Here is a 114,442-nt window from a genome sequence, read left to right as displayed (position 1 = left end):
TGTCTGCGCTCCATCGAACCGCTGCCGGCCGCCCGGCCGTTCCGCTGGCACAGCGCCACCGTGGAGGACGGCATGGGCGGCATGGCCGCCTCCGAGCCGACCGGCACCGAACCCGCCGCCGCTGCCCAGTTCGCCGCCGTCCTCACCCACGAGGCACAGCACAGCAAGCTCAGCGCCCTGCTGCACATGTACTCGCTGCACACACCCGACGTGGCCCACCGCTGCTACGCCCCCTGGCGGGACGACCCGCGTCCGCTGCGCGGCATGCTGCACGGCGTCTACGCGTTCACCGGCGTGGCCCGGTTCTGGCGCGGTCATCTGCTGGGCGGCTGCGACCCCGAGGAGGAGGCGCTCGCCGCGTTCGAGTACGCGCTGCGCCGTGCCCAGCTCCTGCGTGTGCTGCCGGTACTCGTGCAGGACGACCGGCTGACCGCGCTCGGCCGCAGACTGGTCGGCCGGTTGCTGGAGACCGTGGGGGAGTGGCAGCGGGAGCCGGTGCGTGCCGACTGTCTGGAAGCGGCCGAGCGGGCCGTCGAGGACCACCGTCTGAGCTGGCGGACCCACCATCTCGTCCCCGACCCCGACCTCGTCGTCGATCTGGCGCAGGAGTGGCGGGCGGGCCCGGCGGAGGCGGCCACCGAAGGCGCGTGGCGCTACCCGGAGCCCCGGCTGCTTCCGGACCCTGCGGCGCGCCATCTGGACGCCAGGGCGGTCCTGGTGCGTCTGCGGCTGGCCCCGGCCACCGCCGAGCAACTGCGCACGGCGGAAAGTCTCGGCCACCTTGTGCTGGGCGCACGCCCGGCGGACGTCCACCTGCTCGACGGGGACCTGCCGGCCGCGGAGCGCCTGTACGCGGCGGAGATCAGGGCCCAGGGAGGATCGGCCGCGGAGTCCGGGACGGTGTGGGCGGGCCTCGGGCGGGCGCTGCGCGGACGCCCCGGCCGGCAGGAGGCCGTACGGGCGCTGACCCGGCACCCGGAGCTGGTCCGGCACGTGTACGCGTCGATCAGCGCCAAGGGCGACTCCACACCGGACCCGGTCGCCGTGGCCGGCTGGCTGGGCCGCACGGTGGCTGCGTACTGACGCGGCCGGGCGCGGCCCGAGCGGTCTACGGCATGGGGTCGGCGTCGCAGTTGGAGCGCCGCCACGCCTCCGCGTCGAGACAGCCGGGATGGGTGTCCCCCAGTTTGGTGCGCATCCCCTGCACAGCGGCCGTGTGCATGGCCTCCGCCTCCTCGGCCCGGCGCAGTGCGCGCAGATCGCAGGCGATGTTGTTCATCAGGGCGAGCGCGGTGGGATGATCCTCGCCCAGCGTGGCCCGTACCCGCTCCAGGGTGTTCTCGTCCAGCTCCAGGGCGCTGCTGGCGTCGCCCTGCGCGTACATGTCGCTGGCCAGGTTCGCGGCACACACCAGCACCATGGGATGGTCGTCCCCCAGCGCCCGGCGCGCGCGGTCCAGCGCGCTCTCGTTGAGTGCGCGGGCCGCCTCCACCTGGTTGACCAGCCGCAGCGTGACGGCGAGGTCGATGTCGGCGGCGACCGTGTCGGGATGGTGCGAACCGAACACCTCGACGTACAGGTCCCGGGTCTTCTCGCCGAGTTTCAGCGCGTTGTCGAGGTCGCCCATCTGCCGCAGGTCGACCGACATGTTGAGCGAGGCCACCAGCGCGTCCGGACTGCGCTCGCCGTAGCGGTCGGTGAGCGCCTTGCTGGCCTGCTGGCTGAGTTCGTATGCCGAAGGGTGGTCGCCCGCCTTGCGCCGGGAGACGGCCAGCCGGGCCGCGGCGCGCAGCGTGTGCGGGTTCATCTCCCCGAAGACACTGCGGTACTTCTCCACGATGTCCTCGAACATCCGCACGCCGAGGCCGTAGTCGCCGTCCTCGCGGCGGTCCAGGGCCAGACCCATCTCCGACAGGAGGCTGTCGTAGGCCTCCTCGCCGTAGATCAGCACACTGCGGCGCCAGGTCTCCTCGTCCAGTGTCAGGGCCTCGTGGTAGCGGCCGCAGGAGCGCAGCGCGACGGCCAGGTTGTGGGTGTGCACCAGGGTCAGCGGGTCCTCCTCGCCGTAGGCGCGCACGGCCCTCTCGTGGACCTCGCGGGCCATCTCCAGGGCGCCGAGGAAGTCACCGTGCGACCGGCGGTCGATCGCGACCTGCCCCATCGTGCGGAGCAGCTCCTCCTCGGTGTCGCCCCCGAGCTCCCGCACGGCGGCGAGCATGCGCCGGCTCAGCTCCGCGGCCTCTCCGTAGCGGCCCATGCGCCACAGCACGTACCACAGGCTGCGGGCCAGCAGCAGCGTCTGCTGGTCTCCCTCGCCCCACTTCTCCTTCCAGCGCTCGTACGCCTTCTGGCCGAACCTCCGGGCGCCCTCGTGGTCGCCCCAGTAGTACAGGTAGTCGGCCGTGGTGATGACGAGCTGCCGGACGTTGGGGACCTCCGACTCGATCGCGCCGGACTCCACCACGTGGGGGTACAGATCGCCGAAGCGCGCCCAGTGGTCGGGGTCCCGCGGGTCGCGGGGTGCGTTGGCCGCGAGCAGCAGATGGGCGCCCTGCCGCATCCGGCGGCGCTGCTCCTCCGTCATACGGGCGATGAGCACCGCCTGCACCAGCCGGTGCATCTGGATGCTGTTGTTGCGGTGGTCGATCTTGGCCAGCGAGTACCGGTTGATCTCCCGGATGGCGCGGGCCAGCCGCAGCGGGTCGGTCAGCGCGCGGTCCAGATCGGGTGCGATGGGCTGGACCGGGGCCCCGGAGAACAGCGAGCGCGCGATGGGCTCCGGCGCGAAATAGGCGCAGATCTGCAGTAGTTGCAGCGCCGCGGGGTTCTTGCTCGCCAGATGGTCCAGCGAGACGTTCCAGGCGGTGGCGACCGTCTGCTCGTAGTGCGTCGGTGGGGAAACTGTCATGAGTTCTGCGCGTTTCTCTGCGAACAGGCGAAGGTATTCGGCCGCAGGCATGCCCGTCTCGGCCCGCCATGCCGAGGCCTGTTCCACCGCGAGCGGCAGATCGCCCAGTACATGGGCGAGTTCGTCCGCGTCCTCGTGGGACAGGTCGGGATTGCGGCGCTGCAGCAGCTGGATGCTTTCCTCGCGCTCGAACACATCGACCTCCAGCGGCCGGGCGAGAGTATTCCACTGGGGATTGCGCGAAGTGATGATGATGGAGCCGTTCGGCCCGTTCTCCGAACTGCTGGGAAAGAATTCCTGGACCGCTTCCGGGCTTTCCGCGTTGTCGAACACCAGCAGCCATTTGCTGTACGGGTTTCCGGTGCGCAGTGCCTCCAGCACGGCCGGTACGGCGGTGATGGCCTCGCTGCTCACCGGCAGGTGCAGCCGGTGTGCCAGTTCCACCAGGGCCTGGGCGATCTGCGTGGGGCGTTCCGCGGGGATCCACCAGACGATGTCGTACTGGCTCGCCTGGCGATAGACGTATTCCTGGGCGAGCTGTGATTTCCCGACACCGCCGAGTCCGTGCAGTGCATGCGGGAGTACTGCCGTGGGTCCGCCGCGCAGTTCCCGCTCGAGCTGGTCCAGGAGGTCTTCGCGTCCGGTGAAGACGAGATTTCGCGGCGGCATGTTCCCCCACACGGCGGGTCGCGCGGAGGCCGGCGTGGTGGCGCGGCTCAGATCAATTCCTGTCCGCGGCGCCGTGACGGGGTAACCGGTGACCACTGTGGCGTCTCCTGGGAGGGTGCCAGTATCAGCCTGGCCGAGTTGCTCGGTGAGCACCGGCGCCTCGGGGGTGTTTGGTTCAGTCACTATGCCATAGCTTTCCGTGTCTGGGGTGGTCTGCCGGTCGCCGCGTGTCGATTCACTCATGTGGTGTTCTGATTCCTCATGCGCCCGAATGAGTTGCCCTATTAACCTCGCCCGGCGCGCGTGCGCGCCGGAGAGCGATCTGAGCACCGTGTGTTCTATCTCGCGAAGGTGCCGGTCCTCGTCGGTTATCTGTGGGTCCGGGATGCTTGCTCCGTCCAGGTATGCCAGCATTTCCCGGGCCGCGCCACTGTGCGGGGCGAGCAGTTCTGCCGCCGCCTTGGTCGCCAGCTCCGTGGCCTGCCGGCTGCCGGCGGCGAGCACTTCCTCACGGACCCCCGGGCGGAAGGAGAACGTCCCCTCGCCCGCGGCCGGGTCGGGTTCGACCAGGTCGCTCATCAGGAATTCGGCCAGATGCTCCGGGCCCGTGCGGGGCATGGTCCGCTGTTGCAGTGCCGTCATGAGCGGCAGGTCGAGCGGGGCGGTGGCGAGCCGGGTGGCCAGTTGGAAGGAGTCGGGGGAGGACCACACGCGGAACAGCGCGACCCGTTCGGCGGCGCTGCGGTCGCGGGGTCCGGGCTCGGGCGGGGGGCCGGCGGGGCGGCGTGCCGCGCGGGGCAGGACGAGGGCCGCCACCTCGGTCCAGCGGGGGGTGTCGCCCGCCAGGAACTGCGTCCACGGCGCCAGCCAGCTGCCGGACAGCTCCAGCACGGGGACGACGGTGTGCCCGCGGTGCGGCTCGGGCCGGCCGGGCGGCTCGATGTGCTCCCAGGTGTGGCCGGGCTGCCAGGGCCCGGACGCGTGCAGCCGGATGCGCCGCACGTCCAGGGCGGTACGGTGCCACAGACGCTGGGGCAGTACCTGCAGAACGGTGGCCGGCTGGTGCCGTCCCCAGGCGGCGAGCTGGGCCTGTACGGCGCCCGTCCGCCAGGCCGGGGCCAGGCCGTCGGTGAGGACGAAGACCATGGTCCGTCCGCTGTGGTCCACCAGCCGGCGCGGCGACTGCGGCTCGCCGGAGCCGGGCAGCCGGACGGTCGCCCGGCCCTCCGGTGCGCGGGTGTCGAGATGCAGCAGCCGCAGGTCGCCGAAGCCGGCGTACCGGCGGAACAGGCCCACGACCTGCTCGGCCGTCTCGCGCCACACGCCCATCCGGGGCGCCACGTCCTGGAGCAGCACGGCGTTCCAGCGGGGCCCGGGACCAGGACGCAGGACCGGGGGGAGTCCCGGGGCGACCGCGTGGCGTTCTGCGGTGGCCTGGGCGTCCACCTCGGGCTGGGCGGGGTCCGGTACCGGTCGGCGCAGCGGCTCCAGGGCGCGGGCGAAGGGCCGTGGCCGCAGGGCGGACCGGCGCCGGTGCACGGACCGCAGCGGTCGGGCGCCCGTGACCGCGGCGGGGGCCGAGGAGTCGGCGGGGGCGCCGTCGGTGAGCAGCACCAGCGGGATCGGGGCGCTTCCGCCCGGGGCCGGGTCGCTGTGCGCGTCGTCGGGCTGCCGGCCGGATAAGTCCCCGTCCCGGGGCCCGCGCGGGAAGCGGGGGGCGGGGGAGGAGGCTTCGGGCGGCGCGGCCGGATCGGGCTGCTCCGCCCCGGTCGGGCCGGCCGGTCCGGGCGCGGTGGACCCGGTGGCGGGAGCGGCCGGGCCGGGGTCCGCGGCGGGGGAGGGGGCGCCGCCGAGCTCCGGGTGGTGCGTGGCCAGCCAGAGGGCGTCGGCGACGTCCCGCGGGTGCAGGCCGTCGACGGGCATGCCGGAGGAGTCCGCGGCGGGGGACGGACCATGTCGTCCGCCGGCCGCAGCGTGACCGTTGAGCTCCGGCGATCGGTCAGGCACCCCAGTCCGTCCCATCTCCGTTCAACGGGTGCCAAATGGCCTCGAGGACGGCCTGCCACTCGGCACGGTCCTCCTCACGGTAGGAGTAGGCGCCGGAGGTGACCAGGTGTGCCGCATTGAGCAATTGGTCGGCGGCCAGCCCCTCGACCTGAGCACTGCGTGTCATGAAGTCCCGGACGAGCCTTCCCTGTTCGTCTCCCAGCGAGTCCCCGAAGTGTGCGGCCACCAGCTCGCCCAGTGCCTCCGGTCCGGGGTCCGGTATATCAAGGCGCAGACAACGGCGCATAAACGCCTCGGGGAACTCTCGTTCACCATTTGAGGTCATGATCACGATCGGAAAGGATCGAGTCCTGACGATTCCATTTCGGATCTCGGCGGTTCGCCCGGGATCCGCGGTATGGACGGTGACACTCTCGATCCGGCGCTTCACCCGAACGAGAGGCTGGACGGCGAACCAGCCGTCCTCGAAGAGGGACAGCAGGTCGTTCGGGAGATCGGCGTCCCCCTTGTCCAGCTCGTCGATCAGCAGCACCCGCGGCAGCCGGTGCGGCAGCAACGCGGTTCCCAGCGGGCCCAGTTGGATGAAGTCGCCGATGTCCAGGGCCGGCCCTGCGGCCCCTGCTCCGGCCGGGTCGCCCGCCGCTCCTTCGTGCGCCTGCTCGTGCACCGCACGTTCCTGGGCGGCGAACCAGGCCTGTCCCGCCTGGGCGCGGCCGAGCACATCGTATTCGAACAGCCCCGAGGCCAGCGTGGTACGACTGGTGACCGGCCACTGCAGCACCCGCCCCAGCCCCAGTTCGCGGGTGATGCGGTGGGCGAGGGTCGACTTGCCCACCCCGGGCCGGCCGGTGACCAATAACGGACGCCGGAGCAGGATCGCCGCGTTGACCATGCGGACCTCCGCCGCTGGCGGACGCCGCCCGGAGGCGGGCGGACCCAGCCTGCGGTCCGCCTCGCCGTCCTCCGGCGGCCGGGGCTGCAGCGGCCCGCCGTCGAAGGTGCGCCAGCGCGGGCCGGGCGGCCAGCTGCGCTCCTCGTACGGAGTCGCGTCGGCGAAGGCGCCACCGGTCCCGCGGTACAGCAGACCACCGGGCCGGCGGACGTCGTACGGCAGCAGCCCTGCCTGCGACGAACTCATTCCATCCCCCCTATGAAGGCGGCAGGCGCCCCCGCACCACCACTCAACAACTGCTCGGGGTCGTCCCAGACGACGCAGAGGTGCTGGGCGGGGTCCTGCGAACTGCCGTTGGCACGCGTTGCGGAATCGCTCTTCCACTGTCGGGCCTGGGACGGAAGACCCGCTAGCCCCCCTTCGGACAGGCCGTCCCTGACCATGCTGTGAAACTGCTCGGACACCGCGTCGCGATGGTGTATGAACACAGGAATGCCCAGATCGATGCCCACGCGAACTTCCCCCAACCCGGCCGGGTTCCCGGTGGCCGGAGGCTCGCTGAGCACCATGGCGACGACGTCCTGCCGGGCGCCGATCGTCGCGTCCAGCCGCTGCAGGTACTCCGGCACGGAACGGCCCTGACGGTCGCACCAGTGGACGGCTCCAGCACGCTCCCGCGCGCTCTTCCAGCGCGCCCAGCGCAGCCGCCAGACCTGGTGCGCGTCGCGCCGCTGCAGCCGCTCCAGACTGTGCACGACGATCTCCGGGTACTTGCTGAACAAGGGGTTGGGGTAGCCCAGCGACGGGTCCCGGTCCCACCACTCCACCGGCTCGTTGAGCAGCTCAGTCGGCAGGAAGAACTCCAGCACCACGTCCTGCGCCCGGGCGTGCCACAGCGAGGCCATGCGGGACAGCAGCTCGGCCACCGCGGCCGGCACCTGCGCCCGGGGAACGGGCTGCTGCGCGTCGCCCTCCTTGGCGTGGTGCAGCTCCGAGGACTCCGCGTACTTCACCCGAGCGGAGACCCAGTACCGGTGCCGCTTGCGGTACTGCCGTCTGCCGCTGCCCTGGACCGGCGCCAGGTCAGGGGCCAGTTTCAGATAGAGCCGGATCACCGGGCGGGCCGCCGCCGCCCCGTCGGCCGTGCCGTGCTCCGCCGCCCCCGGCACGGGCTGTGTCTCCTTGGCCGCGGCCTCCGCGGCGGCGGTACTCCGCCGGGCCAGCAGTCCGCGCAGTCCGGTCAGCCCGCCGTCGCCGTCGGCCAGACCCCACAGCTCGGCGAAGTGGTCGTTCCAGCCCTGCAACTCCCCCACGTGGGAAGCGAGATCGTCGTGCAGCGCGAGATGCTCCAGCAGCAGCATGCCGGGCGGCAGCGCCGCGTCGGGCGTGGTGGACCGGCCGGAGAGATGGAGGAAGGCCTGCCAGGCCGTCGTGCAGTGGGCGGGCAGCCGGATGCGGTCGCCGGTGATCTGCGCGACCACGGTGTCGAGTTCGGGCAGGGTGAGCGAGAGCGCGCGGCGCAGCGCCGTCCAGTCCCGGCCCTCGTACAGCTGCAGCGCGTACAACTCCTCGACGAGAGGCGTCAGATGGTACTCCAGCGGAGGCGCCACCAGGGCGGTCGCCTCGACCAGCCGGGACAGCCCGTCCGGCCGTGCCTCGCAGACCCGCACCACCTCGAGGAACTCCTGGCGAGGCGTGGGCAACTCCGCCCACGGCTGGCCGCCGAGCAGTTCCGCCAGCTCGCGCCGCCACTGCTGCCGGCCGCGCGCGTCGGTGAGGGCGGCCGAGTCGCCGAGGACCGCGACGATCCGGCGCAGGATGTCGCGCCGGCGACGGTCCTGCGTCGCCAGTCGTTGTGGCATGCGTGACTCCCCCCGGGCCCACGGCATTCGCACGGCGCCTGTACTGCAGCCCGATCAGGTTAGGCGGCCGGGGCGTTCCGCCGAACAGGTTCGGCGATATTCGTGGGGCCGAGGGGGAACGATCGACGCGGGTGCCCGCGTAGGGTGCGGCGCACCGCAGGGAAACAGGGGGAACACCGTGAGCCGACCGTTGCCCGTGCCGATACCGATGCGGCAGAACGACGAGGACCTGTTGAAGATCCTGCGGGCCGGGGAGTCCGCCCACGCCAGGGCGCGGCGGCTGGCGTCCGCGCACATCTCGCTGTCCTTCCTTCTGGCTGCCGGGGCCGTGCTCGGTGTGTTCGTCACCGCGGTCCAGGACGCCCTCACCGTGGCGGGATTTCTGTGGGCGCTGGCCTACGCCGCGGGTGCGAGCTCCTGGACGGAGCGTGAGTTCCGCCGGGCGGCGCTGCTGCAGGAGACCTTCGACACCCGGCTCTACGGGCTCGCCTGGAACGAGGTCCTGGCCGGAACGGTGCCGTCGGCCGACGAGATCAGCCGGCTCGCCCGGCGTTACCAGGGGTCCGCCGAGCGGCTGCGCGACTACTACGAGGTCCCGGAGCTGCCCCGGCCGCTGGACGTGCTGTCCTGCATCCTGCAGAACCTCGCCTGGGGGGCACGGGTGCGGCGGCGGTTCGCGGCGGCCGTCCAGGGCGGCATCGTCGTGTGGGTGGCGGCCGGCGTACTGGTGGGGGTGGTGACCGGGGCGACCCTGGTGTCCGTCCTCGTCGACTGGTTCGTCCCCTCGCTCGGTCTGCTGCTGCTCGGCGTCGACACTTACCGGACCCAACGGGACACCGCGGCCGTGCGGGAGCACGCCCGCCAGGTGATCCTGCCGCGGATGCGGGAGTACGCGGAGGCCGGGATGCCGGCCGCGGAGACCCCGGGACTGCTGGTGCTGGCCCGGCAGGCACAGGACGTGCTGCTGCGGACGCGGCTGGGCCAGGCCCGGGTGCCCAACTGGTTCTTCAAGGCCTTCCTCGACAGCGACCGGGCCGACTTCGCCGCGGCCATGGACGAGGTGGGCGGCTGGCTGCCGCGCCCTCCGCACCCCCCGCAGCCACGCTGACCCCGTCGCCCGTCGCCCGTCGCCCGTATCTGACCTGCGCCGCTGTGTCCCGGTGCATGGCCCGCGGCGGACGCAGCGCGTAACGTGGCGCACTATGAAGATCCTGATCAGCGCGGACATGGAAGGTGCCACCGGGGTGACCTGGCCCGCCGATGTGCTGCCGGGCACACCGCAGTGGGAGCGGTGCCGCACCGTGTTCACGTCGGACGTCAACGCCGCCGTGCTGGGATTCCTGGACGGCGGCGCCGACGAGGTGCTCATCAACGAGGCGCACTGGACCATGCGCAATCTGCTGCTGGAGGAACTGGACGACCGGGCGCAGCTGCTCACCGGCCGGCACAAGGCGCTGTCCATGGTCGAGGGCGTGCAGCACGGCGATGTCGACGGCATCGCCTTCGTCGGCTACCACGCCGGCGCCGGTATGGAGGGCGTGCTCGCCCACACCTACCTCGCCAACCAGATCACCGGCGTCTGGCTGAACGACGTACGGGCCAGCGAGGGCCTGCTGAACGCGCATGTCGTCGCCGAGTACGGGGTGCCGGTGGTTCTGGTCACCGGCGACGACCTGGCCTGCGAGGACGCGCTCGGCTATGCGCCGGAGGCGCTGAAGGTCGCCGTCAAGGACCATGTGTCCCGGTACGCGGCCGTGTGCCGGACGCCGGCCAGGACCGCCGCCGACATCCGCGCGGCGGCCAAGGAGGCGGCGGCGCTGGCGGTGCGGCACGAGCCCGTCCGCGGCGGGCCGTTCACGGTCGCCGTGGAGTTCGACGCCGAGCATCTGGCCGCGGCCACCACCGTCGTGCCGGGCGTGGAGCGCATCGGCGAACGCAGGGTGGCATACACCACGGACACCATGTACGAGGGAATCCGGACCTTCAAGGCGGTCACCACGATCGCCTCGGCGGCGGTGGAGGAGCAGTATGGCTGAGCACGCGCAGGCGCAGGGGCGGGAGCCGGACGGGCGGGCGCTGGACGAGGTCGTCCGCTTCACCTCCGAGCTGATCCGCATCGACACCACCAACCGGGGCGGCGGCGACTGCCGGGAGCGCCCGGCCGCCGAGTACGCCGCGGCCCGCCTCGCCGAGGCCGGGATCGAGCCCACCCTGCTGGAGCGCACCGAGGGCCGCACCAACGTCGTCGCCCGGATCGAGGGCACCGACCCGACCGCCGACGCGCTGCTCGTGCACGGCCATCTGGACGTGGTGCCCGCCGAGGCCGCGGACTGGACGGTGCACCCGTTCTCCGGGGAGATCCGCGACGGGGTGGTCTGGGGGCGCGGCGCCGTCGACATGAAGAACATGGACGCGATGATCCTCGCGGTTCTCCGCTCCTGGGCCCGGCAGGGGGTACGGCCCCGGCGGGACGTGGTGATCGCGTTCACCGCCGACGAGGAGGCCAGCGCCGAGGACGGCTCCGGGTTCCTCGCCGACCGGCACGCCGCCCTGTTCGAGGGCTGCACCGAGGGCGTCAGCGAGTCCGGGGCGTTCACCTTCCACGACGGCTCCGGGCGGCAGATCTACCCGATCGCGGCCGGCGAGCGCGGCACCGGCTGGCTGAAGCTCACCGCCCGCGGCCGGGCCGGCCACGGTTCCAAGGTGAACCGGGAGAACGCGGTCACCCGCCTCGCCGCGGCCGTCACCCGCATCGGCGAGCACGAGTGGCCGCTGCGGCTGACCCCCACCGTGCGCGCGGCGCTCACCGAACTCGCCGCCCTGTACGGCATCGAGGCCGACCTCGGCGACGTGGACGCCCTGCTGACGAAGCTCGGGCCGGCCGCCAAGCTGGTCGAGGCCACCGTCCGCAACAGCGCCAACCCGACCATGCTGGACGCCGGTTACAAGCTGAACGTCATCCCTGGGGCGGCCGTCGCCCATGTCGACGGGCGGTTCCTGCACGGGGCCGAGGACGAGTTCCGTGCCACCCTCGACCGGCTCACCGGCCCGGACGTGGACTGGGAGTTCGCCCACCGCGAGGTCGCGCTCCAGGCGCCGGTGGACTCGCCGACGTTCGCGCGGATGCGGGCCGCGGTCGAGGAGTTCGCCCCGGAGGGGCACACGGTGCCGTACTGCATGTCGGGCGGCACGGACGCCAAACAGTTCTCCCGGCTGGGCATCACCGGCTACGGCTTCGCGCCGCTGAAGCTGCCGGAGGGCTTCGACTACCAGGCCCTCTTCCACGGAGTCGACGAGCGCGTCCCGGTGGAGGCCCTGCACTTCGGTGTCCGGGTCCTCGACCGGTTCCTGCGGTCGGCCTAGCGCGGTGGGGGAGACGGTGCGGACCCTGGCGTACGGAGCGTGGCCCTCGCCGATCGACGCGGTGCTCGCCGCCGCGCACGACGGGCGCCCCGAGGACGTGGGCTTCGTCGGCGACGAGGTGTGGTGGACCGAGCCCCGCCCCACCGAGGGCGGGCGGCGCACCCTGGTGCGGCGGCGCGCCGAGGGCACCGCGGAACCGGTGCTCGCGGCCCCGTGGAACGTGCGCACCCGCGTCATCGAGTACGGCGGCCGGCCCTGGACCGGGCTGATGACGGCGGACGGGCCGCTGGTGGTGTTCGCGAACTTCGCCGACCAGCGGCTGTACGCGCTGCGGCCGGGCCCGGGGGAGGAGCCGCGTCCGCTGACCCCCGTCTCGCCGGTGGGCGGCGGGCTGCGCTGGGCGGAGCCGCAGATCCTGGCCGAGCATGGCGAGGTGTGGTGCGTCCTGGAGGAGTTCACCGGCGACGGCCCCTCCGACGTGCGCCGGGTCCTCGCGGCCGTGCCGCTGGACGGCTCGGCCGCCGGCGACCGGGACGCCGTACGGGAACTCACCGACGACCGGCACCGGTTCGTCACCGGACCCCGGCTCGCACCGGACGGGCGGCGGGCGGCCTGGCTCGCCTGGGACCATCCGCGGATGCCCTGGGACGGCACCGAACTGCTGGTCGCCGAGATCGGCCCGGGTGGCACCTTCGGGGAACCCACGACCCTCGCGGGCGGCCCGGAGGAGTCGGTCGCCCAGGTCGACTGGGCCCCCGACGGCGCTCTGCTGTACGCCTCGGACCGCACCGGCTGGTGGAACCTCTACCGCGACGGCCGCCCGGTGTGCCCGCGCCAGGAGGAGTTCGGCGGGCCGCTGTGGAAGCTCGGCCGGCGCTGGTTCGCCCCGCTCGACAGCGGGCTGATCGCCGTCGTGCACGGCCGCGGCGCCACCGCCCTCGGCATCCTGGACCCGGAGACCGGCGAGGTCGTCGACGCGGCCGGTCCCTGGACCGAGTTCGCGCCCGCGCTCGCGGTGCTCGGCGAGCGGGTGGCCGCCGTCGGCGCCAGCCCGCGCAGCGCCTACGAGGTGGTGGAACTGGACGCCCGCACCGGCCACGCCCGGGTGATCGGCGCCCCGCACGACGACGCCGTCGACCCCGCCCACTACCCCGAACCCCAGATCCGCACCTTCACCGGCCCCGACGGACGCGAGATCCACGCCCACGTCTACCCGCCGCACAACCCCGGCTGCGTCGCGCCCGGCGGGGAGCTGCCGCCCTACGTCGTGTGGGCGCACGGCGGACCCACCGGCCGGTCGCCGCTCGTGCTCGACCTGGAGATCGCCTACTTCACCTCGCGCGGCATCGGTGTCGCCGAGGTCAACTACGGCGGTTCCACCGGGCACGGCCGGGAGTACCGCAACCGGCTGCGCGGCCAGTGGGGCGTGGTCGACGTCGAGGACTGCGCCGCGGTCGCCCTCGCCCTCGCCGACGAGGGCACCGCGGACCGCGGCCGGCTCGCCGTGCGTGGCGGCAGCGCGGGCGGCTGGACCGCCGCCGCGTCGCTGGCCACGACCGACGTCTACGCCTGCGGCACCATCATCTACCCCGTGCTCGATCTGACCGGCTGGAGCGAGGGCGAGACCCACGACTTCGAGTCCCGCTATCTGGAGACGCTGATCGGGCCGTACGCCGAGGTGCCCGGCCGGTACGCGGAGCGTTCGCCCACCGGGCACGCCGACCGGATCACCGCGCCGTTCCTGCTGCTCCAGGGGCTGGACGACGTGATCTGCCCGCCCGTGCAGTGCGAGCGGTTCCTCGCCCGGATGGCGGGCCGGCGAGTGCCGCACGCGTATCTCGCCTTCGAGGGCGAGGGACACGGGTTCCGGCGCGCGGAGACCATGGTCCGCGCCCTGGAGGCCGAACTGTCGCTGTACGCCCAGGTGTTCGGGCTGAACCCGCGCGGCGTGCCGACCCTGGAACTGACCAAGTGAGCACGCGGACCCGGACGAGCGGCCCCGACGTGCCGGAGCTGACGCGACCCGCCCGGCTCGCCCCCGGCGCCCGGGTGGCCGTCGTCGCACCCAGCGGCCCGGTGCCCGAGGAGCGGCTGGAGGCCGGGCTCGACGTGCTGCGGGGCTGGGACCTCGACCCGGTGGTGGCGCCCCATGTGCTGGACCGGCACGGCACGTTCGGCTATCTGGCGGGCGCGGACGCCGACCGTGCGGCCGACCTCCAGGCCGCCTGGTGCGACCCGGCCGTCGACGCGGTGCTGTGCGCCCGCGGCGGCTACGGCGCCCAGCGGATGGCCGAGCTGCTGGACTGGGACGCGCTGCGCGCGGCCGGGCCGAAGGTGTTCGTCGGCTTCAGCGACATCACCGCGCTGCACGAGGCGTTCGCCGTCCGGCTGGGCCTGGCCACCCTGCACGGTCCGATGGCGGCCGGCGTCGACTTCCTGAAGAACGCCCGGGCCCAGGAGCATCTGCGGGCCACCCTGTTCGCCCCGGAGACGGTCCGCACCGTCGTCTCCGGCAGCGGCACGGCCCTGGTCCCCGGCCGGGCCCGCGGGGTCACCCTCGGCGGCTGCCTGAGCCTGCTCGCCGCCGATCTCGGCACCCCGCACGCCCGGCGATCCGCGTACGGCGGGCTGCTCTGCCTGGAGGACGTGGGCGAGGAGCCGTAGCGGCTGGACCGGTGTCTCACCCAGCTGCTGCGGGCCGGCTGGCTCGACGGGGTGCGCGGGGTGCTGCTCGGCTCCTGGGAGGAGTGCGGACCGTACGAGCGGCTGCGGCCGATGCTCGCCGACCGGCTGGGCGGCCTCGGGGTGCCCGTGGCGGAGCAGTTCGGCTTCGGCCACGGTGCGGGGGCGCTCACCGTGCCCTTCGGTGTCGGCGCCGAGCTGGACGCGGAGGCGGGCACGCTGACGCTGGACGAACCGGCGCTGCGCTGAACGGCGCCGGCGGCCGCACCGCCTGCGGGCCCGGCCACCCGCCTCGTCGAACCTCTGCCCCACCAGCCACCCGGAGAGCACCGTGGCCCGCGCCGGCGGACTGCCGGACCCGGCGCCCTGCGACATCGGGGCGGCCGAGGTGACCGAACCGTTCACCGGCACCCTCCCCGGGATCGTGCACCGCAACGACCAGGGGGACCGACTGCGGTGCGTGATCGCGGCGAGCGACGGGCGTCGGCGGACCGGGGCGGATCCGCCGCGCAGGCCCTAGGGTGACGGGATGCCGCACAGCGCGTCCCGTCACCTCGCCGAAGGCCCCCGGGTGGGTATACGCCGCTTCACCTATGCGGACGGTGCCGAGTTCACCGCCCGCGCCCGGGAGAGCAGGGAGCTGCACCGTCCCTGGCTGTTCCCGCCGGACAGCACCGAGGCGTACACCGCGTACGCCCGCCGGCTGATCGAGGACCCCACCAAGGCCGGATTCCTGGTGTGCGAGACGAGCGGCGGCGGCATCGCCGGATTCATCACCGTCAACAACATCGTCGAGGGCGCCTTCCTCAGCGGGGCGCTGGGCTACGGCGCCTTCGCGCACGCGGCGGGCCGCGGACTGCTGCGGGAGGGGCTGGACCTCGTGGTGCAACACGCCTTCGGATCGATGCGGCTGCACCGCCTGGAGATCAACGTCCAGCCCGGCAACGCCGCGTCCATCGCCCTGGCCCGCGCCTGCGGTTTCCGGCTCGAGGGCTTCTCGCCGGACTTCCTCTTCATCGACGGGGCCTGGCGCGACCACCAGCGCTGGGCCCGCACGGCTCAGCCGCGGCGGTCCACGTACTCGTAGACCGCTCCGTCGGGGTGACGGGCGATCAGATTGCGGCCGGCCGGGGTGGCGACCGGGCCGGCGATGATGTCGGCGCCCAGTCCGCCGAGCACCCGGCACGCCTCCTCGACGTCCGTGACCGCGACCGTCGCCGCGACCCTGCGCAGCAGCGACAGCTGTTCCTCGGGCCCGCTCATCAGCAGGAAGCAGCCGACCGCGGCCACCTCGACACCACCGCGTTCGAAGCGGTGGGCGCGGCCCCCGGCGAGGCCCTCGTAGAACGGGATCGCCTGGTCCAGGTCGTCGACGTAGATGCGCAGCGTGGCTCCGAGAATGTCCATGCGGGAGAGCCTAGTTGGGGGCCGGGCGGGAGAGATCCACGGCCGCCGCCCGGGGGCGTGCGGCCTGGTCGGTGCGCCGGGTCCGCGCCGGTCGCGGCCGCGCCACGTTTGGGTGCCCCGCTCACGGGGACGCGGAAGGCTCACGAGCTACACGACAGCCCGGAGGCGAAACGTGAGCCGACCCCGCATCGTGATCGTCGGCGCCGGCTTCGCCGGGTACCGGACGGCCCGCACCCTGTCCCGGCTCACCCGGCGCCAGGCGGACATCACCCTGCTCAACCCGACCGACTACTTTCTGTATCTGCCCCTGCTGCCCCAGGTGGCCGCCGGGATCCTGGAGCCGCGCCGGGTCACCGTGTCCCTCTCCGGCACGCTGCCCCGCGTCCGGCTGGTGCTCGGCGACGCCTACCGCATCGACCTCGACGGGCGCACGGTGCACTACACCGGCCCCGAGGGCGGAGAGGGCGACCTGCGCTTCGACCGGCTGGTGCTGGCCGCCGGCAGTGTCAACAAGCTGCTGCCGATCCCCGGCGTCGCGGAGCACGCCCACGGCTTCCGCGGGCTGCCGGAGGCGCTCTACCTGCGCGACCACGTGACCCGGCAGGTGGAGCTGGCCACCGCGGCGGACCGGGAGGAGTGCGCCGCCCGCTGCACCTTCGTGGTGGTCGGCGCCGGCTACACCGGTACGGAGGTGGCCGCGCACGGCCAGATGTTCACGGACGCACAGGTCCGCAGGCACCCGCTGCGCACGGGCATGCGGCCGCGCTGGATGCTGCTGGACGTCGCCGACCGGGTGCTGCCCGAGATGGACGAACGGCTCTCGCGGACCGCCGATCGGGTGCTGCGCCGGCGCGGCGTGGACGTGCGGATGGGGACCTCGGTGCAGGAGGCCACCCACGACGGCGTCCTGCTCACCGACGGCGCCGCGGTCGACACCCGCACTCTGGTGTGGTGCGTGGGCGTACGCCCAGACCCGCTCGTGGAGTCGCTGGGGCTGCCCCTGGAGCAGGGGCGGCTGCTCGTCGACCCGTATCTGCAGGTGCCGGGGCATCCCGAACTGTTCGCCTGCGGTGACGTCGCCGCGGTGCCCGATCTGCACAATCCCGGCGGGTACACGCCGATGACCGCGCAGCACGCCTGGCGGCACGGCCGGGTGTGCGCGCAGAACGTCGCCGCGTCGCTGGGCGCCGGAGACCAGCGTGTCTACCGCCACCGCGACCTGGGTTTCGTGGTGGACCTGGGCGGGGCCGAGGCCGCCGCCGATCCGCTGGGCGTCCCCCTGTCCGGCCCGGTGGCGGGCGCGGTCACCCGCGGTTACCACCTGGCGTCGATGCCCGGCAACCGGGTCCGGGTCGCCGCGGACTGGCTGCTGGACGCGGTCCTGCCCCGCCAGGCCGTCCAGCTGGGCCTGGTCCGGTCCTGGTCGGTGCCGCTGGAGTCGGCGTCGCCGGAGGTGGCGCGGGTACCGGGAGGCCCCGGGAGGCGGCCCGGGGCGGGCCGGGAGCCGGCGGGGAAGCCGCCCCCGGGGAAGCCACCCCGGGCCGGGAAGCCGCCCGGGCGGGAGGCTGCGCAGACCCAGCCCGGGGGCGAGCCCGCCAAGAACCAGCCCGGCGGTGAGCCCGCGAAGAACCAGCCCGACGGGGAACCCGCCAGGAACCAGCCGCTCGACCCGCCCGGAGAGGACGACCCGCCGAAAGGAGACTCATGAACACCGAGGAACTCGTCGAACTCGGCCGGCAGCTGCGCGTGGACAGCGTGCGCTCCGCGGCCGCGGCGGGCTCGGGGCACCCCACGTCCTCGATGTCCGCGGCTGACCTGATGGCCGTACTCCTCGCGAACCATCTGCACTACGACTTCGAGCGCCCCGACCACCCCGGTAACGACCGCTTCATCCTCTCCAAGGGCCACGCCTCCCCCCTGCTCTACTCCGCCTACAAGGCCGCCGGAGTCGTCGACGACGAGGAACTGCTCACCTTCCGCAGGCTGGGCAGCCGGCTGGAGGGCCATCCCACGCCGCGGCGCCTGCCGTGGATCGAGACGGCCACCGGATCGCTGGGCCAGGGCCTGCCGGTCGGGGTCGGCATCGCGCTGGCCGGCAAGCGGCTGGACCGCGCGGCGTACCGGGTGTGGGTGCTGTGCGGCGACAGCGAGCTGGCCGAGGGCTCGGTGTGGGAGGCCGCCGAGCACGCCGGGCACGAACACCTCGACAACCTCATCGCCGTTCTCGACGTGAACCGGCTCGGCCAGCGCGGCCCCACCCGCCACGGCCACGACCTCGACGCCTGGGCCCGCCGCTTCGAGGCCTTCGGCTGGCACACCGTGCAGGTCGACGGCCATGACGTCGACGCCGTCGACCGGGCCTACCGGGAGGCCGCCGTCACCCGGGGCCGGCCCACGGCGGTCATCGCCCGCACCCTCAAGGGCAGGGGGGTCGCGGACGCCGAGGACCGCGAGGGACTGCACGGCAAGCCGCTGCAGGACTCCGACGGCGCCGTCGCCGAACTCGGCGGCGCCGGAACCCTGCGGGTCCGGGTGCAGGAGCCGCCCCCCACCCGGTCGCTGCACACCGTGGGCACCGGTCAGGTGGAGCTGCCCCGCTGGAAACCGGGCGAGCAGGTCGCCACCCGCGACGCCTTCGGCCGGGCGCTGGCCGCGCTCGGCACCGCCCGCGGTGAGGTCGTCGCCCTGGACGGCGAGGTCGGCGACTCCACCCGCGCCGAGGCGTTCGCCAAGGAGCATCCGGAGCGCTACTTCGAGTGCTACATCGCCGAGCAGCAGATGGTCGCCGCCGCGGTCGGGATGGCCACCCGCGGCTGGCTGCCGTACGCCGTCACCTTCGCCGCGTTCCTGACCCGCGCGTACGACTTCGTGCGCATGGCCTCCGTCAGCGGCTCCGGCATCAACCTGGTCGGCTCCCACGCCGGCGTCGCCATCGGCCGGGACGGGCCCAGCCAGATGGGTCTGGAGGACCTCGCGATGATGCGCGCCGTGCACGGCTCGACGGTGCTGTACCCCTGCGACGCCAACCAGACCGCACAGCTCGTCGCGGCGACGGCGGACCTGGACGGCATCCGCTACCTGCGCACCTCGCGGGGCGGCAGCGAGGTGCTGTACGGCCCCGACGAGGAGTTCCCGGTCGGCGGCTGCAAGGTGCTGCGCTCCTCCGGCCGGGACCGGATGACGGTCGTCGCGGCCGGGGTCACCGTGCCCGAGGCGCTCGCCGCCGCGGACGCGCTGGACCAGGAGGGCATCCAGGTCCGGGTGATCGACCTGTACTCGGTCAAGCCGGTGGACGCCGCCACCCTGCGCGGGGCCGCCGAGGACACCGGCTGTCTGCTGACCGTGGAGGACCACCATCCGGAGGGCGGCCTCGGCGACGCGGTGCTGGACGCGTTCACCGACGGCAGGCCGGTGCCCCGGCTGGTGCGGCTCGCCGTCCGCACGATGCCGGGCTCGGCCGCGCCCGACGAGCAGTTGCACGCCGCCGGCATCGACGCCGAGTCGATCGCGGTGGCCGGGCGGCTGCTGGTGGAGGAGGCGGTCGTGCCGTGAGCCGGGACCCGGTGCCGACCGTGCGGGCCGGGCGGCGCACGGTCGAGATCCGCCGGCCGGACAAGGTGCTCTTCCCGGCCGGGGACGGTGCCGCCGAGGAGTACACCAAGGGCGACCTCGTCGCGTACTACCGGGCCGTCGCCCCGTACATGCTGCCGCATCTGCGGGGCCGCCCGCTGATGCTGGAGCGGCATCCGGACGGCCTCGACGGACCCCGCTTCATGCAGAAGAACACCCCCGACAGCTTTCCGGACTGGATCACCCGCGTCGAGGTGCCCAAGGAGGGCGGCACCGTCCGGCACACCGTCTGCGACGACACCGCCACCCTGGTCTACCTGGCCGGCCAGGCCTCCCTGACCCTGCACCGGTGGCTGTCGAAGGCCGACCGGCCCGACCGGATCGACCGGCCCGACCGGATGGTCTTCGACCTCGACCCGGCCCGGGACGACTTCGAGGAGGTCCGCCGGGCCGCCGTCCTCCTCGGCGAGCTGCTCGACCGGCTGCGCCTGCCGTCCGCACCGATGACCACCGGCTCCCGCGGCGTGCACCTGGTGGTGCCGCTGACCGGGCAGCAGGACTTCGACGAGGTACGGGAGTTCGCCCGTGACGTCGCCGACACCCTGGCCGCCGCGCACCCCGGGGAGCTCACCACCGCCGCCCGCAAGAAGGACCGCGGCGACCGCCTCTACCTCGACGTCCAGCGCAACGCCTACGCACAGACCGCCGTCGCGCCCTTCACCGTCCGCGCCCGGCCCGGCGCGCCCGTGGCCACCCCGGTCACCTGGGACCAGCTGCACGACCCGGATCTGCACGCCCGCAGCTGGACCGTCGCCGACGCCGTCGCCCAGGCCCGTACCAGGCCCTGGGCGGGGGTCATGGGCCGCGGCCGGGCGCTGGGACCGGCCCGGCGCCGGCTGGACGCGCTCCGCGGCTGACGCCGGGCGGCGCCGGTGGCGCACGCGTCCGCGGAGGTTTGGCCGCCACACTCGCGGACACGCGGAGGGGAGGCGGTACCGCCGCCCACGGAACCCACAGGACACCGGCCCGCCCGTGACCCCACCGGAGGAGCAGGAGTGAGCACGTACGTCTACGGCATCACGGCGAGCTCGCACCCCCCGCCCGCGGAGGGAACGGGCGGCGTCGGCGAACCCCCGCGTGCGGTCCGCGTCCTGACCGAGGGCGCGCTGGCCGCGCTGGTCAGCGACGCCCCCGAGGGGCTGCGCCCGGAGGACCGGGAACTGCTCGCCCACGAGCAGGTGATCGCGGAAGCGAGCGCGGCCGGCTGTGTGCTGCCCCTGCGGTTCGGCAGCCTCGCCCCCGACGACCGGGCGGTCACCGGTGTGCTCGCCGAGCGGGCCGAGCACTACACGGAGCGGCTGCGGGCCCTGGAGGGGCGGGTCGAGTACCGGCTCGCGGCCGGCCGGCGGTCCGGCGGCGACGATGCCGCGCTGCGCCGCGCCCTGGAGCCGGAGGCCGAGGACGCGACCGTCGGCACCGACGCCGGGGGCCGGCTCGCCGATGTGGCGTTCCTGGTGGAGCGGACGGCGGCCGAACGCTTCCTGGCCGCGGTCGAACGCGTCCGCCGGGACCTGCCCCATCTCGACGTGCGGGTCGACGGACCGCTGCCGCCGTACAGCTTCGTCGAGCCCGGCCCCGCCGAACCGGCCGCTCCGCGCCCGTGACGGCCGGGCCCGGCCGGGCCGGACCGAAGGAGGCACGATGACCGGACTGCGGTACGTCTACGCCGTCTGCCGGCCGTTCGGACCGGCCCTGCAGTCCCAGCTGACCGGCGTCGCGGGCGATCCGCCCCGGCTGCTGCACCACCACGGTCTGGTCGCCGTGGTCAGCCATGTGCCCGAGCCGGACTTCGCCGAGGAGCCGCTGCGGGCCCACCTCCGGGACCCGGCGTGGCTGGCCGCGACCGCCAGGGCCCACCAGCAGGTCGTCGACGCGCTCACCGTCGTCACCACGCCGCTGCCGCTGCGGCCCGGCACCGTGTTCCGGGACGACAGCGGCGTCCGCGTGATGATCGAACGCCGGGAGGACGGCTTCCGGCGCACCCTGGACCGGCTGGCCGGCCGGGTGGAGTGGCGGGTCGGGGTGCGCGTGGAGGCGGAGCCCGCCCAGGGATGGGCCGCGGCCGAGGAGTTCGCGGCCCGGCTGCACGAGGCGCTGGCCGCCCGGGCGGAGGGCGCGCGGCTGCGGGCGCCGCAGCACCCGGCGCCGGACGTGGCCGCGGCGTCCGGTACCGGGGCCGGCACCGGGGCTGAGGACGGGGCCGGACGGACCGTCCTCGACGCCGCCTACCTGGTGCCGCGGACGTCCTCCGAGGAGTTCGTGGCCTATGTGGAGCGGGGCACGGGGGAGGTCCCGGGTATCCGGGTGGAGCTCACCGGACCCTGGGCGGGCTACTCCTTCGCCGGTGCGGACAGCACCTGGGAGGACAGCATCTGCGAGGACGACACCGCGACCGGGCCGGTCAGGCCTCCTTCCGGCACAGGATCTCGCCGTGCAGCACACTGAACCAGCCGCCCTCCCGCCCGGCCCACTCCCGCCAGGCCGCCGCCACCGCCCGCAGCCGAGCCGCGGTGGCATGGCCGCCCTCCGTGGCCCGCTCGGCATAGTCCGACGCCACGGTGCGGTCCGCCCACAGTCCGCTCCACCACTGCCGCTCCCGGGGAGTGGCGAACGTCCAGGCGCCGGAGGTCGCCGTGACCTCGGTGAACCCGGCGCGCAGCGCCCAGGACCGCAGCCGGCGTCCGGCATCCGGCTCGCCCCCGTTGGCGCGGGCCACCCGGCGGTACAGATCCAGCCAGTCGTCCAGGCCCGGTGACGCCGGGTACCAGGTCATCGCGGCGTAGTCCGCGTCGCGCACGGCGACGAACCCGCCCGGCCGGGTCACCCGCCGCATCTCGCGCAGCGCCTGCACCGGGTCGCCCACGTGCTGGAGCACCTGGTGGGCGTGGACGACGTCGAAGGTGTCGTCCGGGTGGTCCAGGGCGTGCACGTCCGCGACCGCGAAGTCCACGTTGGCCAGACGCTTCTCGGCGGCCGTGGCCCGCGCCCGGTCCAGGATCTCCGGCGCGCGGTCGACGCCGGTCACGTGTCCGTCCGGCACCAGGGCCGCCAGGTCCGCGGTGATGGTCCCCGGACCGCAGCCGACGTCCAGGATCCGCATGCCGGGCCGCAGGGAGCCGAGCAGGTACCCGGCGGAGTTGGCGGCGGTGCGCCAGGTGTGCGAACGGAGCACGGACTCGTGGTGCCCGTGCGTGTAGACGGCGGTCTCCTCGGGCCTCGGCATCGCTGGTCCCTCCGTAGGCGTACGCGATGTGATCACCGTACGCCCGCCGCCGAATAATGAGACTCGCGTTTTACTATCTGGACTGACGGTGCGTCGGTGTACTCGTCGGCCGGTACACCGTGAGCGCCTCCGGCAGCTTCTCCACCGTCAGATCGCCCTCGGTCTCGGTGATCTCGCCGTCGTACGCCAGCAGCGTCCCCGGCGCGATCCCGGACAGCCGCAGCCGGCCCGCCTGCACGGCGGCATGGGCCGGGGAGCGGGTCAGCGGCCCGGCGACGGCGGCCGACAGCAGTCGCAGCGCGGGCCGCCGGCCGCCGTGCACCACCCGCACGTCGAGCCGGCCGTCCGCCAGGTCCAGCCGACGCCCCGGCGCCAGACCCATGCGGTGGTACGTCCCGTTGCCCGCGAACAGCAGCCACAGCGGGCGCCTGCGACCGCCCACCTCCGCCTCCAGCGGATGCCGGTCGGCCCGCAGCACCCGCGCCGCCGCGAGCACCCCGGCCGGCCAGTCGCCGATCCGGTGTGCCCAGCGCTCCCGCTCCCGCACCAGCTCCGGGTACACCCCGAGGCTGAAGGTGTTGAGGAAGATCCCGCGCCGGCTGCCGGTGGTGAACCGGCCCACGTCCACCCGCACGCCCTCGCCCCGCTCCAGGGCCCGGCACAGGTCCCGCACGTCCTCCACGCCCAGGTCGTGGGCGAAGTGGTTCAGGGTGCCGCCGGGCAGCACCGCCAGCGCCAGCCCGCGCCGCACGGCGATCCGGGCGGCGGCGTTCACGGTGCCGTCCCCGCCGCACACGCCCAGCACCCGGGCACGGCCCGCGGCCTCCTCCAGCTCCCGCTGGACGTCGCCCGGTTCGCACTCGACGATCTCCGCCTTCGGCAGAGCGTCGCACAGGGCGCGGATCCGTTCGGAGGTGCCCGAGGCGATGTTGGCGACCATGACCAGCCCGTCGCCGTCCTCCAGGGCCGGAACCGCGGCGCGCGGCCGGGCGGGCGGCACGGACCCGGCCCGCGTCGGCACCAGACCCCGGACCGCGAGCGCGGCGCCCGCCCCGAGTGCGGCCCCGGCCAGCACATCGCTCGGGAAGTGCACCCCGGTGTACACGCGGGACAGGGCGACCGCGCCGGCCAGCGGGGCCACCGCCGCGCCCCAGCCCGGCGACTCCAGCGCCACCCCGGTGGCGAACGCCGCGGCCGACGCCGCGTGCCCGGACGGGAAGGACGTGGTGACCGGCTGCCGCTGCAACTGCCGGACCAGGGGCACCGGGTCCAGCAGCGGCCGGGGCCGGCGGACCGTGCGCTTGCCCAGGGTGTTGATGACCAGCGAGGCCAGGCCCAGCGACGCCGCGCCGCGCACGGCTGCGCGACGGGCCCGCGGGGTGCGGGACGCGGCCAGCGCCGCCGCCACCGCGCACCACAGCAGACCGTGGTCGGCGCTGCGGCTCAGCCGTGGCAGCAGGCGGTCACCGCCGGGCCAGTGCCGGGCGGCGACCGCGGCGAACAGCCGCCGGTCCAGCTCCAGCAAGCCGTTGCGGAGCGGATGCGGGCCGGGTTTCGTCACGGTGAGGTCCAGGTCGGGGCTCATGTCACCCGCCTACCCCCTGCGCGCGCTTTCCTGCCGAACCCTTGCCGCCCGGGACGTCGAGGGGGCGGCGCCGCGCTCTGCGGCGTGCGCGGAAAAGCGCTTGCCCGCCCTCGCGGCCGCGCCGCAGAATCGCCTCCCATGGGTCACCTGGAAGCCGCGCATCTCGAGTACCACCTGCCCGACGGGAGGACGCTGCTCGGCGATGTCTCGTTCCGGGTGGGCGAGGGGACCGTCGCGGCCCTCGTCGGACCCAACGGTGCCGGGAAGACCACCCTGCTGCGGCTGCTCGCCGGGGAGCTCACCCCGCACGGCGGCAGCGTCGCCGTCGGCGGCGGCCTCGGCGTGATGCGCCAGTTCGTGGGCTCGGTCCGCGACGAGAGCACCGTCCGCGACCTGCTGGTGTCCGTCGCGCCGCCACGCGTCCGCGAGGCCGCGCGGAGCGTCGACGCCGCCGAGCACGCCATCATGACCGTCGACGACGAGGCCGCGCAGCTCGGATACGCGCAGGCGCTCGCCGACTGGGCCGAGGCCCGCGGCTACGAGGCCGAGACCTTGTGGGACATGTGCGCCACCGCCGCCCTCGGCGTGCCCTACGACAAGGCGCAGTGGCGCCAGGTGCGCACCCTGTCCGGCGGCGAGCAGAAGCGTCTGGTGCTGGAGGCGCTGCTGCGCGGCAGCGACGAGGTGCTGCTGCTCGACGAGCCCGACAACTACCTGGACGTGCCCGGCAAGCGCTGGCTGGAGGAGCGGCTCGCCGAGACCCGCAAGACCGTGCTGTTCGTCTCCCACGACCGTGAGCTCCTCGCCCGCGCCGCCGAGCGGATCGTCTCGGTGGAACCGGGCCCGGCGGGCGCCGACGCCTGGATCCACGGCGGCGGCTTCGCCACCTACCACGAGGCCCGGCGCGAACGCTTCGCCCGTTTCGAGGAGCTGCGCCGCCGCTGGGACGAGAAGCACGCCCAGCTGAAGAAGCTGGTGCTGAATCTGCGCCAGGCCGCCGCGAACAGCGACGACATGTCCTCCCGCTACCAGGCCGCCCGGACCCGGCTGCGCAAGTTCGAGGAGGCCGGGCCGCCGCCCGAGCCGCCGCGCGAGCAGGAGATCCGGATGCGGCTCAAGGGCGGCCGCACCGGGGTCCGCGCCGTCACCTGCGAGGCGCTGGAGCTGACCGGCCTGATGAAACCCTTCGACCTGGAGGTCTTCTACGGCGAGCGGGTCGCCGTCCTCGGCTCCAACGGCTCCGGGAAGTCCCACTTCCTGCGGCTGCTGGCCGGTGACGACGTGGCGCACACCGGAGGCTTCCGGCTCGGCGCGCGGGTGGTGCCCGGGCACTTCGCACAGACGCACTCCCACCCCGAACTGGAGGGGCGGACGCTGCTGGACATCCTGTGGCGCGAGCACGCCCAGGACCGCGGCGCGGCCATGTCCCGGCTGCGCCGCTACGAACTGACCGGGCAGGCCGAGCAGACCTTCGGCCGGCTCTCCGGCGGCCAGCAGGCCCGCTTCCAGATCCTGCTGCTGGAACTGCAGGGCGTCACCGCCCTCCTCCTCGACGAGCCGACCGACAACCTCGACCTGGAGTCCGCCGAGGCGCTCCAGGAGGGCCTCGAGGCCTTCGACGGCACGGTGCTCGCGGTCACCCACGACCGCTGGTTCGCCCGCTCCTTCGACCGGTACCTGGTCTTCGGCAGCGACGGCCGGGTCCGGGAGACGCCCGGGCCGGTCTGGGACGAGCGCCGGGTCGAGCGGGTGCGCTGACCGAGCACCCGGCCCGGGCCGTCCGGGCCACGCGGGTTCAGGGCGCGGGCGGTCGGGGCACGCCGTTCAGGACCAGCGCAGCAGCGCGCCCAGGCCGCCCACCGGTGCCTCCTCCGCGCTCTCCGGCAGGGCCGAGGTCACCGAGATCGCGGGCGCGCCCGTCATCACCGCCGAGCGCAGCAGCGCGTCGTCCGCACGGGCCGACCGGGCATGCTGCTCACCGAGCGGCTTCAGCTCCGTACGGCGCACCGCCAGCTGGTCGGGGTCCTCACCGATCCACACCTCCCGGTGCGTGTCCGGACCGCCGGGGAGGACGAGCAGCTCGTCGATGCGGTGCTCGCGCGCGGCCTCGACCAGCGCCGGCACCCCCTCCGCCGCGGCGGACCGGCCGACGGCGTCGGGGGCGCGGGCGGCGCGGAACCGGTCCAGGTCCGCCTGAGCCCGGGCCCGCACATGCTCGCCGCGCAGCCGCTCCACCTCGTCGTCCAGCAGCCGGCTGCCGGTGCCGGCGGCGGCCTCCACCACCCGGTCCTGCAGCCGCTGGGGCAGCCGCTCGTGCACGGAGCGCCGCTCCCGCAGGTCGCCCACCAGGATCAGCAGGTCGGCACGGGTCTCCTCCTGGCACACCGCGAGCGCGTCGGCGATCTCCGCCGCATTGTGCTCCCAGGTGTTCTCCACCCGCAGCTGGAAGCGGCGCTCCGACCAGTCGGCGGTGGCGGTACGGTGCACCGGCCACCGCCGGCCGGACACCCCGCCCGCGTCCAGGCTGCCCAGTCCGCTGCGCAGCTCGAAGTCGGCGCCCCTGCGGTCGATGTAGGCCACCACGCACACCGGGTCCTCGCCTGCCAGCTCCAGCAGCGGTGCGACATGCGGCAGCGGAGCCCAGCAGGCCGAGGTGCCGCCCCTGGGCGGCCGGGCCAGCGGCGGGTCCAGGACCACCTGCCCGGCGCGGGCGAACAGGGCGCGTCCGTGCGGGTCGGGGGAGTGCCGCAGCTCGTCCAGCGCCTCCCGCACGGCCCGGCAGGTCGCGTCGTCCGCCCCCTGCTCGGCCAGTTCCCGGGCCACCGCCCGCGCCGTCAGCTCCCGGGCACGGGCGGTGTCCTCCGCACCGGAGAGGTCCACGTACACCGAGGCCCACGGGCCGGGATGTTCGTAGAGTGGATGCAGAAAGGCGAGATCCATGGTGCCCTCCCGGATGCCGCGCGGGGGTGGTGTGCACCGGGGCGGGTACCCGGACCGCATGAACGGACACGACACGTGGGACGGCACCATGACCGGAGTGGATCCGGAGCGGCTGGACGACCAGCAGCTCATGAAGGAGCTGGAGACGATCCACCGCACGCGCCACGACACCCTGCTCTACGGTTCCAACGACGCGCTGCGGGCACACAACGAGCGTATGGCCCAGCTGGAGGGCGAGTGGCTGCGTCGTAATCCGCGCCGCCCGGTCGCCGCGGCCCGTACCCGCGAGGGCGCCCGGGAGCGCGGCGGCGGCCGGTCGGCGACGCCCGGGGGCTGAGCGGCCTCCGCCCTCTCCGTTCAGCGCTCGGCAGCGGCGAACTCCGCGAGGAAGGCCTCGCAGAACGCCTTCAGATCGCGCGGCCTGCGACTGGTGATCAGCTTGCCGGGCCCGCGGTCGCATACCGTCACCTGCTCGTCCACCCAGGTGCCGCCCGCGTTGCGGATGTCGGTGCGCAGGCTCGGCCACGAGGTCAGCACCCGGCCGCGTACGACGTCCGCCTCGACCAGCGTCCAGGGGGCGTGGCAGATCGCGGCGACCGGCCGGCCCTGCGCGCAGAAGTCCCTGACGAACGCCACGGCCTTGTCGTCCATCCGCAGGAAGTCCGGGCCCGCCACGCCACCGGGCAGCACCAGCCCGCCGAACGCGTCGGCCGACGTGTCGCCGACCACCTCGTCCACCGGGAACCTGTCCGCCTTGTCCAGGTGATCGAACGCCTGGATCTCGCCGGGCTGTGTGGACACGAGCACCGGCTCGTGACCGGCGTCCGTCGCCGCCCGCCACGTCCGGGTCAGCTCCACCTGCTCGACGCCCTCGCGTGCGGTCAGAAACGCGATCCGCATGATGCCGGTACGTCCCTTCGTGCTTCTCGTGCTTCTCGTGCTTCCTGTGCTTCCCGTGCCGCTCGTGCTGTTCGGGCCTCTCGTGTGGCCCGCCCGGGGCTACCCGCCCCGGGGACCGGCACCGGTCAGCGCCTCGGCCAGCTCCTGGACGGTGGCGTAGTGCGCCCTCGGCGGCAGCCCCTCGACGCCTTCGACCAGGGCGTCGGGCGCATGTTCGCGGCGCAGGGCGCCGGCCAGCTCCCGCGGGCCGGCGGGGAACGAGCCTCGGGTCAGGGTCCGGGCCAGCTCCAGCCGGAGCGTCTCCAGGGACGTCGGCCCCCGGCTCGGCGTCACCGGACCGTGCGCGACCTCGGGGTCGTCCTCGGCGGTCGGTTCCGGGTCGTGCCACTCCTCGGTGCGGGTCGGGTGCCCGGACCGGAGCAGACCCTGCAGTTCGTGCTTCATCTCGTCGTCGCGGTGGACACTCAGCCGGTCACTGCCTCGCTGCATGGCTCCCTCCAGATCGTCTCGGGGTGGCCACCCGCGTACCCGCACACCGGGCACCGACACGGAATCGATCCGCCGGGTTTGCCCGTCGGCCGGCGGGAACCCGGGTGCCACCCCCACGCCCCATCCCTGCTCCCGGGAAGGACGGACAGGACCATGGCGGTGCTCGCGGTGATCATCCCGGTCCTCATGCTCGGCGTGGTGCTGGCGCTCGGCCGTTACGAGGACCTGGTTCTGCCGGTCGACGAGCCGAGCGCCGGGACACAGCCCGATCCCTCCGACCCGAGTGCCGTTCCTCCCGCCGTTCCTCCCGCCGTTCCTCCCGGCCCGGCGGGAACTCCCGCGCCGTCGCCCTGAGGACGCCGCAGGCGGCCCTGGCGGGCGAGGTGCCCGCCGCGGGCGAGGGGGTCTCCGGCCGGAGAGGGGACCCCGGTGGACGCGGAACTCCTCACCCGCTCGGCGCTCCCCGTCCCGCGAATGGGGTACGGCCGCGCGCGGGGCGGCGGACACCGGGCTGAGATGGCTGCGGGGGCGCGAGTGCCGTGTCCCCGCAGCCGTCGCGCGAAGGAGCCCGCCCCATGCGCCGCACCGCCCGTGCCCTGTCCGCCGCCGTCGTCCTGGCCGGTGCCGCTCTGACGGCCGGCGCAGCGCCGGGCCTGGCGGGGCCCGGCGCCGACCCGGAACCCCTGCCGGTGCCGGTCGCCCCCGAGCACCGGGCCGGCACCGGGGAGCCGGCCGCCGAGGTGAGCCCGGCCACCGTCGAACCCGGCGGCACCGTCACCGTCTCGGTCTCCTGCCCCGCGACCGGCGGCACCGCGCCGGACACCCTCGACGCCGTCTCGGAGGCCTTCGACGAGGGAACCGTCGAACTGCCCAAGGCACCCGCCGAGGACGGCGACGTCTCCGGCCCCGCCTACCACGGCAGCGCCCGGCTCGCCCCCGCCGACAGCTTCGAGGGGGATCCGGCCGCCGCGGGTCCCGACTCGGGGTGGAGCGTGGACGGGACCTGTCCGGGGGCGCCCGGCGGCGAGGGCAGGCCATGGAGCGCCACGATCACCGTCACCGGGGTGAGCGGCGGCGCCGAGCCGTGTCCGAAGCCCGTACAGCCCGGCGAACACGGCGACAAGGCCGCCGGTGACCCCTGCGCGGAGCCGGCCTGCCCGGAGCCCGCCCGGTCCGGTGGGCTCGGCGGCAAGCAGAGCGGTGACGAACAGAGTGGCGGCAAGCAGAGCAGCGACATGGAGAGCGGCGGCAAGCAGGCTGGCGACAAGCTGGGCGGCGACAAGGGGAGCGGCGTGGACTGCGCCGCAGAGCCGGCGTACTCGGAGCCGGCGTACTCGGAGCCGCTCTGTTCCGAGCTCCGGGACCACTCGTGCGCGAAGACGGCGCACCCGCAGGGCGTGCACGCCGGCGCAGGCGGCGCCTTCACCGACTCGGTGCCCGCCCTGGTCGCGGGCGGTGCCCTGATCGCGGGCGCGGGCGGGCTGGCAGCCCACCGCCTGCTCCGCGGTCGCGGTCGCGGAGCACACCGCTGACCACCGGCGGTCCGCACGCGCGACCGCGAACAGCGCACACCGGATCCCGGCCATGGCCGGGCGGCACGGTGGGTACGGACAGACACGACCGGGGAACACGGTCCGGCGGCGACGGCAGCACCACTCACGGCCCGGAGGTACGGATGCGGCGGACGGCCCCCGAGGCGGCTCCCGAGGACCACGGCCCGGTCCGCTACGGGCCGCCTCTGCCGGGCGACGGCCTGCCCGTCCTGCCCGAGCTCTCCGCCGCGCTCTCCGGCGCCGCGGCCCGCGCCGAGGCCGACCCGGTCGGCGGCGGCCCCGCCCTCCTCGACGCCGCCTGCGGCTACTGGCGCCGCCGCGGCCTGCCCGCCCGGCCCGCCGAGACCGCAGCCGCCCCCGGTGCCCCCGCCCTGCTGCTGGCGCTGACCGCCGCGCTCGGCGGCGACGTCCTGGTGCCCCGCCCCTGCGCCGCCTGGTGGGTGCCGGACGCCCGGCTGCTGGGCAGACGTGCCTTCCACGTCCCGACGACCGCCGAGAGCGGAGGTGTCCCCGACCCCTACGCCTTGCTGGAGACCGTGCACCGGGTCCGTGCCGAGGGCGGCGACCCGCGGCTGCTGGTGCTGTCCGTCGCCGACGACCCCACCGCCACCGTCACCCCTCCCGAGGCGCTGCACGAGACCGTCGAGGCCGCCGTCGGAGAGGGGCTCCATCTGCTCAGCGACGAGACCTGGCGCGACACCCTGCACGATCCGCACGAGACGGTACTGGTCAGCCCTGCCGAGATGGTGCCCGGGCGGGCCACCGTGGTCACCGACCTGGCCGGTGGGCTGCTGCCGCCGGGCTGGCCGGCCGCCGTGGCCCGCTTCCCGGCGTCCGCCACCGCCGGGGACGGCCTGCACGCGCGCGTGCTCGACGTGCTCACCGCGCTCGGCGCCCGCGTAGCCACCCCGGTCGCCGCCGCGGCGGCCTATGCCCTGGCCGAGCCCGAGCCGCTCACCGACCGCCGCGCGGCGGCCGTACGCCTGCACGCGCGGGTGGCCGCCGCCGCGCACACCGCCGCCGTAGGCGCGGGCGTGCTGTCCCGGCCCCCGCGGGCCGGACGCCACCTCTACCTCGACCTGGAACCGCTGCGCGCCGCCCTCGGCGCGCACGGCGTCGGCGACGCCCAGGAACTGGAGGACTTCCTCGCCGTGCGCCTCGGCATGCCCGCCCCGGGCGGCCACCGCTTCGGCGACCACCTCGGCGCGCTGCGCGTACGCCTGTCCACCGCCGCCCTGCTGGGTGCCACGGACGAGGAGCGCGCGGAATGCCTCACCGCCCCCGACCCGTTGGAACTGCCCTCCGTGCAAGGCGCGCTGACCACCCTGAGGTCGGTCCTCGACGATCTCCGCGACGCTCGGCGATAGGGAGCCTCCTCGATGACGCAGCAGTCCGAGTCGACCACGAGCACCAGCACCCCCACCGAGGACACCGACGCTCCGCCTGCCCCGGCACCCCTGTCCGCCCCCCGCCCGCCGCTCGCCGAGCCCCGGCCGCTGGCCGAACGCCGGGTGTGGCCGCGCGCCTTCCACGACCGGCTCACCGCCCCGCTGCCCGGCCTCGGAGCTGTCGCCCGGTTCGCCCGGGAGGGTGCAGTCCGGCCCGGCCGCGAGGGGCTCGCCGACATCCCCCGGGTGCCCTTCGCGCCCGGCCCGCTGCCCCGCGTGGACGCCCGCACCATCGCCGTCACCTGGGCCGGCCACGCCAGCTGGGTGGTGCGCATCGGCGGGCTCACGGTCCTCACCGACCCCGTCTGGTCCCGCCGCATCCTCGGCACCCCGGCCAGGATCACCCCCGTCGGCGTCGCCTGGACCGCGCTGCCGCGCATCGACGCGGTGGTCATCAGCCACAACCACTACGACCACCTGGACGCTCCCACGCTGCGCCGGCTCCCGCGCGACACCCCGGTGTTCGTGCCGGCCGGTCTCGCCGGCTGGTTCCACCGCCGCCGGTTCACCCGCGTCACCGAGCTGGACTGGTGGGAGGCGGCCGAACTGCACGGCACCCGCTTCGACTTCGTACCGGCCCACCACTGGTCCAAGCGCACCCTCACCGACACCTGCCGCACCCTGTGGGGCGGCTGGGTGCTCACCGCACCCGACGGCGGCCGCGTGTACTTCGCCGGGGACACCGGGTACGGCCACTGGTTCACCCGCATCGGCCGCCGCCACCCCGGCATCGACCTCGCCCTGCTGCCCATCGGCGCCTACGACCCGCGCTGGTGGCTGCGCGACGTCCACTGCGACCCCGAGGAGGCGGTCCGGGCCGCGCAGGACCTCGGCGCCCGCCGGATGGCCCCGATGCACTGGGGCACCTTCGTGCTCTCGGCCGAACCGGTCCTGGAACCCCTCACGCGCGTGCGGGCCGCCTGGGAGCGGGCCGGCCTGCCCCGCGAGCACCTGTGGGACCTGCCGGTGGGCGCCAGCCGCGTCCTGGAGTAGCGCCGGCCGCGCCGCGGGGCCGCGGAGAACCTCCGGCCGCATCGCCCGGCCGCCTCGACTGCCTGGCCCCGGGCCCCGGCGACCCGCACGGCCCTTGGCAGGCTCCGTCGCCCCGGGCCCGCACACACCCCGGATGCCGCGACCCCCGGCCCCGTCGCGGCCGACCGGCCGGCCGGAACGGCCGCGTCGACCCGGCACCGGCCGGTCCGGACCACCTGGGCCGCCGTCCCCGCCCGCGGGGCCGCCCGCAGCGGCTGCCTGCACGCCGGGAGGGCCGGCTAGACCCTCGCCGGGCCCCGCAGCCGCCGCCACACGCTCGGTGCCGCGCTGACCAGCACGGTCAGCGCGACCGCCGCGGCCACGCCCTCCCACGGCTCCCGGAACAGCGAGCCGCCGAGGATGCCGATCAACTGGTACGTCACCGCCCACGCCAGGCAGGCCGGCAGATTGCCCCGCGCGAAGCGGCGCAGCGGCCAGTCGGCCAGCAGACAGGCCAGCATCACCGGGATACGGCCGGCCGGCATCAGCCGGGACAGCACCAGCACCGCCACCCCGTGCTCGGCGAGCTTCGTCTGCGCCTGCTCCAGCCGGTCCTGCGGTGCCCGCGCCCGGATCGCCGCCAGCCACCGCGACCCGTTCCGCGACCGCATCCCGCGCTGTCCCAGCCAGTACAGCGTCAGATCCCCGAGGAACGCGGCGAGCGACGCGGTCAGGAACACCAGCCCCAAGGAGAACGCCGTCTGATGGAAGGCCACCACGGCCGCCGAACTGACCAGCGCGCCCGTCGGCACCACCGGCACCAGCGCGCCGATCAGCACCAGCAGGAACAGCGAGGGATAGCCGAGCGCCTGCTGCGTGGTCTCCGGCGGGATCGTCGTCGGGGCGGCCCCGAGCCAGCTCACCGCGTACCCTCCAGCCGCACGCTCTTCCCGTGCCCGAGCCGGTGCACCGTCACACCCGGCGCGTGCTCCGCCGCCAGGCGCACGAACTCGTCGCCCGGCGCATGGAACTCGTGGGGGCGCACGGCGTCCATCCCGATCGGCCAGTACGTGCCGTAGTGCACCGGCACCGCGCTGCCCGGCGCCAGCCGTGCCAGCGCCTGCGCCGCCCGGCCCGCGTCCAGATGCCCGTCGCCCAGGCAGGGGCCCCATCCGCCGACCGGCAGCAGCGCCGCGTCGACCGGCCCGACCTCCTTCGCCATCGTGTCGAACAGGCCCGTGTCCCCGGCGAAGTACGTCCGCGCCTCGCCCTCGATCACATAGCCCAGTGCGGGGGAGCGGCGCGGCCCGAACGGCAGCCGCCGCCCGTCGTGCCGGGCCGGCACCGCCCGCACCAGCAGGTCGCCCACCCTGGTCTCCTCGCCCGGCGCGACCTCGGTCAGCCGCAGATGCGCGAGCCGGCGCAGCCCCGGCACCGCCCGTGGTGCGCCCCGGGGCACGAGCAGGCGCGTGCCCGGTGCGAGCCGCGCCAGCGACGGGACGTGCAGATGGTCGGCGTGCAGATGTGACACGAGCGCCACGTCCGCGAGCCGGGCGCCGGGCGGGGGCGGCGCGCCGCGCCGGCGCCGCAGATGCGCCAGCCGGCGCGCGAACAGAGGATCGGTCAGGACACGGACGTCCGAGTCCTCGACCGTGCAGGTGGCGTGACCCCACCAGGTGACCTCCACAGGCACCCCTTCGCCTCCTTCGCGCGACTCCCCGAAGCCTACGTCCAGGAGTAGGGTCTGCGGCGAGATCCGGAGGTGAGGGGGGACGCCATGGGGCCGGCATCGGCACAGGTGCGGGTGACGGCGATCGCCAGCCTGACGCCGCTGGAGGAGCTGGACGCCGACCCCTTCCTGGTGGACTCCCGCAGCCAGCACGCCATGTGCGCCCGCTGGGCGGACGAGCACGGGTACGTGGTCGCCCGCGAGCTGCTGGTCCGGGCTCTGCGCCCGGACCACGACGCCCTGTGGGAGGGCGTCCGTCCGGGACGCGACCTGTTCGTCGCGCCCAGCCGGCGGGTGCTGGAGCGGGCCCTGTCCTCCGTGGAGGAGTTCACCGCCGAGTGTGATCGCCGCGGGGTGCGGGTGGAGACGGTCGGGCACGCCGAACCGTCGTACGACGCCGAGATGAAGGCGTGCGTGCACCGCCGTCTGTCGATGCCCACGGCGGGCTACGACGGCCGGTGAACACGGACGTCCTGCCGGGCCCGAACGGGCTTCCGGGGACGGAACGAGTCCGCCGGCCGTTGTGACAGGGTGGAAGAGGGGCCCGTGCCGACCGCGGGCCGGGACGTGAGGTGGGCGCAGCGTGGACGGAGGGCGTTGGCGGCGGGTCGTCAGCCAGCTGGGGCGCAGTGTCGCCGTGTGGGCCGTCTCCACGGTCACCATGCTGGTCCTCGCCGGCCTGCTGCCCGACTTCCAGATCCAGTCCGAGGACGGTGACAGCGCCACCGACACCGCCGTGGCCGCCGCCCTCGGGGCCGGTGCCTTCGGTCTGCTCTCCGCCGTGGTGTGGCCGCTGCTGGTCCGACTGCTGCTGCTGGTGCCCGCGCTGGTCCTCGGCATGCTGGTGTTCTTCCTCAACGGCGCCCTGCTGCTGCTCGCGCTGCGGCTGAACCCCGCCGAACGGGGCGCCGCCGCCTGGGAGACCGCCGTCGTGGTGGCCGCAGTGATGTCCGCCGTCGCCTCCGCCACCGGAGCCGCCCTGGCCGTGCGCGACGACGACGCCTACCGGCGCCGGCTCTACCGCCTCGCCGACCGGCGCCGAAGATCCGACCCGCCCTGCCCGTCCGGCCCCGGCACGGTGTTCCTGCAGCTCGACGGGGTCGGGCACGACGTGCTGACCGCCGCCGTCGGCAGGGGCCTGATGCCCACCCTCGCCCGCTGGCTCGACGGCAGCGACGGCCGGCCGGCCACCCACCGGCTCACGCCGTGGCACACCGACTGGTCCAGCCAGACCGGCGCCAGTCAGCTGGGCATCCTGCACGGCAGCAACCACGACGTCCCGGCCTTCCGGTGGTACGAGAAGGACCGGCGGGAGGTGATGGTCTGCAACCGCCCGACCAGCGCCGCCCTGCTGCAGCGCCGCGCCGTGCAGCACACCGGCGACGGAGGGCTGCTCAGTCTGGACGGCGCCAGCCGCGGCAACCTGTTCAGCGGCGGCGCCGGCGAACAGGCCCTCGTGCTGTCCATCGCCACCCGGCGCCGCAGCCGGGAGAACCGCTCCCGGTCCGGCTACTTCGCCTACTTCTCCGACCCGGCCAACGCGGTGCGCACCGCGCTGTCCTTCGTCGCCGAGGTGGGCCGGGAGATCGCCCAGTCCACCCGGGCCCGCTGCCGGAAGGTCCGGCCGCGCGTCTCCCGCGGCGGCCTCTACCCCTTCGTGCGGGCCTTCGCGACCGTCGTCGAGCGGGACGTCGTGGTCGCCGCGGTGATGGGCGACCTGCTCGCCGGGCGCTCCGCCGTCTACGCCGACCTCGTCGCCTACGACGAGGTCGCGCACCATTCCGGTCCGGCGAGCCGGGACGCCGAGAAAGTGCTGCAGCGGCTGGACCGCGCGGTCGCGCTGATCGAGAAGGTCGCCGAGCACGCCCCCCGCCCCTACCGGATCGTGGTCCTGTCCGACCACGGCCAGAGCCCGGGCGAGACCTTCCGTGCCCGCTACGGACTCACCCTCGGCGACCTGGTGCGGGCCGGCTGCGGGCTGCCCGTGCCGCGCCGGGCCCAGCGCACCCGCAGCGGTGCCGAGGCGCGCAACACCGTACGGGCCGCGCTGCGCATACCCGTGGAGGAGGGCGGCGAACAGCACCGTCCGGCCCGTCGCCGCTCCGAGCCGATCGTGCTCGCCTCCGGCAATCTCGGCCTCGTCTCCTTCCCCGACGTGCCGCACCGGATGAGCCGGGAGGAGATCGACGCCCGGTACCCCGCGCTGCTCACCACCCTCGCCAACCATCCCGGCATCGGCTTCCTGCTGGTCCGCAGCGAGGAGCACGGCGGGATCGTGCTCGGCGCGCGGGGCACCGAGATACCGCTGGACCGGCTCGACGAGAACCCGGGCCCCCTGGCCCCGTTCGGACCGGGCGCCGCCGACGCGGTGCGCCGCACCCACTCCTTCCCGCACACCGCCGACATCATGGTCAACTCCTTCCACGACCCGGCCGACGGGGAGGTCCTCGCCTTCGAGGAGCAGATCGGCTCGCACGGCGGACTGGGCGGCGCCCAGTCGAAGGCCTTCCTGCTGTCCCCGGTCGCCTTCACCCCGCCGGCCGCCGACGGCGCGGGGCCGGCCGGCGCCGAGCAGCTCCACCGGGTGCTGCGCCGCTGGCTGCGGGAGGCCGACGGCCCCCAGGTACCGCTGCAGGATTCCCGGCAGAGGTCCCCCGACGTGTCCGGCACGCGGTAATCCGGCTGCGCGGCGCTCCCCGGCGGCCCACACTGGTGCGGATCCCTTCGAACACCTTCCCGAGGAGCCCCTGCGTGCAGGCAGCCGTCACCGTCACTCCCGCCCGCCTCCCGGAGCTGCTGCTCGGTCTGGCGACCGTGCGGCCGGTCTTCCTGTGGGGCGCACCCGGCATCGGCAAGTCCTCCCTCGTCAGGGACTTCGCCGAGTCGCTGGGCTTGGCGTGTGTGAGCCTGCTCGGCACCCAGCTGGCGCCCGAGGACCTGATCGGCGTGCCGCAGATCCGCGGCGGCCGGTCGGTGTTCTGCCCGCCGGAGGTGATCGCCCGGGACGAGCCGTACTGCCTGTTCCTGGACGAGCTGAACGCGGCCACCCCGGATGTGCAGAAGGCGTTCTACTCCCTGATCCTGGACCGCCGGATCGGCAGCTACGAACTGCCGGAGGGCTCGATCGTCGTCGGCGCCGGCAACCGCGCCACCGACAACGCCCTGGCCCGCCCCATCGCCTCCGCGCTGGTCAACCGCCTCACCCATGTGCATCTGGAGGCCTCCGCACAGGACTGGCTGAGCTGGGCCGGTGAGCACGGCATCCACCCCTGGGTCGTCGACCACCTCACCGACCGCCCCGACCACCTGTGGTCCAGGCCGCCGAAGACCGAGGAGCCGTTCTCCACCCCGCGGTCCTGGCACATGCTCTCCGACGCGCTGCACTCCTTCGGCCGCGACCTCGACGAGGACACCCTGAACGTGCTCGCCCACGGCACGCTCACCCCGCGCCACGCCACCGCCTTCTGCGGCTACGTCAAGATCGTCCGCAGCCGGTACGGCATCGAGGCGATCCTCAAGGGCGAGGCCCGCTGGCCGCACCGCCTGCAGGACCGCGACCTGCTCTACTACCTCGCCGACTCGTTCCGCGGACGCCTGGTCAAGGAGCTGCCCGCGACCAGGGACCACATGCCGGCCCAGGGCCGGCAGACCGCGTACCGCGCCAAGTCGCTGCTGGTGCAGCTCGCCGAGATCTCCGTCGAGGTCGCCCAGAGCGTCATCGCCCCCGACGCCGACGGCAATCCGGTGCTGCCCTCCTGGTTCCTGGTGGAGGCGGCCCGCGACATGCCGCGCCTGGTGGAGGCGCGCCGGTGAGCCGGACCCCGGCGCGGAGGAAGCGCGACCTGGCGGCGGAGGCGTTCGAGGCGGGTCTTGCGCTGGTGCGCGCCAATCCGGCGCTGGCCGCGGTCGAGTCCGACGTCTGCCGCCGCGAGACCTGCGAACTGGCACCCCGGGACGGGCTGGTCCGCGTCGACTCCGACGGTGTACTGCACGCCCACCCGGTCCGGACGGCCGACCCCGCCGACTGGGCCTGGGCCCTCGCCCACGCCTCTCTCCACCTGGGCTTCGGACACGTCCCGGCCGCCAGGGGGAAGCGGGTCCAGCCGGACCGGTACGAGCGCGCCGCGCGCTGTGTCGTCGTCAACCGCTTCCTGCAGTCGTTCCCCGTCGGACATCCGCCCGAGGAGCTGCCCCAGGCCTACCCGGACGGCGACGAGGAGCAGCTCGCCGCGCGCTGGCGGCGCGACGGGCTCCCGGCCCGCTACGCGCGCTGCGGCACCGCGGGCGACGAACCCGACCTGCTGCTGGTCGAGTGGTACGGCTGGTGGGGGCAGTCCCCGGACCGGCAGCTGGCGTTCGCCACCGCGCTGACCCGCACCGTGTCCACCGCGATGGACGTCGCGGGCGGCCGGCGCGACACCCTGGACGGCGAGGCGCCCCCACGGCGGCCCTGGGAGAAGGCGCTGAGCTGGTTCGTCTCCTCCTATCCGCTGCTCGGCGGCATCGCGGCCGGCATCAAGCTGGTCGCCGACGCCGAACTCGCCCGCGCCCACGGCATCGCGATCGCCGCCGTCGACGCCGGGGCGGGCGAGATCTACGTCAACCCGCTGCGCCACCTCGAGGACGAGGAGTGGCGGTTCGTCCTCGCCCACGAGATGCTGCACGCCGCCCTGCGCCACGGAGACCGCTGCGGCACCCGCGATCCGTACCTGTTCAACGTCGCCTGCGACTTCGTCGTCAACGGCTGGCTGGCGGACATGCAGGTCGGCACGATGCCCGAGGGCCTGCTGCACGACCGTGAGCTTGCCGGGCTGTCCGCCGAGGAGGTCTACGACCGCATCGCCGGCGACCTGCGGCGGATGCGGCGCCTGTCCACGCTGCGCGGCAAGGGCGTCGGCGATGTGCTCGGCGCCCCGCTCGGGCCGCCCCGCGCCCCCTGCGACCTGGACGGCTTCTACCGCCGCGGCCTCGCCCAGGCCTGGATCTGCACGAGCAGCAGGCGCGCGGCTTCCTGCCCGGCGGCCTGGTCGAGGAGATCCGCGCGCTCAGCCACCCGCCGCTGCCCTGGGACGCCCGGCTGGCCCGCTGGTTCGACGAGTTCGTGCCCCGCCCCGAGCCGCTGCGCAGCTATGCGCGCCCCTCCCGGCGCCAGGCGGCCACCCCCGGCATCCCGCGCGCCGGACGGTACTTCCCGCCCGAGGAGACGGCCCGCTGCACCTTCGGTGTCGTCCTGGACACCTCCGGCTCCATGGACCGCACCCTGCTCGGCAAGGCGCTCGGCGCCATCGCCTCCTACGCCGAGGCCCGCGAGGTGCCCGCCGCCCGCGTGGTCTTCTGCGACGCCGCCCCGCACGACGCCGGATATCTGCCGGTGACGGAGATCGCCGGGAGGGTCCGGGTGCACGGCCGCGGCGGCACCGTACTGCAGCCCGGCGTCGACCTGCTGCACCGCGCCGGCGACTTCCCGCCCGGCGCACCGGTGCTGATCATCACGGACGGCTGGTGCGACGTGCTCCGGGTGCGGCGCGAGCACGCCTATCTGATCCCGCAGGGCGCGCGGCTGCCGTTCAGTGCCAGGGGGCCGGTCTTCCGGGTGAGTTGAGCCGGAATGTGATCGGATGGTGGCCGCAGCCCCGCACCGGGGCCGGCGGGACCCGTCCGAAAGGAAGAACCGTGGCAACCACGCGCTCCGCACACACCGTCTGGGAAGGCAACCTGCTCGAGGGGAACGGAGTCGTCACCTTCGACTCCTCCGGCATCGGCGGGCAGCCGGTGTCGTGGCCGTCGCGCGCCGAGGAGGCGAACGGGAAGACCAGCCCGGAGGAGCTGATCGCCGGCGCCCACTCCAGCTGCTTCTCCATGGCCTTCTCCAACATCCTCGCCAAGGCCGGCACCCCGCCCACCAAGCTGGTCACCTCCGCCGACGTCACCTTCCAGCCCGGTGAGGGCATCACCGGCATCCACCTCACGGTGGAGGGCACCGTCCCCGGCATCGACCACGACGCGTTCGCCGCCGCCGCCGAGGACGCCAAGCAGAACTGCCCGGTCAGCCAGGCCCTGACCGGCACCAGCATCACCCTGACGGCGAAGCTCGCCTGACGCGGCCGTCCCCCACGCCTGGGCGCGCCGGCACTCCCACGCGCCCTTGACAACGGCACACTCAAGTTTTGTGCTGGAGAGCGTAGGTACCCGTAGTGCCCTGGCGGAAGGGGACGGCGATGGGACGTGCGGTCGGGATCGATCTCGGGACGACGAACTCGGTGGTGGCCGTGCTGGAGGGCGGTGAGCCCACCGTCGTCGCCAACGCCGAGGGGGCGCGCACCACCCCGTCGGTGGTGGCCTTCGCCAAGAACGGCGAGGTGCTGGTCGGCGAGGTCGCCAAACGGCAGGCCGTGACCAACATCGAGCGCACCGCCCGCTCCGTGAAGCGGCACATGGGCGAGGCCGCGTGGCGCTTCCCCGCCGAGGGCGACGTCGACGGCACCCGGTACCGGGCGCAGGAGCTGTCCGCCCGTGTGCTGCAGAAGCTGAAGCGGGACGCGGAGGCCTATCTCGGCGAGGACGTCACCGACGCGGTGGTCACCGTACCGGCCTACTTCGACGACACCCAGCGGCAGGCCACCAAGGAGGCCGGGGAGATCGCCGGCCTGAAGGTGCTGCGGATCATCAACGAGCCCACGGCGGCGGCGCTGGCCTACGGCCTGGACAAGGAGAACGACCAGACGGTGCTCGTCTTCGACCTCGGCGGCGGCACCTTCGACGTGTCCCTGCTGGAGATGGGCGAGGGCGTCATCGAGGTCAAGGCCACCAACGGCGACACCCACCTCGGCGGCGACGACTGGGACGAGCGGATCGTCGAGCACCTCGTCAAACGCTTCAAGGGCCAGTACGGCGTCGACCTGGGCCGGGACAAGATGGCGGTGCAGCGGCTGCGGGAGGGCGCCGAGAAGGCCAAGATCGAACTGTCCTCGTCCACCGAGACCACCATCAACCTCCCCTACATCACGGCCTCCGCCGAAGGCCCCCTCCACCTGGAGGAGCGGCTGACCCGTGCCCAGCTGCAGGAGCTCACCGCCGACCTGCTGGAGCGCTGCAAGAAGCCCTTCCACCAGGCGGTCAGCGACGCCGGCATCGAGCTGTCCGCCGTCGACCACGTGATCCTGGTCGGCGGCTCCACCCGGATGCCCGCCGTCACCGACCTGGTCAAGGAGCTCACCGGCAAGGACCCGCACAAGGGCGTCAACCCCGACGAGGTGGTCGCCGTCGGCGCCGCGCTCCAGGCGGGCGTGCTGCGCGGCGACGTCAAGGACGTGCTGCTGCTCGACGTCACTCCGCTGTCCCTCGGCATCGAGACCAAGGGCGGCATCATGACCAAGCTGATCGAGCGCAACACCACGATCCCCACCCGGCGTTCGGAGATCTTCACCACCGCAGCCGACAACCAGCCCTCGGTCGGCATCCAGGTCTACCAGGGCGAGCGGGAGATCGCCTCCTACAACAAGAAGCTCGGTGTCTTCGACCTCACCGGCCTGCCGCCCGCCCCGCGCGGCGTCCCGCAGATCGAGGTGGCCTTCGACATCGACGCCAACGGGATCATGCACGTCTCGGCCAAGGACCTGGCCACCGGGCGCGAGCAGAAGATGACGGTCACCGGCGGCTCGGCGCTGGCCAAGGACGACATCGACCGGATGGTGCGGGACGCCGAGCAGTACGCCGAGGAGGACCGCAGGCGCCGCGAGGCCGCCGAGACCCGCAATCAGGCCGAGCAGCTCGTCTACCAGACCGAGAACTTCCTGCGGGACACCACGGACGGCATCCCGGCCGACACCCGATCGGACGTCGAGTCGGCCGTCGCCGACGTCAAGTCCCTGCTGGAGCGCGACGCCGAGACATCCGCGCTGCGCGAGGGCGTCGAGAAGCTCGCCGCGGTCAGCCAGCGCATGGGGCAGGCGATGTACGCCCGGAGCCGGCAGGAGCCGACGGCCGAGGACGGTGCCCGCGACACCGCACCCGACGACGAGTCCGTGGTCGACGCCGAGATCGTCGACGACGACCGCGACGACCGCGACGACCGCGGCGGCCGGACCGAGGACCGGCAGGGGCCGGCCGCCTGAGCGCTCCGCCGGAAGTGCCGCGCTGTGCCGTCGCTCGTCCGCGGCGCCGTCGCGGCTGGTCGCGCTGTTCCCCGCGCCCCTTCAGGGCACCGCTGAACGGCGGCGGACTCCGCCCGACCTGCTCGGTCCGGCCCCCCAGTCCGGCCCCCCGGTCCGGCCGCCCAGTCCGGCCCCCCAGTCCGGCCGCCCAGTCCGGCCGCCTAGTCCGGTCGCCTAGTCCGGCCCCCCAGTCCGGCTGCCCAGTCCGGCCGCCTAGTCCGGTCGCCTAGTCCGGCCCCCCGGCCGGTGCCGGCGGCCGGGGCGGCCGGTCCGGAAGGGTGGCGCAGACCGCGTCCAGCACGCACGCGTACGGCGTGCCGAAGTCCCGCAGCCGGGCGCGGAGCCCCTCCAGCGCCGCCCGGTGCTCGGTCAGCGGGCCGGTGTCACCGGTGCGGGAGGTGAGCTCGAGGACCGCCGGCAGGAAGTCGGGCGGCTCCTCGCCGGTGAGCCGCAGGCCGTGGGCGTCGTAGAGCTCCCGGAAGCGCTCCGGCGACCCTCCGTCCGGTCCCGTGCCGCCGTGCGCCCACCGGCCCAGCCGGAGACTGTGCCGCTCCTGGCGGTCGAAGACCTCCACGTAGTGGGCCTGGAGCTCCCGCTGCGGGGTCACCGCCGCATGGTCGGTGAATCCCCGCAGCTGGGGGGCCGCCTCGCGCAGCAGCGGCAGCCGGACGCGGAAGTCGTCGTCGGGGTAGGTCAGACAGAGCGCGGCGGCCTGGTACAGCACCTCGAAACCCGGCATCACGCCTCCCTGTGCCGCGGACGGGGCTTACTCGCCCTGGACCCGAACCTAGGTGCGGGCGGGGGAACGCACCCGTTCGCGGCGCCCGTACGGGTGCCCGTACCCCTCAGTAGGTCTCGCGGTACTCCCGCAGGATCTTCCCGGTGCGCTGCGTGGACGCGGCACGGGCCGTCATGTGGTCCAGGACCTCCAGATGCGCGGAGACCTCCTTGCGGGAGTCCAGATACAGCGCACCGGTCAGATACTCGGTGAAGACCATGTCGGGCAGCTCCGGCTCGGCGAACCGGAACAGGGTGAACGGCGCGTACGTCCCCGGGTGCGGCCCGGACGCGAACTCGGCGAGCTGCAGCGTCACCCGGTCCCTCGCGGCGAACTCCAGCAGCCGGTCCAGCTGTTCGCGCATCACCCGGCTGTCGGCGCTCACCGGCCGGCGCAGCACCGTCTCGTCCATCACCACCCACAGATGCGGCGGCTGCGCGGTCTGGAGCAGCCGCTGCCGCTCCATGCGCAGCGCCACATGCCGCTCCACCGACTCCCGGCCGCCGGAGGTGCCGATCGTGCCGCTCTCCAGCACGGCGCGCGCATAGTCCTCGGTCTGCAGCAGCCCCGGCACGAAGTGCGGCTCGTAGGACCGGATGATCCGGGCGGCACCCTCCAGGCTGACGTACAGGCTGAACCAGTCCGGCAGCACATCGTGGTACCGCTGCCACCAGCCCGGCTGGTTCGCCTCCTCGGCCAGCGCGACGAAGGCGGCCACCTCCTCCTCCGGCACCCCGTACGCCGTCAGCAGGATCTGCACATAGGGGATCTTCAGGGCGACGTCGGCCGTCTCCATCCGCCGCACGGTCGCCGGTGCCACCCGGAGCACCCGCGCGGCCTGGTCGCGCCCCAGGCCCGCCGCCTCGCGCAGCTCCTGCAGCCGTCTGCCCAGCACCACCTGCCCCACGGTCGGTGCGGCCCGTCGCTCGCTCACGCCACGCCCTCCCCGACGCGCCCGGATCCCACGGCAGTCTGCCACGGCCCCCGGCCCGCCTCACAGGGGCGGGCGGGCACCGGGCGGCATTACCTGGCGGGTAATCGACCAGGTCCGGCCGGGACGGGATCGTGGACGCACACCGGGTCCCGGGCCGGCGTACTCCGGCCCGGGCCCGGCTCCCGCAGCCCCTGCACGACCCGACGGAGGGTGACTCGTCATGTCCGCGAACCAGTTGGCCGCTCTCGCCCGCACCTCCGACCCGCACACCATGCTGCGCCGCTTCCTGGCCCTCGACGCCGTGGTGACCGGTGCGAACGGACTCGCCTACCTCGCGCTCTCCGGGCCGCTCGGCCGGTTCTTCGGCGCCGGCCCGGGGCTGCTGCTCGTCCTCGGCGTGTTCCTGGCGCTCTACGCCGCCGCCGTCGCCCTGCTCGCCACCCGGCAGCACCCGCCCGCGCTCGGCGTCCGGGCGGTGGTCGAGGCCAACCTCGCCTGGGCCGCGCTGAGCTTCGTCGCCCTGGGCGTGTGGCTGACGCCCACCACGGCCGGCGCGGTCTGGGTGGTGCTCCAGGCCCTGGTCGTCACCGGCTTCGCGCTGCTGCAGTACGCGGCATCGAGGGAGCGTCAGGGCAGCAGCGTCTGAAGGTACTTGACCGTCGCCGGATCGGCCGGGAGCAGCGTCTCGATGGCCAGCTCGGCGACGGTCACGTCCATCGGTGTGTTGAAGGTGGAGATCGAGGAGATGAACGACAGCGTCCGCCCCTCGTGCTCGATCTGCAGCGGCAGCGCGAAGTACGGCACCGGGTCGTCCGGTTCCCGGCCCGGCGCGTCCTCGGGTACCGGATAGCCGGCCACCTCCTCGTACAGCGCACGCAGCTCCCCCGAGCGGTGCAGCCCGATCTGCCGCTCCATCTGGGCCAGCAGATGCCCGCGCCACTCGCGCAGATTGCGGATCCGCGGCGCCAGGCCCTCCGGATGCAGGGTCAGCCGCATCGCGTTCAGCGGCGGCTGCAGCAGATGCTCCGGAAGCCCGTCCATGAGCAGATGGATCCCGCGGTTGGCGGCCAGCACCCGGTAGGTCGCGTCGACCACCAGCGCCGGGTAGGGCTCGTAGCCGCGGATCAGCCGTTCCATGCCCTCGCGCACGGCGTCCAGCGCCGGGTCGTGCAGCGGGGTCTCCGGGTAGCGCGGTGCGTAACCGGCGGCGAGCAGCAGCGCGTTGCGCTCCCGGACGGGCACGTCGAGATGCTCGGCCAGCCGCAGCACCATCTCCTCGCTCGGCCGGGAGCGGCCCGTCTCGACGAAACTGATGTGCCGGGCGGAGGAGCCGGCGCGCAGTGCCAGCTCCAGCTGGCTGACCCGGCGCCGCTCCCGCCAGGCCCGCAGCAGCGGGCCCACGCCCTGGGCGGTGGCGGCGGAGCCGGAGGTGAGAGCGGTCATACCCCAAGACCGTAGCCGACCCGGCGTCCCGGCCGGAGGTGCCGGGCCCCCGGCGACCAGCGCCGGAACCCGCCCGCTGTGGCAGGCTGTTCGGTACCGGACGATCCGTGCGGAAGGAGCGCCCCCATGCCCGTCGAACCGCTGTCGCAGAAGGAGATCGAGGACCTGCTGGCCGAGCTGCCCGGCTGGTCGCTCCAGGGAGACCGGCTCACCCGTTCCTACCGGCTCGGCTCGCACGCCGCGGCGACGGCCATGGTGGTGCACATCGCCCAGGTGCAGGACGAGCTCGACCACCACTCGGAGCTGACTCTCGGCTACCGGACCGTCTCGCTCAGCGTGCACACCCACAGCGCGGGCGGCGCCGTCACCGCCAAGGACGTCGAGCTCGCCCGCAGGGTCGAGGAGCTGTCCGCCGGCCACCGGGCCCACTGAGGCGGCGTGCTCGACTACGACAAGGAAGCGGCGCACTACGACGACTCGCGCGGCGGCGAGCCACGCGCCTCGGCCGCCGCCCGGGCGGTCCTGAGCCTGCTCCCCGGCCGCCCGCGCGACCTCCTCGACGTGGGCTGCGGCACCGGAATCGTCACCCGGCGGCTGGCCGCCGGCCGGGAGGGCCTCAGGGTCACCGGCGTCGACCGGGCCCCCGGCATGGCCCGGCACGCCGCCGTCCGCCTCCCCGGCGCCGTCGTGCTGGCCGACTGCCGCCGGCTGCCGTTCCCGGGCGGCCGGTTCGACGCCGTCACCGGTGTGTGGCTGCTACACCTGGCCGCCGACAGCGCCGAGGTGCAGCGCATCGTCGGCGAGTGCGCGCGGGTGCTGCGCCCCGGCGGGGTCTGGGTCACCACGGTCGACAAGGGGCCCTCCCACAACGTCGGCAGCGACATCGACGCCGTCCTCGCCGCCCGTCGGCCGAGCCCGGTCCGGGACCGTGCGGCCGCCGTCGAGGAGTACGCCCGCGGTCACGGCCTGATCCCCGCGGGGCAGGCCCGCTTCACCGGCGTCGGCCAGGGCCGCAGCCCCCGCCGGACCATCGCGGACCTGCGCCGCGGCTGGTTCGTCACCCTCCCGCCGGGCCACCCCTGCGCCGACGGCTTCGCCGCCCGCCTGGCGGCCCTGCCCGACCAGGACCGCCCCCGACCGGACCCGGTGTTCACCCTGCGGGCGTTCCGGAAGCCCCCGCCCGAGGGGGTGTGACGGGCCGGACGGACCGGGCCGCGCGGGGTGCCGGGCCACCCCGCGGTCCGGCTCCTTGCCGCCCTGGCAACAGAACTTGCCGGAGCGTGGTGCGGCGGCGCACGCTGACGGCACCGCGAGCGAGAGGGTGACCGCCATGCCGCACGACCACCAGCATCACGACCAGCACCAGCACGATCAGCGGGGCGACGGACGCCAGGGCGGTCACCACCGCCATCCCGGGCACGGCCACGGGCACGACCACACGGACATCGACTGGGTGGCGATGGCCCCGCTGCTGGAGGCGCAGGCCGAGTTGTACACACCGCTGTACCAGCGGGCCGCGGCCTGGCTGGCGCAGGAGGTGACCGAACCCGGCCTGGTCGTCGACGCGGGCAGCGGTCCCGGCGTGGTCTCCTGCGTCTTCGCCGACGCCTTCCCCGGCGCCCGGGTGGTGGCCGTCGACGGTGCCGGACCGCTGCTGGAGCGGGCACGCGACCGTGCCGACCGCCTGGGGGCCGCCGACCGGTTCACCACGCTCACCGGTGAGCTTCCGGACGTCCTGGAGAACCTCGACTACCCGGCGGATCTGCTGTGGGCCAGCCAGAGCCTGCACCACCTGGGCGACCAGCGGGCAGGCCTGGCCGGGTTCGCCCGGGCCCTCGCGCCCGGCGGTACGCTGGCGATCCTGGAGGGCGGTCTGCCCGCCCGGTTCCTGCCCCGGGACATCGGCATCGGGCGGCCGGGCCTGCACGCGCGGCTGGACGCCGCGAACGAGGACGTGTTCGCCGAGATGCGGGCCGATCTGCCCGGCTCCGTCTCCGAGACCGAGGACTGGCCGGCGCTGCTCAGCGCCGCCGGACTCAAGCCCGCCGGCACCCGCAGCTTCCTGCTGGACCTGCCCGCCCCGCTCTCCGACCGGGCGCGCGCCTATGTCGCCGAGAACCTGTCCCGGCTGCGCGAGCGCGCCACCGGCCGGCTCGATGCCGGCGACCTCGCCACGCTGGACCGGCTCCTCGACCCGGAGGACCCGGCGGGCATCCACCGCCGCCCGGATGTGTTCGTCCTGGTCGCACACACGGTGTACACGGCGATCCGGCCCACCTGACCCCCGGCCGGCCCGGCCCGGCGACCTCAGGCCATCTCGAAGACGGCCGGGTCCGGTCCCAGGCGGCGGTCCTCGTTCAGGGCGCTGATCGCGGCGAGATCCTCGGTGTCCAGGCTGAAGTCGAAGACGTCGATGTTCTCCCGGATCCGGGACGGGGTGACGGACTTCGGGATCACCACGTTGCCGAGCTGGAGGTGCCAGCGCAGCACGATCTGGGCCGGGGTGCGGTTGTGCTTCTGGGCGATGGCCACGATCGCCGGGACCTCCAGCAGCCCCCTGCCCTGGCCCAGCGGCGACCAGGCCTCCGTGGCGATGCCCTGCTCGGCGTGGAAGCCGCGGGCGGCGTGCTGCTGCAGATGGGGGTGCAGCTCGATCTGGTTGACCGCGGGGATGACCGAGGTCTCGGTGATCAGCCGCTGGAGGTGGTCGGTCAGGAAGTTGGAGACGCCGATGGCCCGGATCCGGCCGTCGGCGTGCAGCTTCTCGAACGCCTTGTACGTGTCCACGTAGCGGCCCTTGGACGGCATCGGCCAGTGGATCAGGTACAGGTCCACGTACTCCAGGCCGAGCTTGGCCAGGGAGACGTCGAAGGCCTGCAGAGTGGCGTCGTACCCCTGGTCGCTGTTCCAGAGCTTGGTGGTGACGAAGAGTTCCTCACGGGCGATGCCGGAGGCGGCGATGGCCTTGCCGGTGCCCGCCTCGTTGCCGTAGATCGCCGCGGTGTCGATGCTGCGGTACCCGGCCTCCAGTGCCGCGGCGACGGCCGTCTCGGCCTCGTCGTCCGGCACCTGCCAGACGCCGAAGCCCAGCTGGGGCATCTCGACGCCGTTGTTCAGGATGATCGGGGGGACCTGGCTGCTCACGAGCTGTTGATCCTTCGGTTGTGGACGGGTGCTGTTCCCATCGTCAACGATCACGGGGCGCGATGCATTCCTGACCGGTGAACGGCCGTGGAATCCGATGCCGGCCCCCACCCGCCGCCGCTCACGCCTCGTACAGCGCCTCGACCTCGCTCGCGTAGGCCTTCTCGATGGCCCTGCGCTTGAGCTTCAGTGACGGCGTGAGCAGCCCGTGCTCCTCGGAGAAGGGGCGGGCCAGGATGCGGAAGGTGCGGATCGACTCGGCCTGCGAGACCTGGGTGTTGGCCGCGACGACCGCGCGCCGCACCTCGGTCTCCAGATCGGGGTCGCGCACCAGCTCGGCCGGGGACATCCGCGGCTTGTTGCGCATCGTCAGCCAGTGCTCGACGGCCTCCTGGTCCAGGGTGACCAGGGCGGCGACGTAGGGGCGGTCGTTGCCGACGACGACGCACTGGTGGACCAGCGGATGGTCGCGCACCCGCTCCTCCAGCGGGCCGGGCGAGACGCTCTTGCCGCCCGAGGTGACCAGGATCTCCTTCTTCCGGCCGGTGATGGTCAGATAGCCGTCCTCGTCCAGGGAGCCGAGGTCGCCGGTGGCCAGCCAGCCGTTGCTCAGGGCCGCCTCGGTGGCCCGGGCGTTGTTGAGATAGCCCTGGAAGACGTTGTCTCCGTGCAGCCAGATCTCGCCGTCGTCCGCGATGTGCACGGTGACCCCCGGGACGGGCTGCCCGACCGTGCCGTACCGGGTCCGCTCCGGGGGGTTGGCGGTCGCCGCCGCCGTGGACTCGGTCAGCCCGTACCCCTCGTAGATCTGCACGCCGGCGCCCGCGAAGAACAGCCCCAGCCGCCGGTCCATCGCCGAGCCGCCCGACATGGCGTTGCGGATCCGGCCGCCCATCGCGGCCCGCACCCTGGCGTAGACGATCTTGTCGAACAGCTGGTGCTGCATCCGCAGCCCCGCCGACGGCCCCGGCCCGAGACCCCACGCCTTGTTCTCGACCGCCTCGGCGTACTTCACCGCCACCTCGACGGCCTTCTCGAACGGACCGGACCTGCCTTCCTTCTCGGCCTTGCGCCGGGCGGCGTGGAACACCTTCTCGAAGATGTACGGCACGCCCAGGACGAACGTCGGCCGGAACGCGGCCAGGTCGGGCAGCAGGGCGGTGGCGTTCAGCTGCGGCTGGTGACCGAAGCGGACCCTGCCGCGGATCGCGGCCACCTCCACCATCCGCCCGAAGACATGCGCGAGCGGCAGGAACAGCAGGGTCGCGGACTCGTCACCCCTGCGGGAGTGGAACACCGGCTCCCAGCGGCCGATGACCGTGTCCGCCTCGTACATCAGATTGGCGTGCGAGATCACACAGCCCTTGGGGCGGCCGGTGGTGCCCGAGGTGTAGATGACGGTGGCGACCGTGTCGGGCGTGACCGCCCTGCGGTGCCGGTGCACGACCTCGTCACCGAGACGGGCGCCGGCCTCGTACAGCTCCGGCACGGCGCCCGAGTCGAGCTGCCACAGCTGCCGCAGCGCGGGCAGCCGGTCGATGACCGTGGCGATGGTCATCGCATGGTCCTCGTGCTCCACGACCGCCGCGGTGACCTCGGCGTCGTGCAGCATCCAGAAGCACTGTTCGGCCGAGGACGTGGGATACACGGGCACCACCTGGGCCCCGACCGTCCACAGCGCGAAGTCGAACAGGGTCCACTCGTAGCGGGTGCGGGACATGATCGCGACCCGGTCGCCGAACCGGACCCCGCGGGCCAGCAGCCCTTTGGCGAGGGCCAGCACCTCGTCGCGGAACTCGGCGGCGGTCACGTCCCGCCACCGCCCGTCCTCGTCCTTGCGGCCCAGGGCGACGTGCCGGGGATCGGCCTCCGCATGGCGGAAGACCGCGTCGGCCAGACCGCCCTCGGGTCTCGGTGCCGACGCCGACGGAGGGCTCGTGAACTCGCGCAAACCCGCTCCCCGCTCCCCGCTCGTCGTGTCGCCCCGCGCAGCGCCGTGAAAGCTACCCCACGCGCGGCGGCGGCGGGAGGGGCGCGAACTGCGGTGCGGGCCCGGGCGGGCACGGGACGGCGGCGGAAAATACCCGCACAAGGGGCAGGGCCGGACACGTTCCTGACCTTTGAGTAAGTTCCGGTGCCGTAATCTCCACCGAATCTGTACGTCCCGCCCACCGCCGGAGCATTCCGCCACCGCCGGAGCATCCCGCCGGACGCCGTTCGGCCCGCCGACTGCCGGCGCACGCCCTGCGGGCTACCGCCGCCCACCGGGGGCGTGCAGCCGGTCGCCGCTCGCCAGGATCGCGCGGGCCAGGGCGTCCGCCGCCTCCTGGGCCGCGGTCGGGCGGTGGCCGCCGACCAGGACGAAGTCGACCCGGCCCGGTTCGGGCAGCCCGGCCCGCTCCGGGACCCGCACCAGACCCGGCGGGACGAGTCCGCGGGAGTGGGCCATCACCCCGAGGCCCGCGCGGGCCGCCGCGATCAGGCCGTTGAGGCTGCCGCTGGTACAGGCGATCCGCCACGGTCGGCCCTGCCGCTGAAGCGCCTCGAGCGCCAGTGCCCGGGTGATGCCCGGCGGCGGATAGACGATCAGCGGCACCGGACGGTCGGGGTCCAGCCGCAGCCGCTCCGCGCCGATCCACACCAGCCGGTCGTGCCAGACCAGCCGGCCCCGCGGGTCCTCGGGCCGCCGCTTGGCCAGCACCAGGTCCAGCCTCCCGTCGGCCAGCCGCTCGTGCAGGGTGCCGGACAGCTCCACCGTCAGCTCCAGGTCGACCTCGGGGTGGTCGTGCCGGAAGCCCTCCAGGATCTCCGGCAGCCGGGTGAGGACGAAGTCCTCCGAGGCGCCGAACCGCAGCCGCCCGCGCAGCCGGGTGCCGGTGAAGAACGCCGTGGCCTGCTCGTGCACCTCCAGGATCCGGCGGGCGAAGCCCAGCATCGCCTCGCCGTCCTCGGTCAGCTCCACGGAGTGGGTGTCCCGGGTGAACAGCTGACGCCCGGTGGCGTCCTCCAGCCGCCGCACATGCTGGCTCACCGTGGACTGGCGCAGCCCGAGCCGCCTGGCGGCCTGCGTGAAACTCAGCGTCTGCGCCACCGACAGGAAGGTCCGCAGCTGGGAGGGGTCGTACACATCCGCCATCGTACGGTGGGCCCATCGCGGGACGCGATGACAGTGAGTGCGGTGTGCGGGATTCCCGATCGCCCGGCCGGGGAGCAGGATGGTCCCGACACGCCCTCGGGAAGCACGTGGAGCACTGTGAAACGCCTGCGCCGGCCGTACCGGACGCCGATCGACCCGTACATCCTGCTGCTGCTCGGGACCGTCGGCCTCGCAGCGCTGCTGCCCGCCCGCGGCACGGCCGCCGACGCCGTCTCCGGCGCCTCCACGGCCGCGATCGCCCTGCTCTTCTTCCTGTACGGCGCCCGCCTGTCCACCCGCGAGGCACTGGACGGCCTGCGCCACTGGCGGCTCCACGCCACCGTGCTGGCCTGCACGTTCCTCGTCTTCCCACTGCTCGGGCTGGCCGCCCGCGGAACGGTCCCGGTGCTGCTGGACGAGCCGCTCTACCAGGGCCTGCTCTTCCTCACCCTGGTCCCGTCCACCATCCAGTCGTCGATCGCCTTCACCTCCATGGCCCGCGGCAACGTGCCCGCCGCGGTCTGCGCCGGTTCCTTCTCCTCCCTGGCCGGCATCGTCGTCACCCCGCTGCTCGCCGTCTCGCTGCTGGGCAGCAGCGCCGGCGGGTTCTCCGCCGACTCGCTGCTGAAGATCGTGCTGCAGCTGCTGGTGCCGTTCCTCGCCGGGCAGCTGCTGCGCCGGTGGATCGGCGGCTTCGTCGACCGGCACCGCACGGTGCTCGGACTCGTCGACCGCGGCTCGATCCTGCTGGTCGTCTACGCCGCGTTCAGCGAGGGCATGGTGCAGGGCATCTGGCACCGGGTGAGTCCCGCCCGGCTCGCCGGACTGCTCGGCGTCGAGGTGGTCCTGCTGGCCGTGATGCTCGCCCTGACCTGGTACGGCGCCAAGGCGCTGGGGTTCGGCCGCGAGGACCGGATCACGATCCAGTTCGCCGGGTCCAAGAAGTCCCTCGCCGCCGGGCTGCCGATGGCCGGGGTCCTGTTCGGCGCCCAGGCCTCGCTGGCCGTGCTGCCGCTGATGCTCTTCCACCAGATGCAGCTCATGGTGTGCGCGGTCATCGCCAAACGCCGCTCGCACGACCCCGAGGCGCAGCTCACCTCGCAGGGGCCGGACGCAGCGTCACGAACCGCGGCCGGTACAGAGCGACGTTCCGGCTGAGCTGTGCCGCGGCACCGGTGGTCTCCAGCCAGTTCACGTCGTAGCTGAGCACCAGCCGCCCCTCGTCGCTCAGCACCGGATGCGTCTGCGGGTTGTACGCGGCCACCCCACCGTCCGGCAGCGGCACCCGGTACCGGGCGGTCGGGCCCCGCCACGGCCCCGTCGGCGCACACGCCCAGTACGCCGTGACGGTCGTCAGCCCCTCGGTTCCCGCCGCCATCGTGAACAGCAGGTAGGTGCCGCCGGTGCGGACGACGGAGAACGCGCTGCCCACACCGGTGCGCCGCCCGTCGCCCAGCACCGGCGCCGGCTGCGCCCCCTGCGACGGGCCCGCCCACGCCGAGCCGGTCCAGTACCGCCAGGCGGCCGGGTCGGCGAGCCGGCCTTCCGGGACCCGGGCCAGGTACGCGTGCGAGACCGGGCCGGCGGCGGCCTGCCGGTCGTCGCCGCCGAAGACGTAGGTGAAGCCGCCCTCGGTCAGCAGAGTCGTGCCGAACAGCACCCGCCGGGACGGGTCGGCCACCAGCTGCTGGTCCAGCACGTTCACCACCGACTCGACCCGCAGCGAGGGCAGCGACAGCGTGGCCACCTCGGTGGCGGTGGGCACCCCGTAGATCCAGGGTGCCGACCCGGCCGTGCGTACCCACAGCAGCACCCGCAGGACCTGCTCGGAGGCGCCGGGGGAGCGGGGCTCGACCCGGGCCGCGACCGGCCAGCGCCACTGGTCCGGCGCCGGGTCGGCGAAGAGCGGGGCGCGCAGGGTCCGTTCCGGCCGGCCGTCCCGCATCACCACCGCGGAGTTGCGCACCAGCGGCGCCGTGCCGTCCCGCCAGGCGTAGGACTCGCCGGCCGGGTTGGGCGGGGCGTGCACCCGGCCCAGGAAGGTGTCGGAGAACAGCCACAGAACCCGGCCGTCCGGCAGCCGCACCGAGTGGGTGCCGTCGCCGCCGGTCCAGTCGTCGGTGCGGGTGCCGTCGTCGCCGTAGCGGGCGAACGCACCGGTGAGCTCCGCGGCGGGCTGCCAGGAGGCGACCGTGTGCGGTGTGCACCGGCCGCCGCCCCGGTGCTCCCCCTCCTCCGGGAGGGCGGTGAGCAGCACGGCCGTGAGGACCAGGGCCAGCAGCAGGCCGAGCCCCGTCCCCGTCCGCTGTCGCGCGCGTGCGTCGTCGGACACGTCCCGGGACGCTAGTTGCTCGCGGCCACCCGGTCCATGGGGAGGTGCACGACCGCGCCGGCGACGGCCGATGCGGAACCCCCGGCGGCGATCTCCGCGTCCGACAGGGCCCGGTCCCACACACGCACCTCGTCGAGGGCGCCGGCGAAGTGCGCGCGGCCGTCCATCCGCGCCCCGACATGCACCCCGAACGGGGAGGTCCGGCTCACCGAGCCCGGTACGTCCGCGGCGCTCACCCGGGTGCCGTCGACGAACAGCGTGAGCCGCCCGCCGCCCCGGCGCAGCACTGCCCGGTGCCACCGGCCGTCGTTGTACGCCCCGTCCGTGCGCACGTACGCCGACGCCAGGGGCGCCGCACCGTCCCGTGCGCTGATCAGTCCCTGCACCCTGCCGTGCGCGGGCTCGGCACGCAGCCAGACCTGGGGCTGGCGGTTGCCGATGCCGCCCATCCACAGCAGCGGCTGCTCACCCGTGGTCGCCGTGTACCGGAACCACAGCGACGCGGTGAAGTCGCCGCTGCCGAGGGGGAGCCCGGCCCGGAAGGGCAGCCGCACCGAGTCGTCCGCGCCGTCGAACGCCAGCGCCCCGCCGGCCGCGCCGTCGGTGGCCCGTGCCCCGCCCAGCACGGCCGCGGGAAGTGCGCCGGGCGCGAGATCCGGGGTGGTGGGGTCGGGATCCCGGGGCGGCTGCAGCCAGTCCTCGGTGAACCGGGCGAACCGGATCTCGTCCCGTGCGTCGACCGCTCCCGCCTCGTACAGCAGCCCCACGGTGGTGCCGTCGATCGCCACCATGTCCGAGTAGCCGGACCAGTCCCGGGTGACGACCGTGCCGCGGTCCACGCTGTCCCAGGTGGCGCCGCCGTCGTAGGAGGAGCGGACCGCCATCGTGCGGCGCCGGTCGGGGTCGGCGGGCGCGGACAGCAGCAGCCGGTCGCCCAGGCCCAGCACCGCGCCCTGCACCTGCGGGGTGTAGAGGTCCGGCAGTGCGCGGAACGGGCCGGTGAAGCTGCCGCCGCCGTCCAGGCTGACGGTCCGGGAGCGGTGGCCGAGGTCGGTGCCGTCCTCCTCCCGCCCGCTCACCAGCAGCGAGCCGTCCGGGCGCTCGGCGAGGGTCAGTTCGGAGGGCTTCTGCCGGAAGGTGCCGTCGGCGGCGACCGGCCAGGTGTCGGTGGCGCCGATCCTCCAGTGGTCGCCGCCGTCGTCGCTGATCACCAGCGCCGCGTGGTTGGCGGTGACCCGGGTGCCGTCCCAGGTCTCGGCGTTCACGCCGAACACCAGCCGCCCGGCGTGGGAGCCCCGGGTCAGCTGGATGCCGTGCACCGGGCCGGTCGCGTACCAGGAGTTCCAGGACGGCGGCAGGATCTCGGCGCTCAGATCGCGCGGGGCGGACCAGGTCAGCCCGTCGTCGTCGCTGAACTGCAGCCGGGGCGAGCGGTCGCAGGGCACATCGCAGTGGGCGCTGTCGGTACGCCCGGTGTTGTACGTCTCGGCCAGCAGGATCCGGCCCGTGGTGCGGTCCACCACCGGCGCCGGATTGCCGTGGGTGTCGCCGGCGCCCTCGTTGACGACCTGCAGCGGACCCCAGGTCAGTCCGCCGTCGGTGGAGCGCCTGAGGACGATGTCGATGTCGGCGGCGTCCCCGCAGCTGAGCACCCGGCCCTCGGCGAAGGCCAGCAGGGTGCCGTCCGTGGTGCGCACGATCGCCGGGATCCGGAAGCAGGCGTATCCCGGGTCCTGACCGGCCCGGAACAGCACCTGCTGGCTGAACTGCGCCGCCTCGCGGCGGGGTTGGGCGTGCGGGGGGAGGACGCCGGCGGTCGTCGTGGCCAGGGCGAGCAGGGTGGCGAGGGCGGTCAGCGGCGTTCTCGGGGAGGTCGGACGGGTGCGCGGGGTGGACGGCATCGAGGCGGTCTGCCCTTCAGGCGGCTGGTCGTGAGCCGGTCGTCGGGCATCAGTAGATCAGGACATCACATGTCCGGTACGTCCTGTGAGAACGTGCGCGTGTCGCCGCCGGACGCAGGGCACCCGACCTCCCCGTGCGCGGCACCCGGCTCCGCCGGCGTCGGGTCCGCCTCCGCGGCCGGATCCACGGCCGGCGAGGACGGCGAGGCCGACGCCGGCACGGCCGCCGGCGTCGGGACGCCGGCCCTGACCCCCTTCTGTACCGGCTCGACGCGGCCCGGTGCGACATCAGCGGGCGCAGACCGGAAACGGTTGTCGTTGAGTGGCGGGATTTCTCTCCGTTCGACTAATCCGCGACGGTCCGTCATTCACATACGCGGCCTACTCGATAATGGCGGAAACGGAAGGGGTGACTCCCATCTTTCCTGGAGTTACGCACTCATTAACTCCCCGGCACTGGCGGAAAAGAGCGAGACGAGTCGTGTAGCATCGGCCGACAGTGGCCCAATTCCTCGACAGCGGAAGATCGGCCGCAAACGGGGGCATCACGATGCACCCGCGCACTCTCTTCACGCTCGTGAATACAACACGGAGTGTCGCCGATGCCATCGATACGAATCCTGCTCGTGGACGCAGAACGGCTCGTCGCCGAAGGTCTCCGCAATCTTCTGGAAACGTTCCGCGAGTTCTCCGTGGTGGCGGTCGCCCACGACCAGGCCACCGCACTGCGCCAACTGCACCGACATCATCCGCATCTCGTCGTGATGGGTCTCGGGCCGGCCGCGGGCGGCGCCGTGGACGCCGCCCGCGCGATCCGCCAGGACTCGCGGCACGTCCGGATCATCATGCTGGCCTCCAGTCAGCAGCCGATCCACATGCGCGAGGCCTTCGTGGCCGGAGCCAACGCCTACCTCTCACGCGACATCGATGCCGAGGAACTGCGCGACGCCCTGCTCACCGTGCACCACGAGGGCGCGGCCCTCTCCGCGACCGCCGCCGGACAGGTCCTGGAGCTCGTCTCGGGCGGCCTCACCGGCGACTCCTCTCCGCTCGCCCTGCTCACCCGGCGCGAACGGCAGATCCTGTTCCTGGTCGCCGACGACCAGGAGACCCGTCACATCGCCGCCCGCCTGGGCATCACCCCGAAGACCGTCCGCAACTACCTCAGCCGCATCTACGCCAAGCTCGGCACCCGCAACCGCCTGCAGACCGCCCTCTACGCGCTGCGCTCGCTGGACGAGGACCCGGAGCCGGCGGCGAAGGTCTGAGTGCCGCTACCCGTGTGCTCGCCGCGGTCAATACGATACGCTACTCGTAGCGTATCGTATTGACGGTCCGGAAGGGTGGCGTCGTGCTCAACCGCTGGTGGACGTTGTGCGTGGTGTCGGTGGGCAGTTTCATGCTGCTCCTCGACGTCACGATCGTGAACATCGCACTACCCGACATCGAGGAGGCGCTCGACGCCTCGCTCACCGATCTGCAGTGGGTGGTGGCCGCCTACGCCGTGGCGCTGTCGGCCGCTCTGCTCACGGCGGGCTCACTCGCGGACCGGTTCGGCCGCCGAGCCGTGTTCGCCTGGGGAATGGCGATCTTCACGATCGCCTCCCTGCTGTGCGGCGTCGCACAGGACCCGCTGGTGCTCAATCTGGCCCGGGTGCTCCAGGGAATCGGTGGCGCGGCGTTGCTGGCGACCTCACTGGCGCTGCTGGCCGCCGCCTACCCCGACACCAGGGACCGCCACGTGGCCCTCGCCGTCTGGGGCGCGGTCAGCGGAGCCGCCCTGGCGGTGGGACCGCTGGCCGGCGGCGCTCTCGTGGAGGCGGCCGGCTGGCGCTGGATATTCCTGGTCAATCTGCCGGTCGGCGTCCTCGCGCTGATCGCCACCATGCGGCGCGTGGCCGAGTCCAGGGCGGAGCGCCCGGGCGGGATCGACTGGCCCGGGTTCGTCACCCTCGGCACCGCCCTGGGCGCGCTGTCCTTCGCCCTGCTCCGGGCCAACGAGGAGGGCTGGAGCAGCACCCCGGTGGTGAGCGCCTTCGTCGTCTCGGGTGTGTCCCTCGCCGCCTTCGTCCTGATCGAACGCGTCCGGCGCGATCCGATGCTGCCCGGGGAGCTCTTCGCGAAGATCACCACCACCGGCGCCGCACTGGGCGTGCTCGCCATGAGCACCACGGCGTTCGCCCTGCTGCTGTACCTGACCCTGTACCTGCAGACCGTCCTGGGCCACGAACCGCTTGCCGCCGGACTGCGGCTGCTGCCGCTGACCCTGTCCATCTTCGTGGCCTCCGCCGTCGCGGCCCGCCTGGGCACCGTCCTGCCGGCCCGCTGGCTGGTCTCCGGCGGCCTGGCTTGTATCGGCGTGGGTCTGCTGCTCATGGGCGACCTCTCCGTCTCCGACGACTGGACGGCCCTGCTGGCCGGGCAGCTGGTCACGGGCCTCGGTGTCGGTCTGGTCAACCCCAACGTGGTCGCCGCCGCGATGGGTGCGGTCGAACCCGCCCGGGTGGGCGTTGCCTCCGGGCTGAGCAACACCTGCCGGTCGATGGGCATCGCCGTGGGCGTCGCCTCCCTCGGCGCGGTCTTCGCCGACCGGGTGCGCGACGGTGTCCGTGACGCCCTCGCGGGTACTCCGCTCCAGGCACAGGCGGGCGAACTCGGTCACGCCGTGGCGGCCGGGCAGGTCGGCGAGGCCATGGCCCACCTGCCCGAGCAGCAACGGGGCCTGTTCGCCGGGGCCGCCCAGGGTGCGTTCGTCGAGGGCCTCAACTCGATCCTCACCGCGGCGGCGGTGGTCGCCTTCCTCGGCGCACTCGCCGTCGTCCCGCTGATCCGCGGCCGCGACCTCGTCACCACCGGGCCCGACGGCGAGCCCCTCCCGATCGCCGCGGGACACTGACCGCCCCGCGGACCGTCAACCACAGGAGCAGACTGTGCAGACCCTGACCAGCCGGGCATGCGTCGTCGGCGGCGGCCCCGCCGGCATGACGGCGGGCCTGTTGCTCGCCCGGCAAGGCGTGGACGTGGTCGTCGTCGAGAAACACGGCGACTTCCTGCGGGACTTCCGGGGGGACACGGTGCATCCCTCGACCCTCCAGGTCGTCGCCGAACTCGGCATGATCGACGACTTCCTGCGGATCCCGCACAGCAAGGTCGGCACCATCACCGTCCAGACCCCCGCCGGGGCGACCGTCTTCGCCGACTTCACCAGGCTCCGTCACCGCTTTCCCTACATCGCCTTCATGCCGCAGTGGGACGTGCTCGACTTCCTGGCCCGAAAGGGTCAGGCGTACTCGGGCTTCCGGCTGATCCAGAAGGCCGAGGCCACCGGCATCGTCCGGGACGGCGACCGGGTCCGTGGAGTGCGGGCCCGGACCCCGGACGGCCCGCTGGAGATCCGGGCGGACCTCGTCATCGCCGCCGACGGCCGGCACTCGACGCTGCGCCGGGCCGCCGGACTGCCGGTCTCGGCGAGCGCGGCGCCGATGGACGTGCTGTGGTTCCGGCTCAGCCGGGAGCCGGACGAGACCATGAGCTTCCTGCACACCGGTCCCGGGTTCGTCCTCGTCACCATCGACCGCGGCGACTACTGGCAGGTCGCCTACGTCATCCCGCACGGCGCCCACGACACGGTGCGCGCCGAGGGCCTGGACCGGCTGCGCACCGATGTCGCCTCGGTGCACGGCCCGTTCGCCGGCCGGCTGCGATCGGAGATCAGCGCGTGGGAGGACGTGAGACTGCTGAGCGTCCGCGTGGACCGGTTGCGCACCTGGCACCGGCCCGGCCTGCTGTGCATCGGCGACGCCGCGCACGCGATGTCCCCGGCCGGCGGGGTGGGCATCAACCTGGCGGTGCAGGACGCCGTGGCGGCCGCCCGGATGCTCGGGCCGGTGCTGCGGGCCGGACGCACCCCCAGCCGGCGCGAACTGGCCGCGGTCCAGCGGCGCCGCTCCCTGCCGGTACGGGCGGTGCAGACGGCGCAGGTGCACATGCTGGCCGACCTGTATCCCAAGGACCGTGCCTCGACGGTGGAGCGTCCGCTGGCCGCCCGTGTCGTGCGGCGCTTCCCGTTCCTGACCCGCTGGACCGCCCGGTTCATCGGGGTCGGGCTGCGACCGGAGCACGTGGACTGACGGCCGGAGCGCCCGGACCGAGGGGGCCGGGCACATCTCACGCCCGGACCGAGGGGGCCGGGCGCGTCTCAGGCCCGGATCGCCGGCCAGATCACGTCGAGCACCTGGTCCGCCCACTCGGCCGGCGGGGTGCCCTGGGTGACGGAACGCGCGATGTACGAGCCCGCCATCATGCTCACCACCGTCTCGTGGTCCACGTCCGCCCGCAGATCGCCCTCCGCGACACCGGCACGCAGTGTGCCGATCATGACGTCCAGCCGGGGACGCAGTACGGTCTCCCGAAAGGCCCGCGTGAATTCCGGGTCCTCGTCACCGTGCAGCAGCGCGGCGAGGGCACGGAGCCCCACGACTTCTTCCAGACCATGCCTGAATTGCTGAAGCAAATTCCTCAGCCGCTCGCGGGACGGGAGCCCCGCGGGCGGCTCGGGAATCTCCTCCACAAAGGCCAGAGAAGAACGCAGCAGTTCATAGCGGTTCCGGTAGCGCCGGTAGACGGTGGTCTTCGCGACCCCGGAACGCTGGGCGACCGCCTCCATGGTGACGCCCGCCGGTCCCCGTTCGCGCAGCAGAGCGAGGGCGGCCCGAACGATCACCCTGGAGACCTCGGCGCTGCGCGGCCGCCCTGGGACCGACCGAGGACTTTCTGCCTGAACCATTCTGGTGAGTATATCGGGCGTCAATCCGTCCCGTGGATCCCCGGACCCACCCGGGACCGGTTCACCGGTACTCCTGCCGTGTACAACTGCCCCAGGGCTCCCAGGGCCGTCCCCGTACCGTCGGTGCTGCGCCCCAGCGAAGCCGGCCAGAGCCGTCCACGCCCCGGCAGACAGCGGGCGCCGAGGCCCACCAGGGCACGTCCGGGGCCGAGTTCCACGCCGATCCGGATTCCCAGCGCGTCCACGGCACGGATGGCGTCCAGGAACCGCACCGGTCCGCGCATGTGGCGCCGCCAGTGGCCGGGGGTGAGGTCGGCGGCCTGCGCCGGCCGCCCGGTGACGGTCGAGACGAACGGGACGCGCGGCGCCCGGACGTCCACCGTGCCGGCGGCGGCCTCGAGTTCGTCGAGCGCCGGCTCCTGCAGCGGCGAGTGCAGTCCCGCCCGCACCGGCAGCGCGGTCACCCGGACCCCCGAGGCGGCCAGCCGCTCGGTGATCCGCGCCAGGTCCGCGGCCCGCCCGGACAGCGTCACCTCGCGCGGCGAGACGATCGCCGCGATCCCCACGGACGGCTCCGAGCCGCCGAGGAGGTCGAGCGCCGCCCCTTCGTCCAGGGCGACCACGGCCATGGCCCCGTCGGTCACCCGCTCGGCCAGCGTGATCTCCGTGCCGAGCAGCCGCACGGCGTCCTCCACGGACAGGACACCGGCACATGCCGCCGCGGTGTACTCGCCCGAGCCGAAGCCGAGCACGGCCGCGGGCCCGACCCCGCGGCTGCGCCACAGCTCGGCCAGCGCCATGCCGGTGCAGAACGTGCCGAGCGCACCGTGTGCCGGCCGGTGCACCAGGCGGGCGTCGGCGTCGGGGTACAGCAGCCGCTGCAACGGGGCCGAGACGAAGGGCCGGGCCGCCTCCGCGCAGCGGTCGAACGTCTCCCGGTAGACCGGCTCCGCCCGGTACAGACCCTGCCCCATGCCGGCGAACTGCGCTCCCTGGCCGCTGAAGAGGAACGCGACCTGCGGTACGCCGTCGGCGACGCCGGTACTGATCCCGCGGACCGTCTCCCCGCGCAGGTGCGCGTGGAGACGGTCCGCGAGCTCCCGGGCGGTGCCGCCGACGGCACTCAGCCGGTGGGTGGCGTGCGGCCCCGCCGCGGCGCGGGCGCACACCTCGTGCACGGGCGTGCCGTCCGGCCGCACCAGCCGGTCGGCGGCCTCGCGTGCGGTGTCCGCCAGCTTGTCGGCGCTGGGCGCGGACAGCACGAGCAGATGGGTGGTGGGGCCCGCTGTCATGGCTGGGACGTCCTTGCTTCCGGTGATGACGAAGGGAGAGCGGCGCCGGACCGGGCCACCGCGCGGCACCAGGCGGCACCGGCGTCGGCGAGGGCGACGGGGAAGGCCATGAAGGTGAACGGCCCCTCCGGGATCGCGCGGAGCCGGGCGAGCCCCTCGATCTGCACGAACTCGCGGCGCCTGCCGTGCAGGTGGGCGGGCCACAGCGCGCTGCGGTCCCCGGTGGCGAAGTACCGCTCGACCATGTCGCGGGCCGGCCCGTCGAAGCTCCAGCAGTCGGTACCGAGGACCTTCACACCGAGGTCCAGCAGATGGTCGACGGCCTCGGGCGTGATCGCGGTGGACCCGGTGTAGTAGGACGGCGTGCCCAGACGCAGATCGGAGTCGGTGCGGAACAGCACGATCGTGCCGGGCCCGACCCGGGCACCGGACGTCCGCAGCGCCTCCTTGACGTCGGCATCACCGACCCTGCCCGCGCACTCGCGCACGTCGAGGACGACCCCGGGCCCGCTGAACCAGTCCAGGGGGAGGTCCATGACCTTCCTGGCCGGGCGCCCCTCGCACTCGGGCCCGTAGTGGAAGGGCGCGTCCACGTGTGTGCCCTGGTGCACGGACATGCGGTAGAACTCGTTCGACAGGAAGCAGCCGTCCGGCAGGTCGCGTTCGCTCAGCCGGCGGCTGCCGGTCAGCCAGCGCCAGTGGTTGCGCAGCCGCTGCGCCCGGCTGTCCCCGGGCAGCGCCCGGATTCTGCGGGAGAGACGGCGGATGCCGTCCCGGTGCAGCCACTGCTCGAACTCGACGCCGGGGGCCCGGCGGCTGACGGGGATGCTCAGATCGACGTACACGGCTACTCCTCACTCGGTGCCGGCCGGTCGTGCCGGGCGGCCCGCCGGCCCGTGGGCCGCGCGGTGCCGGGAACCCACGCGGGCACGGCGCGCCGGTAGACGGCGTACTCCTCCCCGAAGGCCGCCGACAGTCCCGGTGCCTCGATCCGGACCGCCGTCACCCACGACACGGCCAGCACGAGAGCGGCCCAGCCCAGGACGGCCGCCGCGGACCACAGCAGGGCCTCGCCGGTCAGCAGCAGCGTCATGCCGGCGGCCATCGGGTTTCTGATCACTCCGTACCAGCCCGAGCGCACCAGCCGCTCGGGCGGGCGGTCCCCCAGCGGGGTGGGCTGACGCAGGTAGACCCGGTCGACGGCGTCCGCGGTCATCCAACCACCGAGCAGCACCAGCACCGCACCGGCCGGGGCCCGCAGCGGTCCGGGCACCGGCACCCCCGGCCCGGACAGCCACACCCCCAGCACCGTGGGCACGACACCGGCCACCACCAGCGGGATCAGCAGTGGTTCGGCCCGCGGCGTCCGGCGCCGGCTCACGGCATGCCCCCGAGCACCGGAGCCAGCTCGGCCGGCGCCCGCTCGCCGTACGCGTCACGGACCCGGGCCGCCAGGGAACGGGCGCTCACCGCGTACTCCTGGGTGCCGACGGCCTCCAGGGCGAACGAGGCGAGCGCGCAGCCCAGCCGGGCCGCGGCCACCACCGGCACGCCCCGGACGAGGCCGGCCAGCATCCCGGCCCGCAGCGCGTCGCCGGCACCGGTCGGCTCCACGGCGGTGGCGTCGGGGACCGCGGGGACGACGAGCGGCTCCTCCCCGGAGCGCTCGATCAGCACTCCGTCGGCGCCGCGGGTGGTCACCCACGTGCCGACCCGGTCCAGGATCCGCCGGGCGGTCCAGCCGGTGCACTCCCGCAGCAGGCTCGACTCGTATGCGTTGGTGAACAGCCAGCGGGCCTCCGCCAGCAGGTACCGCACGTCCGCGGCACCCATCCGGGCGATCTGCTGCGAGGGGTCCGCCACGAACGGCAGCCCGGTGGCGCGGCACTCCTCGGTGTGCCGGAGCATCGCCGCGGGGTCGTTCGGCGAGACCATCACGAGGTCCAGCCGCCCGGCCCGCCGCCGGACCTCCCGCAGCGAGATGGTGCAGGCGGCGCCCATGGCCCCGGGGTGGAACGCGCCGATCTGGTTCTGGTCCGCGTCGGTCGTGCACACGAACCTCGCCGTGTGCCCGCCGGGCACGACCAGTACGGAGTCGGTGTCGACGCCGTTCTGCTTCAACCACACCTGGTAGTCGGCGAAATCGGACCCGACCGCCCCGACCAGCAGGGGCGAGAGCCCGAGCCGGCCGAGCCCCAGGGCGATGTTGGCGGCGACCCCGCCGCGCCGGGTCTCCAGCCGGTCGCACAGGAACGACAGGGAGATGCGGTCCAGCCGGTCGGGCACCAGCTGTTCGGTGAAACGGCCCGGGAAGGTCAGCAGATGGTCCACCGCGATGGAACCGGTGACGGCTATGCGCGTCCCTCTGTTCGCCATGCGTGGCTCCGCGGTCACCGGTGCCGGCGGGGACGGGCGCCGGCTCACGGCCCCGCGACCCCCGACTCGATCCTCCGCTTGATCCCGGCCTGGTTGTGCCGGGTGTGGACGTTCATCCGCTCCACGACGGTGTCGAGCGGCACCTCGAACTTCTCGTCCAGCTCGAAGTCCTGCACCCAGGTCATCAGCGTGCCCTCCGGGACTTCCCGGTAGGACCACCTCAGGTGCATGTACCGGAAGGGGAAGAGGGGGTCGCGGCGCTCGGCGACCGCGACGAGCTCACGGTGGTCCAGGATGCGCCAGGAGCGCCAGCTCCGGCCCTCCGCGTCGGCCAGCTCGAAGACGATCTCCGTCCAGCGGCCCTCCCGCTCCTCGGAGACCACCTCGGCGTGACGGTACTCGTCGAAGATCTCCGACCAGCGGGCGATGTCGTTGGTGATGTCGAAGACGTGCCGGGGACCGGCCCCGACGACGATGCTGTTCTCGATCCGCGGCATGGTCTCAGCCCCTCCCGGCCGTGGCCGTGGCCGCCGGCAGCAGGCGCGTCATACACGCCACCAGGTCGCCGAAGGTCGTGAACCCGCCCTCGGCGTCGGCGTCGACGGCGATGCCGAAGCGCTGCTCGAGGGCGACGACGATCTCCACCAGTTCGGTCGAGTCGATGTCCAGGTCCCGGGACAGGTGCCGGTCGTCCCGGAGTTCACCGTCCTCGAAGCCCACGCCGCGCAGCACGTCGACCACTTCGTCTCGTACGTCCATCTCACTCACTCCTTCGTCCGAACACGTCGCCCGTCACACGGCCACGGCGATCGCCACGGCGACCCCCGCCTCGTGCGTGATGCTGATGTGCAGGCGGTCGAACGCGGCGCGCCCGAAGGCCTGGGCCGCCCGCCCGGTGAGCCGGGCTGCCGGCGCACCGGACGCCTCCCGGCCGATCTCGACGTCCAGCCACCCGCAGCCGTCCCCGTAGCCGCCGAGGGTCTTGCGGACGGCCTCCTTCGCGGCCACCCGGCCGGCCAGGCACGCGGCGCGGCGGCGCTCCGACGCCCCCTGGCACAGGGCCTGTTCGGCGGGCGTGAGCAGCCGGTCGTACAGCGGCTGCCCGCGGCGCCGGAGCATGCTCCGCAGCCGCCGTATGTCGACCACGTCGATGCCCACCGCCCGTACTCCCGGACCGCCGGGCGCGGTGGCCGCCGTCAGCGCCTCAGCAGCAGACACGCGTTGACACCCCCCAGTCCCCGCGAGACCAGCAGTGTGTGCTGCCATCCGGGCGCCGACCGTGCCGCGCCGCGCACCAGGTCCAGCTCGATGCCCGGTGCCGGACGGTCGAGGTTGACGGTCGGCGGAACGGTCTCCTCCCGCATCGCGCGCAGTGCGAGGGCTGCGTCGGCGGGGGCCGCCGCGCCGAGCAGGTGACCGAACGCGGCCTTGGGCACCGTGACCGGCACCCCGTCCGCCGCGGGTCCGAACGCCTCGTGCAGGGCGTAGGCCTCGGTGACGTCCTCGAAAGGGATCGCGGAGCCGTGCGCGAACACCGCGCCCAGGTCCGCCCCCGTGACACCGGCCCGCTCGGCCGCGCCCCGCATGGCGCGGCCCAGCACCCGGCCGGTCGGCTCCACCGTGTAGTACGGCATGTAGCCGTCGCTGCTCACGCCCCAGCCGGCCAGCTCACCGAGGACCTGCGCGCCCCGGCCCTCGGCGTGTTCGCGCCGCTCCAGGACCAGGAAGACCGCTCCCTCGCCGAAGACGCTGCCGCCGTGCCCCGCGTCGAAGGGGCGGTACAGCTCGTGGGCGGCCGACGCGCCGCGGGCCTTGGCACCCAGCCCGCTGGTCTCCAGGCACAGCCACCCGTACGGCGACAGCGGTGCCTCCACCCCGCCGGCGACGACGACGTCGGCCCGCCCGCGCAGCAGTGCCTCGGCACCGCCGATCAGCGCGTACGCGCCGCTCGCCCGGTCGGCGACGAAGGTGCGCGCCGGGCCCTTGATGCCCTGGTCGATGCAGATGTTGCCCTGGGGCGCGGCCGGGAACCAGGCCGTGGCCTGGTAGGGACTGACCGCGCGCGGGCCGTCGGTCCACAGGTTGCGCAGCTCGCGCTCGGCGAACTCCCAGCCGCCGAGGACGTTGCCGACCATGACACCCGTGCGTTCCGGTGCCACGTCCGCGCCCACGGTGATCCCGGCCTCGTCGAGCGACTGCCGCGCCGCGTGCACCGCGAGATGGGTGAAGCGGTCCGTGCGCTTGACGAACCGGGACGGCAGCTCCGCGTCCGCGTCGAAGCCGGACTGGCCCGCCGCGGGGCAGGCGTAGGCCGACGCGTCGAAGCGGTCGATGGCGGTGACCCGCGCCGTGCCGCCCCGTACGTCCCGCCACAGTGGGTCGGGGCCGATGCCCATGGGGGTGACCGCGCCGACACCGGTGATGACGACGCTCATCGCCCGTTCCCCTCCCGGACGGCGCTCGCGACCATGGCGGCGTGCAGGCCGGCGAAGCCGCTGGCGTCCTTGAGGATGACCTCGCCGTCCCAGGGGCGTCCGGTGCCCGGTACGTAGTCCAGGTCGCAGGTCGGGTCGGGCGTCTCGTAGTTGGCCGTGGGGTGGACGAAGCGGTGGGCGCAGGCCAGCGCGCACAGCACGATCTCCATGGCGCTCGCCGCGGCCAGGGCGTGCCCCAGCATGGACTTCGCCGAGTTCACCGGGACGGCCAGGGCACGCGGCCCGAGCGCGAGTTTGAGCGCGCTGGTCTCGCAGGTGTCGTTCTGCCGGGTGGAGCTGCCGTGCGAGCTGACGTGGTCGATCTCGCCGGGGCGCACGCCCGACCGCTCGATCGCCTGGGTCATCGCCCGGGTCAGATCGGCGCCGTCGGAGAGCAGGTCGGTCATGTGGATGGCGTTGGAGGTGTGCGAGAAGCCGTCGATCCGCAGGTACGGCGTCGCGCCCCGGGCGAGCGCGTGCTCCCGCTCCTCCAGCACCACCACACCGCAGCCCTCGCCGAGCACGAACCCGTCGCGGCCGTCGTCGTAGGGGCGCGAGGCCGCCTCGGGCCGGTCGCCGTAGGCCCGGGAGAGACAGTTGATGATCTCGAACGACGCGATGGTCACCGGGGTGATCGGCGCCTCGCTGGCGCCCGCGATCATCACGTCCGCATCGCCGTGGGCGATCGTCTCGAAGGCGTGCCCGACGGCGTCGATCCCGCCGATGCACCCGGTGGACAGGGTGACGCACGGACCCTGGGCACCGAACAGGGCGGACAGCACCGCGCCCGGTGTGTTCGACATGGCGGCCAGGTACAGGTCGCGGCCGGCCTTCGCAGGATCGACGGGCTTGCGGCCCCCGTCCGTGACGGCGAGGAACTCCTCCTCCATCTTCGGCGTGCCGCAGACGGCCGTGGACAGGGTGACACCGGTGCGGCCGCCGGCCGCGTCACCGGTATCGAGACCCGCGTCCCGCACGGCCTGGACGGCGGCCGCGACGGCGAACTGCACATACCTGTCGAGCCGCTGCACCTCGGGCGGCAGCGAGGGAATGTGTTCTTCGAATGCGGGTACCTCGGCCACCGCGTCGGAGCGGAAGCCGAATTCCCGGAAAAGGTCGGAACTGGTGATGTCGGAGAGCGACTTGGTGACGCTCTTGCCCGCCGAGACCGTGTCCCAGAAGGTTTCCGTTCCTATGCCGGCCGGGCTGATGACACCGAGCCCGGTGACGACCACTTCTCGCATCATTACTGCCTTTCTCCGGTCAGGGCCGTCACCAGCCCGCGAGTTACGCATTCCTTCGGCGCCACACCGGCCTCGGCCATCAGGGCGCGGTAGTCCTCGGCCGCGAGGAGACCGCCCTCCTGCGTGTTCACCAGCAGGCTGAGCGCGAGCATCGGGCGGGCGAGCGGGGGCTGTCCGGGCCGCGTCCGCATCACGTCGGCCAGCAGCAACGTGCCGCCGGGCCGCAGGACGCGGGCGCATTCCCCGAGCAGCCGCGCGGCGGTGCGCGGACCCGCGAACCGGCCCGCGTGCGCCATGACGACGGTGTCGAACGACCCGTCCGCGAACGGCGGCCGGCCGAAGTCCGCGGGGACGCAGCCGAACCGCTCGGCGACGCCGAACTCCGCGGCCCGCTCGCGGGCCGGGGCGAGCAGCGCCGGATCGTCGTGGGCGGTCACCTGCGCCGCGGCGTCGGTGGCGGCCAGGGCGATGCCCCATTCGCCGCTTCCGCAGGCGAAGTCGAGGACCCGGCCGGCCGGCCGCGGGCCGAGGACGGCGACCACGGCGAACGCCGTCCGCACGGCCAGCGGGAACGCGCCGGCGAACATGCCCCGGTGCCGCCCGCGTGCGCCCGGTGCACCGAGGTCCCCGCCGCGGACGCCGGAGCGCGTGAGAGACGTGAGCGCCCCCCAGCGGTCCCACTGCGCGAGCACGTCGTCGAGGTGGTCCCCGAGGTACGCCGGGGACCCCCGTACCAGGTACGCGCGTGACACCTCGGTCGTGGTCCAGCCCGTTTCGCCGTCCCGCGCCACCAGGGCGAAGTCCTCCAGCACGGTGAGCAGTCCGTCCAGCGCCCGCCGGTTGCAGCCCAGCTCCCCGGCCAGCTCCGCGGTGTCCAGGGGAGCCGCGTCCAGGGCGGTGAACAGGCGCAGCTCCAGCGCCGTGCCGAGGGCCCGGGCCCGGGCGAACCCGAAGTTGAGGGCCAGCAGCGGACCGGGGTCGGGCAGGTCCGCGTACGGGGTGAGCGCCGCGGCGTAGGAGGCGGGCGCCGGCGCGTCCGTCACCCGGTCCCCTTCGTCGCCACCAGCAGACCGGACAGCGCCGAGACGGTGCCGGTCCGCACGTCCCCGAACCCGGCGGCGTCCACCCAGCCGCGGATCTCGTCGACATCGCGGACCTCGCCCTCCTCGGTGTTGACCAGCAGGATCAGGCCGAACATCGAAGGGAAGAGCCCGGAGGCCAGCGACGGCATGTGGGAGTGCACCAGCAGCCGCCCGCCGTCGGGCAGATGGGCGTGGATCCGCTCGACCAGGTGGCCGGCGCGCTCCGGGCCGTAGCCGTCCAGGACGTGCGAGAGCAGTACGGCGTCGCTGTCCGGCCAGGTGTCCGCCATGATGTCCGCGGGAACCACCTCGATCCGGTCTCCGAGCCCGGCTTCCCGCACGTTGGCGCCGGCCAGGTCGGTCACCGCCGGGTAGTCCAGCGACGTGACCCGCAGGTCCGGGTGGCGCCGCGCCAGGGCGATGGAGTAGTCGCCCGAGCCGCAGCCCAGGTCGATGATGTGGGAGACCTTCTCCAGCGGTGCCTGGGCGGCCAGCAGGCCGGCCTGCAGCCGGGAGCTGACCCGCATCGCCTGGATGAGCCGGCCGGTGCCCTCCCGGCCCTCACCGGCCGCCGCGCCCTGGTCGCGGTAGCCCTGCTTCAGCACGCGCTGGTTGAGCGAGGCGTTGGTGCGGACGGCCTCCTCCAGCCGGGCGAAGTGACCGAAGTGGGAGTCCTGGTGGGCGGCGAATCCGCCCATGTACCCGGGCCGCCCGGCGACCAGGTACCGGTCGGCCTCGGCGCTGTTGCGGTACGTCCCGTTCTCGGCGCGCACCAGGTCCAGGCCGCTGAGCGCGACCAGGAGGGCTCGGGCCGGCCGCGGGCTCAGGCCCAGCTCGCCGGCCAGGTCCGCCACGGCGCGCGGCGCCTTGTCCAGCGCTTCGAAGACGCCCAGCTCCAGCGCGGTGAACACCGCCTTGGACTGGAGATAGGCGGTCAGGATGGAGTGGACCCGGGTGGAGTCCTCGCGGGGCGGTGCCGTCGCGCTCACTTGCCCTCCAGAAGGCTGGTGTACTCGGGCATCTGGGTGTACTCGTAGGGGTCCTCGGACAGGAACACGTTGCGCACCGGCGGCCGTTCGCAGGGGGCGACGACCAGGAACCGGCAGGTCTGGCCGGGCCCGGTCACGAAGCCGTGCGGCTCGTTGCGCGGGATGAAGATGGCGTCGCCCGGGCCGACCTGTTCGGTGCGGCCCTGGTCGGGCATCACGAGCCCCATGGAGCCGTCGAGCACGTAGATCTCGTGCTCCCACTCGTGGAAGTGCGGTGGCGTCGAGCCGTTGGGCGCCACCTCGAATTCCGTGAGGACGAAACGGTCGGCGCCGTCGGGTGTGTCGATGAGCTTTCGGTGGGTGGTCTCCTTGGCGCCGGGCTCCCGTACGATCTCCGCCTTTACCTGTGTCCGGTGCACGCGTTTCATCCGACACCTTTCTGCTGCCGAGGAATGGGGAACTCGCTGACCGCGCTGCCGAATCTAGGCCAGTGCTTCGTGCCGCTCGACAGACAGGGGGCCCTGCACCCGCCGGGCATATGTCCGAAGGACTTCCGGGGCATCCGCCCACACGGCCGGGACAGATATCTCGTACGGCTCGAACGCGTCGGCGCGGGATGACGGAAAAGGGCCTGCGGTCCGTGGCGGAGCAGCCGCTATTCTCCCCCAAATAAACGCCGGTTGAATTCCCGGCCGGGAGGCTGTTCATGCCCGACCTCGTCACCAGGGACCGCATCCTGCAGGCGGCCCGTCAGGAACTCGCCCGGCACGGTTTCGCGGGACTCAGTCTGCGCCGTGTCGCGCGCCACGCGGGAGTGGACCAGCGCCTGGTCCGCTACTACTACACGGGGAAGGAGGAGCTGTGCGCAGAGGCCACCCGGGTCGCGATCCCGGACTGGGCGCGTGCGGCCCGCCTCCGGGGACGGAGCCCCACCGCGACGGGGCGGAACGTCGGGCGGATGCTGCTGGCCGCCTGGGCCGCCCACCAGCCCGCCGGCCGGGCCCTGGTCGGCGCCGTGGTGCACGACGAGCGGTCGGCGGCCCGGCTGTGCGGGGCGCTGGTGTGCTGGCTCGGGGAGGTGGCCGGTCCGGCCGGAGCGGGAGGCCGGGACCAGGAAGCCGCGATGGCGACCACGCTGCTGCTGGGGGCCGCGCTGCTGTCCTGCGCCGGGGCGGCGCCGCCGGACGTGCCGGAGCCCGGAGCGGAGGCGGCGCTCGGCGACTGTCTGGGCCTGCTGCTGCACGGGCCGCGAACGTGACGGGGCGGCGGCCCACGGTGCGCCGTGGCCGGCGTCCGGGCGCCGGCAGCGCCCGCGCGGACATCCTCGGGGCGGCCCGGGCCGTCTTCGCCGAACGCGGCTACGAAGCGGCGACCCTGCGCACCATCGCCGGGGCGGCCGGCGTGGACGCCTCGCTCATCCACCACTTCTTCGGCTCGAAGGACGGCATCTTCTCGGCCGTGGTGAGCCAGTCCCTGTGCCTGGACGAGATCACGCCCGCGGTGCTGGCCGGCGATCCGGACGGAGCCGGCGAGCGGATGCTGCGGGCCTTCCTGCAGCGGTGGGAGGTGCCCGAGCACCGGGCCCCGATGCTGGCCGTGATCCGGTCCGCGGTGTCCCACGAGGAGGCGGCCGCCCGGCTGAGGGACTTCGTCACCGTCGAGATCCGCGACGCGCTGGCCCGCTCCATCCCCCGCCCCGACGCGGCGGTGCGCGCCACCATGGTCGGATCGCAGCTCATAGGTCTGATCATGGTGCGGTACGTGGTGCGGGTGGAGCCGCTGTCGTCGGCGGACACCGACACGCTCGTACGTCTGTTCGCTCCAGTGCTGCAGCGCAGCCTCGCGACGGACCTCGGTCCCACGGTGGCAGCCCGGGGCCGCCCGAGCGCCGGCGGGGCCTGACCGCCTGGCCGTGGGCGGGGGCGCCCCGGGGCGAGGGGACGTACGAACCGGTGCCCAAGGCGGCGCGGCTCTTCACCCGGATGACGTGAACGGACGTCCGAGGAGCTGATCGAAGCCGACAAGCAGAGCGCCCGATTCCTGTCGGTTCACCTGCCCTCGTACCCGTCGGTCACTGATCAGACTGGTGGCCCCCGTACCCGAGGCACCGAGGGGGACGCCACCCATGCACGGCTCGCGCATCACTGCCGTCGGCCACTACCAGCCCGCCGGGATCCTCACCAATGAGGAACTGGCGGGCATGGTCGACACCAGCGACGAGTGGATCAGGTCCCGGGTGGGTATCCGCACCCGCCGGATCGCCGGGCCCGACGAGCCGGTCGACGAGCTCGCCGCACACGCCGCCGCGAAGGCGCTGGCGGGTGCCGGGCTGGTCCCTGCGGACGTGGACTATGTGCTGGTCGCCACCTCCACGGCCGTGGACCGCTCCCCGAACACCGCCGCCCGCGTCGCGGCCCGCCTCGGTATCCCGAGCCCCGCCGCGCTCGACCTCAACGTGGTGTGCGCGGGCTTCACCCACGCCCTGGCCACCGCCGACCACGCCGTCCGCGCCGGCGCGGCGCGCAGGGCGCTGGTCATCGGCGCCGACAAGATGTCCGACGTGACCGACTGGACCGACCGCACCACCTGCGTGCTCGTGGGCGACGGGGCCGGGGCCGCCGTGGTGGAGCCCGCCGACCGGTCCGCGGGCCCGGACGCCGAGCCGCCCGGAATCGGGCCCGTGCTGTGGGGCTCGGTGCCCGAGATGGGACGGGCCGTGCGGATCGAGGGCACGCCCCCGCGGTTCGCCCAGGAGGGGCAGAGCGTCTACCGCTGGGCGACCACGCGGCTGCCCGCCATCGCCCGCCAGGCCTGCGAACAGGCCGGACTCCATCCGCGGGAGCTCGCCGCCGTCGTCCTGCACCAGGCGAACCTGCGCATCGTGGAACCGCTCGCCCGGAAGATCGGCGCGGTCAACGCCCTGGTGGCCACCGATGTCACCGAGTCCGGCAACACCTCGGCCGCGAGCATCCCCCTCGCCTTCGCCAAGCTGGTGGAGCGCGGCGAGATCGCCACCGGCGACCCCGTGCTGCTCTTCGGCTTCGGCGGCAACCTGTCGTACGCCGGGCAGGTCGTCCGCTGCCCCTGAACACAGCCGCGGGGGCGTCGGTCCCCGGCCTTTGTCCACTCAGTGGAGAAAGTGCGCGGTAATTGCTGCACGACTTCTTCCCAGACCCGGCGACCGCTGCTACGTTCCCTCCGAAAGCAGGCCACGGAAGTGGCCGGAAACCGGCACGTACCGGCCATCGAGGCGGGGAGGGGCTCGTGAGACGCATGACGGCACGACCCGCCAACGCCCATCAGGCCCGGCTGCTGCACCTGCTGCGCGACGACGGCCCCAACTCCCGCGCCCAACTGGGTGACCGGGTCGAACTCTCCCGGTCCAAGCTGGCCGTGGAGGTGGACCGGCTGCTGGAGACGGGGCTGGTGGTGGCCGACGGCCTCGCCGCCTCCCGGGGCGGGCGCCGCTCGCACAACATCCGGCTCAACCCCGGACTGCGCTTCCTGGGCGTCGACATCGGCGCGACCTCGGTCGACGTCGCCGTCACCAACGCCGAGCTGGAGGTCCTCGGGCACCTCAACCAGCCCCTGGACGTCCGCGAGGGACCCGTCGCGGTCTTCGAGCAAGTGCTGTCCATGGCCGCCAAGTTGCGGGCCTCCGGGGTCGCGGAGGGCTTCGACGGCGCCGGCATCGGCGTCCCCGGACCGGTCCGCTTCCCCGAGGGCGTGCCGGTGGCCCCGCCGATCATGCCGGGCTGGGACGGCTTCCCCGTGCGGGAGGCGCTCAGCCAGGAACTGGGCTGTCCGGTCATGGTCGACAACGACGTGAACCTGATGGCGCTGGGGGAGCAGCATGCGGGCGTGGCCCGTACCGTGGGCGACTTCCTCTGCGTCAAGATCGGCACCGGTATCGGCTGCGGCATCGTCGTGGGCGGTGACGTCCACCGCGGCACGACCGGCAGCGCGGGCGACATCGGGCACATCCAGGCCGTGCCCGACGGCCACCCGTGCGTCTGCGGCAACCGTGGCTGCCTGGAGGCCCACTTCAGCGGAGCGGCACTCGCCCGTGACGCCGCGGAGGCCGCCCGGCAGGGCCGGTCGCCGGAGCTGGCGGCCCGGCTCGCGGCGAACGGTGGGCTGAGTGCCGCCGACGTCGCCGCCGCCGCGGCCGCCGGAGACACCACCGCGCTCGACCTGATCCGGGAGGGCGGCACCCGCACCGGCCAGGTCATCGCCGGACTGGTCAGCTTCTTCAACCCCGGCCTGGTGGTGATCGGCGGCGGCGTGACCGGCCTCGGCCACACCCTGCTCGCCGCGATCCGTACCCAGGTCTACCGCCAGTCGCTGCCACTGGCGACCGGCAACCTGCCCATCGTCCTGGGTGAACTGGGCGCCACCGCCGGAGTCATCGGCGCGGCCCGGCTCATCAGCGACCACCTGTTCTCACCCGCCTAGGCACCCTCCCGCCCGGCCCTGCTCCACCCTGCGCCGCTCCGTCCTGCCCTGCGCCACCCCGCTCTCCGCCCTGCCCTGCTCCGCCCTGACACCGGCCCGAACGCCCGCCGAGGGGACCACACATGGCACCAGAACCACCGCTGCTCACCATGGCCGGCATCACCAAGTCGTTCCCCGGCGTCCGGGCCCTGGACGGCGTCGACATCGATGTCCAGGCCGGTGAGGTGCACTGCCTGCTCGGCCAGAACGGCGCCGGCAAGTCCACCCTCATCAAGATCCTGGCCGGCGCCCACCAGCCAGACACCGGCACCGTCAACTGGTGCGGCGAACCGGTCACCCTGCGCTCGCCCATCGCCGCGATGCGGCTCGGCATCGCCACCATCTACCAGGAACTCGACCTGGTGGAGCACCTGTCGGTCGCCGAGAACGTCCACCTGGGCCACGAGCCGACCACCGCCGGATTCGTCGTACGCACCGGCGCGGCCCGGGAGGCCACAGGACGGCTGCTGAAGCGGCTGGGGCACCCCGAGATCGATCCGGCCCGTCCGGTGGGGGAGTTGTCGGCGGCCCAGCAGCAGATCGTGTCCATGGCCCGGGCGCTCTCCCACGACGTACGGCTCATCGTGATGGACGAGCCGTCGGCCGCGCTCGACCCGGACGAGGTCGACAACCTCTTCCGCATCGTCGGCGACCTCACCGCCACAGGAGTCGCCGTGGTCTACATCTCGCACCGGCTGGAGGAGATCCGCCGCATCGGCGACCGGGTCACCGTCCTGAAGGACGGCCGGGCCATCGCCCGCGGACTCCCGGCGAAGTCGACACCGCCCGGCGAGGTCGTCGCCCTGATGACCGGGCGCAGCGTCGAGTACGTCTTCCCCGAGCGGCCCGCGCCGGCGCCCGCGGCGGCGCCGCCCGTGCTCGTCGTCGAGGGGCTGGCCCGGGACGGCGAATTCGCACCGCTGGACCTGCAGGTGCACCCGGGCGAGATCGTCGGCCTGGCCGGACTGGTCGGCTCGGGACGCTCCGAGATCCTGGAGACCGTCTACGGCGCCCGCAGGCCGACGGCCGGTCAGGTGACCGTGGACGGGCGGACCCTGAGGCCCGGCAGCGTACGCGCCGCGGTCCGCGCCGGCCTGGGCCTCGCCCCGGAGGAACGCAAGGCCCAGGCCCTGCTGATGCTGGAGTCCGTCACCAGGAACGTGTCGGTCTCCTCCCTGTCCCGCTTCGCCCGCGGCGGCTGGATCGACCGGCGCGCCGAGGCCGGCGCCGCCCGCACCGCCACCCGCGAGCTGTCGCTCAGGCCCGACAACCCGTCGGTCCCGGTGCGCACCCTGTCCGGCGGCAACCAGCAGAAGGCCGTGCTGGCCCGCTGGCTGCTGCGCGGCTGCCGCGTCCTGCTGCTCGACGAGCCCACCCGTGGCGTCGACGTCGGTGCCCGCGCCGAACTGTACGCGGTGGTGCGGCGGCTGGCGGACGAGGGCCTGGCCGTGCTGCTGGTCTCCAGCGAGGTGCCCGAGGTGCTGGGCCTCGCCGATCGCGTGCTGGTGCTGCGCGAGGGGCGCGTCGTCCACCAGGCTCCCGCCCGCGAACTCGACGAACACCGTGTCCTCGACCTAGTGATGGAAGGAAGCCCGGCGTCATGACGCAGCACGTGTCCCCGCCCCGGGACGGCACCGGCAAGGCGGCACCGGTGGCGCAGCCGCCCGCCTGGCGGGGTGTGATCGCCCGCGCCGACGTGCGCACCCTGACCCTGCTCGGGGTGCTCGCCGTCCTGGTCCTCATCGGCGGCATCACCAAGCCCGACGAGTTCCTCGACACCCGCAACCTGCAACTCGTGCTCACCCAGGCCTCCGTGATCGGCGTGGTCACCGTCGGCATGACCTTCGTGATCATCTCCGGCGGGATCGACCTGTCCGTCGGCGCCGTCGTCGCCCTGGCCTCGGTGTGGGCGACCACGGTCGCCACCCAGGAGTACGGGTTCCTCGGCATCCTGTTCACCGCGCTCGTCGTCGGGGTGGGCTGCGGACTGGTCAACGGGGTGCTCATCGCGTACGGCGCGATGGTCCCGTTCATCGCCACCCTCGCCATGCTGGCCTCGGCCCGCGGCCTGGCGCTGCAGATCACCGACGGCCGCACCCAGATCGTCACCGTGGACGGCATCCTGGACCTGGGCGAGCGGGACTCCTACGTGCTCGGCATACCGCCGCTGGTGCTGGTGTTCGCCGCCGTCACGATCGTCGGCTGGCTGGTGCTCAACCGCACCACCTTCGGCCGCCGCACCGTCGCCGTCGGCGGCAACGCCGAGGCCGCCCGGCTGGCCGGCATCGACGTCCGCCGCCAGCGGCTCTACCTCTATCTGCTGTCCGGGCTGTGCTGCGGCATCGCCGCCTTCCTGCTGATCATCCTGTCCGGATCCGGTCAGAACACCAACGGCAACCTCTACGAGCTCGACGCCATCGCCGCCGCCATCATCGGCGGCACCCTGCTCAGCGGCGGTCGCGGCACCATCGTCGGCTCCGTCCTCGGCGTCCTGATCTTCACCACCATCACCAACATCTTCGCCCTGAACAACCTGCAGAGCGACGTCCAGCAGATCGCCAAGGGCGCGATCATCGTCGCCGCCGTGCTGGTCCAGCGCCGTACCGCGAGCACGACCTGAGGAAAGGTTCACCGTCATGCCAGAGCACACGCCTTTCGCGAGCCGCAGAGGGCTGCTCCTCGGAGCCGCCGCCGCCTCCGCCGGTGCCCTCCTCACCGGGTGCACCAGCAACGAGCCGAGCGACTCCGGCGACGAGCCCGCAGGGAACGGGCAGCCGGCCGCCGACGACAAGCCCGGCAAGCAGGTCACCATCGGCTACGCCGGCCCGCTGGCCGACCACGGCTGGCTCAACGCCATCAACGACCAGGCCAAGGGCCGCGCCGAGAAGTACTCCGACGTCACTCTGGAGGTGACCGAAGGCTCCAACGACACCGCCCAGCAGATCGGCCAGATCGAGACCCTGATCAACAAGAAGGTCGACGTGCTGGTGGTGCTGCCCGCCGACGGCAAGGCGCTCACGCAGGTCGGGCTGAAGGCGATGCGGGCCGGAATCCCGGTGGTCAACCTGGACCGGATCTTCAACACCCCGCAGGCGTACCGCTGCTGGGTCGGCGGCGACAACTACGGCATGGGCCTCAACGCCGGGCACTACATCGGCGAGCAGCTCAAGGACGAGCCGGACGCCCGCGTGATCGAGCTCGCCGGGCTGGACAACCTGGAGCTGACCCAGCAGCGCACCCAGGGCTTCGACGACGCCCTGAAGAACTACCCGAACATCAGGAAGGTGGCCCGCCAGGCCGCCGAGTTCACCGTGGAGTCCGGGCAGGCCAAGATGGCCCAGCTGCTCCAGGCGCAGTCGCGGTTCGACGCGCTGTGGAACCACGACGACGACCAGGGCGTCGGCGCGCTGCGCGCCATCGAGCAGGCGGGCCGCGACGACTTCCTGATGGTAGGCGGCGCGGGCGCGCTCTCCGCCTTCCAGGCCATCGAGCGCGACGACGGCGTGCTCAAGGCGACGGTCCTGTACCCGCCGACCATGGCCGCCTCCGCCATCGACCTCGCCCGCGCCCTCGGCCAGGGCAAGGGCATCGGTGGCCTCGCCGAGTACGAGATCCCGGCGTCGATCACGCTGTACTCGGCCGTCGTCGACAAGGACAACGTCGACCGGTACATGTCCACCGGCTTCCAGTGAGGCCGCCAGAGGCCCCCGTCCCGCCGGCCTGACCAGCCGGCCGGGCCGGGGCCCGCCCCCACCGCGCCACGACGACGAGGAGGACATCCGCATGGGACAGCCGCAGCAGCCCGAGGGCGCCGAGGCGGACGCAGCAGCCGCCGGGACCGGGACCGTCGCCACGGGGGCAGCCGCTGCCGCAGGGGCAACCGCGAGCCGGCCGCCGCTGCGCGTCGGCATGGTGGGCTACGCCTTCATGGGCGCCGCCCACTCGCAGGGCTGGCGCACCGCCGGCCGCGTCTTCGACCTGCCGCTCGCCCCGGAGCTGGCCGCGATCTGCGGGCGGGACGCCGACGCCGTGCGCGCCGCGGCCGACCGGCACGGCTGGGCAGCGGCCGAGACCGACTGGCGGGCCCTGATCACCCGGGACGACGTCGACCTCGTCGACATCTGCACGCCCGGCGACAGCCACGCCGAGATCGCGCTGGCCGCGCTGGCCGCCGGCAAGCACGTACTGTGCGAGAAACCCCTCGCCAACACCGTCGCCGAGGCCGAGGCGATGACCCGGGCCGCCGAACGGGCTCTCGCCCGCGGGCAGATCGCCATGGCCGGCTTCAACTACCGCCGGGTGCCCGCCACCGCGCTGGCCCGTCGGATGGTCGCCGAGGGCCGCCTCGGCCGGCTGCGGCACGTGCGGGTGGCGTATCTGCAGGACTGGCTGGTCGACCCGGAGGCGCCGCTGACCTGGCGGCTGCGCAGGGAACAGGCCGGCTCCGGCGCGCTCGGCGACCTCGGCGCGCACATCGTCGACCTCGCCCAGTACCTCACCGGTGAACACCTCGCCGGGGTCTCCGCCCTCACCGAGACCTTCGTCCGCGAACGCCCGCTGACCGGCGGCGCCGCCCGCGGGCTGTCCGCGGTGTCGGCCGACGGCACCACGGGCCGGGTCACCGTGGACGACGCCGCCGTCTTCACCGGCCGCTTCCCCTCCGGCGCGCTGGCCACCTTCGAGGCCACCCGCTACGCCACCGGCCGCAAGAACGCCCTGCGCATCGAGCTGAACGGGGAACGCGGCTCGCTCGCCTTCGACCTGGAGCGGCTCAACGAGCTCTCCTACCACGACGCCACCGAACCCGACAGCCACAACGGGTTCCGCCGCATCCTCGTCACCGAACCCGACCACCCCTACCTGGACGGCTGGTGGCCGCCGGGCCACGGTCTCGGCTACGAACACACCTTCGTCCACCAGGCCCGCGACCTCGTCCACGCGGTCGCCGCGGGCCGTAGCCCCGAACCCTCCTTCGCCGACGGTCTCCAGGTCCAGCGGGTGCTCGCCGCCGTGGAGGAGAGCGCGGGGAAGAACGCCGTCTACACACCGATCACCGCCGTGCCGAACGCCGCCTGAGGAGGCCAGAAGCGGATGCCCCGCACCTTCACCCTGTTCACCGGCCAGTGGGCGGACCTGCCGCTGGAGGAGGTCTGCCGCCTGGCCCGCGACTTCGGCTACGACGGCCTCGAGCTCGCCTGCTGGGGCGACCACTTCGAGGTCGACCGGGCCCTCGCCGACCCCTCCTACGTGGCCGGCCGTCACCGGCTCCTCGACAAGTACGGCCTGAAGTGCCGGGCCGTCTCCAACCACCTGGTCGGCCAGGCCGTCTGCGACGCCATCGTCGACGAACGCCACCAGGCGATCCTGCCGGCCCGGATCTGGGGCGACGGCGACCCCGAGGGCGTACGGCAGCGGGCCGCCGCCGAGATCAAGGACACCGCGAGGGCCGCCGCCCTCTTCGGCGTCGACACCGTCGTCGGGTTCACCGGCTCCGCCATCTGGCATCTGGTCGCCATGTTCCCGCCCGCGCCCGAGGCGATGATCGAGCGCGGCTACCAGGACTTCGCCGACCGCTGGAACCCGATCCTGGACGTCTTCGACGCCGAGGGCGTCCGCTTCGCCCACGAGGTCCACCCCGGCGAGATCGCCTACGACTACTGGACCACGCAGCGCGCCCTTGAGGCGGTCGGCCACCGGCCCGCCTTCGGCCTCAACTTCGACCCGTCCCATTTCGTGTGGCAGGACCTCGACCCGGTGGGGTTCCTGTGGGACTTCCGCGACCGCGTCTACCACGTCGACTGCAAGGAGGCCCGCAAACGCCTCGACGGCCGCAACGGCCGGCTCGGCTCCCATCTGCCGTGGGGCGACCCGCGCCGCGGCTGGGACTTCGTCTCGGCCGGCCACGGCGACGTCCCGTGGGAGGACGTGTTCCGCATGCTGCGCTCCATCGGCTACCGGGGACCGGTCTCCGTGGAGTGGGAGGACGCCGGAATGGACCGGCTGCAGGGTGCGCCCGAGGCCCTCACCCGCCTGAGGACCTTCGACTTCGAGCCGCCCGGCGCGTCCTTCGACGCCGCCTTCAGCAGCTGACCCGCGCGCCCGGCACCAGGTCGGGACGTGGCCGGAAGGCGGCCGTAAGGCCGCCGGAACGGGGCCGGAACGGGGCCGGAACGGGTGCCGGGCACCCGCCGGTCCCCGGGTCCGGCCTGCCCGCACCCTGCTTTGTCCTGTGATGAGAGAAAGTGCAACGAGTCCTGGCGCAAGGGGTGTTCGCCCCGGACGAACGCGGCTACCGTCCCTGAAGTGTTCAGGACCCCCACACCTCCGGGGTGACGGCGCACCCCGGCGCCCGCACCGCACGTCTTCGCACCCATCCCGTACGGCCACACCGTTCCCGGAGGGACTTCGTGCACCGAAGCAGACTCAGAAGCACCAAGACCACGAGGCGCCGCAGGCTGCGCACCACCCTCGCCCTGTTCACCGGCCTGACGCTGGCCGTGGGCACCCCGGCGACCGTCGCCGCCCACCCCGGCCACCCTGAGCACGACGAACCGGCCGCCGAGGGGCAGTTCCAGCAGGTGCCGCTCGCCAAGGGCGAGGCCGAGACCGGCGAGCCGATGTCGCTCGCCGTGCTCCCGGACCGCAGCGTCCTGCACACCTCGCGCGACGGCACGCTGCGCCTCACCGACGAGGGCGGCGTCACCAGGGTCGCCGGCAGGATCCCCGTCTACAGCCACGACGAGGAGGGTCTGCAGGGCGTCGGCGTCGACCCGGACTTCGCCGACAACCGGGCGATCTACCTCTACTACGCCCCGCCACTGGACACCCCCGCGGGCGACGCCCCCGACACCGGCACCGCCGAGGACTTCGCGAAGTTCGACGGCGTCAACCGCCTCTCCCGCTTCGTCCTCAACCCCAACGGCACGCTGGACCCGGCCAGCGAGAAGAAGGTGCTGGACGTCGCGGCCGACCGCGGCACCTGCTGCCACGTCGGCGGCGACATCGACTTCGACGCCGAGGGCAACCTCTACCTCTCCACCGGCGACGACACCAACCCCTTCGCCTCCGACGGCTTCACACCGATCGACGACCGGCCCGACCGCAACCCGGCCTTCGACGCCCGCCGCAGCTCGGGCAACACCAACGACCTGCGCGGCAAGATCCTGCGCATCAAGGTCGCCGAGGACGGCTCGTACACCGTCCCGGAGGGCAACCTCTTCGCGCCCGGCACCGAGAAGACCCGCCCCGAGATCTACGCCATGGGCTTCCGCAACCCGTTCCGGATGAGCGTCGACGACGCCACCGGCACGGTCTACGTCGGCGACTACGGCCCCGACGCCGGCGCCGCCGACCCGGACCGGGGCCCGGCCGGACAGGTCGAGTTCGCCAAGGTCACCGGGCCCGGCAACTTCGGCTGGCCGTTCTGCACCGGCGACAACGAGGCATACGTCGACCACGACTTCGCCACCGGCTCCTCCGGTGAGCCCTTCGACTGCGCGGCCCCGAGGAACACCTCCCCGCACAACACCGGTCTCACCGACCTGCCGCCCGCCCAGCCCGCCTGGATCCCGTACGACGGCGGATCCGTACCGGAGTTCGGCACCGGCTCCGAGTCCCCGATGGCCGGCCCGGTCTACCGCTACGACCCCGGGCTCGACTCCAGTGTGAAGTTCCCCGAGGAGTACGACGGAGACTTCTTCGCGGGCGAGTTCGGCCGCCGCTGGATCAAGCGGATCGAGCAGGACGCCGACGGTTCCGTCGCACGGATCAACGACTTCCCCTGGACCGGCACCCAGATCATGGACATGGAGTTCGGCCCCGACGGCGCGCTCTACGTCCTCGACTACGGCGTCTCCTGGTTCCAGGGCGACGAGCACTCCGCGCTGTACCGGATCGAGAACGCCGAGGACGGCTTCTCCCCGATCGCCGAGGTGAGAGCGGACAGGACCTCCGGCGCGGCAGGCCTGAGGGTCCGCTTCACCGCCACCGCCCAGGACGCCGACTCCCCGGACCTCACCTACAGCTGGGACTTCGGCGACGGCACCACCGGCGAGGGACTCACCCCCACCCACCGGTACAAGAAGACCGGAACCTACACCGCGACCTTCACCGCGACCGACCCCGAGGGCAACACCGGCAACGCCAGTCTCCGGATCGTGGTCGGCAACACCGAGCCCACCGTGCAGATCACCACTCCGGGCAACGGCAGCCTGGCCGAGTTCGGAGAGCCCGTCCCGTTCAAGGTGACCGTCACCGACCCCGACGAGACCGTCGACTGCTCCAGGGTCAAGGTCGCCTACAGCCTCGGCCACGACTCCCACGCCCACGAACTGACCAGCGAGACGGGCTGTGAGGGCACCCTGAACCCGCCCGCCGGAGACGGCGGACACGACCCCAACGCCAATATCTACGGTGTCGTCGGCGCCGCCTACACCGACGCCGGGGCGAACGGCCAGGAGGCCCTCACCGGCACCGCCCGCACCGTGCTCCAGCCGCCGCACCGCCAGGCCGAGCACTTCACCACCCAGTCGGGCGTGACGACGTACGAGAAGTCCGAGGCCAACGGAGGCCGGACCGTCGGCGACATCCACGACGGCGACTGGATCTCCTTCAGCCCCTACCGGTTCGACGGGCAGCAGAAGCTGACCGTACGGGCCTCCTCCGGCGGCAGCGGCGGCTTCGTCGAACTGCGCACCGGCTCGCCCGACGGGCGGCTGCACGGCTCCGCGTACATCCCGCCGACCGGCAGCTGGGAGACCTTCCAGGACGTCGACGTGCCACTGCGCGGGCTGCCGAAGCGCACCACGGAGATCTACCTGGTCTTCAGGGGCGGCGACGGCGCGCTCTACGACGTGGACGACTTCGAGTTCTCCACCGAACGGGTCAGGAGCGGCACGAGGGTCCTGGTCTTCTCCAGGACCGCGGGCTTCCGGCACGACTCCATCCCGGCCGGCATCGCCGCCCTGAAGGAGATCGGCGGCCCGGCCGGCATCACCGTCGACGCGACCGAGGAGGCACGCCAGTTCACCACCACCAACCTCGCCAAGTACGACGCGGTGGTCTTCCTGTCCACCACCGGTGACGTCCTCGACGCCGGCCAGCAGCAGGCGTTCGAGAACTACGTGAACAACGGCGGCGGCTACATGGGCATCCACGCCGCCGCCGACACCGAGTACGACTGGGAGTTCTACGGCGGACTCGTCGGCGCCCGCTTCGACTCGCACCCGGCCGTCCAGCAGGCCACCGTACGCGTGGAGGACCACGACCACCCGGCCACCGCGCATCTGGACGAGGCGTGGGAGCGCACCGACGAGTGGTACAACTACCGCACCAACCCGCGCGGCCAGGTCAGGGTCCTCGCCACCCTCGACGAGACCACCTACGACGGCGGCACCATGAAGGGCGACCACCCGATCGCCTGGTGCCAGGAATACGACGGCGGTCGCTCCTTCTACACCGGTCTCGGCCACACCGAGGAGTCCTACGCCGAGGAGGCCCTACGCACCCATCTGCTCGGCGGACTCCAGTACGTCACCGGCCGGACCAAGGCGGACTGCAGGCCCGGCAAGGGCTACCGGGAGATCTTCAACGGCCACACCCTGGACGGCTGGAAGCAGGCCGGCCCCGGCAGCTTCACCGTCCACGACGGCACCCTGGAGTCCGAGGGCGGCATGGGCCTGCTCTGGTACCAGGCCGAGGAGCTCGGGTCGTACTCCCTCAAGCTCGACTGGAAGATGCAGGGCGACGACAACTCCGGGGTCTTCGTCGGCTTCCCGGCCTCCGACGACCCCTGGTCCGCGGTGCACCAGGGCTACGAGATCCAGATCGACGCCACGGACGCGCCCGAGCGCACCACCGGCTCCGTCTACTCGTTCAAGTCCGCGAACATCAAGGCCCGTGACCGGGTGCTGCGTCCGCCCGGCCAGTGGAACACCTACGAGATCAGGGTCCGGGGCGAACGCCTGCGGGTGTTCCTCAACGGAGTCGAGATCAACGACTTCACCAACGAGGACCCCCGGCGGAGCCTGACCGACGGCCACATCGGCCTGCAGAACCACGGCGCCGACGACCGGGTCTCCTTCCGCAACATCCAGCTGAAGGAACTGCCCGCCAAGGGCGACTAGGACGACGGCGGGCGGAGGACGCCGGACCTCCGCCCGCCGTCTCGCCGGGCCGCTCTCCCGGCCCGGCACCCGCTCGACCGCGTCCGGCACCGGCACCCGGTTCGCGTACGACAAGGAGGCTGCCCATGTCCGCCGAACCGTCCCTCCCCACCCCCTCCCCGGCCCCGCGCTTCGGCGTCTGGCTCGTCGGGGCGCGCGGATCCGTGGCCACCACCGCGATCGCGGGCTGCGCCGCCGTCGCCGCCGGGCTCCATCCGCCGACCGGCATGGTCACCGAGACCCCTCCCTTCACGTCGTGCGCCCTGCCGCCACTGTCGTCCCTGGTCTTCGGGGGCCACGACACCGTCGACTGCCCGCTGCCCAAACGAGCCGAACACCTGGCCGCCGGAGGCGTCCTGCCGCACGGGCTGCCGTCCGCCGTGCACGCCGAACTCGTCGCCGCCGACCGGGAGATCCGGCCCGGCGGCCCCCTGCCCGGCGACACGGACGGCAGCCCGGTCCGCACCCACGACGCACTGATCGACGTGTTCGCGGCCGACATCCGCGACTTCGTGCGTCGCCAGGATCTCGCGGGCGCCGTCGTGGTGAACGTCGCCTCCACCGAGCCCGCGCCCACCGACGGCACCCTGCCGCCCAGCTCCCTCTACGCGGCCGCAGCCCTGCGCGCCGACTGCCCCTACGTCAACTTCACCCCCTCCGCGGGCCTGCACCACCCGGCACTCGCCGACCTGGCCGCGACCGCGTCCCTCCCGCACGCGGGACGCGACGGCAAGACCGGACAGACCCTGCTGCGCTCCGTGCTCGGCCCGATGTTCCTGCAGCGCGCCCTCGCCGTGCGCGCCTGGTCCGGCACCAACCTCCTGGGCGGCGGCGACGGGGCCGCCCTCGCCGACCCCGAGGCCGCCGCGGCCAAGAACGCCGGGAAGGAACGCGTCCTCGTCGACACCCTCGGCGTCGCCCCCCAGGGCGAGGTCCACATCGACGACGTGCCCGCGCTCGGCGACTGGAAGACGGCCTGGGACCACATCGCCTTCGACGGGTTCCTCGGCTCCCGCATGGTCCTGCAGACCACCTGGCAGGGCTGTGACTCGGCGCTCGCCGCCCCGCTCGTCCTCGACCTGGCCCGGCTGGTCGCCCGCGCCCGGCAGCGGGGCCTGTCCGGCCCGCTGCGCGAGCTGGGCTTCTACTTCAAGGACCCGGTCGGGGACGGCCCGTCGTCACTGGCACAGCAGTACGCGGAGCTGACCGGCTTCGCCGAGCGGCTGCGGGACCGCGGGATGCGGCCCCGCGGCGGTCGCGAGGAGGACAGGTGAACCGCACGATCGACACGAAACGCAGCACGCCCCCCGTGCCCGGCGGGGCGACGTCGGCCTGCGGCCCGGCCCCGGAGGACGCCGCCCCGACCCCCGGTGGTACCGCGCCCCGCACCCCCCGCCCGGGCACCCGCTCCGGCCGCGCGGAGGCCTGGGCCGAACTGCTCCGGCTGCCCGCCCTGTTCACCGTCCCCGGCGACGCCCTGGCCGGAGCGGCAGCCACCGGAGCGCGCCCCGGGCACCGCACGTTGCTCGCCATCGGCTCCTCCCTGTGCCTGTACCAGGCCGGCATGGTCCTCAACGACTGGGCGGACCGCGCCGAGGACGCCGAGGAACGCCCGCACCGCCCGATCCCCTCCGGCCGCATCCGCCCGTCCGCGGCCCTGACCGCCGCCTGCGCCCTCACCGGCGCCGGACTGGCGCTCGCCGCCGCAGCCGGACGCCCCGCCCTCGCGGTGGCCACGCCCCTGGCGGCGACCGTATGGGCCTACGACGTCACCCTCAAGCACACGCCGGCCGGTCCGGCGGCCATGGCCGCGGCGCGCGGACTCGACCTGCTCCTGGGCGCCGCGGCCGGCGCGGGCCCCGTGCGCGCCGCGCTGCCCTCCGCCGCGCTGCTGTCCACCCACACCCTCGCGGTCACCGCCGTGTCCCGGCAGGAGACGCGGGGCGGCTCGTCCCTGCGCCCGCTGGCCGCCCTCGCGACGACCGGGATGCTCACCGGCCTGCTCACCGGCCTGGTGGGCGCCCACAGGCGGCCCCGACTCCCGGCAGGCCGACGGGCAGCAGCCGCCCCCGGCCTGCCGGGCCCCACCCCGGCACACCGCCCACGGCACCTCACCGACCACCTGGCCACCGCCCTCGGCGCCGCCTACGCCGCCACGGCAGCCCGGCCCTACCTCCACGCCGTCCTCAACCCCTCACCCCCGCTCACCCGACGTGCCGTCGGCGGCGGCATCCGCGCCACCGTCCCCCTCCAGGCCGCGCTCGCCGCCCGCTCCGGCTCGGCCGTCACCTCTCTGCTCGTCGCGGCCCTGGCCCCGGCGGGGCGCCGCTTCGCCGGGCGGACGAGCATGAGGCAGGTGAGCATCACTTGAGCCGGGACACGAACGGCGACGCCCCGCCCCCGCTCCGCTTCGGCTACGGCACCAACGGCCTTGCCGACCTCCGGCTCGACGACGCCCTCGCCCTGCTCGCCGACCTCGGCTACGACGGAGTCGGGCTGACCCTCGACCACATGCACCTCGACCCGCTCGACCCCGACCTGGCCGCCCGCACCCGCCGGCTCGCCGGCCGGCTGGCCGCCCTCGGCCTCGGCGTCACCGTGGAGACAGGCGCCCGCTATGTGCTCGACCCGCGCCGCAAACACGGACCCTCCCTCCTCGACCCGGACGCCGACGCCCGGGCCCGCCGCGTCACCCTGCTGCTCCGGGCCGTGCGGGTCGCCGCCGACCTGGGGGCGCACGCCGTCCACTGCTTCAGCGGCACCACCCCGCCGGGCACCGACCGGGACACCGCCTGGAAGCGACTGGCCGAGGCCCTGACCCCGGTCCTCGACGCCGCAGCCGCGGCCGGTGTGCCGCTCGCCGTGGAGCCGGAGCCGGGGCATCTGCTCGCCACCCTCGACGACTTCCACCGGCTGCGCCGCACCCTCGGCACCCCGGAGACCCTCGGCCTCACCCTCGACATCGGCCACTGCCAGTGCCTCGAGCCCCTCCCTCCCGCCGACTGCGTACGCGCCGCCGGACCCTGGCTGCGGCACGTGCAGATCGAGGACATGCGCCGCGGTGTCCATGAGCACCTTCCCTTCGGTGACGGCGAGATCGACTTCCCGCCCGTCCTCGCGGCCCTGGCCGCCACCGGCTACCGGGGCCTGACCGTCGTCGAACTGCCCCGCCACTCCCACGCGGGCCCCCACCACGCCGAACGCTCCCTTCCGTTCCTGCGCCGGGCCGCGGCTGCATCCGCCGCCCCCACGCACCCCCCGGCGCCCCCGGACGCCGCACGCCCCGGCGAGCCCTCCGCCGCCCCCGAAGGGAGCACCACATGAGCCACCACCCCGCCCGCACGCTCCCCGCCGAACTGCGGACCGGCCTCACCGGCCGGCTCGGCGCCACCGCCCGGGCCTGGCTCGACCAGGCCCTGGACGAGGCAGGCGCCCACCCCGGCACCCACGGTCCGATCTCCGTCTGGGAGCTGCGCCTGGCCGAGGCCGGCCGGCGCTGCGGCCCCGACCACGCCGACGCCGCCCGGGTGCTGATCCTGCACGCCGCCCGCGCCGACGCCGACGCGCTGACCCGGGTCTACTTCCAGGGCACCGCCGACGAACGCCGCGCCGTGCTGCACGCCCTGCCGCATCTGGTGTCCGGCCCCGGCGCCCTGCCGCTCGTCGAGGACGCCCTGCGCGCCAACGACACCCGCCTGCTCGCCGCCGCCGTCGGGCCGTACGCCGCTGCCCACCTCGACCCCCACCAGTGGCGGCACGCCGTGCTCAAGTGCCTGTTCACCGGCGTGGCCGTGGACCATGTGGCCGGTCTGGCCGAGCGCGCCCGCGGGGACGGAGAACTCGCCCGGATGCTCGCCGGCTTCGCCGCCGAACGCACCGCCGCCAACCGTCCCGTCCCGGAGGACCTGCGCCGCGTCCTGGCGCTGACCGAGCCCGCGGGCCCGTCGCGCACCCCGGCATCCGCCCACGGCAAGGAGTCCTGATGCGCATCTTCGACCCCCACATCCACATGACCTCCCGCACCACCGACGACTACGAGGCCATGTACGCCGCCGGCGTCCGCGCCGTCGTCGAACCCTCCTTCTGGCTCGGCCAGCCCCGCACCTCCCCGGCCTCCTTCCGCGACTACTTCGACTCCCTCCTCGGCTGGGAACCGTTCCGCGCAGCCCAGTACGGCATCGCCCACCACTGCACGATCGCCCTCAACCCCAAGGAGGCCAACGACCCCCGCTGCACCCCCGTCCTGGACGACCTGCCCCGCTATCTCGTCAAGGACCGGGTCGTCGCCGTCGGCGAGATCGGCTACGACTCCATGACGCCCGCCGAGGACACCGCCCTGGCCACCCAGCTCCAGCTCGCCGCCGACCACGGGCTGCCCGCACTCGTGCACACCCCGCACCGCGACAAGCTCGCCGGGCTGCGCCGCACCCTGGACGCTGTCCGCGAGTCCGCGCTGCCGGCCGACCGGGTCCTGGTCGACCACCTCAACGAGACCACCGTCGCGGAGGCCAAGGACAGCGGCGCCTGGCTCGGCTTCTCCGTCTATCCGGACACCAAGATGGACGAGGCGCGGATGGCGGTCCTGCTGCGCGAGTACGGCCTGGACCGGGTGCTGGTGAACTCCGCCGCCGACTGGGGCAGAAGCGACCCCCTCAAGACCCGCAGGGTCGGCGACCTGATGCTCAGCGAGGGCTTCTCCGACGACGACGTGGACCGGGTGCTGTGGCGCAACCCCGTCGCCTTCTACGGCCTCAGCGGACGACTGAGCCTGGACGTCGCCCCGCCCGGCACCACCCACCAGGGCAACTCCGTCCTGCGCGGCGGGGAGTGAGCCATGCGCTTCCGGCACCCCGACGGCAGCGTCGTGCACCTCGCCTACTGCACCAACGTCCACCCCGCCGAGACCCTCGACGGCGTCCTCGCACAGCTCCGCGACCACTGCGAGCCGGTGCGCCGCCGACTGGGCCGGGACCGGCTCGGCATCGGCCTGTGGCTGGCCCGCGACGCCGCCCACGCCCTGGTCACCGACCCCGCGGCGCTGCGCGGCCTGCGCACCGAACTGGACCGGCGCGGCCTGGAGGTCGTCACCCTCAACGGCTTCCCCTACCAGGGTTTCGGCGCCGAACAGGTCAAGTACCGTGTGTACAGACCGGACTGGGCCGACCCCGAACGCCTGGAGCACACCACCTCCCTCGCCCGCCTCCTGGCCGGACTGCTGCCCGACGACGTCACCGACGGCAGCATCTCCACCCTGCCGCTGGCCTGGCGCACCGCCTATGACGACGCCCGTGCCGACAAGGCCCGCGTGGCCCTGGCCACCCTCGCCGAACGGCTCGACGCCCTGCACGAACTGACCGGCCGCTCCATCCGCGCCGGCCTGGAACCCGAACCCGGCTGCGTCGTCGAGACCACCCGCGACGCCCTCGCCCCGCTGGCCGCGATCGGCCACCGGCGCATCGGCATCTGTGTCGACACCTGCCATCTCGCCACCTCCTTCGAAGACCCGCACACCGCCCTGGACGCGCTCGCCGAGGCCCGCGTCCCCGTCGTCAAGTGCCAGCTGTCCGCCGCGCTCCACGCCGAACAGCCCCGACTCCCCGAGGTCCGCCGCGCCCTCGCCGCCTTCGCCGAACCCCGCTTCCTGCACCAGACCCGCACCGTCACCGCCGCAGGACCGCCCGGCCCCGCCGGATCACCGGAACTGCACGGCACCGACGACCTCGACGACGCCCTCACCGGCGACACCCTGCCCGACACGGCGCCCTGGCGCGCCCACTTCCACGTCCCGCTGCACGCGGCCCCTGCCGCGCCCCTCACCTCCACGCTCCCCGTCCTCGAAGCCGCGCTGAACCGGCTGGTCGGCGGCCCGCACCCGGTCACCCGTCACCTGGAGGTCGAGACCTACACCTGGCACGCCCTCCCGCCCGAGCTGCGGCCCCGCGCCCGCACCCAGCTCACCGACGGCATCGCCGCCGAGCTCACCCTCGCCCGCGATCTGCTGACCGGGCTCGGCCTGAAGGAGCTGCCATGACCCCACGCGCCAGGCCCGAAGGCCCCACCCCGCTGCTCGTCCTCGATGTCGTCGGCCTCACCGCCCGTCTGCTCGATCACATGCCCCGCCTCAGGGCGCTCGGCCGGTCCGGCTCCCGGGCACCGCTCGGCACCGTGCTGCCCGCCGTGACCTGCGCCGCCCAGTCCACCTTCCTCACCGGCACCATGCCCTCCGAGCACGGCGTCGTCGGCAACGGCTGGTACTTCCGCGAGCTGGGCGAGGTCCTGCTGTGGCGCCAGCACAACGGACTCGTCGCCGGCGACAAGCTCTGGGACGCCGCCCGCCGCGCCCACCCCGGCTACACGGTCGCCAACATCTGCTGGTGGTACGCGATGGGCGCCGACACCGACATCACCGTCACCCCCCGTCCCGTCTACTACGCCGACGGCCGCAAGGAACCCGACTGCTACACCCGGCCGGCCGGCCTGCACGACGAACTCACCGGGAAGCTCGGCACCTTCCCGCTCTTCCACTTCTGGGGACCCGGCGCCGACCTGGTGTCCAGCCGGTGGATCATCGACGCGACCCGGCACATCGTCCGCACCCGCCGGCCCGATCTGGCACTCTGCTACCTCCCTCATCTCGACTACGACCTCCAGCGTTTCGGCCCCGACGACCCCCGCTCCCACCGGGCCGCCGCCGACCTGGACGCGGCGCTGGCCCCGCTCCTGGACGACGCCCGCGCCGAGGGCCGCACCGTCGTCGCGCTGTCCGAGTACGGCATCACCCGGGTGAACCGCTCCGTGGACATCAACCGCGCCCTGCGCCGAGCGGGCCTGCTGGAGGTGCACACCCAGGACGGCATGGAGTACCTCGACCCGACGGCCTCCCGCGCCTTCGCGGTCGCCGACCACCAGATCGCCCACGTCTACGTCCGCCGCCCGGAGGACCTCGCCGCCACCCGGGCCGCCCTGGAGGACCTGCCCGGCATCGAGCAACTCCTCGACGACGAGGGCAAGAAGGCCCACCACCTCGACCATCCGCGGGCCGGTGAACTCGTCGCGGTCGCCGAGCCGGACGCCTGGTTCACGTACTACTACTGGCTCGACGACGCCCGTGCGCCGGACTTCGCGCGGCTCGTCGAGATCCACCGCAAACCCGGCTACGACCCGGTCGAGCTGTTCATGGACCCGCTCGATCCCTACGTCAGGGTCAGGGCGGCCACCGCGCTGGCCCGCAAGAAACTCGGCATGCGCTACCGCATGGCGGTGGTGCCGCTGGACCCCTCTCCTCTTCGCGGCAGCCACGGCCGCCTCCCCGCGAGCGACGACGACGGTCCGCTCCTCATCTGCTCCACCCCCCGGGCTGTCGGCGACCGCGTCGCGGCCACCGATGTCAAGCAACTCCTACTCCATCTCGCCGGACTCGGCTGACGCACCCGATCCCGTCGAGCTCGACCTGCTGAAAGTGAAGCACACGCCACTGACAACGGCCGGGCCCCGGCGCCCCCCGAGGCCGGCCACGGCAGAGAAGAGGCACCTGTGACCAGATCCACCGACGCCCACCGCCCGGACACCCCAGTCAGCCCGGGCGCCCCCGACACGCCCGGCACCTCCGCGGCCGGCGGACCCGACGAGGCCCTGCGCCACCGTCTCGGCGTGGACCGCCGCCGCTTCCTGAGCACCTGCACCGCCGCCGCCACGGCCGCGATCGCCGCGCCGGTCCTCGGCGCCGCACCGGCAGCCGCCGCCGAGGGCGCACAGCAGCGGGGCCCGGGCCACGGCCGCGGTTGGGGCCACGACCACGGCGGCCACGTCCTCGTACCGTCCTACCGGCGCGGCATCATCCTCTACACCGTGCGTGACGCCACCGGCCGCGACCCGCTCGCCACCGAACTGCCCTCCGGCTTCCGCGAGGTCTTCCGGGAGCTGGCCCGCCACGGCTACCGGCAGGTCGAGTTCGCCGGATACCGTCAGCACCCCAACGCGCCCGGCGGCGCCGACCTGGGGACCGTGCAGGGCGCCCGGCTGCTGCGCGGCTGGCTCGACGACCACGGGCTGCGGGCCCGCGGCAACCACGGCTTCATCCCGTCCTCCTGGCCCCTGACCACCGAGGACCTGGACACCTTCAAGCAGAACCTGGAGGTCGCCAACATCCTCGGCCTGGGCCACATGGGCACCGGCGGCGATCCCACCGGCAGCTCCTACCGGGCCGACTGGGACGTTGCCGCCGACAAGTGGAACGCCCTCGGCGAGATCGCCCGGCGCGAGGGCATCAAGCTCTACACCCACAACCACGACGCCGCCTACGGCTTCCTGCTCGACGGCGGACCGCTCGACGGCCAGGGCCGCCCGACCCGCAGCTCCGGCATCCGCAAGCTGGAGTACTTCCTGAAGGTCACCGACCCGAAGGCGGTCTGGCTGGAGATGGACATCTTCTGGGCGCACGTGGCCCGGTACAAGTTCCACAGCTACACCGCGCACGACGGCTCGACCCGTGAGAACGTCTTCGACCCGGCCGGGCTGGTCGCCTGTCACAACAGGCGCTACCCGCTCTTCCACGCCAAGGACGGCGCCGTCAACACCTCGAACGGATGGGGCTACGACATGGTTCCGTTCGGCACCGGCGACATCGACTACCGGACGTTCTTCACCCGGATCGGCCACCGCCAGTACCACAACCCGATGGTCGAGCAGGACAACGCCCCCAGCGCCACCGACCCCGGCCAGTCACTGCAGCACGCCCACACCGGCTACGACAACCTCGCCGCCCTGCGCAGGCGGCGCCGTCGGTAGGGCCCGGCTCCCGCAGCACCACGGACGGCTCTTCCCGTCCCCGTGCACGGAAGGGGCCCGGCCGGCTTCCCCGCGACCCGGGTTCTGGGAGCCAGGGGCACGGGGAAGCCGTCGCCCCGTCCGGTCAGCCGATCCCCTGCCGGTCGGGCCGGAGGGCGAACGCCCGCTCCGCGGAGCTCGCCGCACGCCGTTCCACCGCCTGCCGGAGCAGCGCCCGATGCCGGAGCAGGGGCTCGCGCCGGTCCGGGGGCGAGAGCAGGAGAAGATCGTCGAGCCCCGCCATCATCCGCCGGGTGACCTGGGGGGATCCGGCGGCGCTGCCGCGCGTCTCGGCGAAGCCGAGATCCACCAGCGCGGTCCACCCCGGAACGGGCTGCACCAGCCGCACCTTCCCGCTCCGGTCGCGGTACAGGGCGGCGTCCAGCGGGCGCCGGCTGAGCGCTGCCAGCAGCTGGACGATCCGGTCCACGGCCTGGACGGCGGTCGTCGGATCGTTGACCGACGGCGACAGGGCACGCAGCGCGATGTCGGACAGCTGCCGCAGCCCGAAGCCGAGATCCTGGTGGTAGGTGCGCTCCAGGCCCACCGAGACGGTGTACCGCAGGGCCCTGGGCGGTGGGGCCGGTCCGCCGTGGACCGCCAGGACGGGCGTACCGGCCACCACGAAGTCGCCGATCCTCGGGATCATCCGCAGCACCACCCCGTGCTTGCGTGCCACCCGCACCAGCCGCGCGACGTGCACGTCCCGCAGCACCCCCGACCGGCCCTCGTGCGGCACCCACGCCGTGGCGGTCCCGAGGTCGGGAGCGTCGGTGTCGCGGTCGGGTACCGGCATCGACGCCGCCACCCGGAAGGACTCGGTGGCGATTCGCGTGATCACATGGCTGATCTGCATCAACCGCAGCGTCGCGTTCACGTACAGCACGAACAGCAGCAGACTCAGGCCCACCATGACGAGCGTGAGCACCGACTGCACGAGCGGCACCGAGGCGACCGTACGGGGGTCGGCGCCGCTTTCGAAGGAGGACAGGACCAGCAGCGTCAGGACGAAGGTCGCCAGGAAGACCGCGAAGGTCGCCTTGGTGATCCGGCTCCGGACGAAGAGCCGCACCACGCGCGGGGTGAACTGCCCGCTCGCCATCTGGACGGCTACCAGGGAGATGCTGAAGACCACACCGATGAAGGTCATCATCGCCGAACTGACGGCGTTGACCACGGCCCGCGCGTCCTCGGCGAACCGCATCAGGTCGGCGACCGCCTCGAACTCCCCGTCCCGCTGCAGCGCCGAGACCAGCGCCGAGTCGACCTCCTGGGCGCCCACCCAGACCAGGAAGACGCCCACCATCGCCGTGGTGGGCGCGAACCAGAACGTGTCCCGCAGATGCTCCCGGAGGGGCGACAGCACCCGCGGCCGACCCCCGGGAGGCGGACCCTGCGTAACCGTCCAGTCACTCATGGTCCAACCCTAGAGTCATCCGCCCTCCTCGCCCCGGAACGCCGCCCGGGCGACGGAAACGCAGGTGAAGGGCACTGCGAAACCTTGGTATGGTTGACCGTGTCGCCGCGGGGAGCAGCCCCCGCCCAGGCGGCAGGCACCAGGTCCGGGTGGCGGAATGGCAGACGCGCTAGCTTGAGGTGCTAGTGCCCTTTATCGGGCGTGGGGGTTCAAGTCCCCCCTCGGACACCAGCTGAGACCCCTGTTCATCAGGGGTCTCCTGCGTTCCCTGCGTCCAAGTCCCGGGTGAGTCCCGTCGAGGGGCAGGCCGTGTTCGTCGGCGCACGGCAGAACGGACACCGAGGGGCCGCGGCTCGCCCGAGCGGCAACGCTGAAGGCTTGGAGGCAGGTCCCTCCCGAGCACCGTGAAGGCCCCCGCCGCTGGCGGGGGCCTTCACGGGTACTGGCTATCGGGAGATGTCCGTCATCCGTCGTGCCCGCCGTGGCCACGGCGTCACATCGCGAAGCCGCTGCCACCACCTGTGCGCCGTGTAGTCGACGCGAGGCACCTGTGGCCAGTCGGACCGTGGGGCCAGCGGCGTTCCTTCGGGAGAATACTTCCGGGGCACGTCGGACACGGTTCCTCCTAGGGGCGGTAGGTGCCGCAGTTCTTTCGCAGCTCATTGTCCGCCCGCGTCGTTGGGCTTGAGCCGAAGCTGGCCACGCCCTTCATGACGGGGTAGTACGTGTAGGTGCCGCCACCGTCGTTGCAGTCAGCCGACCAACCGTAGTCGATGTAGCTCTTCGTCGTCTTTGGCGTTTGATGCCATGGAGTGTACCCGCGCGGGCCGCTCCACGAGCTGCGCCACATCTGGGTTCGGATGTACTGCCAGCCGTAGTTTCCGCTGCAGATCTGCGATGTCTCCCACTGGAACCAAGCACTCGCCCCAGATCCGTAGAACTTGACGTCGGAGATGTAGATGGAACAGCGGGCGGCGGCTGCGACCTCCTTCGGCTTCGACTCGCCAGCGAGGTAGGTGAAGGAATACAACTCTCCGTCCTTCGTCTTGCCCCACTCGACTACCTGTGTTCCCGGCACTGCGGGTTGTCCTTCGACCGTGGCGGTCTCGGCGGCGTGCGCGGCTGGTGCGGCTCCCAGCGTCATGAGGAGCGCGCCGACAGCGGCGGCTATGCGACTTCCCGCGGGTAATGTCATGTCCAGGACCCTATGGAGTGACATGCACGCGACGGCCTGGACCGCGGAAAGTGAATCGCCAAGTTCCGGACGTTCCTTCGACCTGAAGTCGACCTTGATCGGGTCGCCGAGTGCGCCGACCTGACCTCGTCCCTGTCTCATCCTTCTTTCTGCAGGTCATGAGCATGATTGCTGACGGTGATCGTGTTTCACGCTCGAATGTTCGTCGATGATCGGGCATCCGAACGGCAGCGGAATGCTCGTCAGGCCGATACTGCGAGGGCGGCGTTGGTCACATCGGGCGGCGTTGTTTGCGGGCCATCCGGCGGGACATGAGGGTGAAGTCCGCAGGCAGCGCTCTCCACTTCACCCTGTTATCTGTTGTGTACCTTATGGCGTCCACCACGCGACGCCTGGGCCACTTCTCGGGGCCCTGCCCGTGGGTACCTGGCAGGTCGGCGTGGGCAACAGCCGTTCCAGCACCATCCATTCGAGATCGTCGGTGTCGGAGGGACAGTGGTAGCTCGGCAGCAGCATTGCAGGAGCCGGGCCGCGACCGACGGGGCGGGAGCCAACTGTGGGGCGGTCGCGGCCCGCTGCCTTCCTCGTGCGGGTTCACTCCAGGTCGGTCAGAGCCCGAGGGTGGAATCGAGCGCACGTATCTGGGCCATGACAGTGCGGATGTAGGGGTCGTCGGGAGTCTTCATTTCTCGTGCGCGAGGAGGATCCTTTCGGTGAAGTTCTTGATGCGGTGGCGCTCGTGCTCGAAGAACGCCCGCACGTAACTGATCCACACCTCCGGCGCGTCCTCCAGCATCCGGTATCCCCACCTTGTGTCCCAGGTCACGGTAGGCAGTCCGCGGGCAGCGGCGACCTGGCGCAGGGCCCGCATCCCGGTGTGGACCTCGGCCCGGCTGCGTTCGGTGGCGACCGGTTCGACGGCGTGCCGTTCGCGGTAGGCCGTGATGGTTGCGGCGACCGTCCCCGGAAGCCGGCCGGGTTCGACCGCGTCAGCGGGCGGCCGGCTCCAGCACCGGCGGCACGGGAGCCGGCTCCGCGGCTGCCCCGGCCGCCCGCGAGGTCCGCCACAGCCAGCGCACATCCCGCCCGAAGGACCACACCAGCAGCCCCAGCGCCACCAGCGCCACCCCCGCGTTGACGGCGCGCGGCAGCAGCCCCGCGCCGGCCACCAGCAGCAGCACCCCCTGGAGCGCGGCCACCGTCTTGCGGGCCGTGCTCGGCGGCAGCGGAGCCGTCAGCCACGGCCACACCCGGGCCGCGGCGACGAAGACGTAGCGCATGAGGCCGATCAGCAGCACCCAAGGGCCCAGCTCCATCGCCACGTACACGCTGAGCACCAGGATCAGGAACGCGTCGACCTCCATGTCGAAGCGCGCCCCCAGCTGCGTGGATGTGCCTGTGCGGCGGGCCACCTTGCCGTCGACGCCGTCCAGGACGAGGGCCACCGCCGTCATGCCGACGAACAGCGACACCGGCGGCGTGCTCCAGAACGAGTCCGCGACCAGCGCCGTCACCCCGCCGACCAGGACGGCCCGGCCCAGGGTGACCCGGTTGGCCGGGCCGAAGCTGCGCGGACGGGTGCGGTGCAGGGCGCGGGAGAGCACCGCCCAGGTGGCGAACGCGAACACCAGGCCGGTCAGCCAGCCTGCCGGGCCCATCCCGGCCGCCGTGCCGAGCAGCACCAGCAGGAGCACCTGCGCGGCCGCGCCCACGGCGGTCTCCTGCTGTACGGGACTCGCGACGTAACTGTTGTTCAGGGCCACCGAACATCCTCCGGCCGAGTGACAGAGTCGATCAACGCCGCTACCTTGTGCGCGGCCTGTGCACCCCTCGGTACGCAGGCAGCTTTCCGATCGTTCAGGAGGATTCCCATGAAGCGCACCGCCGCAGCCTTCTGGCTCGACTCGCCCGGACGAGCGGGGCTCCGGCAGGTGGACCTGCCGGAGCCGGGCGAGGACGACGTGGTCGTGCGCACCCTCTACACCGGTGTCAGCCGGGGCACGGAGACCCTCGTCTTCGGCGGCCGGGTGCCCGAGAACCAGTACGCGGCGATGCGCGCGCCGTTCCAGGAGGGCGACTTCCCCGGACCGGTGAAGTACGGCTACCTCAACGTCGGGGTGGTGGAAGAGGGCCCGGCCCGACTGGCCGGCCGCACCGTCTTCTGCCTCTACCCGCACCAGACCCGGTACGTCGTCCCGGCCGCCGCCGTGACCGAGGTGCCGGACTCCGTGCCCGCCGCCCGCGCCGTGCTCGCCGGTACCGTGGAGACCGCCGTCAACGCCCTGTGGGACGCGGCGCCCCTGGCCGGCGACCGGATCGCGGTCGTCGGGGGCGGCATGGTCGGCTGCTCGGTGGCCGCCCTGCTGGCCCGGTTCCCCGGCGTCCGCGTCCAGCTGGTCGACGCCGACCCGCGCCGGGCCGAGGTGGCGGAGGCACTCGGCGTCGGCTTCGCCTCCCCTCAGGACGCCCTCGGCGACCGCGATCTCGTCGTGCACGCCAGCGCCACCGAGCAGGGCCTCGCCCGCTCCCTGGAGCTGCTGCGCCACGAGGGCACGGTCGTCGAACTGAGCTGGTACGGGGCCCGGGGAGTCGCCGTCCCGCTCGGCGAGGCGTTCCACTCCCGCCGGCTGACCCTGCGCAGCAGCCAGGTCGGTACCGTCTCCCCCCGGGCCGCCGGACGCAGCTACGCCGACCGGCTCGCCCTCGCCCTGGACCTGCTCGCCGACCCCGCCCTGGACGCGCTCGTCACCGGCGAGTCGGCCTTCGAGGAACTGCCGGACCTCATGCCGAGGCTCGCCTCCGGCGAGATCCCCGCGCTCTGCCACCGGATCCGGTACGCCTGACCTGTCGAAAAGGGGAGAGAGAGGCTGAACACGGGAAGGCGACAAGCCGTACTACACGGCATCCCGCGCAGCGATCAGCGGGGGATCAGACGTGCCACACCTGGAGGGTCGTCCGTTGTTCAGCATCACCGTCCGCGATCACATCATGATCGCCCACAGCTTCCGCGGCGAGGTCTTCGGCCCCGCGCAGCGCCTGCACGGAGCGACGTTCCTGGTGGACGCCACGTTCCGGCGGGAACAGCTGGACGACGACAACATCGTCGTCGACATCGGTCTGGCCACGCAGGAACTGGGCGCCGTGGTCAGCGAGCTGAACTACCGCAACCTAGACAACGAGCCCGACTTCGCCGGCGTCAACACCTCCACCGAGTACCTCGCCAAGGCCGTTGCCGACCGGCTCGCCGAGCGCATCCACAAGGGCGCGCTCGGCGAGGGCGCCAAGGGCCTGGCCGGGCTCACCGTCACCCTGCACGAGTCACACGTCGCCTGGGCGAGTTACGAGCGTGGCCTGTGACCGACACCACCGGCACCACGACCGGCGCCGCCACGACCGGCACCACGACCCGCGCCACCACCGAAGCCGCTGTCGAAGCCCGCCCGGCGCCCGGCGACCGGCCCCGCCTCGCCTACGTGCCGTCCCAGGCGTCCGTCCCCAAGAACGGCGAGATCATTCCCATGTCCCTGCGCTCCGTGCACTTCGTCCTGCCCGGCGGCGTCGACGACCCGGCGGCACCCAGCGGCGGCAACGCCTACGACCGCCGGGTCTGCCTGGATCTGCCCGGCTTCGGCTGGCGGGTGCGCCAGACCGTCGTGCCCGGCGCCTGGCCGTGCCCGGACGAGGCCGCCCGCGCGGAACTGGCGCACGCGCTGCGCCGGCTGCCGGACGGCGCCGTCGTCCTGCTGGACGGCCTGGTCGCCTGCGGCGTGCCCGAGATCGTCGTCCCGGAGGCGGAACGGCTGCGTATGACCGTCCTGGTCCATCTGCCGCTGGGCGACGAGACCGGCCTGGATCCGGCGGTCGCCGCCGACCTGGACTCCCGGGAACGCACGGTGCTCCGGGCGGTCCCCGCCGTCGTCGCCACCAGCGACTGGGCCGTGCGCCGCCTCGTCTCCCATCACGGTCTCGACCCCGGACGCGTGCACGTCGCCGCGCCGGGCGCCGACATCGCGCCGCTCGCTCCCGGCACCGACGGTGTCTCCCGGCTGCTGTGCGTCGCCGCGGTGACACCCCGCAAGGGCCAGCACCGGCTGGTGGAGGCGCTGGCCGAGGTGACCGACCTGCCGTGGAGCTGCGTGTGCGTCGGGGGGCTGGGCCAGGACCCCGGGTACGTCGACCGGTTGCGGGCGCGGATCCGGGCCCACGGCCTCGACGACCGGCTGGAGCTCGCGGGTCCCAAGGCGGGCGCCGACCTCGACGCCGCCTACGCCTCCGCCGACCTCATGGTCCTCACCTCCTACGCCGAGACCTACGGCATGGCAGTCACCGAGGCCCTCGCGCGCGGCGTTCCGGTGCTGGCCACCGACGTCGGCGGCCTGCCGGAGGCGGTGGGGCGCGCGCCCGACGGCGGGGTGCCCGGCATCCTCGTACCGCCGGAGGACCCCGCCGCGCTCGCCGCCGAACTGCGCGGCTGGTTCGGCGAGGCGGACGTACGGCGCCGGCTGAAGGCCGCCGCCCGGAGCCGGCGCGCTGCCCTGAAGGGCTGGGCGTCGACGGCACAGAGTCTGGCCGGCGTACTGCACCGGCTGCCGAACGAACCGCGGAGGGCGGCATGAGGAGGACGGCAACGAGGCCGAACGACGGGACCCCGCCCCGGCCGCACCCCGAGGACGCGCATGCGTCCGCGTCCAGGACGAGCCCGTCCACGCCGGCCGCACCGAGCGCACCCGCGCCCCCGGTCATGGCACCCGCGTCTGCGCCCGCAGCAACCGGCTCCGGGATCGGCGGGACGGTGTCCGGGGTGGCGGAGTCCGGGGCCGGGTCCGGCGAGTCGTGCGCCGTCGCGTCCGTGGCCGGGGCGTCCGTGCCCGGTGGGCCCGCGGTAGCCGGGTCCGGGACCGGTGGTTCGGCGTCCGGTGGTTCGGGGTCCGGTGGTTCGGGGTCCGGTGGTTCGGGGTCCGGTGGTTCGGGGTCCGGGTCTGCCGCCGTTGGTTCGGCGTCCGGGGCGGTCGGGTCCGGGTCCGGTGGGTCGGCTTCCGCGTCGGGCGTGGCTGAGTCCGCGTCCGGGGCGTCCGTGCCTGGTGGGTCGGTGTCCGGGCCCGCAGTACTTGCCTCCGGGTCCGGTGGGTCGGCTTCCGCGTCGGACGGGGGTGCTTCCGCGCACGGCGTGATCCCGGGCGCCGGACCCGTCGGCCGGCCCGGTGAGCGGTCCTCCGGCCGGCCCGACGAAGGGCCCTGCGCCGAGGGCGGTGCGGACCGGGCCACGGTCCGGCTGCGGGAGAACGGCCCCGACGACCCGCCCCGCTACGCGCCCGAGTGGCTGCGGCTGCGGGAGGGGGCCGACGCCGCCGCACGGGCGCACGAACTGCTCGATCCGCTGCGCGTCCGGCTCGCCGAGCCGCTCGCCCGGCCGGACGGCATGGTCGTGCACGACGTGGGCTGCGGCACCGGTTCGATGGGCCGCTGGCTGGCCCCGCTGCTCGACGGCGCCCAGCACTGGATCCTGTACGACCGCGACCCGTACCTCCTGCACTTCGCCGCGGCCGGCGCCCCGCACTCCGCCGCCGACGGCAGCCGGATCACCGTGGAGACCCGGCGCGGCGACATAGCCCGGCTCACCCCGGACGCCCTGGAGGGCGCCTCCCTGGTCACCGCATCCGCGCTGCTCGACGTGCTCACCGCAGAGGAGGCCGGCGCACTCGCCGCGGCCTGCGCCGGAGCGGGCTGCCCCGCGCTGCTGACCCTCTCCGTCGCCGGACGTGTCGACCTCACCCCCGCGCATCCGCTGGACGCCGAGCTGACCGAGGCGTTCAACGACCACCAGCGGCGCGACGGCCTGCTCGGCCCGGACGCTGCCACGGTGGCGGCGGACGCGTTCACCGCGCACGGCGCGACGGTACGGCTGCACCCGAGCCCCTGGCTGCTCGGTCCCGCGGACGCCGCGCTCACCGCTCAGTGGCTGCGCGGCTGGGTCGGCGCGGCGGTCGAACAGCGGCCGGAGCTGCGCGAGCGTGCCGACAGGTATCTGACGGAGCGCCTCGCGGCCTGCGCGGCCGGGGAGTTGCGGGTCGTCGTGCACCATCACGACCTGCTGGCACTGTGCCGGCCGAACGGCGGGGCCTCGTGAGCGCACACACCGTACCGGCGCGGACGGCACCACTGCCGCGGCCGGCCACGCCCCCAGGGGCGTCCGTACCACCGCCACGGATGCCACGGACGCGGTCGGCGGTGCCGACCCGGTCCGAGCCGCGGACCCCGTCCGCACCACGGGCGCCACGGACGAAGTCACCGGCACGGTCCGTCCGCGCCCATGTCGGCACCCTCGTCGGCAGTGCCGTCCTCGCCGTGCTGCTGTGGCGGCTGGGCACCGGTGCCCTGCTGGACGGCCTGCGCCGGATCGACGCGGCTGCGCTGCTCGGGGCGCTCGGCATCGGCCTGGTCACCACGGTGTTCAGCGCCTGGCGGTGGGCCCTGGTGGCGCGCGGTCTGCGCCTGCGGGTGCCGCTCGGGCCGGCCGTGGCCGACTACTACCGTGCGCTGTTCCTGAACGCCGCGCTGCCCGGCGGTGTCCTCGGCGATGTGCACCGCGCGGTACGGCACGGGCACGGCAGCGGCGATCTGGGCCGCGGAGTGAAGGCGGTCGTCCTGGAGCGGGTCGCCGGGCAGCTCGCGCTGATCGGCGTGGGGGCGGTGGTGCTGCTGACGATGGAGTCGCCGGTGCTGGCCGGCGCCCGGCAGGCCGCCCCGCTCGCGGCGGCGGCCCTGGTCGGCGCGCTCGCGGTCGTCACCGCGCTGCGGATGAACCGGGCGCCGGGACGGCGCCGCGGAGCCCTCGGCGCGACGCTCGCCGAGGCCCGCGAGGGACTGCTGTCCCGGCGGAACTGGCCGGGGGTGGCCGGCTCCTCCCTCGTCGTCCTCGCCGGACATCTGGCGATGTTCGTGCTCGCCGCCCGGGTCGCCGGGACCACCGCGCCCGTCGCCGTGCTGCTGCCGCTCGGGGTGCTCGCGCTGCTCGCGATGGGGCTGCCGCTCAACGTCGGCGGATGGGGGCCCCGCGAGGGCGTCACCGCCTGGGCGTTCGGCGCGGCCGGACTGGGCGCGGCCGACGGGCTCGCGGTGGCGGTGGTGTACGGGGTGCTCTGTCTCGCGGCCAGCCTGCCGGGCGCAGTCGTCCTCGTCGCCCGCCGGACCGCCCGTCGCGCCGGGGGACGGTCCGAGGGCCGAGCCGCGGGCGGCCGGGCCGGATCCGGACGACGTGCCGAGCCCGGCCCGGGTTCCGGCGCCGCACCCGGTCCCGGCCCCGGTACCGCACCAGTTCCGGAGCCGCGGCACGTACCCCGCGGTGCCTACCCGCGCCCCTCGCGACCCGGCACGGTACCGCCGCCGTCCTCCGTCAGCAGTGCGAAACACGCACCGAAGGATTCCGCGAGGCCCGCCAGAAGTTCCTTCCCCTTCACCGCCGAACCGAGCGAAGGACGGCCGATGACACCGGAATCGGTATAGCCGGACATACCGAGGGAGAGCAGATGACGCCGGTCGTCGGCGACGAAGTCGGAGGTCTCGTACCCCGGCCGAAGGAATTCCGGATGAGCGTGCAGCAGAACGGAGGTCTCGATTTCCCCCGCGTGCATGTCGGTCAGCATCGAGGTGACCACGCCCGCCCGCACCCGGGCCGCCTCCCAGTCCTCCGCGGCCGGGAAGAGCGCCATCCGCTCACCGCGCGCGGACGCCTCCTGCACCACGTTGCCGAGCACGTAGTTCCCGCCGTGGCCGTTGACCACCACCAGCGCCCCGACGCCCGAGCGGCGCAGCGAGTCCGCGATGTCGCGCACCACCGCGTGCAGGGTCGGCGCGGAGATGCTGACGGTCCCCGGCCAGGCCGCATGCTCGTGCGAGCAGGCGACGGTCACCGGAGGCAGCAGATGCACCGGGTACGCGGCGGCGATCTCCCGCGCGACGGCACAGGCGACGAGGGTGTCGGTGGCGAGCGGAAGGTACGGGCCGTGCTGCTCGTAGCTGCCGACGGGAAGGACCGCCACCTGCCGTGCGAGCTCCGCCCCCCGCCCGCGCACATCCTCCGTGGTGTCCGCCGGCATCACGCCCGATATCTCTGAACCACTCATCAGTGCTCGGCCTTTCGTCGCAGTCGATGAACCACCGACCAGGAACTCCCCTGAGGAACTCGAAGATGATGACAGAAAAACTTGGCGTACTCGGCAAGAAGGCACCGCAGCGCACCGACGTGGAACGCGTCGTGAATGCCCCGCTGCCCACGGTGTACGGGAAATTCCAGGCGGTCGGCTACTACGACCACGAGCGCGGCGACGAACAAGTCGCCCTCGTGCACGGCGACATCGGAGCCGAGGGTGTGCTGACCCGGCTGCACTCGGAGTGCCTGACCGGGGACGCCTTCGGATCCCAGCACTGCGAGTGCGGCGACCAGCTGGCCTCCGCGCTGCGGGCCGTGGCCGCCGAGGGGGCCGGTGTCGTCGTCTACCTCCGGGGCCATGAGGGCCGCGGCATCGGCCTGCTCGGCAAGCTGCGGGCGATGGCGCTGCAGGCGGAGGGCCTGGACACGGTGGAGGCCAATCTCGCCCTCGGCCTGCCGGTCGACGCCCGCGACTACGGTGTCGCCGCCCGCATCCTGGACGATCTGGGAGTCCGGTCGGTGCGGCTGATGTCCAACAACCCGGCGAAGCGGGAGGCGCTGGTGCGGCACGGCATCCAGGTCGCGGAGCAGGTGCCGCTGCTGATCCCGCCGTGCGAGAGCAACATCACCTATCTGCGCACCAAGCGGGAGCGGATGGACCACCATCTGCCGCACCTGGACGCGGTGGCGCACCTGTCGTGAGCCGCCGGCCCCGGTGAACGTCCCGCCGGGGCCGGCCCGCCGGTCAGTCCGTGACCGCCGCGTGCACCAGGCGACGGAGGTCCCGGAAGACGGTGTGCGAGGACCTGGGCCGCACCTGGGTCATGAACTGCACGGTCACATCGCGGCCCGGATCGACCCAGAACGTCGTCGTCGCCACCCCGCTCCACCCGTAGGTCCCCGGCCCCGAGGGTGCCGGGGTGCGGTCCGGGTCGATGACGACGGAGACCCCGAGACCGAAGCCCACACCGTCGTTGCCGGGCTCGTCGTGCGCCGGACGGCTGCCGAAGCTGCGCAGGTCGGCACCGCCGGGAAGGTGGTTGCGGGTCATCAGGTCCACCGTGGAGGGGGCGAGCAGCCGGGTGCCGTCGAGTTCGCCGCGGCGGCGCAGCAGCTCCATGAACCGGTGCACGTCGTACGCGGAGGCCACCAGACCGCCGCTGCCGGACAGGAACCGCGGCCGGCCCCGCAGCGGCAGCCCGGGGACCGGCTCGATGCCGCCGTCCTCCCGTTCCCCGTACAGCTCCGCGAGCCGTCCGGCCTGCTCGTCGCCGACCTGGAACCCGGTGTCCGCCATGCCGAGCGGCCCGAAGATCCGCTCGGCGCAGTAGGTGTCCAGCGGCTGCCCGCTCACCACCTCGATCAGCCGGCCCAGGACATTGCTGGCCACCGAGTAGTTCCACTGCGTGCCCGGGTCGAACTGCAGCGGCAGGCTCGCGTAGAGGTCGACGGTCTCGGCGAGGTCCGCGCCGGGCCGCACCGACGACTCCAGTCCGGCCGCGCGGTACAGGGCGTCGACGGGGTGGGTGCGGTAGAAGCCGAAGGTCAGACCGGCGGTGTGGGTCATCAGATGCCGGACCAGGACCGGTCCGGCGGCCGGCCGGGTGGTGACGTCCGGTGCCGGGCCCCCCGTGTACACCCGCGGCTCCGCGAAGGCGGGCAGATACCGGGCGACCGGGTCGTCCAGCGCCAGCCGGCCCTCCTCCACCAGCAGCAGGGCGGCGACGGAGGTGACCGGCTTGGTCATCGAGTAGATCCGCCACAGCGTCCCGGCCTCTACCGGAAGCCCGGCCGCGACGTCCCGCAGGCCGTGCACGGTGAGGTGGGCGACGCGCCCGCCGCGTGCGACCGCCACCAGGAAACCGGGCAGGCGGCCCGCCTCCACGAGATCGGCGAAGTGCCGGTCGAGCTCGTCCAGCATCTTCGGGTCCAGCCCCGCCTCGGCCGGGCCGGCCTCCTGCCGCAGTTCAGCCATCCGCTCTCCTCCGTCGCTGGTGGGGTTGTCACCGGTGAGTGCCGTCACTGGTGGGCTCGGTCACTGGTGGGCTCGGTCACTGGTGGGGGTGGATTCCGGCATACCCCGATCACACGGAGGCAGACCTCCGGGCCTCCGCCGAACGGCCGTGCGCCGCCGAGGGCCGGGCAACGGGTGCCTGACGCACCGTCACCGCGACCCGGTCCGGCTAGGGTTGATCCACTGCTTCAGATGGACCGGGAGCCACGGACGGACGGGGGAGTGCGGGGATGCTGGATCCGATCTCGCTGGGCGCCATCGGCGCGGTGCTCGGAGCCGTCGGGTCGGGCATGGCGAACGAGGCCGGCCGGTGGGCCTGGGAGTCGGCCGGCGGACTGGTCCGCCGCATCACCGGCCGCGAGGTGCCGGCGCCGACCACGCCGGGTCGACTGGACGATGTGGCCCGCCTGGTGCACGACCGGGTGCAGGGCGACCCGCAGCTGGCCCGGGCCTGGGCCGAGTTCGCGCGCGGTATCCGCACCTCCGGCCCCGCCACGGGACCCGACCGCCCCTGCCTGCCCAACGCACCGCGGTTCTTCACCGACCGCAAGCAGGCCCTGCGCCTCCTCGACAAGGAGGCCACCCGCGCTCACCGGGGCCGCCCCCGGCTGGCGCTGCTGCACGGCCCGGAAGGCATCGGCACCAGCACCCTCGCCGTCCACTGGGGCTGGCGGCAGGCCGCCCGCTTCCCCGACGGCCAGCTCCACGCCGACCTGCGCACACTCGCCGCCGAGGCGGCCCCCGGCACCCTGCTGCGCGGGCTCGGCGTGCCCGACGAGGAGATACCCCCGGCCGCCGCGGACCGGGCGGAAACGCTGCGCCGCTGCCTCGCCGACCGCCGGCTGCTGCTCGTCCTCGACCACGCCCGGTCGGCCGCGCAGGTACGGCCGCTGCTGACCGCCGCGCCGGGTGTGTTCACCGTCGTCGTCGCCCGGCACCCGCTCCCCGGCCTCGACGCCCTGCGCATCCCGGTCGGACCGCTCGCCCGCCGGGACGCCGTACGGCTGCTCACCGATCTGGCCGGGAAGCCCGCCGTCGCCGCCGCCCGCGCCGCACTCCCCGGCGTCCTCGAACGCTGCGGCGGCTCACCGTACGCGCTGCGCGCCGCCGCGCCCCGCCTCACCGACCCGCCGCCCCCGCACCCGGAGGGCGCCGACACGCCCGGCGGCGACCCGGTGCACACCGCAGCCGACGACTCCTGCCGCCGGCTCAGCGCCGGCGCGGCCCGGCTCTACCGGCTGGCCGGTGTGCACCCCTGGCCCGCCCTGGACGCCGTGGCCGCCGCGCGGGCCGCCGACATCGAGACGTCCGAGGCTGCCGCACAGCTGGCGGAGCTGGCCGACGCGCTGCTCGTCGAGCGCTCCGACGGCGGCCGCCACCACTACCGCCCCGCCGTCCGCACCCACGCCGCCCGAACCGCCGCCGTCACCGACGGCATCGCCGCCTGCTCCGCCGCCGTCACCCGTGTCATCGCCCACTACCGGGACCTCGCGGTCGGCGCGGCCCGCGCCGCGCTCCCGGAGAGCTGGCGGGTGCCGGCGGCGGAGACGCCGGTGAGCTTCCCCGACCGGGGCGCGGCGGTCGCCGCCCTCGTGGCGGAGGCGCCCAACCTCGTCCAGGCGGTGCACGCCGCGGAGGAGTTCGGCGACCCGGACACCGTCCTGCTGCTCTGCCGCGCGCTGTGGCCGCTGCAGCTCAAGGCCGGCCACCACGAGGTCCTGCTGCCCGCACTGCGCGCCGGTGCGCGCACCGCCGCCACGCACGCTCCCGGCACCCGCACCGCCGGGGCGCTGCACGCCCAGCTCGCCCACACCCTCACCGAACTGCGCCACTGGGACGAGGCCGAGACCGCGGCGCGCGCCGCCGCCCGCGACGAACAGGCCGCCGGACACGCCCGCGGACACGCCTCCGCCGTCGAGTTCCTCGGCCTGCTGCGGCTGCGCCAGTGGCGGTTCGACGAGGCGTACGCCTGCTTCGAGGAGGCCGGCCGGGTCCTGGACGCCGTCGGCCCCGCCGACGACGGCGCCGCCGATCTGCCGCGCGCCCGTGCCCTGCTGGAACGCCACCGCGGTCGCGCACTGCGGGGACTCGGTCACCGGACCGAGGCCGTGACCCGGCTGCAGCACGCCCTCGCCTTCTTCCGGGACCGAGGCGAGGCCTACAACACCGCCCGCACCCTCACCGACCTGGCCGGGACGCACCTCGACGCCGGTGCCGCGGACGCCGCGCTGCCGCTGGTCGACGAGGCGCTGGCGGCGCTCGCCCGGGAGAACGCCGCGTACCACGTGGCACAGCTGCGGACGCTGCGCGAGCGGTGCGTCAGCCGGCCGGACTGACCGTCACCAGGTGCGCGACCTGCCCCGTACGGACCGTCAGACCGCGCTCGAACAGCTCGTCCGCCGCCCTGCCCGCCGCCAGCCAGGCGTGCAGCGCCGAGGCGTGCGCGGCCGGATCCGTCTCCGGCGCGGCCGTCAGGCGCAGCATCGTCCCGCCGCGGGTGCGGACCAGGCAGGTGCCCGGCCCGGTGACGCGGGCGGCGAGCGCGCAGTGCGGATACCGGTCGAGCACCTCCGCCGCCCAGTGTCCGGGCGGCCCGAGGCGCGGATCGTCGGCGGCGCCGTCCCGGAACACCACGTCGGCGAGCGCGAGCCGGTCGGCCTCCCGGGTCTCCTCGTGCACCGCCAGATGCGCCTCCCCGGCCGGGTCCGCCGGCGCACCCGGACCCGCGTACCGGGCCAGGGCCACCTCCCCCGGCCCCACCAGCCGGGTGAGCACGGTCAGCGGCACCGTCACCGCGCCGGGCTCGTACGGCGGCAGCGGAAGCGGTTCGAGCCGGGCGGCGGTGTCGGGCTCGGGAAGTTCCATGAGGCCGTAGAGGAGGCGGCGCAGCCGGATCGCCGACTCGCCCGGCACGGAGCTGACGAACCGGGCCGGGTCGGCCGCCGGTCGGTGCCCGGCCAGGAGCGCCTCCACCTGTGGGCGCAGCGGCCTCGCGGGGGCCAGCCGGGGCCCGGCCCGTACGAAGGCGTGCACCGGCGCCTCGGGGTCCAGGCCGGCCCGCGGAGCGGCGCCGAGCAGCACCGGTGTGCCGAGCGCGGCGGCGTAGTACGTCACCGCGCCGTGGTCGCCGATCACGGCGTCGGCGGCGAGCAGCGCCTGCCGCCAGCCGTCCAGGGGGCCGACCAGCGCCAGCCCGGAGCGGCGGGCCCGGTCCAGCCAGGCGCGCAGCTGGCCGGGACCGTGGCCGTGCCAGACGTTGGGGTGCACCACGGCCGCGATCCGGTACTCGTCTGCGGGGAACTCCGAGGTCAGCCGGGGCAGCAGGGACGGCAGGACGTCATCGCCGCCGTCGCCGAAGAGCGACTCGGGGTTCCAGGTCGAGCTGAGGAGGACCAGCCGCCGGCCGTGGCCCACGCCGAGGGCGCGGCGGTAGCGGTCGCGGTACGGGCGGGCCGCCAGGATGCGGTCCCAGCAGGGATCCCCGGCGAGCACCGCGGTGGGCGCCGCCTCGGGGCAGACCGTGCGCAGCCGCTCGTCCTGCTCGGGATGGGACAGCACCAGCGCATCCGCGACCGGCCGCCCGTCCGCACCGAGCAGCCACTCCGGCGACATCCCGAACACGGGCGCGGGCTTCCGGCTTCCGGCTTCCGGCTTCCGGCTTCCGGCTTCCGGCTTCCGGCACCGCCAGCCTCTTAGTGTATCCAACACCATGTGACAAGATGATCAACTTGCCGTCTATCGACCGGAGTTGACCGCCGAGGCTCGCCGACACCGCCAACGCGACCGGAGTCGTCACCGCCTGCTCCCACGGCAGCACCGGCACCCCCACCTCGGCCAGCAGCTCGGTCAGGCCCGCCCGGAACGCCGACGACCCCGGGCTGGTGGCGAGCACCTGGACCCGGAGGTCGTCATGGAAGAGCGGAAGGACGTCGAGGAGCCGGGTCGCCGCGGTGACGTTGTGGACGACGAGAAGCACCTTCCGGGTGCGCGCCCGCGTCGCCCACCGCGCCGCGTCGTCGCCGACCGGCACCCGTATCCACCCGGTCCTCGCCCCCGTCACACCCCGTCCGCCTCCCGGTCCCGCCGCACATGACCGGGTCACGATACTCCCGCCGCGGACACCGGCGTCCGCCCGCACCGGGCCTCACTGGCGGCTGACGCTGCGGGTGACGCCCGCGACCACCGTCGTGGCCAGGACCCAGCCGGTGATGATCAGGACGTAGGACAGCGTCTGATACCAGCCCCGGGGAGCGAAGGCGTTCTCCTGGCCGAAGGAGACCACCGGCAGCAGCAGGTCCAGGGTGTAGAACACCGGATGGAAGTCGGGGGACTCGGCGGGCTTGAGCGGACGCGGACGGTGCAGTCCGTACGTCACGGAGCCGACCGCGAGCAGCGACAGCAGCCAGCCCCCGGCCCGCAGCGGGCGGAAGCCGTAGCCGACGGCCGCGTCCTGCAGCAGGCCCCAGGCCCTGCCGTACCAGGGCAGGGTGCGGCGGTGCCTGCGCTGCTTGGCGAGCTGGATCCGGCGGGCGGCGGCGTCGTCACCGGTCCGGCGGTAGGCCGCCGCCAACTGCTCGTAGGCGTAGGGCACATAGCCGTCGCCGTCCCGCTCCAGCATCGGCAGCCGTTTCTCGGCGGGCTCGTGCGGGGCGAGGGCGGTGTAGCTGAGGTCGCTGAGATAGACCTCGTCCGGCAGCTTCTGCGGTGCGAGGGTGAGGATGTCGATCTGGGAGCGGCGCAGGTTGAGGGCGCCCTCGATCCGGTCGCCGCCGCGCAGCCACAGCTCCCCGATGACGCTGCTGCTCGCCCGCAGTGCGGTGCCGCCGGGCCGGGAGAGGCTCGCGTGCAGCAGATCGAGGGTGCCGGATATGCGGGCCCCGCGGAGGTCGAGCCGGCCGCGGGCACGCAGGCAGGGGGCCGAGACGCCCGAGCCGACGACGAGGTTCTGTCCGTCCAGGGCGACCGAGTCGGGTGCGTCCAGCACGGCGTCCCGGAGGTTGAGGGTGCCGCTGACGGAGGCACCGGTGAGCCGGGTCTGCCCTCGGGTGCTCAGCCCGGGGGCCCACAGGTCGGCGCCGAGGACGGCCTGGTTCAGCTGCAGCACCGGTCCCTCCGCCTCCGCTGCGTGGATCCGGGTGCTCTCCAGGTAGAGGCTTCCGGTGACCTCCGCCCCGCCGAGCCGCACCATCCCGTCGAACCGGGCGCGGGTCAGCCGCAGTACGCCGTCCACCCGGAGGGCGTGCGCGATCAGACCGGGCAGCACGGACTCGCTCAGGTTGAGTTCGCGCAGCCGGCCGGCGTACAGCCTCGGCGCTTCGTCGAAGTGGCAGTGCCGCAGCCGCACGGGGTGGTCGACCGTCGCGTACTGCAGTTCGAGCGGCCCGGTGACACGGGCGCCGGCGAGGCTGAGCGAGGCCGTCTCGCCGTCCCGCTGCGGGCCGGTCAGCAGCAGCGACTGCAGCACGGTGGCGCGGACGGTGCGCTCCGGGCCCCAGCCGGCGCCGTCGGCGGGGTCCTCGCCGTCCGTGGTGCGGAAGTCCACGGCCTCGCCGCGGGGGAAGGCCCGCCGTACGCGTGCCTCGGCCGGTGTCAGGTCGTCGGTATCCATCAGAGGGGGACTCTGACCCGAACCGGCCCTCGGCGTCAACGCGTTGCGGCCGCCGCGCCCGCGGTCACTGCCCGGCGGTCTCCACGGCGTGGCCGCCGAACTGGTTGCGCAGGGCGGCGACCATCTTCATCTGCGGGGAGTCGTCCTGGCGGGAGGAGAACCGGGCGAACAGGGACGCGGTGATCGCGGGCAGCGGCACGGCGTTGTCGATCGCCGCCTCCACCGTCCAGCGGCCCTCGCCGGAGTCCTCCGCGTAGCCGCGCAGCTTCTCCAGGTGCTCGTCCTCGTCGAGGGCGTCGACCGCCAGATCCAGCAGCCAGGAGCGGATGACGGTGCCCTGCTGCCAGGAGCGGAAGATCTCGCGGACGTTGTCCACCGAGTCGACCTTCTCCAGGAGCTCCCAGCCCTCCGCGTACGCCTGCAGCATCGCGTACTCGATGCCGTTGTGGACCATCTTGGCGAAGTGCCCGGCTCCGACCTTGCCCGCGTGGACATAGCCGTACGGCCCGTCCGGCTTGAGCGCGTCGAAGATCGGACGGAGGCGGTGGACGTGCTCCTCGTCGCCGCCGACCATCAGCGCATAGCCGTGCTCCAGTCCCCACACACCGCCGGAGACACCCGCGTCGACGAAGCCGATGCCGTGCTTGGCCAGCTCCTCGGCGTGCTTCTCGTCGTCGGTCCAGCGGGAGTTGCCGCCGTCGACGACGGTGTCGCCGGGCTTGAGCACGCTCGCCAGCTGGTCGATGACGCCCTGTGTGGGGCCGCCGGCCGGGACCATGACCCAGACCGCGCGCGGCGCGGCGAGCCGGTCGGCGAGCTCGACCAGGTTGCGTACGTCGGAGATCTCCGGGTTGGTGTCGTACCCGACGACGTCGTGGCCGGCGTTGCGCAGCCGTTCGCGCATGTTGCCGCCCATCTTGCCGAGGCCGATGAGACCGATCTGCATGTCAGTTCACTTCCTTCAGTTCGCGGTACGCGGCCACCTGGGCGGCCGTGGAGGAGTCGGGACCGGGCACCTCGGCGCCCCGGGTCAGGGCGGGTCCGGCGCGCCCGGCGAGGACCTCGCCGAGCCCGACGCCCCACCGGTCGAGGGAGCCGATGTGGCAGATCGCGCCCTGCACCGTGGCTGCGCTGGTGCCGGGGGAGCCGGGGCCGGAGTCAGACATGAACGGCGGTCTCCTCGGTGTCCTCGCCGCCGCGCAGGGCGACGGCGTACATCTCGTCCGCGTCGAGCCGCCGGAGCTCCTCGGCGATGAGTTCGGCGGTGGTGCGGACCTTGAGCGCGAGGGTGCGCGAGGGCTGGTCGGGCAGGGTCAGGGTGGCCAGCGGGCCCTCGGGCCGGTCGATGACGATCTCGCCGGCCGCGGTGCCGAGCCGCACGCCGGTGACCACCGGGCCGGCGGTCACCACCTGCTCCACCGGGACACCGAGGCGCGCCTGCAGCCAGCGCGCCAGCAGCTCGGCGGCCGGGTTGTCGGCCTCGGCCTCCACCGCCGCCGAGATCACCGGCATCCGGGCCTGGTCCAGCGCCGCCGCCAGCATCGAGCGCCACGGCGTCAGCCGGGTCCAGGCCAGGTCGGTGTCGCCGGGCGCGTAGGACCGGACCCGGGTCTGCAGGGTCCGCAGCGGGTCCTCGACGGCGTACAGGTCGGTGATCCGGCGCTGGGCCAGGGCGCCGAGCGGATCCCGCGCCGGATGGCCGGGCGCGTCCACCGGCCACCACACCACGACCGGCGCGTCCGGCAGCAGCAGCGGCAGGACGACCGAGTCGGCGTGCTCGGACACGTCGCCGTACATGCGGAGCACCACCGTCTCGCCGGTCCCGGCCTCGGAGCCGACCCGGACCTCGGCGTCGAGACGGGACCTGGTGCGCTCCCGCGGGTTGCGGGCGTGCCGCTTGATGACGACGAGGGTGCGCGAGGGATGCTCGTGCGAGGCCTCCTCGGCCGCCTTGACGGAGTCGTAGGCGTTCTCCTCGTCCGTGACGATCACCATCGTCAGGACCATGCCCACGGCGGGCGTGCCGATGGCCCGGCGACCCTGGACCAGGGCCTTGTTGATCTTGCTTGACGTGGTGTCGCTCAGGTCGATCCTCATGGCCTGCGCCAGCTCCGTCCGTCTCGTGCGAGCATCTCGTTGGCTTCCCGCGGGCCCCAGCTGCCCGCGGTGTACTGCGCGGGCCTGCCGTGTGCCGCCCAGTACTCCTCGACCGGGTCGAGGATCCTCCAGGACTGTTCCACCTCCTGGTGACGG

96 protein-coding genes, 1 tRNA gene and 6 pseudogenes (1 of these 103 cut by a window edge) are annotated in these 114,442 nt (G+C 73.8%); 59 read left to right on the top strand and 44 right to left on the bottom strand.

The annotated features are described in order from the left end of the window. Window positions 1-1,083: the 3' portion of an HEXXH motif domain-containing protein gene (locus V5O46_RS03235; RefSeq protein ID WP_332882849.1), read on the top strand. Its footprint begins 858 nt before the window's first position; only the last 1,083 of its 1,941 coding nucleotides appear in the window; its start codon lies beyond the left edge, outside the window; it ends in the stop codon at window positions 1,081-1,083. A 25-nt stretch (window positions 1,084-1,108) separates the two neighbouring features. On the opposite strand, the gene fxsT is transcribed toward V5O46_RS03235, so the two are convergent. From fxsT to V5O46_RS03220, 3 genes are all read right to left on the bottom strand, one after another. Beyond that, window positions 1,109-5,500 carry an FxSxx-COOH system tetratricopeptide repeat protein gene (gene fxsT / locus V5O46_RS03230; RefSeq protein ID WP_332882848.1) on the bottom strand — a complete coding sequence of 1,464 codons (4,392 nt, stop codon included), beginning with the start codon at window positions 5,498-5,500 and terminating at the stop codon, window positions 1,109-1,111. Window positions 5,501-5,576: 76 nt separating this feature from the next. After that, complete coding sequence (locus tag V5O46_RS03225; protein WP_332882847.1) at window positions 5,577-6,722, bottom strand: AAA family ATPase; 1,146 nt, start codon at window positions 6,720-6,722, stop codon at window positions 5,577-5,579. Continuing rightward, entirely contained in the window at window positions 6,719-8,338 is a 1,620-nt protein-coding gene (locus V5O46_RS03220) for a VMAP-C domain-containing protein (protein ID WP_332882846.1), read from the bottom strand. The genes V5O46_RS03225 and V5O46_RS03220 overlap by 4 nt, the downstream gene beginning before the upstream one ends. Before the next feature lie 178 nt (window positions 8,339-8,516). On the opposite strand from V5O46_RS03220, the gene V5O46_RS03215 reads away from it, so the two are divergent. The 7 genes and pseudogenes from V5O46_RS03215 (at window position 8,517) to V5O46_RS03185 (ending at window position 15,470) form a co-directional block, all read left to right on the top strand. After that, window positions 8,517-9,446, top strand: coding sequence for an S-4TM family putative pore-forming effector (locus V5O46_RS03215; RefSeq protein ID WP_332882845.1), 930 nt, complete (start codon window positions 8,517-8,519; stop codon window positions 9,444-9,446). A gap of 94 nt (window positions 9,447-9,540) precedes the next feature. Continuing rightward, complete coding sequence (locus V5O46_RS03210) at window positions 9,541-10,374, top strand: M55 family metallopeptidase (protein ID WP_332882844.1); 834 nt, start codon at window positions 9,541-9,543, stop codon at window positions 10,372-10,374. Continuing rightward, window positions 10,367-11,701 carry a M20/M25/M40 family metallo-hydrolase gene (locus tag V5O46_RS03205; protein WP_332882843.1) on the top strand — a complete coding sequence of 445 codons (1,335 nt, stop codon included), beginning with the start codon at window positions 10,367-10,369 and terminating at the stop codon, window positions 11,699-11,701. Before V5O46_RS03210 ends, V5O46_RS03205 begins: the two co-directional genes overlap by 8 nt. Window positions 11,702-11,705: 4 nt before the next feature. Next, window positions 11,706-13,676 (top strand): prolyl oligopeptidase family serine peptidase, encoded by a 1,971-nt coding sequence (locus tag V5O46_RS03200; protein WP_332882842.1) that lies wholly within the window; start codon window positions 11,706-11,708, stop codon window positions 13,674-13,676. 29 nt (window positions 13,677-13,705) lie between these two features. Then, a pseudogene (locus V5O46_RS03195) lies at window positions 13,706-14,632 on the top strand (S66 peptidase family protein). Between the two features lie 82 nt (window positions 14,633-14,714). Continuing rightward, window positions 14,715-14,903 (top strand): hypothetical protein, encoded by a 189-nt coding sequence (locus tag V5O46_RS03190; protein WP_332883216.1) that lies wholly within the window; start codon window positions 14,715-14,717, stop codon window positions 14,901-14,903. A gap of 9 nt (window positions 14,904-14,912) precedes the next feature. Continuing rightward, complete coding sequence (locus V5O46_RS03185; RefSeq protein WP_332882841.1) at window positions 14,913-15,470, top strand: GNAT family N-acetyltransferase; 558 nt, start codon at window positions 14,913-14,915, stop codon at window positions 15,468-15,470. Here the strand turns inward: V5O46_RS03185 and V5O46_RS03180 are convergent. Next, window positions 15,443-15,790: a VOC family protein gene (locus tag V5O46_RS03180; protein WP_332882840.1), complete on the bottom strand. Its 348-nt coding sequence runs from the start codon at window positions 15,788-15,790 to the stop codon at window positions 15,443-15,445. The two genes, V5O46_RS03185 and V5O46_RS03180, sit on opposite strands and share 28 nt — an antisense overlap. A 172-nt stretch (window positions 15,791-15,962) precedes the next feature. Here V5O46_RS03180 and V5O46_RS03175 point away from each other — a divergent pair, with 172 nt between their 5' ends. The 5 genes from V5O46_RS03175 (at window position 15,963) to V5O46_RS03155 (ending at window position 21,865) form a co-directional block, all read left to right on the top strand. Continuing rightward, entirely contained in the window at window positions 15,963-17,498 is a 1,536-nt protein-coding gene (locus V5O46_RS03175; RefSeq protein WP_332882839.1) for an NAD(P)/FAD-dependent oxidoreductase, read from the top strand. Beyond that, window positions 17,495-19,342, top strand: coding sequence for a transketolase (locus V5O46_RS03170; RefSeq protein ID WP_332882838.1), 1,848 nt, complete (start codon window positions 17,495-17,497; stop codon window positions 19,340-19,342). The genes V5O46_RS03175 and V5O46_RS03170 overlap by 4 nt, the downstream gene beginning before the upstream one ends. Beyond that, window positions 19,339-20,277, top strand: a complete 939-nt coding sequence (ligD, locus tag V5O46_RS03165) for a non-homologous end-joining DNA ligase (protein WP_332882837.1) — start codon at window positions 19,339-19,341, stop codon at window positions 20,275-20,277. The genes V5O46_RS03170 and ligD overlap by 4 nt, the downstream gene beginning before the upstream one ends. Window positions 20,278-20,415: 138 nt before the next feature. Next, window positions 20,416-21,024 (top strand): GvpL/GvpF family gas vesicle protein, encoded by a 609-nt coding sequence (locus V5O46_RS03160; protein WP_332882836.1) that lies wholly within the window; start codon window positions 20,416-20,418, stop codon window positions 21,022-21,024. Between the two features lie 37 nt (window positions 21,025-21,061). Beyond that, window positions 21,062-21,865 carry a GvpL/GvpF family gas vesicle protein gene (locus V5O46_RS03155; RefSeq protein WP_332882835.1) on the top strand — a complete coding sequence of 268 codons (804 nt, stop codon included), beginning with the start codon at window positions 21,062-21,064 and terminating at the stop codon, window positions 21,863-21,865. On the opposite strand, the gene V5O46_RS03150 is transcribed toward V5O46_RS03155, so the two are convergent. Both V5O46_RS03150 and V5O46_RS03145 read right to left on the bottom strand, forming a co-directional pair. Beyond that, a complete protein-coding gene (locus V5O46_RS03150) occupies window positions 21,822-22,643 on the bottom strand; it encodes a class I SAM-dependent methyltransferase (protein WP_332882834.1) in 822 nt (273 codons plus the stop codon). The genes V5O46_RS03155 and V5O46_RS03150 overlap by 44 nt on opposite strands. A gap of 73 nt (window positions 22,644-22,716) precedes the next feature. Beyond that, entirely contained in the window at window positions 22,717-24,228 is a 1,512-nt protein-coding gene (locus tag V5O46_RS03145) for a bifunctional phosphatase PAP2/diacylglycerol kinase family protein (protein ID WP_332882833.1), read from the bottom strand. A 138-nt stretch (window positions 24,229-24,366) separates the two neighbouring features. Here V5O46_RS03145 and V5O46_RS03140 point away from each other — a divergent pair, with 138 nt between their 5' ends. Then, window positions 24,367-25,986: an ABC-F family ATP-binding cassette domain-containing protein gene (locus V5O46_RS03140; RefSeq protein WP_332882832.1), complete on the top strand. Its 1,620-nt coding sequence runs from the start codon at window positions 24,367-24,369 to the stop codon at window positions 25,984-25,986. A 66-nt stretch (window positions 25,987-26,052) separates the two neighbouring features. Here the strand turns inward: V5O46_RS03140 and V5O46_RS03135 are convergent, their stop codons facing one another. Further along, complete coding sequence (locus V5O46_RS03135) at window positions 26,053-27,168, bottom strand: baeRF2 domain-containing protein (protein ID WP_332882831.1); 1,116 nt, start codon at window positions 27,166-27,168, stop codon at window positions 26,053-26,055. A gap of 58 nt (window positions 27,169-27,226) precedes the next feature. Between V5O46_RS03135 and V5O46_RS03130 the strand changes: the two genes are divergently transcribed. Next, window positions 27,227-27,505 carry a DUF6158 family protein gene (locus tag V5O46_RS03130; RefSeq protein WP_332882830.1) on the top strand — a complete coding sequence of 93 codons (279 nt, stop codon included), beginning with the start codon at window positions 27,227-27,229 and terminating at the stop codon, window positions 27,503-27,505. A 20-nt stretch (window positions 27,506-27,525) separates the two neighbouring features. Here the strand turns inward: V5O46_RS03130 and V5O46_RS03125 are convergent, their stop codons facing one another. Together V5O46_RS03125 and V5O46_RS03120 are read right to left on the bottom strand one after the other, a co-directional pair. Then, entirely contained in the window at window positions 27,526-28,068 is a 543-nt protein-coding gene (locus V5O46_RS03125; protein ID WP_332882829.1) for a type 1 glutamine amidotransferase domain-containing protein, read from the bottom strand. A 99-nt stretch (window positions 28,069-28,167) separates the two neighbouring features. Then, the gene (locus V5O46_RS03120) at window positions 28,168-28,557 is read right to left on the bottom strand and encodes a DUF2795 domain-containing protein (protein ID WP_332882828.1); all 390 of its coding nucleotides are present in this window, start codon (window positions 28,555-28,557) and stop codon (window positions 28,168-28,170) included. 153 nt (window positions 28,558-28,710) lie between these two features. On the opposite strand from V5O46_RS03120, the gene V5O46_RS03115 reads away from it, so the two are divergent. From V5O46_RS03115 to V5O46_RS03100, 4 genes are all read left to right on the top strand, one after another. Next, window positions 28,711-28,911, top strand: a complete 201-nt coding sequence (locus V5O46_RS03115) for a hypothetical protein (protein WP_332882827.1) — start codon at window positions 28,711-28,713, stop codon at window positions 28,909-28,911. Between the two features lie 221 nt (window positions 28,912-29,132). Further along, window positions 29,133-30,089, top strand: a complete 957-nt coding sequence (locus V5O46_RS03110) for a hypothetical protein (protein WP_332882826.1) — start codon at window positions 29,133-29,135, stop codon at window positions 30,087-30,089. A gap of 143 nt (window positions 30,090-30,232) precedes the next feature. Then, window positions 30,233-31,477 (top strand): aminotransferase class I/II-fold pyridoxal phosphate-dependent enzyme, encoded by a 1,245-nt coding sequence (locus V5O46_RS03105; RefSeq protein ID WP_332882825.1) that lies wholly within the window; start codon window positions 30,233-30,235, stop codon window positions 31,475-31,477. 12 nt (window positions 31,478-31,489) lie between these two features. Then, window positions 31,490-32,551 carry an MBL fold metallo-hydrolase gene (locus V5O46_RS03100; RefSeq protein ID WP_332882824.1) on the top strand — a complete coding sequence of 354 codons (1,062 nt, stop codon included), beginning with the start codon at window positions 31,490-31,492 and terminating at the stop codon, window positions 32,549-32,551. Between the two features lie 278 nt (window positions 32,552-32,829). On the opposite strand, the gene V5O46_RS03095 is transcribed toward V5O46_RS03100, so the two are convergent. After that, the gene (locus V5O46_RS03095; protein ID WP_332882823.1) at window positions 32,830-33,453 is read right to left on the bottom strand and encodes a DedA family protein; all 624 of its coding nucleotides are present in this window, start codon (window positions 33,451-33,453) and stop codon (window positions 32,830-32,832) included. Beyond that, a complete protein-coding gene (locus tag V5O46_RS03090) occupies window positions 33,450-34,223 on the bottom strand; it encodes an MBL fold metallo-hydrolase (RefSeq protein ID WP_332882822.1) in 774 nt (257 codons plus the stop codon). Before V5O46_RS03090 ends, V5O46_RS03095 begins: the two co-directional genes overlap by 4 nt. 84 nt (window positions 34,224-34,307) lie before the next feature. On the opposite strand from V5O46_RS03090, the gene V5O46_RS03085 reads away from it, so the two are divergent. From V5O46_RS03085 to dnaK, 6 genes and pseudogenes are all read left to right on the top strand, one after another. Further along, window positions 34,308-34,721: a hypothetical protein gene (locus V5O46_RS03085; protein ID WP_332882821.1), complete on the top strand. Its 414-nt coding sequence runs from the start codon at window positions 34,308-34,310 to the stop codon at window positions 34,719-34,721. Between the two features lie 175 nt (window positions 34,722-34,896). Beyond that, window positions 34,897-36,936 (top strand): phage holin family protein, encoded by a 2,040-nt coding sequence (locus tag V5O46_RS03080; protein ID WP_332883189.1) that lies wholly within the window; start codon window positions 34,897-34,899, stop codon window positions 36,934-36,936. 74 nt (window positions 36,937-37,010) lie between these two features. Beyond that, window positions 37,011-38,072, top strand: coding sequence for an ATP-binding protein (locus V5O46_RS03075; RefSeq protein WP_332882820.1), 1,062 nt, complete (start codon window positions 37,011-37,013; stop codon window positions 38,070-38,072). Continuing rightward, a pseudogene (locus tag V5O46_RS03070) lies at window positions 38,069-39,861 on the top strand (vWA domain-containing protein). Before V5O46_RS03075 ends, V5O46_RS03070 begins: the two are co-directional and overlap by 4 nt. A 71-nt stretch (window positions 39,862-39,932) precedes the next feature. Next, complete coding sequence (locus V5O46_RS03065) at window positions 39,933-40,358, top strand: OsmC family peroxiredoxin (RefSeq protein WP_332882819.1); 426 nt, start codon at window positions 39,933-39,935, stop codon at window positions 40,356-40,358. Between the two features lie 119 nt (window positions 40,359-40,477). Continuing rightward, window positions 40,478-42,373 (top strand): molecular chaperone DnaK, encoded by a 1,896-nt coding sequence (gene dnaK / locus V5O46_RS03060; protein WP_332882818.1) that lies wholly within the window; start codon window positions 40,478-40,480, stop codon window positions 42,371-42,373. Window positions 42,374-42,638: 265 nt separating this feature from the next. Here dnaK and V5O46_RS03055 read toward each other — a convergent pair whose 3' ends face one another. Further along, window positions 42,639-43,151, bottom strand: coding sequence for a nitrate reductase molybdenum cofactor assembly chaperone (locus V5O46_RS03055; protein ID WP_332882817.1), 513 nt, complete (start codon window positions 43,149-43,151; stop codon window positions 42,639-42,641). A 106-nt stretch (window positions 43,152-43,257) separates the two neighbouring features. After that, window positions 43,258-44,124: a helix-turn-helix domain-containing protein gene (locus V5O46_RS03050; protein WP_332882816.1), complete on the bottom strand. Its 867-nt coding sequence runs from the start codon at window positions 44,122-44,124 to the stop codon at window positions 43,258-43,260. Window positions 44,125-44,344: 220 nt separating this feature from the next. Between V5O46_RS03050 and V5O46_RS03045 the strand changes: the two genes are divergently transcribed. Then, the gene (locus V5O46_RS03045; RefSeq protein WP_332882815.1) at window positions 44,345-44,770 is read left to right on the top strand and encodes a hypothetical protein; all 426 of its coding nucleotides are present in this window, start codon (window positions 44,345-44,347) and stop codon (window positions 44,768-44,770) included. On the opposite strand, the gene V5O46_RS03040 is transcribed toward V5O46_RS03045, so the two are convergent. After that, a complete protein-coding gene (locus V5O46_RS03040; protein ID WP_332882814.1) occupies window positions 44,752-45,567 on the bottom strand; it encodes a helix-turn-helix domain-containing protein in 816 nt (271 codons plus the stop codon). The genes V5O46_RS03045 and V5O46_RS03040 overlap by 19 nt on opposite strands. A 126-nt stretch (window positions 45,568-45,693) precedes the next feature. Here V5O46_RS03040 and V5O46_RS03035 point away from each other — a divergent pair, with 126 nt between their 5' ends. From V5O46_RS03035 to V5O46_RS03025, 3 genes are all read left to right on the top strand, one after another. Beyond that, on the top strand, window positions 45,694-45,999 hold the full coding sequence (locus tag V5O46_RS03035) for a 4a-hydroxytetrahydrobiopterin dehydratase (protein WP_332882813.1): 306 nt from the start codon (window positions 45,694-45,696) through the stop codon (window positions 45,997-45,999). A 6-nt stretch (window positions 46,000-46,005) separates the two neighbouring features. Beyond that, window positions 46,006-46,761, top strand: a complete 756-nt coding sequence (locus V5O46_RS03030; protein ID WP_332882812.1) for a class I SAM-dependent methyltransferase — start codon at window positions 46,006-46,008, stop codon at window positions 46,759-46,761. Between the two features lie 136 nt (window positions 46,762-46,897). Beyond that, window positions 46,898-47,848 (top strand): class I SAM-dependent methyltransferase, encoded by a 951-nt coding sequence (locus V5O46_RS03025; protein WP_332882811.1) that lies wholly within the window; start codon window positions 46,898-46,900, stop codon window positions 47,846-47,848. A gap of 26 nt (window positions 47,849-47,874) precedes the next feature. On the opposite strand, the gene V5O46_RS03020 is transcribed toward V5O46_RS03025, so the two are convergent. The 3 genes from V5O46_RS03020 to V5O46_RS03010 form a co-directional block, all read right to left on the bottom strand. After that, complete coding sequence (locus tag V5O46_RS03020; RefSeq protein ID WP_332882810.1) at window positions 47,875-48,711, bottom strand: aldo/keto reductase; 837 nt, start codon at window positions 48,709-48,711, stop codon at window positions 47,875-47,877. A gap of 121 nt (window positions 48,712-48,832) precedes the next feature. Beyond that, window positions 48,833-50,662, bottom strand: coding sequence for an AMP-dependent synthetase/ligase (locus tag V5O46_RS03015; protein ID WP_332882809.1), 1,830 nt, complete (start codon window positions 50,660-50,662; stop codon window positions 48,833-48,835). A gap of 300 nt (window positions 50,663-50,962) precedes the next feature. Then, window positions 50,963-51,838, bottom strand: coding sequence for a LysR substrate-binding domain-containing protein (locus V5O46_RS03010; RefSeq protein WP_332882808.1), 876 nt, complete (start codon window positions 51,836-51,838; stop codon window positions 50,963-50,965). 126 nt (window positions 51,839-51,964) lie between these two features. On the opposite strand from V5O46_RS03010, the gene V5O46_RS03005 reads away from it, so the two are divergent. Beyond that, window positions 51,965-53,005, top strand: a complete 1,041-nt coding sequence (locus V5O46_RS03005; RefSeq protein ID WP_332882807.1) for a bile acid:sodium symporter family protein — start codon at window positions 51,965-51,967, stop codon at window positions 53,003-53,005. On the opposite strand, the gene V5O46_RS03000 is transcribed toward V5O46_RS03005, so the two are convergent. Further along, on the bottom strand, window positions 52,941-54,179 hold the full coding sequence (locus V5O46_RS03000; protein ID WP_332882806.1) for a DUF4185 domain-containing protein: 1,239 nt from the start codon (window positions 54,177-54,179) through the stop codon (window positions 52,941-52,943). The genes V5O46_RS03005 and V5O46_RS03000 overlap by 65 nt on opposite strands. Before the next feature lie 11 nt (window positions 54,180-54,190). Then, window positions 54,191-56,080, bottom strand: coding sequence for a sialidase family protein (locus tag V5O46_RS02995; protein ID WP_332882805.1), 1,890 nt, complete (start codon window positions 56,078-56,080; stop codon window positions 54,191-54,193). Window positions 56,081-56,682: 602 nt separating this feature from the next. Here V5O46_RS02995 and V5O46_RS02990 point away from each other — a divergent pair. Genes V5O46_RS02990 through V5O46_RS02980 form a run of 3 tightly spaced genes read left to right on the top strand, consistent with a single transcriptional unit; the run spans window position 56,683 to window position 60,210 of the window. After that, entirely contained in the window at window positions 56,683-57,348 is a 666-nt protein-coding gene (locus V5O46_RS02990) for a response regulator transcription factor (protein WP_332882804.1), read from the top strand. A gap of 59 nt (window positions 57,349-57,407) precedes the next feature. After that, complete coding sequence (locus V5O46_RS02985; protein ID WP_332882803.1) at window positions 57,408-58,976, top strand: MFS transporter; 1,569 nt, start codon at window positions 57,408-57,410, stop codon at window positions 58,974-58,976. A 34-nt stretch (window positions 58,977-59,010) separates the two neighbouring features. Then, on the top strand, window positions 59,011-60,210 hold the full coding sequence (locus V5O46_RS02980) for an FAD-dependent oxidoreductase (RefSeq protein ID WP_332882802.1): 1,200 nt from the start codon (window positions 59,011-59,013) through the stop codon (window positions 60,208-60,210). 68 nt (window positions 60,211-60,278) lie between these two features. On the opposite strand, the gene V5O46_RS02975 is transcribed toward V5O46_RS02980, so the two are convergent. From V5O46_RS02975 to V5O46_RS02915, 13 genes are read right to left on the bottom strand one after another with little or no spacing between them, the layout of a single operon-like run. After that, the gene (locus V5O46_RS02975; protein ID WP_332882801.1) at window positions 60,279-60,866 is read right to left on the bottom strand and encodes a TetR/AcrR family transcriptional regulator; all 588 of its coding nucleotides are present in this window, start codon (window positions 60,864-60,866) and stop codon (window positions 60,279-60,281) included. A 20-nt stretch (window positions 60,867-60,886) separates the two neighbouring features. Beyond that, window positions 60,887-62,158 carry an acyltransferase domain-containing protein gene (locus V5O46_RS02970; RefSeq protein ID WP_332882800.1) on the bottom strand — a complete coding sequence of 424 codons (1,272 nt, stop codon included), beginning with the start codon at window positions 62,156-62,158 and terminating at the stop codon, window positions 60,887-60,889. Next, window positions 62,155-63,003: a cyclase family protein gene (locus V5O46_RS02965; RefSeq protein ID WP_332882799.1), complete on the bottom strand. Its 849-nt coding sequence runs from the start codon at window positions 63,001-63,003 to the stop codon at window positions 62,155-62,157. The genes V5O46_RS02970 and V5O46_RS02965 overlap by 4 nt, the downstream gene beginning before the upstream one ends. 2 nt (window positions 63,004-63,005) lie before the next feature. Next, window positions 63,006-63,539 (bottom strand): methyltransferase family protein, encoded by a 534-nt coding sequence (locus tag V5O46_RS02960; protein WP_332882798.1) that lies wholly within the window; start codon window positions 63,537-63,539, stop codon window positions 63,006-63,008. Next, entirely contained in the window at window positions 63,536-64,534 is a 999-nt protein-coding gene (locus V5O46_RS02955; RefSeq protein ID WP_332882797.1) for a carbohydrate kinase family protein, read from the bottom strand. The genes V5O46_RS02960 and V5O46_RS02955 overlap by 4 nt, the downstream gene beginning before the upstream one ends. A gap of 44 nt (window positions 64,535-64,578) precedes the next feature. Next, window positions 64,579-65,031 carry an SRPBCC family protein gene (locus tag V5O46_RS02950; protein WP_332882796.1) on the bottom strand — a complete coding sequence of 151 codons (453 nt, stop codon included), beginning with the start codon at window positions 65,029-65,031 and terminating at the stop codon, window positions 64,579-64,581. 4 nt (window positions 65,032-65,035) lie between these two features. After that, window positions 65,036-65,293, bottom strand: coding sequence for an acyl carrier protein (locus V5O46_RS02945; RefSeq protein WP_332882795.1), 258 nt, complete (start codon window positions 65,291-65,293; stop codon window positions 65,036-65,038). A gap of 33 nt (window positions 65,294-65,326) precedes the next feature. Further along, window positions 65,327-65,752, bottom strand: a complete 426-nt coding sequence (acpS, locus tag V5O46_RS02940; RefSeq protein ID WP_332882794.1) for a holo-ACP synthase — start codon at window positions 65,750-65,752, stop codon at window positions 65,327-65,329. Continuing rightward, on the bottom strand, window positions 65,731-66,969 hold the full coding sequence (locus V5O46_RS02935) for a beta-ketoacyl-[acyl-carrier-protein] synthase family protein (RefSeq protein ID WP_332882793.1): 1,239 nt from the start codon (window positions 66,967-66,969) through the stop codon (window positions 65,731-65,733). Before V5O46_RS02935 ends, acpS begins: the two co-directional genes overlap by 22 nt. Next, window positions 66,966-68,255: a beta-ketoacyl-[acyl-carrier-protein] synthase family protein gene (locus V5O46_RS02930; RefSeq protein ID WP_332882792.1), complete on the bottom strand. Its 1,290-nt coding sequence runs from the start codon at window positions 68,253-68,255 to the stop codon at window positions 66,966-66,968. The genes V5O46_RS02935 and V5O46_RS02930 overlap by 4 nt, the downstream gene beginning before the upstream one ends. Beyond that, window positions 68,255-69,295, bottom strand: coding sequence for a methyltransferase domain-containing protein (locus V5O46_RS02925; RefSeq protein ID WP_332882791.1), 1,041 nt, complete (start codon window positions 69,293-69,295; stop codon window positions 68,255-68,257). The genes V5O46_RS02930 and V5O46_RS02925 overlap by 1 nt, the downstream gene beginning before the upstream one ends. Next, complete coding sequence (locus V5O46_RS02920) at window positions 69,292-70,323, bottom strand: methyltransferase (RefSeq protein WP_332882790.1); 1,032 nt, start codon at window positions 70,321-70,323, stop codon at window positions 69,292-69,294. The genes V5O46_RS02925 and V5O46_RS02920 overlap by 4 nt, the downstream gene beginning before the upstream one ends. Beyond that, entirely contained in the window at window positions 70,320-70,751 is a 432-nt protein-coding gene (locus V5O46_RS02915) for a cupin domain-containing protein (RefSeq protein ID WP_332882789.1), read from the bottom strand. The genes V5O46_RS02920 and V5O46_RS02915 overlap by 4 nt, the downstream gene beginning before the upstream one ends. Before the next feature lie 278 nt (window positions 70,752-71,029). On the opposite strand from V5O46_RS02915, the gene V5O46_RS02910 reads away from it, so the two are divergent. From V5O46_RS02910 to V5O46_RS02825, 18 genes are all read left to right on the top strand, one after another. Continuing rightward, window positions 71,030-71,581 (top strand): TetR/AcrR family transcriptional regulator, encoded by a 552-nt coding sequence (locus V5O46_RS02910; protein WP_332882788.1) that lies wholly within the window; start codon window positions 71,030-71,032, stop codon window positions 71,579-71,581. Then, window positions 71,578-72,225: a TetR/AcrR family transcriptional regulator gene (locus V5O46_RS02905; RefSeq protein WP_332882787.1), complete on the top strand. Its 648-nt coding sequence runs from the start codon at window positions 71,578-71,580 to the stop codon at window positions 72,223-72,225. The genes V5O46_RS02910 and V5O46_RS02905 overlap by 4 nt, the downstream gene beginning before the upstream one ends. Before the next feature lie 223 nt (window positions 72,226-72,448). Next, window positions 72,449-73,411, top strand: a complete 963-nt coding sequence (locus V5O46_RS02900; RefSeq protein WP_332882786.1) for a beta-ketoacyl-ACP synthase III — start codon at window positions 72,449-72,451, stop codon at window positions 73,409-73,411. A gap of 185 nt (window positions 73,412-73,596) precedes the next feature. Next, window positions 73,597-74,778: an ROK family transcriptional regulator gene (locus tag V5O46_RS02895; RefSeq protein ID WP_332882785.1), complete on the top strand. Its 1,182-nt coding sequence runs from the start codon at window positions 73,597-73,599 to the stop codon at window positions 74,776-74,778. A 122-nt stretch (window positions 74,779-74,900) separates the two neighbouring features. Next, the gene (locus tag V5O46_RS02890) at window positions 74,901-76,421 is read left to right on the top strand and encodes a sugar ABC transporter ATP-binding protein (RefSeq protein ID WP_332882784.1); all 1,521 of its coding nucleotides are present in this window, start codon (window positions 74,901-74,903) and stop codon (window positions 76,419-76,421) included. Continuing rightward, entirely contained in the window at window positions 76,418-77,437 is a 1,020-nt protein-coding gene (locus tag V5O46_RS02885) for an ABC transporter permease (RefSeq protein WP_332882783.1), read from the top strand. Before V5O46_RS02890 ends, V5O46_RS02885 begins: the two co-directional genes overlap by 4 nt. Window positions 77,438-77,453: 16 nt before the next feature. Next, window positions 77,454-78,509, top strand: coding sequence for a substrate-binding domain-containing protein (locus V5O46_RS02880; protein ID WP_332882782.1), 1,056 nt, complete (start codon window positions 77,454-77,456; stop codon window positions 78,507-78,509). A gap of 91 nt (window positions 78,510-78,600) precedes the next feature. After that, window positions 78,601-79,893, top strand: a complete 1,293-nt coding sequence (locus V5O46_RS02875; RefSeq protein ID WP_332882781.1) for a Gfo/Idh/MocA family protein — start codon at window positions 78,601-78,603, stop codon at window positions 79,891-79,893. A 15-nt stretch (window positions 79,894-79,908) separates the two neighbouring features. After that, window positions 79,909-80,907, top strand: coding sequence for a sugar phosphate isomerase/epimerase family protein (locus V5O46_RS02870; RefSeq protein WP_332882780.1), 999 nt, complete (start codon window positions 79,909-79,911; stop codon window positions 80,905-80,907). 317 nt (window positions 80,908-81,224) lie between these two features. Beyond that, window positions 81,225-84,941 (top strand): ThuA domain-containing protein, encoded by a 3,717-nt coding sequence (locus V5O46_RS02865; protein ID WP_332882779.1) that lies wholly within the window; start codon window positions 81,225-81,227, stop codon window positions 84,939-84,941. A gap of 125 nt (window positions 84,942-85,066) precedes the next feature. Further along, window positions 85,067-86,254, top strand: a complete 1,188-nt coding sequence (locus tag V5O46_RS02860) for an inositol-3-phosphate synthase (RefSeq protein ID WP_332882778.1) — start codon at window positions 85,067-85,069, stop codon at window positions 86,252-86,254. Between the two features lie 35 nt (window positions 86,255-86,289). Continuing rightward, window positions 86,290-87,351: an SCO3242 family prenyltransferase gene (locus V5O46_RS02855; RefSeq protein ID WP_408648898.1), complete on the top strand. Its 1,062-nt coding sequence runs from the start codon at window positions 86,290-86,292 to the stop codon at window positions 87,349-87,351. Then, window positions 87,348-88,304: a sugar phosphate isomerase/epimerase family protein gene (locus tag V5O46_RS02850; RefSeq protein ID WP_332882777.1), complete on the top strand. Its 957-nt coding sequence runs from the start codon at window positions 87,348-87,350 to the stop codon at window positions 88,302-88,304. The genes V5O46_RS02855 and V5O46_RS02850 overlap by 4 nt, the downstream gene beginning before the upstream one ends. Further along, window positions 88,301-88,963, top strand: a complete 663-nt coding sequence (locus V5O46_RS02845) for an EboA domain-containing protein (protein ID WP_332882776.1) — start codon at window positions 88,301-88,303, stop codon at window positions 88,961-88,963. Before V5O46_RS02850 ends, V5O46_RS02845 begins: the two co-directional genes overlap by 4 nt. Next, the gene (locus V5O46_RS02840) at window positions 88,963-89,811 is read left to right on the top strand and encodes a TatD family hydrolase (RefSeq protein WP_332882775.1); all 849 of its coding nucleotides are present in this window, start codon (window positions 88,963-88,965) and stop codon (window positions 89,809-89,811) included. The genes V5O46_RS02845 and V5O46_RS02840 overlap by 1 nt, the downstream gene beginning before the upstream one ends. Before the next feature lie 3 nt (window positions 89,812-89,814). Beyond that, on the top strand, window positions 89,815-91,011 hold the full coding sequence (gene eboE / locus V5O46_RS02835) for a metabolite traffic protein EboE (RefSeq protein ID WP_332882774.1): 1,197 nt from the start codon (window positions 89,815-89,817) through the stop codon (window positions 91,009-91,011). Further along, window positions 91,008-92,405, top strand: coding sequence for a nucleotide pyrophosphatase/phosphodiesterase family protein (locus tag V5O46_RS02830; protein WP_332882773.1), 1,398 nt, complete (start codon window positions 91,008-91,010; stop codon window positions 92,403-92,405). The genes eboE and V5O46_RS02830 overlap by 4 nt, the downstream gene beginning before the upstream one ends. Window positions 92,406-92,630: 225 nt before the next feature. Further along, window positions 92,631-93,767, top strand: coding sequence for a sugar phosphate isomerase/epimerase family protein (locus V5O46_RS02825; RefSeq protein ID WP_408648897.1), 1,137 nt, complete (start codon window positions 92,631-92,633; stop codon window positions 93,765-93,767). 124 nt (window positions 93,768-93,891) lie between these two features. Here the strand turns inward: V5O46_RS02825 and V5O46_RS02820 are convergent, their stop codons facing one another. Beyond that, window positions 93,892-95,223, bottom strand: a complete 1,332-nt coding sequence (locus tag V5O46_RS02820; protein ID WP_332882772.1) for a DUF2254 domain-containing protein — start codon at window positions 95,221-95,223, stop codon at window positions 93,892-93,894. 143 nt (window positions 95,224-95,366) lie between these two features. Here V5O46_RS02820 and V5O46_RS02815 point away from each other — a divergent pair. Then, window positions 95,367-95,454 (top strand) — tRNA-Leu (locus tag V5O46_RS02815). Window positions 95,455-95,848: 394 nt separating this feature from the next. Here the strand turns inward: V5O46_RS02815 and V5O46_RS02810 are convergent. The 3 genes and pseudogenes from V5O46_RS02810 to V5O46_RS02800 all read right to left on the bottom strand — a co-directional run bounded on the left by V5O46_RS02810 (window position 95,849) and on the right by V5O46_RS02800 (window position 98,181). Then, complete coding sequence (locus tag V5O46_RS02810; RefSeq protein WP_332882771.1) at window positions 95,849-96,418, bottom strand: hypothetical protein; 570 nt, start codon at window positions 96,416-96,418, stop codon at window positions 95,849-95,851. Window positions 96,419-96,737: 319 nt separating this feature from the next. After that, a pseudogene (locus V5O46_RS02805) lies at window positions 96,738-96,934 on the bottom strand (transposase); the annotation flags it as partial. Between the two features lie 473 nt (window positions 96,935-97,407). Continuing rightward, window positions 97,408-98,181: a CDP-alcohol phosphatidyltransferase family protein gene (locus tag V5O46_RS02800; RefSeq protein WP_332882770.1), complete on the bottom strand. Its 774-nt coding sequence runs from the start codon at window positions 98,179-98,181 to the stop codon at window positions 97,408-97,410. A gap of 108 nt (window positions 98,182-98,289) precedes the next feature. Between V5O46_RS02800 and V5O46_RS02795 the strand changes: the two genes are divergently transcribed. The 5 genes and pseudogenes from V5O46_RS02795 to V5O46_RS02775 all read left to right on the top strand — a co-directional run. Then, a complete protein-coding gene (locus tag V5O46_RS02795; protein ID WP_332882769.1) occupies window positions 98,290-99,261 on the top strand; it encodes a zinc-dependent alcohol dehydrogenase in 972 nt (323 codons plus the stop codon). Window positions 99,262-99,376: 115 nt separating this feature from the next. Next, window positions 99,377-99,775 carry a 6-pyruvoyl trahydropterin synthase family protein gene (locus V5O46_RS02790; RefSeq protein WP_332882768.1) on the top strand — a complete coding sequence of 133 codons (399 nt, stop codon included), beginning with the start codon at window positions 99,377-99,379 and terminating at the stop codon, window positions 99,773-99,775. A gap of 116 nt (window positions 99,776-99,891) precedes the next feature. Beyond that, entirely contained in the window at window positions 99,892-101,034 is a 1,143-nt protein-coding gene (locus tag V5O46_RS02785) for a glycosyltransferase family 4 protein (protein ID WP_332883186.1), read from the top strand. A 551-nt stretch (window positions 101,035-101,585) separates the two neighbouring features. After that, entirely contained in the window at window positions 101,586-102,545 is a 960-nt protein-coding gene (locus tag V5O46_RS02780) for an SAM-dependent methyltransferase (protein WP_332882767.1), read from the top strand. Between the two features lie 80 nt (window positions 102,546-102,625). Next, window positions 102,626-103,552, top strand: a pseudogene (locus tag V5O46_RS02775) (lysylphosphatidylglycerol synthase transmembrane domain-containing protein); the annotation flags it as partial. Window positions 103,553-103,764: 212 nt separating this feature from the next. Here V5O46_RS02775 and V5O46_RS02770 read toward each other — a convergent pair. After that, window positions 103,765-104,541 (bottom strand): creatininase family protein, encoded by a 777-nt coding sequence (locus V5O46_RS02770; protein ID WP_332882766.1) that lies wholly within the window; start codon window positions 104,539-104,541, stop codon window positions 103,765-103,767. Between the two features lie 68 nt (window positions 104,542-104,609). Here V5O46_RS02770 and ribA point away from each other — a divergent pair, with 68 nt between their 5' ends. Then, window positions 104,610-105,269 carry a GTP cyclohydrolase II gene (ribA, locus tag V5O46_RS02765; protein ID WP_332882765.1) on the top strand — a complete coding sequence of 220 codons (660 nt, stop codon included), beginning with the start codon at window positions 104,610-104,612 and terminating at the stop codon, window positions 105,267-105,269. A gap of 43 nt (window positions 105,270-105,312) precedes the next feature. On the opposite strand, the gene V5O46_RS02760 is transcribed toward ribA, so the two are convergent. Further along, window positions 105,313-106,542, bottom strand: a complete 1,230-nt coding sequence (locus V5O46_RS02760) for a serine hydrolase domain-containing protein (protein ID WP_332882764.1) — start codon at window positions 106,540-106,542, stop codon at window positions 105,313-105,315. A 269-nt stretch (window positions 106,543-106,811) separates the two neighbouring features. Between V5O46_RS02760 and V5O46_RS02755 the strand changes: the two genes are divergently transcribed. Beyond that, complete coding sequence (locus V5O46_RS02755; RefSeq protein ID WP_332882763.1) at window positions 106,812-108,917, top strand: tetratricopeptide repeat protein; 2,106 nt, start codon at window positions 106,812-106,814, stop codon at window positions 108,915-108,917. Here V5O46_RS02755 and V5O46_RS02750 read toward each other — a convergent pair. The 6 genes and pseudogenes from V5O46_RS02750 to V5O46_RS02725 all read right to left on the bottom strand — a co-directional run. Beyond that, complete coding sequence (locus tag V5O46_RS02750) at window positions 108,901-110,193, bottom strand: hypothetical protein (RefSeq protein WP_332883185.1); 1,293 nt, start codon at window positions 110,191-110,193, stop codon at window positions 108,901-108,903. The two genes, V5O46_RS02755 and V5O46_RS02750, sit on opposite strands and share 17 nt — an antisense overlap. A gap of 532 nt (window positions 110,194-110,725) precedes the next feature. After that, window positions 110,726-112,189, bottom strand: coding sequence for a membrane-associated oxidoreductase (locus V5O46_RS02745; RefSeq protein ID WP_332882762.1), 1,464 nt, complete (start codon window positions 112,187-112,189; stop codon window positions 110,726-110,728). 64 nt (window positions 112,190-112,253) lie between these two features. Next, window positions 112,254-113,135: a phosphogluconate dehydrogenase (NAD(+)-dependent, decarboxylating) gene (gnd, locus tag V5O46_RS02740; RefSeq protein WP_332882761.1), complete on the bottom strand. Its 882-nt coding sequence runs from the start codon at window positions 113,133-113,135 to the stop codon at window positions 112,254-112,256. Window position 113,136: 1 nt separating this feature from the next. Further along, window positions 113,137-113,310, bottom strand: a pseudogene (locus V5O46_RS02735) (glucose-6-phosphate isomerase); the annotation flags it as partial. Between the two features lie 37 nt (window positions 113,311-113,347). Beyond that, window positions 113,348-114,286: a glucose-6-phosphate dehydrogenase assembly protein OpcA gene (opcA, locus tag V5O46_RS02730; RefSeq protein WP_332882760.1), complete on the bottom strand. Its 939-nt coding sequence runs from the start codon at window positions 114,284-114,286 to the stop codon at window positions 113,348-113,350. Further along, window positions 114,283-114,442 (bottom strand): annotated as a pseudogene (locus V5O46_RS02725) (glucose-6-phosphate dehydrogenase); the annotation flags it as partial. The pseudogene V5O46_RS02725 and the gene opcA, both read right to left, overlap by 4 nt.

Origin of the sequence: Streptomyces poriticola (genome assembly GCF_036689765.1) — a bacterium.
GTDB lineage: Bacteria > Actinomycetota > Actinomycetes > Streptomycetales > Streptomycetaceae > Streptomyces > Streptomyces poriticola.
Note: the sequence above shows the minus strand (reverse complement) of the source record. Positions and strands in the feature narration are given on the sequence as shown.

What these genes read in the sequence shown, in the direction of transcription:
- V5O46_RS03100 (WP_332882824.1), top strand. Translation starts at nt 31,490, where the DNA reads ATGACGCAGCAGTCCGAGTCGACCACGAGCACCAGCACCCCCACCGAG.
- V5O46_RS02885 (WP_332882783.1), top strand. Translation starts at nt 76,418, where the DNA reads ATGACGCAGCACGTGTCCCCGCCCCGGGACGGCACCGGCAAGGCGGCA.
- V5O46_RS02770 (WP_332882766.1), bottom strand. Translation starts at nt 104,541, where the DNA reads ATGAGTGGTTCAGAGATATCGGGCGTGATGCCGGCGGACACCACGGAG.
- V5O46_RS02755 (WP_332882763.1), top strand. Translation starts at nt 106,812, where the DNA reads ATGCTGGATCCGATCTCGCTGGGCGCCATCGGCGCGGTGCTCGGAGCC.
- V5O46_RS03130 (WP_332882830.1), top strand. Translation starts at nt 27,227, where the DNA reads ATGAACGGACACGACACGTGGGACGGCACCATGACCGGAGTGGATCCG.
- V5O46_RS03045 (WP_332882815.1), top strand. Translation starts at nt 44,345, where the DNA reads ATGTCCGCGAACCAGTTGGCCGCTCTCGCCCGCACCTCCGACCCGCAC.
- V5O46_RS02910 (WP_332882788.1), top strand. Translation starts at nt 71,030, where the DNA reads ATGCCCGACCTCGTCACCAGGGACCGCATCCTGCAGGCGGCCCGTCAG.
- eboE (WP_332882774.1), top strand. Translation starts at nt 89,815, where the DNA reads ATGCGCTTCCGGCACCCCGACGGCAGCGTCGTGCACCTCGCCTACTGC.
- V5O46_RS02970 (WP_332882800.1), bottom strand. Translation starts at nt 62,158, where the DNA reads ATGACAGCGGGCCCCACCACCCATCTGCTCGTGCTGTCCGCGCCCAGC.
- V5O46_RS03085 (WP_332882821.1), top strand. Translation starts at nt 34,308, where the DNA reads ATGGGGCCGGCATCGGCACAGGTGCGGGTGACGGCGATCGCCAGCCTG.
- V5O46_RS02845 (WP_332882776.1), top strand. Translation starts at nt 88,301, where the DNA reads ATGAGCCACCACCCCGCCCGCACGCTCCCCGCCGAACTGCGGACCGGC.
- V5O46_RS02760 (WP_332882764.1), bottom strand. Translation starts at nt 106,542, where the DNA reads ATGGCTGAACTGCGGCAGGAGGCCGGCCCGGCCGAGGCGGGGCTGGAC.
- V5O46_RS03205 (WP_332882843.1), top strand. Translation starts at nt 10,367, where the DNA reads ATGGCTGAGCACGCGCAGGCGCAGGGGCGGGAGCCGGACGGGCGGGCG.
- V5O46_RS02895 (WP_332882785.1), top strand. Translation starts at nt 73,597, where the DNA reads ATGACGGCACGACCCGCCAACGCCCATCAGGCCCGGCTGCTGCACCTG.
- V5O46_RS02890 (WP_332882784.1), top strand. Translation starts at nt 74,901, where the DNA reads ATGGCACCAGAACCACCGCTGCTCACCATGGCCGGCATCACCAAGTCG.
- V5O46_RS02810 (WP_332882771.1), bottom strand. Translation starts at nt 96,418, where the DNA reads ATGACATTACCCGCGGGAAGTCGCATAGCCGCCGCTGTCGGCGCGCTC.
- V5O46_RS03110 (WP_332882826.1), top strand. Translation starts at nt 29,133, where the DNA reads ATGCGCCGCACCGCCCGTGCCCTGTCCGCCGCCGTCGTCCTGGCCGGT.
- dnaK (WP_332882818.1), top strand. Translation starts at nt 40,478, where the DNA reads ATGGGACGTGCGGTCGGGATCGATCTCGGGACGACGAACTCGGTGGTG.
- V5O46_RS03225 (WP_332882847.1), bottom strand. Translation starts at nt 6,722, where the DNA reads ATGAGTTCGTCGCAGGCAGGGCTGCTGCCGTACGACGTCCGCCGGCCC.
- V5O46_RS03145 (WP_332882833.1), bottom strand. Translation starts at nt 24,228, where the DNA reads ATGAGCCCCGACCTGGACCTCACCGTGACGAAACCCGGCCCGCATCCG.
- V5O46_RS02945 (WP_332882795.1), bottom strand. Translation starts at nt 65,293, where the DNA reads ATGGACGTACGAGACGAAGTGGTCGACGTGCTGCGCGGCGTGGGCTTC.
- V5O46_RS02870 (WP_332882780.1), top strand. Translation starts at nt 79,909, where the DNA reads ATGCCCCGCACCTTCACCCTGTTCACCGGCCAGTGGGCGGACCTGCCG.
- V5O46_RS02955 (WP_332882797.1), bottom strand. Translation starts at nt 64,534, where the DNA reads ATGGCGAACAGAGGGACGCGCATAGCCGTCACCGGTTCCATCGCGGTG.
- V5O46_RS03210 (WP_332882844.1), top strand. Translation starts at nt 9,541, where the DNA reads ATGAAGATCCTGATCAGCGCGGACATGGAAGGTGCCACCGGGGTGACC.
- V5O46_RS03125 (WP_332882829.1), bottom strand. Translation starts at nt 28,068, where the DNA reads ATGCGGATCGCGTTTCTGACCGCACGCGAGGGCGTCGAGCAGGTGGAG.
- V5O46_RS03025 (WP_332882811.1), top strand. Translation starts at nt 46,898, where the DNA reads ATGCCGCACGACCACCAGCATCACGACCAGCACCAGCACGATCAGCGG.
- V5O46_RS02930 (WP_332882792.1), bottom strand. Translation starts at nt 68,255, where the DNA reads ATGATGCGAGAAGTGGTCGTCACCGGGCTCGGTGTCATCAGCCCGGCC.
- V5O46_RS03135 (WP_332882831.1), bottom strand. Translation starts at nt 27,168, where the DNA reads ATGGATCTCGCCTTTCTGCATCCACTCTACGAACATCCCGGCCCGTGG.
- V5O46_RS02935 (WP_332882793.1), bottom strand. Translation starts at nt 66,969, where the DNA reads ATGAGCGTCGTCATCACCGGTGTCGGCGCGGTCACCCCCATGGGCATC.
- V5O46_RS03180 (WP_332882840.1), bottom strand. Translation starts at nt 15,790, where the DNA reads ATGGACATTCTCGGAGCCACGCTGCGCATCTACGTCGACGACCTGGAC.
- V5O46_RS03185 (WP_332882841.1), top strand. Translation starts at nt 14,913, where the DNA reads ATGCCGCACAGCGCGTCCCGTCACCTCGCCGAAGGCCCCCGGGTGGGT.
- V5O46_RS02840 (WP_332882775.1), top strand. Translation starts at nt 88,963, where the DNA reads ATGCGCATCTTCGACCCCCACATCCACATGACCTCCCGCACCACCGAC.
- V5O46_RS02795 (WP_332882769.1), top strand. Translation starts at nt 98,290, where the DNA reads ATGAAGCGCACCGCCGCAGCCTTCTGGCTCGACTCGCCCGGACGAGCG.
- V5O46_RS02880 (WP_332882782.1), top strand. Translation starts at nt 77,454, where the DNA reads ATGCCAGAGCACACGCCTTTCGCGAGCCGCAGAGGGCTGCTCCTCGGA.
- V5O46_RS02830 (WP_332882773.1), top strand. Translation starts at nt 91,008, where the DNA reads ATGACCCCACGCGCCAGGCCCGAAGGCCCCACCCCGCTGCTCGTCCTC.
- V5O46_RS02875 (WP_332882781.1), top strand. Translation starts at nt 78,601, where the DNA reads ATGGGACAGCCGCAGCAGCCCGAGGGCGCCGAGGCGGACGCAGCAGCC.
- V5O46_RS03115 (WP_332882827.1), top strand. Translation starts at nt 28,711, where the DNA reads ATGGCGGTGCTCGCGGTGATCATCCCGGTCCTCATGCTCGGCGTGGTG.
- V5O46_RS03150 (WP_332882834.1), bottom strand. Translation starts at nt 22,643, where the DNA reads ATGCCGAGGCCCGAGGAGACCGCCGTCTACACGCACGGGCACCACGAG.
- V5O46_RS03035 (WP_332882813.1), top strand. Translation starts at nt 45,694, where the DNA reads ATGCCCGTCGAACCGCTGTCGCAGAAGGAGATCGAGGACCTGCTGGCC.
- V5O46_RS02990 (WP_332882804.1), top strand. Translation starts at nt 56,683, where the DNA reads ATGCCATCGATACGAATCCTGCTCGTGGACGCAGAACGGCTCGTCGCC.
- V5O46_RS03040 (WP_332882814.1), bottom strand. Translation starts at nt 45,567, where the DNA reads ATGACCGCTCTCACCTCCGGCTCCGCCGCCACCGCCCAGGGCGTGGGC.
- V5O46_RS03140 (WP_332882832.1), top strand. Translation starts at nt 24,367, where the DNA reads ATGGGTCACCTGGAAGCCGCGCATCTCGAGTACCACCTGCCCGACGGG.
- V5O46_RS02900 (WP_332882786.1), top strand. Translation starts at nt 72,449, where the DNA reads ATGCACGGCTCGCGCATCACTGCCGTCGGCCACTACCAGCCCGCCGGG.
- fxsT (WP_332882848.1), bottom strand. Translation starts at nt 5,500, where the DNA reads ATGCCCGTCGACGGCCTGCACCCGCGGGACGTCGCCGACGCCCTCTGG.
- V5O46_RS02820 (WP_332882772.1), bottom strand. Translation starts at nt 95,223, where the DNA reads ATGAGTGACTGGACGGTTACGCAGGGTCCGCCTCCCGGGGGTCGGCCG.
- V5O46_RS03220 (WP_332882846.1), bottom strand. Translation starts at nt 8,338, where the DNA reads ATGCCACAACGACTGGCGACGCAGGACCGTCGCCGGCGCGACATCCTG.
- V5O46_RS03120 (WP_332882828.1), bottom strand. Translation starts at nt 28,557, where the DNA reads ATGCAGCGAGGCAGTGACCGGCTGAGTGTCCACCGCGACGACGAGATG.
- V5O46_RS03105 (WP_332882825.1), top strand. Translation starts at nt 30,233, where the DNA reads ATGCGGCGGACGGCCCCCGAGGCGGCTCCCGAGGACCACGGCCCGGTC.
- V5O46_RS02915 (WP_332882789.1), bottom strand. Translation starts at nt 70,751, where the DNA reads ATGAAACGCGTGCACCGGACACAGGTAAAGGCGGAGATCGTACGGGAG.
- ribA (WP_332882765.1), top strand. Translation starts at nt 104,610, where the DNA reads ATGACAGAAAAACTTGGCGTACTCGGCAAGAAGGCACCGCAGCGCACC.
- V5O46_RS02745 (WP_332882762.1), bottom strand. Translation starts at nt 112,189, where the DNA reads ATGGATACCGACGACCTGACACCGGCCGAGGCACGCGTACGGCGGGCC.
- V5O46_RS03155 (WP_332882835.1), top strand. Translation starts at nt 21,062, where the DNA reads ATGACCGGACTGCGGTACGTCTACGCCGTCTGCCGGCCGTTCGGACCG.
- V5O46_RS03055 (WP_332882817.1), bottom strand. Translation starts at nt 43,151, where the DNA reads ATGCCGGGTTTCGAGGTGCTGTACCAGGCCGCCGCGCTCTGTCTGACC.
- V5O46_RS02750 (WP_332883185.1), bottom strand. Translation starts at nt 110,193, where the DNA reads ATGTCGCCGGAGTGGCTGCTCGGTGCGGACGGGCGGCCGGTCGCGGAT.
- opcA (WP_332882760.1), bottom strand. Translation starts at nt 114,286, where the DNA reads ATGAGGATCGACCTGAGCGACACCACGTCAAGCAAGATCAACAAGGCC.
- V5O46_RS02995 (WP_332882805.1), bottom strand. Translation starts at nt 56,080, where the DNA reads ATGCCGTCCACCCCGCGCACCCGTCCGACCTCCCCGAGAACGCCGCTG.
- gnd (WP_332882761.1), bottom strand. Translation starts at nt 113,135, where the DNA reads ATGCAGATCGGTCTCATCGGCCTCGGCAAGATGGGCGGCAACATGCGC.
- V5O46_RS02860 (WP_332882778.1), top strand. Translation starts at nt 85,067, where the DNA reads ATGTCCGCCGAACCGTCCCTCCCCACCCCCTCCCCGGCCCCGCGCTTC.
- V5O46_RS03170 (WP_332882838.1), top strand. Translation starts at nt 17,495, where the DNA reads ATGAACACCGAGGAACTCGTCGAACTCGGCCGGCAGCTGCGCGTGGAC.
- V5O46_RS02950 (WP_332882796.1), bottom strand. Translation starts at nt 65,031, where the DNA reads ATGCCGCGGATCGAGAACAGCATCGTCGTCGGGGCCGGTCCCCGGCAC.
- V5O46_RS02975 (WP_332882801.1), bottom strand. Translation starts at nt 60,866, where the DNA reads ATGGTTCAGGCAGAAAGTCCTCGGTCGGTCCCAGGGCGGCCGCGCAGC.